Source organism: Streptomyces sp. CA-135486 (assembly GCF_050936555.1).
Classification (GTDB): Bacteria; Actinomycetota; Actinomycetes; order Streptomycetales; family Streptomycetaceae; genus Streptomyces.
The window spans coordinates 3,361,424-3,472,709 of the sequence record NZ_JBNJMM010000001.1 but is presented as its reverse complement, the minus strand read 5'-3'; the positions used below and the strand labels follow the sequence as shown (position 1 = coordinate 3,472,709).

Here is a 111,286-nt window from a genome sequence, read left to right as displayed (position 1 = left end):
CAGCCAATGTGCCGCCCGTGCGGCGCAGTTCGCGCACTCGCCCACATGGGCGGGAACGCCTACGGTGACCGGAATGAAGCGCAACCAATCCGACGGAAAGACCCGGGTGACCGTCCTGGTGGCGCTCGCCGCGAATCTGGTGATCGCCGTGGCGAAGGCCGTCGGCGGGCTGGCCTCGGGATCCCCCGCGCTGCTGTCCGAGGCCGCGCACTCGGTCGCCGACAGCGTGAACGAGGTGTTCCTCCTCGTCGCGCTGCGCCGCAGCCACCGCCCGCCGGACGCCCACCATCCCTTCGGATATGGCAAGGAACGCTATTTCTGGGCGCTGCTCGCGGCAGTGGGCATCTTTGTGATGGGTGGCTGTTTCTCCTTCTACCAGGGCGTTCACGCACTGGCCGGCGACCCGCAGGAATCCCGCGCCGGCTATACGGCCGGGCTCGTCGTCCTCGTGGTGGCGCTGCTCGCCGAGGGCGGTTCGCTGATCCGTGCCCTGCACCAGCTCCGCAAGGAGAAGGACGGCGCTCGCGACCCCGCCCTGCGCACGGTCATCGCGGAGGACAGCACCGCGGTGCTCGGCGTCGTCCTCGCCATGGCCGGAATGGTGCTCCATCTGGTCACCGGGAACGTTGTCTGGGAAGCCGCCGCGTCCCTCACGATCGGACTGCTTCTCGTGTACGTCGCGTACCGGCTGGGCCGGGAGGCCCGCGACCGGCTGATCGGCGAGGCGGTCGAGCCGGAGCTGTGCGACCGGATCCGTGAACTCCTGCACAACCAGCCCGAGATCCACAACGTCGCCGCACTGCTCACCATGCGGCTCGGACTGGACTCGACTCTGGTGGCCGCCCGGGTGGATCTGACTCCCGGCTTCGACAGCGAGGAGGTCGAGCTCATCTGCGTACGGATCAAACGGTCGGTCAGGGCCGCGTGGCCGCAGGCGGATCAGGTCTTTCTCGACATTACTGAGGCGCCCGCGGACTGACCGGGTGTCCTTCCTTGCGCGGGTTCTTGATACGGGTCCAGAGCGGAATGACGAACCAGCAGAGGACGAACCAGAGCACCATCGCGGCCACCAGCCACTGAGCGAGCGAGTCGTCCAGGACCAGCCGCAGGATGAGCAGCAGCGAGGAAGCCATCGTGCCCAGCAGCAGAAACAGTCCGAGGACGGTCAGGCGAGAGGCCCAGATGACCGTCTGTGGTTTGAGCATCAGCCCGGTCAGCAGCCGGTGGAACGACACCGGCCCGATCAGAGCGCCGGTTGTCGCCGCCCCCAGGAGCACGGTCACCGTATAGATGGTGCGGTCGGTGCCGGACAGTTCGACGAAACGGGGCTGGAAAGCGACGGTGAGCAGGAATCCGAAGAGGATTTGGACACCGGTCTGGGCCACCCGCAATTCCTGGATCAGATCACTCCATCGCCGGTCGGCCCGTTCCTCCTCCGTCTCGCTCCTGCCGCGTTGGCCGCTCTCTTCGCCGTGCTGTTCCATCTGGCGCCTCCCATACTTCCGAAACTCCCTACGCGGCATCCTGCATGATCTCGCGGCGAAGTCGCTCGCAGCAGCTGCTGATGAGTCGTGAGACATGCATCTGAGAGATGCCGAGATCTTCGGCAATTCTGCTCTGCGTCATGTCGCGGAAGAACCGCATGTAGAGGATCTTCCGTTCCCGCTCCGGTAATCGCCGCAGCCGGGGCTTCACAGCCTCGCGGTCGATGACGATGTCGAGCGCCGGATCCGCGCTGCCCAGTGCGTCGGACAGGGTGTGGCCGCCCTCGCTGCCCGGGTGTTCGGCGTCCAGGGACAGCGCGGTGAAGGAGTCGGCGGCCTCCAGACCCGCTCGGGTCTCGTCCAGAGTCAGTCCCGCCTGTGCGGCGATCTCGGGGAGCGTGGGCACCCGACTGGACACGCGCTGGAGGAGTTCCCGCTGGGCCACCCGGACCCGGTTGCGCTGGTCCTGGACGCGGCGCGGCACATGCAGGGTCCACATGTGGTCACGGAAGTGCCGTTTGACCTCGCCGGTGATGGTGGGCACGGCGAAGCTGGCGAACGCGGTGCCGCGCGCGGGGTCGTAGCGGTCCACTGCCTTGACCAGGCCGAGGGCCGCGACCTGGCAGAGGTCTTCCAGGTTCTCCCCCCGGTTCCTGAACCGGCCGGCCAGCCGCTCCGCCATGGGCAGCCAGGCTTTCACCAGCTCCCGGCGCACGGCCTCGCGCTCGGCTCCCTGGGGCAGTTTCGCGAGCCGTTCGAAGGCGGCTGCGGTGTCGGGGGCGTCGTCGTGCGGATGCTTCCTGCTCGCTTGTGTGCGCATGAGGCGCTGGCACTCCCTCAACGGTGGAGACGGGATGATTACCGCCGCAGGAATGCGGACGCATCAAAGACACGTCAGGGCGCTTGGCGCCGCTCCCACGGACGTGCCTCCGGTCCGAAGCACAGATTGCGTCTGCCCCCGGCTTCTCCCGGCAAACTCAGGGGGAAGAATGCCGTCAATTCCTGAGCACCGGAGCAGCGTGTATGCCGGAGAAGAATGGGCACCTGCTGGTTGGAGGTGCAGATTATGGTTCCCATCCTTCTCGTTCTGCTTCTCGCACTCGTTCTGTTCGGTGTGGGCTTTGCCGTCAAGGCACTGTGGTGGATTGCCATCGCCGTTCTGGTTGTATGGCTGCTGGGATTCCTGATGCGGAGCACAGCAGGGGGCTCCAGGGCCCGCTGGTACCGGTGGTAGACGAGAGAAGAACGATGAACGGCGGCCTTCGGGCCGCCGTTCGTCGTTTCAGCTCCTTGTCGCTGCTTCAGTCAGCGGAGGGCTGTCAGACGGCGACGGGCGGGAGCGAGCGCCCGGCCGCGACCGAGGACGTCCGCCCAGGGCTTGGTGCCCGCCTGCTCCACCGCGTCCAGCACCGTCCAGCGGTGGGCGGTGAGGTCGGGGTCCTTCAGCTGGTCCCAGCTGATCGGAGTAGCCACCGGAGCGCCCTGCCTGGCACGCACGGAGTACGGCACAACGGCCGTCTGCGCATAGGCATTGCGCTGGATGTCCAGATACAGACGGCCGCCCCTGGCTCGTTTGCGTACCTCTGTGGTCAGCCGGTCGGGATCGCGACCGGCGAGCGTCTCGGCGACCGCCCTGGCGAAGTCGCGCACCTCGTCGAAGCCCTCGCCGCCCGCCAGCGGCACGATCACATGCAGGCCCTTGGAGCCGGTGGTCAGCAGCACGGACGGCAGCTGGAGTTGGTCGAGCAGCTCACCGAGCTGCTGCGCCGCCCGGCGTACGGACTCGAAGTCGTCCTGTGCCGGATCGAGGTCGAAGACCATCCGGTCGGGCTGCTCCAGCCGGCCGACACGCGACTGCCAGCGGTGGAAGGTGATGCACGCCTGGTCCACGAGATGGACCAGGGTGGCCGTGTTGTCGCACACGGTGTGGGTCACCGTGCCGCCCTCCTTGGCCACCTCGACCCTGCGCACCCACTCCGGACAACTGTCCGGGGTATGTTTCTGCATGAAGCGGGGGCCGCCGATGCCGTCGGGGTGCCGTTCGAGCATCAACGGCCTGCCGCGCAGCTGCGGCAGCATGAACGGCGCGACGCGGCGGTAGTAGTCGACGAGGTCCTGCTTGGTGAGGCCGTCGTCGGGGAAGAGGGCCTTCTCGGGCCGGTGAATCTCTACCGTGTGCCGGCCTGCGCGCACTCGGTGGCTGCCCATGGCTCAGCGCACCACCGCTTCTCCCACCAGCAGCCGTACCGCGGCCGCGATCGAGTCCGCGTCGATTCCCGACACCCGCAACTGCTCCTCGGGCGTGGCCGAAGTGGGCATGTTGCGGACACCGAGCCGCACCAGTCGCGGTACGGGGCGGCCGTCCGAGAAGGCTTCGGCCACCGCGTCGCCCAGGCCGCCCTCGGGGCGGTGGTCCTCCACGGTCAGCAGACAGCCCGTCTCGTCGCCCGCCCTCTGCAGCGTCTGAGCATCGACGGGCTTGACGGAGTAGAGGTCGACGACGCGCACCGCAATGTTCTCGCGGTCCAGCAGCTCAGCGGCCGCAAGCGCCTCATGGACCGTCACTCCGGCGGCGACGATGGTCACACGGTCCTGCTCCCCCGACCGCAGCACCTTGGAGCCGCCCACCGGGAACTCCTCGTCCGGACCGTAGACGACCGGTGTGTCACCCCTGCTCGTACGCAGATAGCTCACATTCGGCAGCTCGGCCATCGCCTCGACCAGCCGGGCCGTCTGATTGCCGTCACAGGGGTAGAGCACCGTGCTGCCGTGCACGGCGCGGAACATCGCCAGGTCTTCGAGCCCCATCTGCGACGGCCCGTCCTGGCCGATGGCGACACCCGCGTGCGAGCCGACGACATTGATCGACGCGCGGCTGACGGCGGCCATCCGTATGAAGTCGTGGGCGCGGGTCAGAAAGGCCGCGAACGTGGAGGCGTACGGGACGTATCCCCGGGCCTGCAACCCGACGGCCGCCGCGACGAGTTGCTGCTCGGCGATGTAGCACTCGAAGTAACGGCTGGGGTGCGCCTTCGCGAAGTATTCGGTACGTGTCGAGTCGCCGACCTCCCCGTCGAGCGCGACCACGTCGCCGCGCACCGATCCGAGCGCGGCGAGCGCCTGTCCGTACGCGGTGCGGGTGGCGACCGAGTCTCCGACATCGAACCGCGGCCGCTCCAGATGGGCGCTGAGGGCGCCGTGCAGCACTCGTGCCGCGGGCGGGGACTGGACCTCCACCCGGAGGAAACGCGGCCCGCCGAGTTCCTCAATGGCCTCGTCCGCGTCGGGCAGCGGCTTGCCGTGCATGCCCTCCCGGTCCTCGACGGCCTTGACGCCGCGGCCCTTGCGGGTACGGGCGATGACCGCGGTGGGCCGCCGGAAGGTGGAGCGCGCCTCGGCGAGTGCCTCGTCCACCGCGGCGACATCGTGCCCGTCGATCTCGACGGTGTGCCAGCCGAAGGCCCCCAGCCGCTGGGCGTAGGCGTCGAGATCCCACTCGTGGCGGGTCGGCCCGCGCTGGCCGAGCCGGTTCACATCGATGAGCAGCGTCAGATTGTCGAGATTCTCGTACGCCGCCTGCTCGATGGCCTCCCACACGGAACCCTCGGCCATCTCGCTGTCGCCCGACAGCACCCATATCCGGTAGGGGATCTGGTCGAGCTTCTTGCCCGCCAATGCCATGCCGACGCCGATCGGCAGGCCCTGCCCGAGGGACCCGGTGCCCACGTCCACCCAGGGCAGCCGAGGCGTCGGATGCCCTTCGAGGAGGCTGTCGAGACGCCGGAAGGTGAGCAGTTCCTCGTCGTCGATGACGCCCGCCGCCTTGTACATGGCGTACAGGAGCGGTGAGGCATGACCCTTGGAGAGGATCAGCCGGTCGTTGCCCGGATGGTCGGGCCGTTCGAAGTCGTATCGCAGATGGTTGGCGAGCAGCACGGCGCCCAGGTCCGCGGCGGACATGGAGGACGTCGGATGCCCGGATCCGGCCGCGTCGGCGGCGCGGACCGCGTCCACACGCAACTGCTGGCCCAGTTCCGCCAGTTGTTCGGTTCGCATGTCACTCCTCCTTGACGGTGGGGCCGCCCGGGACCCGGGCGAGTTCCGGCGAAGCGGTGTCCAGCGGGACCGACCACGAGCGGACGAGGCCCAACTGGACGGACTGGCGCGGCAGCACGGCATCCAGCAGCCAGTCGGCGGCGACGCGCACCCGGTTCCCCGGCATGGCGGCCAGGTGGTAACCGCGGGTGACCGCGCCCGCGATCGGCCCGGACAGCGGCACTCCGAGGGGGTTCGCGGCGGCCTGGACCCCGCCGAGGTCCACGAGGAAGCCAAGATCGTGATGGCTGTACGCACGCTGCTCGCCGCGCCCCAGGGAGGCTGCGACGTTGAGTCCGGCCAGCTTTCCCTGGCGCCAGGCGTGCTGGGCCGTCATCGGCGTGTACTGGCCGGGCCTGGTCGGATCCGGTACCGCGGCCGCATCGCCGCAGGCGAAGACCTCGGGGTACCCGGGCACGGTCAGCCGCGAGTCGACGAGCAGACGGCCGCGCTCGACGGGCAGCCCGACGTCGGACACCAGGGGGTCGGGCCGCACGCCCACACACCAGATCAGCGTCCTCGTGTCGATGAACTCCCCGTCATCCAGCAGGACTCCGGCCTCGGTGGCCTCCTTGACCGATGTGCCGGTCCGGATGTCGACGCCGCGACGGCGCAGCACACGATCGGCCGTCGACGACAGCCTGCGGTCGAGCTCGGGCAGCACTCGCTCGGCGATGTCGACCAGCAGCCAGCGCACCGGGCCGCCCTGGTCCCCGGTGCGCTGCTTGCGGGTCAGCGCGTCGGTGAAGAGCTTTCCCTGGGCGGCGACTTCGGTGCCGGTGTAGCCGGCGCCGACAACCACGAAGGTGCGCCGGGACGCACGCTCCTGTGAGGTCGCGGCGGTAGCGGCCATCTCGATCTGCCGTGTGATGTGGTCGCGCAGGTACAGAGCTTCGGGCAGACCGCGGAAGCCGTGCGCATGGTCGGCGACCCCGGGCACGGGAAGCAGTTTGTTGACACTGCCGACGGCCAGGACGAGTCGGTCGTACTCCAGCGCGCCGGAGCCGCCCTCGGGGTCCGTGTAGTGAACGCGCCGCTCGGCCAGATCGACCCCGGCGGCATCGCCGAGCACCAGCCGCACCTGTGGCAGAGAGTCGGGAATCGACACGGTCACCCGGCGGGGTTCCAGGATTCCCGCCGCGACCTGTGGCAGCAGCGGCAGATAGAGGAAATAGTCGGTCGGGTTGAGCACGGTGATCTCGGCTTTGTCGCGTGCTGCCCGGGACAGTGCACGGGCGGCCTGGAAACCGGCGAATCCGGCTCCTACGACAACGACACGGGAACGGGTCACGATCTACTCCGGCGCGGAATCGGAAGTGGTGCGGCGGACGGCGGAGCGGGTGCCCCTGGGTCGCCGCGCGAAACCGGCGCCGTCACTCATACGTGCGGCGGCCCCGCTCTTCGTCGATGACGGGGGTCGTCGGCGGCACGACGACGCGCCGGCGCTTGGCGATGCTCGTGAACGTGGCGACCCCGATGATGCCGACGGCCATCAGGATCAGACCCACCACGTCGAGGTTCGCGCCCTGCACCTCCCAGTCTGTGGCAAACGTCAGGATCGCGCCGACTGCGATGAGGATGATGCACCCTCCCAGGCCCATGTGACTCACCTTCCTGTTCGAAGTGCTGGTCGCAGCCGGGTACCCGCGCCGGGGTCGGTCATGCGCGGCAACGGCGGAGCCGGGCGCTGTGCCTGCCGCGCGGGAGGGCGCCGGAGCGGGTCCGGCCCGCGGCGGACAGTCGCGGCTCGCGTGTACGAAGCCACGGGGGCAGGATGAGGTGCGAAGCCCACTTCCCGATATTCCACCGGGCCGGCGCTGGGGCCCCTTCGACCGGGACACCGAGTGTGATGGACAAGGAAACGACAGCGGCCAAGTCCGCAGCTGCGACGTCGAGCGCCGCCGTGTTCGGCGCGCCCTGCTGGGTCAGTCTCATGACCCGTGATCTGAAAGCCGCCCAGGATTTCTACGGTGCGGTCCTGGGGTGGCGGTTCCGCAAGGGCAGACTGGGCGAACAGTTCAGCGTCGCCTTCCACGAAGGCGCGCCGGTCGCGGGCCTCGGAGCCCTGGCACCCCAGCTGCAGATCGCCGTCGCCTGGACCCCGTATTTCGCCGTCACCGACACGGATGAGGCAGCGGCACGTATCCGGGAGCGCAGCGGGACGGTCGCGGTCGGCCCGCTCACCTTCTCGCTGGGCCGGGGGGCTCTGGCCGCCGACCGGGACGGCGCCACTTTCGGCATCTGGGAAGGCGAGCTCATCCCCGACTGGCACACCTGGCGCAAGAGCACGCCCGCCTGGCTGCGGCTGCGGACCCGCGACGCGTTCGATGCCGCCATTTTCTACGGAGAGGTCCTTGAGTGGGCATCCGGGCGCCCTGGGGCCTGCGAGGTCAGTTACGAGGAGGACGAGGTCGTTCTGCGCAGCAATGGGCATGTCCTCGCGCGCCTCAGCTCCGGCGCGAGTGAAGCCGCTCCCGATCCCATGATCCAGCCCCGCTGGCACATCCACTTCCCGGTCAAGGACGTGGACGCCACCGCCGAGGCCGCCCTCGAGAACGGCGGCTTCGTACTGGTCAGGCGGTCCACGCCGCACGGCCCCGAGGTGACGCTGCGCGACGCCGACGGTGCTCTCTTCACGATCACGAGCCGTCAGTTCCTTGAGTGACGTTCCGGTGGCGCTCTCGGCCGGAATGAGGCGGCGCCGGCAGCTGATGTGCCCAACTGGCCGGCGCCTGCGTTCCCTCGTACGCAGGGAACTTCCTGGCTCAGTACCGCAATCGCAGCGGGCGAAACACCGCGGGGAAGCGTCTTTGCCTTGTCGCAATGAAGCCCTTGCGTGCATGTGTTCGGGGCGCTTCCCTGGGCACAAGCGTGACGAAGACACGACGTCTGCCAGACGGTCCTTGAGCAGGAAGGGAGCGGGACCATGGCGCAGGGGAACGACGCAGAGCGGGCGCTCGAGAGCGCGAGTGCCCCGGCGTGGGCCGCTTCGGACGAGATGCAGTACCGGATCGTGAGTGCGGAGGTGGAAGCGCGTGCGCTGCGCGAGGAAGTGGACGGGCTGCGCAGGGCGCTCCGTACGCACCCGGTGATCGACATGGCGCGCGGCGTCATCATGGCAACGGCATCGTGCACGCCGGAGCAGGCCTGGCAGGTACTGGTACAGGTCTCCCAGCACACCAACATCAAGCTCCGCGAGATCGCACAGGGGATCGTGGACAGCATCAACGGCTCACCGCCGTCCCGGCCGATCCGCGCCGCGCTGCGTTCCGCCCTGGCGGCCCTGCCCGACAGCGGGCAGTGACCGGCGCTCGGTCTGGCGTTGGCTGCCGTTCACTGCCCGCAGCAGGTTGCGCAGGCGACGCGGGTTGCGGGGAGCGGCCCGGCGAACGACCCGGCGGCCCTCCATGCGGCAGTCAGTTGCTGCCCAGCTTGCGCTTGAGCTCCGCCTTGTTCATCGAAGACCGCCCCTGGATGTTGCGGCGCTGCGCCTCCGCGTACAGCTGGTCGTACGTCGGCCCCTCGGATCCGCTGTGCGAACGCTTCCCACCGCGCCGGGACGACGACATGTCCTGAGTGGAACTCTTGCTCGCCGTACGGGACTCACCGGAGCGGGCCCGTTCCTTGTTCACGGTGCGCGCGGCGATCTCCTCCGCACGATCCTTGCTCTCGCCGCGCTGCTGAGCGCTCTCCTTGATGTGCTCGTACTGCCGTTCACGCTTGGGACTCGAACCGCGAGGCATGGCAACTCCTTCGCCGATATGTGGATGATTCCCCCCACCGCCACGCACCCTCAGAGTTACCGCATCCTCCCCGGGCAAACCCGCGGTTGCCAGGTCAGACGAGTGCGGACACATGCTCCGCAGGGCCTGCCCGCGTAGAATCCAGATCGGGCGGATCACCCGTTTGCGTTGTCTGCTCGGGATGGGAGTAGTCGTGATCATGCCTGCGCCGGAGCCTTCGGGTTCGAGCGGCGGGCACGACGAGCTGTCCGCAGCGGTCGCCGCCCTCGCCGCCGACAACGCCTCTCTGCGCGAGCAGCTCACGCGACGGCATCTCATCGACCTGGCCACCGGGATTCTGGTGGCCCAGCTGGAGGCGTCGCCCGCCGAAGCCGCGGAACACCTCGTGCGCCTCGCCGAGGCGACCGGTCTGAGCTCCGAGGACCTCGCCGCGGACATCGTGAACGGCGTGGCGGGCACCATTGCCGTCGCGCCACCCGCGCCGTCCTCGGGCGATGACGGCAGGGATGACGGCACAGCCGTCGCCGAGGCTCGCAGGACCCGCCGCGTCGCCAGCGTCGCAGAGTCCGATCACACGGTCGGCCAAGCGGCGGCCACCCTGCTGGAGGGCGGTCTGCGTCCACTCGGCGTGGAGAGTCTGTGGCTGTGGCGCCGGATGGAATCCGACTGTTTCCGCCTGGCCGGACACGCCGGCGTGAGCGCCACGGAGGCGACGCGATGGCAGTGGATCCCGCCGGCGGCCCCCGCGCCGTTTCACCAGGTTGTCGCGGAGGGCTCCCCTCTCTGGTCGGCATCGGGGGTGCCCCCCGGCTCCGTCCTTCCGGGCGCTCCCGAGGCTGCCCGTGCCCTGCTCCCGCTGCGTCTCAAGGGCGCCACCGTGGGACTGGCTCTCGTCGTCTGGCCCGGGCCCGCGGACCTCGACGACGGCCTCCGCCGCGCGCTCACCGACCTCGTCGACGTGGCGGCGAGGGTACTGAACGCCACGGAGACCGCCCCCTCCCCCGCACCGCTGCTCGACGACCTGCTCGACTCCCTGGCCCATCCGGCGATGATCCTGCATCGTGATCCGGACTCGTCGAAGCTGTCGGTCGAGTACCTCAACGAGTCTGCGTCCAAGGCCCTCGGCGGCAGCTACCCGGCGGTGGGGCAGCCCATCGCAGTCGCCTTCCCCCACCACCATTCCGACCTCGCGCTCATGTCCCGGCAGGCGCACTCCGGGACCTCTGCCCGGCGCGCGGCCAGGCTGCCCGCGGAGCACGGCCCCGGCGCCCCCGCCCCGCTTCTCGACGTACGAGTCCTGCCGGCAGGCGCCGAACAGACCATCGTCCTGTGGCACACCGGCAGCGACCGCCGTCTGTCCGCGATGCGCGCACTGGGCCGGCTGCAGGGCGTCGCACCGTTCGAGGACGATCTCACCACGGGCACGACCGTCTGGAGTGAACAGGCGTACGCAATTCTCGGCGTCGACCGGGAGTCGGAGCCGCTCCCGCTGGCAGGTCTGCAGCTCCGGGTGCACCCGGAGGACGCCGACAATCTGGCCGAGCTTGTGTCGACCCTCAATGAACGGCGTACGAGCGCGGTCACGGTCGTCCGCATCACCCGCGACGACGGCGGACTCCGGCACGTACGCATCGCCGCGGAGCCGCTGCTGGACGAGGGGGTCCTCACCGGAATCACCGGTGTCTACCAGGACGTCTCCGCGGGGTTCCACACGGAGGTCGCCCTCAGCGCGACCTTCGACCAGCTCACCGCCGTACAGGCGCAGGCTGCCCTGCGGCACCAGCTGGCCCTCCAGCTCCAGCAGGCCATCGTCCCCGAGATGCCCGCCGTTCAGCGACTGCCGGGACTGCAGGCCACGGCCCGCTACCGGCCCGCGGTCCAGGAGTACCGGGTGGGCGGCGACTGGTACGACGTCCTCCCGCTGCCCAACGGCAAGGTGCTGGTCGCGGTGGGCGACATAGCCGGGCACGGCATCGACTCGGCCACCGGAATGGTCGCCCTGCGCAATGCGCTGCGGGGGCTGGCGTTCACCGGGCACACCCCGGGACGGCTCATGGAGTGGCTGAACGACGTCACCCTCAACACCCTGGGGCACCCCACAGCGACCGCGGTCTGCGCGCTCTACGATCCGGCCGACCGGACCCTGTGCTGGGCCAGCGCCGGGCATCTGCCGCTGCTGCTGGTACGCGACGGCAGGGCTCGGCTGCTCGATCCGCCGCGGGACGTCCTGCTGGGAGCCGTGCCGTCCTCCGTCTACCAGGAGACGACCACCCAACTGATGCCTGGCGACACGCTGTTTCTGTACACGGACGGACTCATCGAGCGCCGCCACGACGCCCTGGACGAGGGGCTCGACGGGCTGCGGAAGGCTGCGGAGGAGCTGAGTTTCTGCGAGGTGGAGGAACAGGCCGACCGTCTGCTGAGCTCTGCCCCGGGTGACACGGACGACGACACCAGCCTCATCGCGGTACGGATCGTCTGACAGCGTCCGGGTTCCAGGGGCACCCGGATTCTGAGCACGTCTGGCTTCTGAGCAAGTCCGGGCTGCGCACGCCCGGTCAGCGGCCGCGCGTGAGCCACATGCGGATTCTCGCCATCAGGTCGTCCGCGTCCACGGGCTTGGCCACATAGTCGCTTGCTCCCGCGGCCAGGGCCTTGGCGCGGTCGCCCGGCATGGCCTTGGCGGTGACGGCGATGATCGGCACATCGGCGAACCGGGGCAGCTCCCTGATCGCCGCCATGGTGGCGTTGCCGTCCATGCCGGCCATCATCACGTCCATCACGATGAGATCCACCTCGCCGTGCTCTATGAGCAGATCGATCCCCGCTCTGCCGTTGTCCGCCTGGAGCACCAGCATCCCCTCGCGCTCCAGGACCTGGGTCAGCGCGAAGATGTTCCGGATGTCGTCGTCCACCACCAGCACCGTGTGTCCCGTGGCCGGTTCCGCCTCGTGGACGACGCCCTCGGCGAGCTCCCGCATGACCTCCTCGTCCCGCTGCTTTCGGCCCGGGGCCCGAACCGGCAGATACAGCGTGAAGGAACTGCCCCTGCCCACGGTGCTCTCCACGACGATGGTGCCGCCGAGCAGCTGCGCCACCTCGCGGCTGATGGACAGCCCGAGTCCGGTACCGCCGTACTGCCGGGACGTGGTGCCGTCGCCCTGCTGAAAAGCGCCGAACACGCTCTGCAGACGATCGGCCGGGATGCCGATCCCGGTGTCGGTGACCCGGAAGGCGACCACCGGACCGGAGTCGCGCACCGAAGCCGGCAGCCGCTCGTCGGTGACGGGGTGGACGCGGAGCTCGACGCTGCCCTCCTCGGTGAACTTCAGCGCGTTGGAGAGCAGATTGCGCAGAACCTGCCGGAGGCGGGCTTCGTCGGTGATGAGTTCCTCGGGAATCCCTGGGGCCGCGACCACGTGGAACTCCAGATCGCGGTCGCTCGCCACCGGCCGGAAGGTCGCCTCGACGTACTCGAGGAGCTGATGCAGAGAGAAGGGCTCGGCATGGATGTCCATCTTTCCGGCTTCGACCTTCGACAGATCCAGAATGTCGTTGATCAACTGGAGCAGGTCGGAGCCCGCGGAGTGGATCACCTCGGCGTAGTCGACCTGTTTCGACGTCAGATTGCCTTCCAGATTCTGCGCGAGCAACTGGGCAAGGATCAGCAGGCTGTTCAGTGGCGTACGGAGTTCATGGCTCATGTTGGCCAGGAACTCGGACTTGTACATCGAGGTGCGGGAGAGCTGCTGGGCGCGGGCCTCCAGCTCCTGGCGTGCCTGCTCGATCTCCAGGTTCTTGCGCTCGATGTCCCGGTTGCGGTCGGCCAGCAGCGCCGCCTTCTCCTTCAGTTCGGCGTTGGAGCGCTGCAGTTCCTCCTGACGTGCCTGCAACTCGCTGGAGCGGGCGCTGAGTTCGGCGGTCAGGCTCTGCGACTGGTCCAGCAGTTCGTCCGTACGCACATTGGCTATCAGCGAGCTGAGGTTCACGCCGACCGTCTCGATGAACTGGTCGAGGAAATCCCGGTGGATGACGGTCAGGGGGCGCAGCGTCGCGAGTTCGATGACGCCGAGCACCTGCTCCTCCACGACGATCGGCAGCACGATCAGATGGCTGGGATCCATCCGGCCGGTGCCGGACACGATGGTCGCGTATCCGGGCGGCAGATCCTCCACCGTGATGGTGTGGCGGCTCTTTGCGGACTGCCCGACCAGGGACTGGCCGAGCCGGAAGCGGCGCGGCCCGGCGGCCGGGTCGTCCGGCGAACCGTATGCGGCGGTCATGACCAGTTCGAGCCCCTCGCCCTCGTCCTGGGCCAGGAAGAAGCCGCCGTACTGGGCGGAGACGAGCGGGGGCACCTCGGTCATGATCAGCTCGGCGACCGCGGGGAGGCTTCTGGTGCCCTGCATCAGGCCGGACACCCGCGCCAGATGGGTCTTCAGCCAGTCCTGCTCCTCATTGGCCCGGGTCGTCGCACGCAGCGATTCGACCATCGCGTTGATGTTGTCCTTGAGGTCTCCGACCTCTCCGGGCGCCTCGACCGTGATGGAGCGGGTGAGGTCGCCCTCCGCGACCGCGCTGGTCACCTTGGCGATGGCGCGCACCTGCCGGGTCAGATTGCCTGCCAGTTCATTGACGTTCTCGGTGAGCCTCTTCCACGTACCGGAAACGCCCTCCACCTCGGCCTGCCCGCCGAGCCGCCCTTCGCTGCCCACTTCGCGGGCCACGCGCGTGACCTCGGCGGCGAACGACGACAGCTGGTCGACCATGGTGTTGATGGTGGTCTTGAGCTCCAGGATCTCCCCGTGCGCATCGACGTCGATCTTGCGCGTCAGGTCGCCGCCGGCGACGGCGGTGGTGACCTGGGCGATGTTACGGACCTGATTGGTGAGGTTGTTCGCCATGGAGTTGACGTTGTCCGTCAGATCCTTCCAGGTGCCCGAAACGCCCCGGACGGTGGCCTGACCACCGAGCTTTCCGTCGGTGCCCACCTCGCGTGCCACCCGGCTGACCTCCTCGGCGAACGACGACAGCCGGTCCACCATCGTGTTGATGGTCTCCTTCAGCTCCAGGATCTCCCCGCGGGCGTCGACCCGGATCTTCTGGGTGAGGTCGCCGCGGGCCACCGCCGTGGCGACCTGGGCGATGGAGCGCACCTGCGATGTCAGATTGTCCGCCATGGTGTTGACGCCCGTGGTGAGCTCCAGCCAGACGCCTCGCACCCGCGGCTCGCGCGCATGACCGCCGAGCAGGCCCTGTCCGCCCACCTCCCGGGCGACCCGGGTCACCTCGGAGGTGACCAGCAGGAGCTGCTCCACCATGGCGTTGTAGATGGTCGCGATCTCGCCGAGGAGTCCGCCGGTGTCGTCGGGCAGGCGGGCGGAGAGATCGCCGTCACGTACTGCTGTGAGCCCGGCCAGCAGCTTCCGCAGCCCGTCCTCGCCCAGCTCCGCGGGCGGCCGGGCACGATCGGGGTCGGGCGTGTGGGCAGAGACATCCATCGCAGACCTCGCGCCGTCGTCACTCGCTGCGCCGTGAGATGAGGCCCCGCGGAGAGGCGCTCTCAACGGCTCTACCCACTGTGGCACGCGGCTTCGGTCCGGTCACCCCGGAGCGATCCCCGTCGTTCCTGGTCACGGGGACGAGGACGCTGCTTGTTCGAGACCGTCCCTCCTACAGGATGAGGCTCCCTGCTCAGTCGGGGACGCGGACCATGAACCAGACCACCTTGCCCGTATCGCGTGGCATCCAGCCCCACGCGGCGGAGAGCCGTTGCAGCAGATACAGGCCGTGTCCGTGCGCCCGGGCTGCCCGATGCCGGCTGCGCGGCCGGGGCTGTTCCGGGCTGCTGTCGCTTACCTGGACCCATAGCCGCCCAGGGGCACGGTCGAGCCTCAGCTCGGTGGGAGCTCCGCCGTGCAAACAGGCGTTGGTGACGATCTCGGACACGAGCAGCAGGACATCCGCCGTGATCATGCCTGCGGTCGGTCCTGACGGGCGGTACCACTCGTCGAGCACCTGCCTCGTCAGGTCGCGGCACTGGCCGACCACGCCGGGTCCGCCCTTCAACGGGAATCGGCGGCTGTGCGGTACAAGCCGCTCTTTCTGTGCCCGATCCATGCGATACGCGTGCCCCCCAAATCAACATTAAAGCGTGAGAAACGGGCATCTCTTAGAGGGAAGCTCGCACGACGGTCCCGCTGTGTCCAACAGCGTCGGCCTTCGCCCCGTCGAAGGAGCCTCATGACCAGCAGCATTCACACCGACCGGACTGCCGACGAGAGGACGCCGTCGCCGCAACCGCGACAGGAACGCACGATCCGTCGCGGCGCGCTGGAGGGCTTGCCGGAGATCCCCGATCCGCGCTCCGTCAGCACCATGGACGCACGCACGTTGTCGACCGCGCTGTTCAAGCGTCTCGCGACGCTCGAGGAGGGCACGGCCGATTACTCGTACGTTCGCAACACCCTGGTCGAGCTCAATCTCAGCCTGGTGAAATTCGCCGCGCAGCGGTTCCGGGCCCGCTCCGAGCCCGCCGAAGACATCGTCCAGGTGGGAACGATCGGCCTCATCAAGGCGATCAACCGCTTCGACGTCGAGCGCGAGGTGGAGTTCACCAGCTTCGCCCTGCCGACCATCGTCGGCGAGATGAAGCGCTTCTTCCGCGACACCAGCTGGGCGGTCCAGGTGCCGCGTCGGCTGCAGGAGCTGCGCATCGACCTGGCCAGGGCGCGTGACGCCATGGAGCAGAACCTGGGACGTCCGCCGACGGCCGCCGAGCTGGGCGAACGCCTCGGGCTGAGCGAGGCCGAGGTGGTCGAGGGCGAACAGGCGGCCAACGGTTATGTCGCCCGCTCCCTGGACGCTCCGCCCAACGAGGAGGAGGCTCTGGGCGCGGTCGGCCGCAGCCTCGGCAGGGAAGACCCGGCGTTCGGCATCGTGGAGTCCCTGGAGTCCCTCAAGCCGGTCATCGCCGGCCTCGGCGAGCGAGACCGGCTCATCCTGTCGCTGCGCTTCGGCGACGAGCTGACGCAGTCGGAGATCGGGGCCCGGCTCGGCCTCTCCCAGATGCATGTGTCGCGGCTGCTGGCACGCATCCTCGCGACGCTGCGCGCCGCGCTGCTGGACGACGGGGACGACAGCGCCGTCACTGACTCGTAGCTCTGTACGGCTCCTATGACCTCAGGCCGGGGACGGGGCCTCAGGCTGGGGACGGGCGACCTCGACCCAGACGACTTTCCCGTCGTCGAGCGGTGCCCAGCCCCAGCGGCGAGCCAGCCGCTCCAGCACCATCAGGCCGTGCCCGCCCGGCTGTGACGCATCGCCCGGCGGCCGCGGCCTCGGGTGCTCCGGGCTGCCGTCGACGACCTCTATCCGCAGCTGGTCGCCGCTGTGGCGCAGAACCAGCTCCTTCGGCCCTCCCGCATGCAGACAGGCATTGGTGACCACCTCGGACACCAGCAGCAGCACGTCCTCGACGCGCTCTGTCTCTTCGTCCGCCGTGGTGTGCGCCCACTCCCAGTCGGCCAGAGCCACCCTGGTGAAGTCGCGGCAGCGGCTCACCACACCCTTGGTTGCGAACAGCGCCAGACGACGTGTCTGTCCCTGTCCGCGGAGGCTCACGCCCATCGGCACCTCCGCTCACTTCGCCTGCTGGTCCGCCAGCGCCTCGTCGAGACTGGCGTACACCTGGAACACCTGATGGGCGCCGGTGATGTCGAACATGCGCGCCACTGGCGGCCGCAGCGCGGCGAGCTCGAGCCGGCTGCCCGCCTCGCGCGCGGCCAGCCTGGCCCGAAGCAGGACGTTCAGGCCGGTGGAGTCGCAGAACCGCAGGTCAGCGCAGTCGACCACGATCCGGTCGGGCGCAGCCTGCACGCTGTCCGCCAGGGCCTCACGGAGCGGCTCCGCCGTGTCGTGATCGAGTTCGCCCGCGAGTACGAGCACGAAGGCGTCGACCCCCGGCCTCACTTCGACGCCGAAGCGTCCGCCACCGGCCATGCCGTCCCCTTCTGGCTGCCCGGCAACTCCCGACACCATGGGGCTTCTCCCGCCTCCTCGACGTCCTTCGGTCATGTCGACCAATGCCCGACTGTGTTGACACCCCCGACGTCCTGAGACGCGGCGTCACCGGCAGGGCACACTCTCGACGTTGACAGGATGAGAAGGCACCGCCACCAGACTTGTCTCTCCGGCCTCTTGCCGGAACGCAGGGAACGTACCCGCTGGCCACGCCTCCACACCCCCGCTCGGCCGACCGCCGCACTCCGAGCCGGGATCATTCGCTGAGGAGTGGGTACTCGCACTGTCTTCAACCTCTTGGATCCTCAAGCAGGGACGGAGCACGCATGATGAGCAACGGGAATGAGGCCGCCCCGTCCGGTGCCCCGCGTCCGGACGCCACCCGGGCCCGGGTGAACGACGACCAGGGGGCCCGGCTCCCCGATCGCGAGGATCTGCCCACGGATCACACAGAGGCGATTCTGGAAGCGACCAAGCAGGTGGCATCTCTGCTCAAAGCCTCGGGATATCCGTTCGCGCTGGCCGGCAGTGTCGCGGCGTACGCCCATGGCGTGCCGACAAGACTCCAGCACGACACGGATTTCTGCCTCAGGCGCGAGGACGCGGAACCGGTCGTCCAGGCGCTGGCCCAGGAGGGTGTCGAGATCCGCTATTCGCCGGAGGACTGGCTGGTGAAGGCCCGAGCGGGTGGCGAAGAGATCGACCTCATCTTCGAGCTGGCGCACAGGCCGGTGACCAAGGAGCTGTTGGAACGGGCGCAGACACTGCCGCTGGACTCGGTGCACATGCCCGTACTGGCCCCGTCCGACCTCATGGACAGCCTGCTCGGGGCCCTGTCGGAGCACCACTGTGACTTCGGCGCCCTGCTCCCCGTCGCCCGTGCGCTCAGGGAACGGATCGACTGGGACAGGCTGCGCAGCGAGCACCAGCAGTCTCCGATGCCGGACGCGTTTCTCTATCTGCTCGAGCGACTCGATGTGGTCGAACCACGGAAGGCAGAGCCATGTGGGACACGGAAGCCGATGAGTACCGCATAGCCCATCTGCGGGAACGTCTGGCCGGCGAGGAACTGGCCGAGATGGGCGTACGGATCGAGATGCACGGCGGCGCCGTGCATCTGTCCGGCACCGTCGCCACGGCGGCCTGCCGCGCCGAGATTCTGCGCATGGCGGAGACCGAGCTGGCGGGACTGCCGCTGCGCGCCGACCTGATGGTCGTCTGTCCGGACGCTCCGGACCGTACCGAGGAGCTCAGGTGATCCGGGTCGCGGCCGTCGGCGACATACATCTGGGGCCGGACAGCCAAGGCCTGCTGCGCCCCGCCTTCGACACACTGGCGGACTGCGCGGACGTACTGCTGCTGGCCGGGGATCTCACCCGCCACGGCACCGCCGAGGAGGGCGAGGTCGTCGCTCGGGAGCTGGCTGGGCTGCCTGTTCCGGCGGTCGCCGTGCTGGGCAATCACGACTATCACAGCGGCCAGGAGGCTCAGGTGACGGCCGCGCTCACCGATGCCGGCGTCACCGTCCTCGAAGGGGAAGGCACCCGTCTCGCCATTGCCGGGACGAAGGTGGGAATCGCGGGGACGAAGGGCTTCGGCGGCGGGTTCGCGGGGCGCAGTGCCGGTGAGTTCGGCGAGCCTGAGATGAAGGCCTTCGTGCAGTACACGCGCCGCAGCGCGGCAAGCCTGCGCCGTGCCCTCGCGGAGCTGACGGAAAGCGACTGCACCGTACGGATCGCCCTGACACATTTCTCGCCGGTGCCCGACACCCTCGCCGGGGAGCCGCTCGAGATCTATCCGTTTCTGGGCAGCTATCTGCTGGCCGAGGCGGTCGACGAGGGCGGGGCGGACCTGGCGGTGCACGGCCATGCCCATATGGGCACCGAGCACGGGATGACGCCGGGCGGTGTGAGGGTGCGCAACGTCGCACAGCCCGTCATCAACCGGGCCTTCGCCATCTATCACCTGGCGGAAGCCGACGCTCTCGCCGGCCAGATCCCGCGCCCGGGGCCGTAGCGGGCGGCCCCCCTCCGGGAGCCGCCCTGAGGGCGTCAGGAGCCGCGTGACACCGCCTTCACGACGTCCCGCGCGCTGCGATAGGACTCGTGCGCGGGCAGTCCGTTCACGAGGCCGATCAGCCGGTCCGGAGCATGCCGCTCACCCAGAATGTGCACCAGGTCCCGCCGTGTCGCCGGGAAGGCCGCGCGGCCCAGATGACGGGCCAGCTCGACCTCCAACTGCTCGTCGGCGCCCAGCGAGCCCACCGCAGGCACCGGGCCCCACGCGATCTCCGGATCGTCATCGGCACCCGGCTCCGGGTCGTGCCATTCCGCTACCCGGGTGGGGTGTCCTGACCGGAGCAGCCCCTGCAATTCATGCTTCATCTCTTCGTCCTTGTGGACGCTCAGGCGGTCGCTGCCTCGCTGCATGTCCTCCTCCTCGCTCGTGGGGACTGTGCACGTACCCGGTCCGCCCGCCCTGACACAGACCGGAACGGGCCGAATACACACTTCCGGGCAAGAGGTTCCGGTGCGTCACGTTTCCTTGCGGTTCAACCGGGCACGTGCGTCATGTGCTTCGGACAGGAGGCACGACCCGTGGGAGCAGGGGCTCCGGGCGTGCGCCGTCCTGCCCGGCAGTGCCTCCTCCCGGTGAGCGGGAAATCCTTCCCCGAATGAGAGATGTTCTCTCAGGGAGCTGTAAGCACCATGCGAACCAAAGCACATGCGAAGCACGCGCACGACGACGCGCCGGACACCGCGGACGCCTTCCGGAGGATGGCCGCACTGCCCGATGGTCCGGAGCGACAGCGGCTGCGTCAGGAAATCGTGTACGCCTGGCTGCCCATGGCGGAGCGGTTGGCCGGCCGCTTCCGCAACCGGGGCGAATCCTTGGAGGACCTGCGCCAGGTCGCCGCGCTCGGACTGGTCAAGGCCGTCGATCACTACGATCCGTCCCGCGGCCACGCCTTCGAGAGCTACGCCGTGCCGACGGTCGTGGGCGAGCTCAAGCGCCATTTCCGCGATCACATGTGGGCACTCCATGTGCCGCGCAGGGTGCAGGATCTGCGCAACCGCGTCCGTTCCGCCCGCCAGGAGCTCAGCCAGGTCATCCCCGGTCGGCCCGCTACCACCGCCGAAATCGCGGAGCACACCGGAATGACCGAGGACGAGGTACTCATGGGTCTCGACGCGCTCGAGAGCTTCACCGCGCTCTCCCTCGACGCCGAACTCCCTGGTTCCGAGGACGGATACGCGCTGAGCGACACCCTGGGCAAGCCCGACCCGGACATCGACGTTCTCGTGGACCGGGAAGCGGTCAGACCGCAGATGCGCCGACTGCCGGAACGCGAGCAGCGCATCCTCTACATGCGCTTCTTCCGCGACATGACACAGAGCAGCATTGCGGAGGATCTGGGCATCTCCCAGATGCATGTGTCCCGGCTGATCAGCCGCTCCTGCCGGCAACTGCGCGAGCAGGCCACGCTGGACGCCGCCTAGGGGGTCCGTTGCGAGGGCCCGCCCGTCAGCGAACCGCGGCGCGCGAGGACCGCTTGGAGTGCGCCCATCGGCGCACGGCGGAGAGCTGCGGATGCCGTTCGCGCTGTTCACGTGTGTGTCGGTCCAGCTCCTCCATCAGACGCCGGGAGCGATGGTCCATGTCCAGCTCGGCCAGAATCCGGTCGATCTCCGCCAGCAGCGCACCGTGGAGCTGCCAGTCGCGCGGGTACCGCTGAACTGCTTCGAGCAGTAGATGCGCCACCTTCTCCCGGGCGGCAGCGGCAGCGGCGAGCTCCCCGGCCAGCCGGTCCTCCGCCGCGTCGGCGCTCTCGGTCACCTGTGTGGTCACCAGTACGGCAAAGCTGACGAGGGCATCGGCGACATGGCTCAGCAACTCCTGGATGGCAACCCCCTCTTCCAGCGGGAACAGGGGTTCCTCGCGTCGCTCCTTGGCGAGGTCGGTCATCGTGCGGGCCAGTACGCGCAGGACCACGGCACAGATCTCGAGGGTGTCGAGCCCGGTGCGCAGCACCACTCGATGCAGCATTGCCTCCTTGACCCGCGGATTGAGCCGGAGGCTGTCCTCTGCTTGGCGCAGGGCCGCATCGACGTCGGCGATGTCGTGGTCGAGACGACGGGCCTCGTGGAGGCGGGCGGCGGCGCGCTCGACGGGTGTGGGGCTGGTCAGTTCCTCCCCGATGTGCAGAAGCAGCCGGCGCATCCGCCGGGACAGATCCTCGATGGACTCACCGGCCGGTCCCACCCAGACGGGAGGCACGAGCAGAACGTTGAACAGGAGACCCACCACCGCGCCGATCAGCGTCTCCAGCACCCGGTCCCATGCGGTGTCCGCGACCCGGGTCACGCCGAGCACGAGCATCGCGCTGATCGCCACTTCGGGGACGAATTCACCGACGCGGACCAGGCGCCCCACCACCAGGGACGCCAGGATGATCAGGCCCAGGCTCCACCAGGTCAGGCCGACGAGCTCGCTGAAGCCGATGGCGATCACAACGCCGGCGACCACGGAGTTCACTCGGCGGATGCTGGTGGTGAGCGTGGAGTAGAGGGTCACCTGGACGACGAGGAGCGCGGTGAGGGGAGCGGTGAGCGGAGCGGGTTCGCTGCTCAGCCCCAGCGCGGCCACGTAGGCGAGAGTCGCCGCCGCCGTCGACCGCAAGGTCTGGGCGACGGCGGGCTCCCTGCCCCACCTGACGAGCTCGGCAACCGGTGCTCTTACTGGATTACGGAGATCACGCACCCCTTGATCCTTCCCGCGTTCGAGCGGGCCAGACGCGTGCTCAGCGCTCCGACGCCCGCTGCCGCGGTCAACGTGTGCGGCGAGTGGCGCGGTCCTCGGCGGGCCCGCGCTTCGGCCGGCCTCGGGCGACGTAGCGTTCCGCCGCGAGCACGGCTTCGCGCGCCGTGCGCTCACCCATCAGCACACACAGGGTGTAGGCGGTGTCCTCGAAACGCATGCGCGCGTCACGGTCGTGGGGGGTGGCCAGAAAATGGTGCTCATGTGCCCGGTAGCGGGCCATCAGCGTGGCGACGACAGCGAGGTCCGGCATCAACATCAGTGCCCTCCTTGAGTGAAAGCACCAGCGCGTCAAGCACCGAGCGGTCGGTCCGGGCCAGTGTCACCCGGAGCAGCCGCAACCGCCATTCGCGTGACTACCTGCAGCGATCATCACAGGTCAGAGCCGTACGCGCGCTCCGGTTTCACCCTGCTCAGGCTGGGGACTCGAAGCTCAAGCCGGGGGGCGGCACCGCCAGGGAGTACCTCATGAGCCCGGAGACAGGACTGCGGGTGGTCGTCACGGGAGCCACCGGCAACGTCGGCACGAGCGTGGTGAAAGCCCTCGGAGACGATCCGCGGATCGACTCGGTGGTAGGGCTCGCACGCAGAATTCCCGCCATGACGGCGCGCAAGACGAGATGGGCAGCCGTAGATCTCGCCGCGGACTCCGCAACCGACCGGCTTCACGAGCTGTTCGCGGGTGCCGACGCGGTCGTCCACCTCGCCTGGCGGTTCCAGCCCACCCACGATCCGGTCATCACGTGGGAGACGAACGTTCTCGGCTCACTGAGGGTGTTCGACGCGGTCGCCGCCGCCGGTGTGCCTGCCGTGGTGCACGCGTCCTCGGTGGGTGCCTATGCACCGGGGCCGAAGACGGAGCCCGGTGTGGACGAGTCCTGGCCCACCCACGGCTGGCCGGACGCCGCATACTGCCGCGAGAAGGCCTATCTCGAGCGGGTGCTCGACGCCTACGAGTTGCGGCATCCGGAGATCCGTGTGCTACGCATGCGCCCCGGTTTCCTGTTCAAGGAAGGTGCGGCCAGCGAACAGCGCCGCATCTTCGCCGGCCGCCTGATGCCCGGCCCGCTGATCAGGTCCGCTCTGCTGCCCGTCGTACCGGACCTCGAAGGCCTGCGTTTCCAGGTGCTGCACACCGACGACGCGGCGCAGGCCTACCGGCTGGCGGTGCTGGGAGGGGTGCGCGGGGCGTTCAACCTGGCCGCCGAGCCAACCGTCGACGCTGAGGTGCTGGGCGAGCTCCTGCAGGCCAGGGTCGTACGTATTCCCCGGCAGGTGGTGCGCACGGCGCTGTCGACGGCCTGGAGCCTGCATCTGGCACCGGCGTCACCGCACCTGTTCGACGCGGTGCTGCGACTGCCCCTCCTCAACACGGCTCGCGCGCGCAGCGAGCTGGGCTGGCAGCCCACATGGTCGTCCACCGAGGCGATCGAGGAGTTCCTGCGCGGGGTACGCAGGGGCAGCGGCGAGCCCACCCCGCCGCTGGTGGGCCGCAAGGCGGGCTGAGCTCCACCATCCTCCAGCACCTGGGGAGTTCCATCACCTGGGGAGCAACGGTCCCAGTGGTCCGAGGTCGATGTTGAGGTCTTCGGGCTCGAGTCCGAACTTCTCCCGCAGGAGGTCCATCCGGTCCTCCAGCAGCATCAGGGTGAGACCGATCCGCTCCTCCTGCGCCTCGGTCAGGTCTCCCCCGTCCACGCGGCGAAGTGCCTGCCGCTCCATGAGCTGGCGCAGCAGCTCCACCACCGTCAGGACCAGTTTCGCCAGATCGCGTTCCACGGTGTCGGGATCCAGGTCGACCGTGCGCTTGGCGCTCATTCGGGCTCCTCCCAAGGCGATGCGATCTGCGCGTTCACCGAGCTGATCAGTGCGTTGAGGTCGATGCGTACGAGATCGACATCGGCGATGCGCAGGGTGACGTCACCCGCGATCACGACACCGCCCGCGAGCAGTCGGTCGAGCAGGTCGACCAGCGCGACTTGGCGCTGGGCCAGGGGCGAGGGGGTGGTCATCGCTCACCCACCTCACCCGTGAAGGAGTACGGGGCCCACGGTCCGGTCAGTTCGACCCGTATGCCCGGCTCGTGCGGGCGCAGCTCGTCCAGGCTCGCGACAAAGGCCGCGCTCTCCTCGCGCGGTACGAGATAGGCGGCGTTGAGAACATTGTGGCCGGCGGCTTTGGAGAGCTGGGCCTGCTGCGGGCGGTGCAGCCTGTCTGCCTCCGCATGACGGGAGAGCTCCTCGTGCAGTCGCCGCGACACCGCGTCGGCACGCTCCCAGGTTCCCTCGGCGGCGCGGCGTTCCTGAAGGCGCCTGCGCAGGTAGTCGCGGCCGGTCGTTGCGGACGCGGGTTCGCGGGCGGGGGCGGGGGCCGGTTCTTGCGCCTCCGGCGTTTCCGCGTACACCTTGACGCCCCATTCGACCCGTCCGTCGAGCCTCTTGAGGGTGTCGAGGAACCGGTCGTGGCCAGAGTCGAGCATGCGTCGCACGCCGTCCTCGTCCCGGCAGACCGTGGCGAGACGCAGCGGCAGCGGACAGGTCAGCGAGGAGAGCGCCGCGACCACGGCCTCGTGAGCGCGGGCGGTCTCGGTCAGCCAGTCGAGGTCCTCGAGATTGGCGCGCAGCGGGCTCTCGTCGAACTCGTCGGCGGACACTGCGGACACGACGGCGACCAGGTCGCCGTGGTGCAGTGCGTACGGTTGTGTGGCCGCGACCCCGCGGAGATCTTCGGCCAGCGGCCCGTCGAAGGGGCGGGTCACGGCGTACACATAGCGCAGCTCGTTCATTCGGACTCCTTGCGTTCCTCCCTGGTTCGACGCTTAGGTCGATCCCTGGTTCGAACAGCGGGTCGATCCGCGGTTCGAGAAGCCGATTCCAGTTCCGCGATGCGGTTCTGCAGTCGCTCGTTCTCCTCGGCCAGCTCGCGGCGGCGCGCACCCGAGGAGAGCGCCGGGTCGTCCTCCCACCAGTCGATCCCCATTTCCTTGGCCTTGTCGATGGATGCGACGATCAGGCGGAGTTTGATCGTCAGGAGCTCGATGTCCAGGAGATTGATGCGGATGTCGCCCGCGATGACGATTCCCTTGTCGAGAACTCGCTCAAGGATGTCTGCGAGATTCGCACCACTGCCGGAACTGCCGTAAGGATCTGGGAGCCTGCTGGCGGTCGTCATCGGCGGCCTCGGTTTCCGGACCCGGCGTACTCGGACTCGTCTTCTTCCAGGTCCTCTTCGGCGGCCTCGTCCTCATCCGCGCCCCGGTCCTCGTCCTCGTCCTCGTATTCGTAATCCTCTTCCGCTTCCTCTTCCGGTTCCTCCTCCGCGTCGTTGTCCTCGTACTCGTCCTGCTCGTCCTGCTCGTCCTGCTCGCCCTTCTCCTGCTCCTCCTCCTTGGCGTCTTCGTCGCTGCGCACCACTTCGCCGTCCTGGATCTCGCCGCGCCATCCTTCCTCTGCCTCACCGCGCATCGCGATGTGGCGGGCGAAGTGCTTGAGATCGAGCCGGGCGCGCCGGCCCTGGGCACGCCAGATGTTGCCCGTCTTCTCGAAGAACCCCTTCGGGTAGTACTCCATGACAAGGAGGATGCGGGTCAGGTTGTCACCGAGTGGATGGAAGGTGACGACACCGTTCGCCGTTCCCTTGGCACCCTCCGTCGTCCACTGGATACGGGCGTCCGGTATCTGCTCCTTGATGTGGGCCTTCCAGCTGCGGCTCGACCAGAGGATCTTCAACTGCCAGTCAGATGTGGTGTCGTCGGCGAGGTTCACGTCCTTGACACCCTTGGTGAAGGTGGAGAAGTCCTGGAATTGAGTCCACTGGTCGTAGGCGTCGCGCACCGGGACGCCGACATCGATGGTCTCCAAGATGACGATCGGCTTCCCTGCCCCCTTGCTCTTCTTGCCCTTTCCGCCGAGGCCCGGGAGGCTCTGAGAGACAGTGTCCTTGAGTTGCGACGTACCCAGTTCGATCGCGCTGCGGAGCGGACCCTTGCCCTGGGCCATCTTGCGGCCGGCTTCCAGAGCCAGTTTGCCGAGGCCGGGGCTGTTGCCCTCCGCGATGTCGGTGAGCTTGCCCGTGGTGCGGCCGAGCGTGCGGCCCGCCGCCATCATCGCCTGCTGTGCCTGCGCGAGCAGATAGTCCTGCAGCTCTTCCTTCAGTCTCTGGGCAGCGGGGTTGTCCGCGCTGAACAGGCTCGCTTTCTCAGCCATCGCTGCGGCCTCCCTTCGAGGCAGCCTTCTTGGCGACGGTCTTCTTGGTGGTGCGCCGAGCTGTCCCGGTTGTCTTCTTCGCGGGGGCCTTGCGTCCCGACGTCGTCTTCTTCTGCCGCTTGGGCCGCTCCTGCCGCTCCGCCTTCTCGCTCTTCTTGGTCCCTTCGCCCTCGGTCTCGTCCTCTTCTTCCTCGGCCTCTTCCTCGTCCTGGTCCTCGTTCACCGTCTCGTCCTCGTCCTCCGCTTCGGGGACGACCCCCTCAAGACGGTCCTGGACGCCCAGTGTCCGCTCGTGCAAGCGGTCGGCGATCCCTTCGAGCTGCCGGTTGACCAGCGCCCCGGTGGCCGCCTTGCCCACGCCGCGCAGATCCTCGCGCAGCTGGTCGCCTATCTCCTTGAACTGCGGATTGTCCTGCAGCTGTTGACCGACGAGACCAGCGAGCGCCTTCGGGTTCAACGGCAGCTGTTTGCCGGCCACAAGCGTGGCGACGGCGACGGCCAGCTTCCCCTTCTTGGTGCGCCCGAGCAGATACCCGGCGCCCATGGCGAGTCCCAATGCCGTCTTGTTGTTCATGGTTGCCGCCTTCTCTCCTGCATGATCTGCAGCCGCTCCAGGAGTTCGTCCTCGCGGCGGTCGAATTCGGCTTCGTCGATCTCGCCCGCATCAAGCCGCTCTGCAAGACGGGCCAGTTCGCTCTGAATGGCTGAGGGGTCGTAGTACTGCCGTTCCGCCTCGTCCACCACCTTTTGCAGCACCCACATGGTGCCGCGTACGGGTGCGGCGGGCAGGAGCAACAGCTCTCCGATGAGTCCCATCTCTCTCACTCCACGAAGCTGTACGGAGGAAGTGGCCCGGTCACGGTCAGTACCAAGTGCGGCTGCTGCTTGCGCAGTTCGTCGACCGCGTTCAGGAAGTCGGCGCCGCGTTCCCTGACCACGAGGAAGGAGAGATTTGTCAGCCATCCGGTGCTCTGCGGCCCGGCGTTGACCTCCTCCACCACTTCCTCGAGCCGGGCTCGGACCAGATCGGCGTCCGCGGCCTCGCGCAGTTGCACGGCGGTCGCGATGCGCTCGCCGAGCTGGATCTTCTGCTCCTGCGAACCACCGCCGGCGGTCCGGCCTGCCTCGGCCATCGCCCGCAGTTGGGGGTCGTCCGCAAGAACGCGGTGAAGCACGGCCTCCTCGTCGTGGCTGGCTTTGACGTTGTACTCGGCCTTGCCGTCGAGTGCGAGCAACCGCTCCAGATAGTGATCCTCACGTTCCGCGAGCACGGATGCCAGCGTCTCGTCGTCGGGCGAGATGCCCCCGAAGCGCAGAGGCAGGACGGTGCCCTTCTCGCCCGCCTCGCGCAGCACGTGCTGGTGCGCCAACAGATCACGCCGCTTGGGCCTGAGGTCTTCGGGCGCATCGCTGACGAAAGCCGCGAGTTGGCCCTGCCTCAGGATGCGTACGGGCCGCGGAGGGTCACCCACGCCCTTCGCCTCCTCCGGAAGGCTCGGGTGCGAGCTCCTCGCGATGCCGTAGACGTATGTGCTCATTCGTCCGTCGCCTCTTTCCTGCTGTGCGACGTCGAGCGCCGGGCCCGCGGCCTGGGTTCCTTCTCCTTCTCCTGCTCCTCGTCATGGCCACGCTTGAAGGAGTCCGAGATTTTCTCCGCAGCACCCTCCAGGGCGCCCTTGGACTTGCCGCGCGCTCCGGACTCCGTAATCTCCCCGACGAGGTCGGGCAGCCCCGGGTCCTTGCGCGGCCCGGCTTCCAGGTCGAGTCGATTGCAGGCTTCCGCGAAGCGCAGATAGGTGTCGACGCTGGCGACCACGACCCTCACATCGATCTTCAGGATCTCGATGCCTACAAGGGAGACCCGTATGAACGCGTCAATGACGAGTCCCCGGTCGAGCACGAGTTCCAGTACGTCGTAGAGGCTGCTACTGCCGCCGCCGCCTCCACGTCCAGTTTGCTGCTGTGCCGGCACAACGGTCATTGGCGCCAGCCCTCCTATTCGGTTCGTTGCGCGGGGCCGCTTACCTGGGGTCGGCCCTGCCGCGCTCGTATCGGCGAACGCGCCGGTAGCCGGTCAGCTCGCCCTGGCCGTCGAGGGTCACCTCGTACGTCGCAAGGAGGCTTGTCGTCGGGGGGATGCGAGGCAGTTCAAGCACCTCGACCTCCAGCGACCAGCCGTCCTCCGTCTCGACGAACGAAGAGACCGATTCGACCTCCATGCCGGTGAGCTCGGCCAGCTGCTCACGCGCTTGGCGCAACACCGCCATCGGCCCCGGCTTCGGCTTCGCCGCCGCACTCCGGTTCCTGTTCGTGTTCGTGTTCTCTGATGAATTCGCCATGGCTCCTCATTTCTGCGGGTTGCACGACTGGGCCACTTGAAACGTCCATCTGCCGGATTGCCCACCGCTCGGCGCCGCGGACATGTCATGAGGTTTACCGAGACGTGAGGGGGGACCCGGGAAGGGTTCCCAGGAAAGGACAGGGCCATGGCTGTCATCGCCGTGCTCATTCCGATCGCGATGCTGGGCATCGTCCTCGCGCTCGGCCGCTACGAAGAGCTGCTGCTCCCGCAGCAGGAGGGGAGCGTCGACGACACTATCGATCGCCTCAGGCAACCGTTCGGCATGCCGTCGCTTCCGCAGGGGGCCACAGTGGAGGAAACAGTCGGCCACCACCCGGGGCGCGTGTAGCGCATCGGCCCCCAGATCCACGGTAGCCGTCACCGTCACCGTGCGAAGGAGACGAGATGCACCCGGTGGAGGCGCTCGACAGGATCGCCTTTCTGCTGGAGCGCGCCCTCGCGGAGACCTACCGGGTCAAGGCCTTTCGCACCGCCTCCGCCGTCCTTGCGCAGATGTCCGACGACGAGATCGCCCGGCGCTCGCAGGAAGGGACACTGCAGGCGGTCAAGGGCATCGGCCCGAAGACCGCGGGTGTCGTACGGGAGGCGCTGGCCGGAGGCGTACCGCGCTACCTTCAGCGGCTGGAGGAGGAGGCGTCCGAGCCGCTTGCCGAGGGCGGGACACGGCTGCGTTCCCTGCTGCGCGGCGACTGCCATCTGCATTCGGACTGGTCGGACGGCGGCAGCCCCATTGAGGCGATGGGCTGGGCGGCGATCGCCCTGGGCCACGAGTGGGCCGTGCTCACCGATCACTCCCCCCGGCTGACCGTCGCGAGCGGGCTGTCCGCCGAGCGGCTGCGCGAGCAGTTGGAGGTGGTGGCCGAGCTGAACAAGCAGTGGGCGCCCTTCAGGCTGCTGACCGGCATCGAGTGCGACATCCTCTCGGACGGCTCGCTCGACCAGGAGCCGGAGCTGCTTGACCAGCTGGATCTCGTGGTCGTCTCCGTCCACTCGGAGCTGCGTATGGCGTCGGTGGCGATGACCCGTCGCATGGTCAGGGCGGTTCAGAACCCCTTGGCCGATGTGCTGGGCCACTGCACGGGCCGACTGACCCTGGGCAAGAAACGGCCCGAGTCGCAGTTCGACGCGGAGGAGGTCTTCGGGGCGTGCGCCGCCCACGGCACCGCCGTGGAGATCAACAGCAGACCCGAGCGACGGGATCCTCCCAAGCGCCTGCTGCGCCAGGCGGTGGCCGCCGGAACCCGCTTCGCCATCGACACCGACGCACACGCCCCGGGGCAGCTCGACTGGCAGATCATCGGCTGCGCCCGGGCCGAGGAGTGCGAGGTGCCCGCGGAACGAGTGATCAACACCCGGAGCGCGGAGGAGCTCCTCGACTGGACGGAATCTCGCGTGCGCCCGTCCTCCTGACCGGAAGCCGTTCGCGGCGTGCTTCGACTCCTGGCGTCCGCTCCTCGCGTCGACTTTGTGCCTCGCCTACCTGCTGCGACTACTTGCCACGCCCCGTGACGAAGTCGCGTGCGCGATCCACCAGCCCCGTGCCCGGAGCCAGCAGCTTGTTGGCGGGCGGTGTGTCCGGCGCGCCGGGATGAGGCCGGGTCGGGGCCGTCTTCTTCGCCGTCCGGACCCTCTCGCCCAGCTCGTCCAGCGTCTGTGCGGAGCAGGCTCGCCGCAGCGCGGCGAAGAGGACTTCTTCCTCGTCCTGGACGTGCGCCGTGACTTCTGTCCTCAGCTCCACGATCAGCCGGTCGAAGTCGGATGCGTCGGCCTCGCGCTCGTCCAGCTCCTTCAGCAGCCGCTCCACCCGTTCATGCTCGGAGAGCTCCTTCTCGGCGAGCGCGTCGCCCCCGGAGAGGTGTTCGCGCACTGCCGGGTACAAATGCAGCTCCTCCGCCACGGAATGACGGACGAGTTCAATCGTCAACAGGTCCACCAGATGCTTCCGCTCAGGGCTGCCGGGCGGAACCTTCTCGATCCTGGCGAACAGGTCGTCGACCTCTCGGTGGTCGGTGGTCAGTTCCTGGATGACGTCTCCGCCATGGCCCATGATTCTCGTAGCCTCTCTTCCCGTGCGGCCGGCCTTCCCGGCCCTCGCCGACCGGGTGCCCAGGGAGCGGCCCCGAAACACCCGAGGGGTTCGCGAACGAGCCTTCAACGACGCGGAGATGGAGGCCGTGTGCGCGTCAGAGGCGGGGGTAGGCGCACTGTATGACGGTTCAGAAGACAAGCGTCCTTGTCCTTGACTGCGCGGAACCCGCCGAGCTGGCGGAGTTCTACGCGGGCCTGTTCGACGCGGACATACGGATCGGTAACGACCCCGACTTCGTGGAAGTCATCGGTCACAGCGGCGTGCATCTGGCCATTCGCCGGGACCACGGCTACGCACCACCGAGCTGGCCCCGGCCCGAGGACTCCCAACAGGCCCATCTGCGCATCCTGGTGGAGCGCGGAGACATGGACGAGGCCGAACGCGAGGCGATCAGCCTCGGCGCCCGGCCGGTCGACACGAAGGACAACGGCGGTCCGCGCGACGTCCGCGTCTATGCCGACCCCGCCGGACACTCATTCTCGCTGTCGGTATCCCCGCAGCGCCCGAACACGGGCACGACGCCGCGTCCCGCGCACGCTCAAGGGCGCTGACCGGCGGGTCTGCACGCAGGTCCGTAGGTGTTCGCCACGGAGCGGCCGGCCGAGAGCTGAGCCGGCACCACCACCCCGCCGGGGCTGTTCTCGACGAATACCGCGCGCCTTCACACTGGCGACATCACCCCTTCCCTTCCTCTCGCTCCTCTTGGACACTCCGCCTCACTCCTGTTTCCTCACCCCAAGAGGTGCCCTCACACATGCCTGAACTCAATCGGCGCCGCTTCCTCCAGATCGCCGGCGCCACCGCGGGCTTCTCGGCCCTGTCGAGCAGCATCGACCGGGCCGCAGCCATCCCCGCCAGTCGCCGCTCCGGCACCATCAAGGACGTCGAGCACATCGTCGTGCTGATGCAGGAGAACCGTTCCTTTGACCACTACTTCGGCGCCCTCAAGGGCGTACGCGGTTTCGGCGACCCGCGCCCGGTGTCGACAGGACCCGGCAAATCCGTCTGGTACCAGTCGGACGGCTCCAAGGACGTGCTGCCCTACCACCCTGACGCCGAAGACCTCGGCATGCAGTTCATCGATGGCCTCAACCACGACTGGCAGGGCGGCCACAAGGCCTGGAACAACGGCAAGTACGACCAGTGGATCCCGGCCAAGTCCCCGGGCACGATGGCGTATCTGACGCGCAAGGACATTCCGTTCCACTACGCCCTCGCGGACGCGTTCACGGTGTGCGACGCGTACCACTGTTCGTTCATCGGAGCCACCGACCCCAACCGCTACTACATGTGGACGGGACACACCGGCAACGACAGCAAGGGCGGCGGGCCCGTCCTCGGCAACGACGAGGCCGGATACGACTGGACGACCTACCCCGAGCGTCTCGAGCAGGCCGGGATCTCCTGGAAGATCTACCAGGACATCGGCAACGGCCTGGACGCGGCGGGCTCCTGGGGCTGGATCGAGGACGCCTACCGCGGCAACTACGGCGACAACTCGCTGCTGTACTTCAACAAGTACCGCGGTGCCAAGCCCGGCGACCGGCTCTACGACAAGGCCCGCACCGGTACGAACGCCAAGGCCGGCGACGGTTACTTCGACATCCTCAAGGCCGATGTGAAGGCCGGCAAGCTCCCCCAGATCTCCTGGATCGCCGCCCCGGAGGCCTTCTCCGAGCACCCCAACTGGCCCGCGAACTACGGCGCCTGGTACATCGCGCAGGTGCTGGACGCGCTCACCTCCAACCCCGAGGTGTGGAGCAAGACCGCCCTGTTCATCACGTACGACGAGAACGACGGGTACTTCGACCATGTGCCCCCGCCCTACCCGCCGGCCTCCGCCGCACAGGGCCTGTCGACGGCGGACACCGCGCTGGACAGTTTCAAGGGCAACGCCACCTATGCCGCCGGTCCCTACGGGCTGGGCCAGCGTGTCCCCATGCTCGTCGTCTCCCCCTGGAGCACCGGCGGATTCGTCTGCTCCGAGGTCTTCGACCACACCTCGGTCATCCGGTTCATGGAGAGCCGCTTCGGCGTGGGCGAGCCGAACATCTCGCCGTGGCGGCGCGCCATCTGCGGCGATTTGACCTCGGCCTTCGACTTCGGTCTCAAGAACACCGCGCCCGCCGCCCTGCCGGACACCGACGGGTATGAGCCGCCGGACCACGAGCGGCACCCCAGCTATGTGCCGAAGCCGCCCGCCAACCCCGTGCTGCCCAAGCAGGAGCGGGGCTCCAGGCCGGCTCGTCCGCTGCGGTACGCACCTCTGGTGGACGGGTCCTCGACGCCGGCGACCGGGCGCTTCACGCTCACCTTCAGCGGGGGCGCGGCGGCCGGCGCACACTTCCTGGTCACGTCCGCGAACCGTACGGACGGACCGTGGACGTACACCGCCGAAGCCGGCAAGAAGCTCTCCGACACCTGGAACACGGCCTATTCGAAGGGCGTGTACGACCTGTCGGTGTACGGCCCGAACGGCTTCGTGCGCACCTTCAAGGGTGCCGGTACCACCGCGGGCCCGGAGGTGACGGCCCGCCATGTCGCCGCCACCGGCCGTGTCGAGCTGACCATGACGAACGCGGGCAGCACGACCTGTCACCTCACCCTCACGAATGCGTACTGCGGGAAGAAGGAGACGTTCACGGTGCGCGCGGGCGGGCGCGTCGTGCACACGGTGGATCTGCGTGCCGGTAAGCGCTGGTACGACCTGACCGTGGTGTCCGACACCGACGCGGCATTCCTGCGGCGCTTCGCCGGGCACGTCGAAAACGGCCTGCCGGGTGTGAGCGACCCGGCGATCATCACCGGCTGACCGGGCCACGATGGGAAGGCGCCGCCCGCAAGGCCGCGGGCGGCGCCTTCCCCCAAATGGCGCGCGCGTCCGCCAATCGCCGGACACCATTCGATGAATTCGCCACTCAATACCCGCTCCAGCAGGAATCTCGTGCTTCTGTCGGATTACTGGCCGATATCCGATGCTGCAGGAGTCCTCTGTGCGCAGATTCACGCTCACGGCTGTTCTGGTCGCCGCGCTCGCCACGAGCGGCGCCGTCTGGGCAGGTGACCTGCCCTCCGCCCGCACCTTTGACGCGGAGAAGGACAAGGGCACGAATGTCCTCGTCGTCGGAATCGACCGCCGCGCCGGTATGTCCGCCGAGGAGATCCAGCGCCTGCACGTCGGCGGCAAGGGCTGCGACTGCACGGACGTGATGATGGTCGTGCATTTCGCCGAGAACGGTGAGCGGATGAGCGTGGTCTCCATTCCCAGGGACTCCTATGTGGAGTTCGCCGATCACACGCATCCACGGCACTCCGGGAAAATCAATGCCGCCTTTGCGCACGGTGGCTCAGACCTCGCCGTACGGACCGTGGAGAAGGCGACCGGCCTGAAAATCAATCACTATCTGGAGGCGGACTTCACCGGCTTCGTCAACACGGTGGAGAGCTTCGGCGGGGCGGAGGTGTGCACGGACAAACCGATGAAAGACCTCTATTCGGGGCTGGCGCTGCAGGCCGGAACGCACACCCTCGACGGGCGGGGCGCCCTGCGGTACGTCCGGACACGGCACGTCTCACCGCCCGGGGATCTGGGACGCGTCCGCCGTCAGCAGCGCCTGCTCATCGAGATGCTGTCCCGGCTGCGGGCCGAAGGGGCTTTCGCCAACCCGGTCGTGGCCATGGAAACAGCCACGAAGCTGCGCAAGTCCGTACGCGCCGACGCCGACACCAGCCTCACGGACCTGGTACATCTGGGCTCCCTGCTGCGTGGGCTGAAGGCGGATCAGACGGAGTTCGCGACCGTCCCCATCTCGAACTTCGACTACCGCGTGCCGGAGTGGGGCTCTTCCCTGCTGTGGGACGAGCAGCGCTCAGCCGCGCTGTGGGCCGCCCTGCGCGAGGACCGTACGATCGTCGGCGACTCCCGGATCCGGCCGAGCAATGCCGTACCGGTCGAGTTCCCACCGTCCTCGATCCGCCTCCGGGCAACTCACGCGGGCGTCGCGGCCGCGCTGGGAGCCAATGGCTTCGTGGTCGAGGACACTGGCGCGCAGATCGACGAGCCGCGTCCCGAGGGTCCGACCGTCATCACGTACGACCCGTTCTGGGACCGCCAGGTGGCCACGCTCGCAGCCGCGATCCCGGGTGCCGAACTGCGCCCCGTCGACGGCCACGGCGGCATCTTCGACGTGCAGGTCGGATCCAGCGCCAACACGGTCGTCAAGGTCGTCCAAGACCGAAGCAGCGTGGAGGGGGCGCCCGTCCAGGGAGACCGGCTGCGGTGCGTGTCCGGTACGGACGCGCCGCAGCAGTGAGCCGGGCGGCGGGAGGCCGCCGCCCAAAGGGCCTCAGTCCAGCTGGAGAACGGCCAGCGTGTTGCCGGACGGGTCGGTGAACCAGGCGATGGGCGGGCCCTCAGCGCGCATGATGCCCTTGTCGTCCTGGTCGAAGCCGGCGTACCGCTCGAAGGTCACGCCGCGCTCGGTGAGCTCGCCGACGGCCTGATCGATGTCGCGGACCGGAAAGTTCAGCAGGGTGAAGTTCGCGGCGACATGGTTGGGCTTGGGGTAGACGAGAATCTCGGCACCGCCCCCGAGATGGAGCGTCAGCATCCCGCCCATGCCGGTCTCCTCGGTGACCCGCAGGCCGAGCGTCTGGCCGTAGAACTCCTTCGCCTGCTGGAGATCGTTGACCGCGAAGCTGCTGAATGCCTTGCTGCTGGTGAGCATGATCGCCTTCCTTCCGTCTGCCGTGCGGACGAGCGGTACGAGTATTCACACGGGACCGGCGACCGAGCGTCGCGAATCGGCAGGCGGCGTGGGATGGCCGGGGCGATTCCCCCTGATGGCCGAGGCCGCCCCCCATGAGCTGACTGAATCGCGCTCTGGCCGGGCGGGCGCCCAAGCCACAAGGATGCCGTCCTGACGGGACGGCATCCTCGACGCCCTCGCCTCGACCACGGCGCAGGGGTCGCCCGATGGAGCCGGGATCAAGGAACGCACAGGCTGGGGGGCCACAAGCGATGAGATGGATGACGAACGCGCGCAGAGCGGCAGTGGGTGCGGCGCTGTTGTGCGGCGGGTTACTGCTTTCGATGCCGGGTGCGCAACCTGGGGCGGCCGCCCCCGCACTCACAGGGCAGACAGACACTGAGCAAGCACCCGCGGAGCAGACACCGGCAGCCGGGCCCGAGCTGCAGGTGAACCGGACGACGGGACTCCTTGACGGCGACATCGTCACGTTCCGCATCACCGGCGGGCCGCCGAAGGCATACGTGTGGGTCAAGGAATGCGGTCCCTCCGCGTCCGTGACGACCTGCGACGACGCGACCAGGCGGCGGTTCAGGGTGCTGCCCGACGGTACGTACGACCTGTCTCCGAAGAAGCTGTACGCCCTGCTGAGCCCGGAGTCGGGCGATGTCGACTGTCGCACGGCGGCGTGGGGAGACCCCTGTTCGCTGGCGCTGACCGACAATGACGGCGCGCTGCTCACGACGGTTCCGCTGCATTTCCCGGCGAACGGCCGGCTGGAGGCCCCGCCCACGCTGCGGGCCACCCCCAACCGGAATCTGCTCAACGGGCAGACGGTCCATGTGACCGGCCGCGGATATGAGCCGCAGTACCACGTCGCCGTACTCCAGTGTCTGACGGGATCGGCCGACACGCTCGGCTGCCGGCCCGGCGGCCGCCCGCCCGCGACGACCGACGCGGGCCTGATGGACCGCGAGATCGCGCTGTCGGTGACCTTCACGACCATCGGCGGAAGCACGGTCGACTGCCGTCCCGCGGGCAGCTGCGAGCTGATCGCCTTCGCCTCGCGGGTCCGCGGGCCCGATACCGTACGGGCTTCGCTGAGCTTCGACCCGACGCAGCCTTTGCCGTAGCAGCGCGGTGCGGCGGGCGGGGCGCGACGCCCCGCCCTCCGCATGAATCCGTGGGCCTGGGCCCGCCACTCTCCGTACGGCCGGGCGCGGAGCCCGGTGAGGTGCCGGCACGGCGACGTCCCGCTTGCTTCGGCACCGCTTGCGCCGGAGTCTGAGTCCAAGGCCCAAGCTGCTCGTCGCACCAGGAGGTAGCCATGAGGATGCTCATCAATGTGCCGGAGACCGTCGTCGCCGACGCGCTCCGGGGTATGGCGGCCGCGCACCCCGAATTGAACGTGGACGTGGAGAACCGGGTGATCGTGCGAGGTGACGCGCCCGTCGCCGGGAAAGTGGGGCTCGTCTCCGGGGGCGGCTCCGGGCACGAGCCGCTGCACGGCGGATTCGTCGGGCCCGGGATGCTGTCCGCGGCCTGCCCGGGTGAGGTCTTCACCAGCCCCGTACCCGATCAGATGGCGCGGGCGGCCGCCGCCGTCGACAGCGGCGAGGGCGTCCTGTTCATCGTCAAGAACTACACGGGCGACGTCCTCAACTTCGACATGGCAGCCGAGCTCGCCGAGGACGAGGGCGTACGCCTGGCAAAAGTGCTGGTGAATGACGATGTGGCGGTGATCGACAGCCTCTATACGGCGGGCCGACGCGGCACCGGGGCGACCCTGTTCGTGGAGAAGATCGCGGGAGCGGCCGCGGAAGAGGGTGCGCCGCTGGAGCGGGTCGAGGCGATCGCCCGCCAGGTGAACGAGAACTCCCGGAGCTTCGGCGTCGCCCTGAGCGCCAGCACCACACCCGCCAAGGGCAGTCCTACCTTCGACCTTCCGTCGGGCGAGCTGGAACTGGGCATCGGCATTCACGGTGAGCCGGGCCGTGAGCGGCGCCCGATGATGACGTCGAGGGAGATCGCGGACTTCGCCGTCCATGCCGTACTGGAGGATCTGACGCCTTCGGGCCCGGTGATCGCGCTCGTCAACGGCATGGGGGCGACCCCGCTGCTGGAGCTGTACGGCTTCAATGCCGAGGTGCAACGGGTACTGAGCGAGCGCGGGGTGGCCGTCGCCCGTACCCTCGTCGGGAACTATGTGACCTCGCTCGACATGGCGGGCTGCTCGGTGACCCTCTGCCAGGTCGACGAGGAGCTGCTGCGGTTGTGGGACGCGCCGGTGCAGACCCCCGGGCTCCGCTGGGGCCGCTGAACCGGGGGCGCAGACCTGGACCGACGACGCCACCGACGCACCTCAGGGAGCTCATGTGCTGGACGCCGACTTCTTCCTACGCTGGCTGACAGCAGCCGCGGCTCTGGTGGACCGTGAGGCCGACCATCTGACCGAGCTGGACTCGGCGATCGGCGACGCCGACCACGGCAGCAATCTCCAGCGCGGGTTCACCGCGGTGACGGCGGTTCTGGCGAAAGAGGCGCCGCAGACGCCCGGGGCCGTGCTGACCCTGGCGGGACGGCAGCTGATCTCGACGGTGGGCGGCGCTTCCGGCCCGCTGTACGGGACGCTGCTGCGCCGTACGGGCAAGGCGCTGGGCGACGACGCCGAGGTGACGCCCGGGCAGCTGGCCGATGCGCTGCGCGCGGGTGTGGCGGCGGTGGCGCAGCTCGGCGGGGCCAAGGCCGGGGACAAGACGATGCTGGACGCGCTGGAACCGGCGGTCGAAGCCCTTGGCGGCGACACCGGGTCGTTCACGGCGGCACGGGACGCGGCCGAGCAGGGCGCGCTGGCGACCGTGCCCCTGCAGGCCCGCAAGGGCAGGGCCAGCTACCTGGGCGAGCGCAGCATCGGGCACCAGGACCCCGGCGCGACCTCTTCCGCCCTGCTGATCTCGGCGCTGGCGGAGGTGGCGGCATGAGCAACGACCAGCCGGTCGGGATCGTGCTGGTCTCGCACAGCAAGGAGGTGGCGGCGGCGACCGTGGAGCTCGCGAATGCCCTCGCGGGCGGCACGGCCGTGCCCGTCGCCCCGGCGGGCGGCACGGCAGACGGGCGCTTCGGCACCAGCTCGGAGCTGGTCGTGGCTGCCGCGGCCTCGGTCGACAGGGGCTCGGGAGTCGCTGTCCTCGTCGATCTGGGCAGCGCCGTGCTGACGGTGAAGGCGCTGCTGGCCGAGGGCGACGAACTCCCGCACGGGACACGGTTGTTGGACGCGCCGTTCCTGGAGGGGGCGGTGGCCGCGGTGGTGACCGCATCGGCAGGCGGCGACCTGGACGCGGTACAGGCCGCCGCCTCGGAGGCGTACGACTACCGAAAGGTGTGATGCGCCGTTCCCGCAGGGGCAGTCGGTCCCGCGCGGGCGGGCCTTCCCGCGCGGGACGCTAGACGCGCCGTACGACATGCAGCAGGTACTCCTTCCGCGCTGCTCCGCAGCACACGTTCGTACTCGCACCGCCGCGGTCGATCTTGTTCACAAAGACGAGGGTGGGGATGCGCAGCCGCTGGAGCGTCCGCATCAGCACACGGGTCTGCGGCTGGACGCCCTCCACGGCGGAGATGACCAGCACCGCGCCGTCGAGCACACTCAGCACCCGTTCCACCTCGGCGATGAAGTCCGGGTGGCCGGGAGTGTCGATCAGATTGACCGTGACGTCATCGATGGCGAACGACACGACGGCCGACTTGATGGTGATGCCGCGCTGCCGCTCCAGCGCCATGGAATCGGTCTGGGTGCTGCCGTCGTCGACGCTGCCGATCTCGTCGATGACTCCGGCGGCGTGGAGCAGCCGCTCGGTCAGGCTCGTCTTACCGGCGTCGATGTGTGCCAGAATCCCAAGGTTCAACGTGTGCACGAAGCGTCATGTCCTTCAGGCAGATGGAAATTACCTCCTGGGTGGACATGAACGTCTTGAGCATGTGCGTCTCCGTGGTCGGTCGGCTGATGCGTGGGGTACAGCAGGCGGCACTGCGGCGGACAACCGAATTACGGGGCGGCCCGTGCCCCTGGGCCCACCTGAGTGACACGGTCACTCGTTCGGCGTTGCGTGCGCGACGGCCGCATGCGGTGCCCCATCCCCCCTCCTAGCGTCAGAACTCATCGAGGGGTACTTAATTCTCTTTCGCGGAACATCTCCGCAGTTGCCCTTCGGGAACACGGAGAACTGACCATGCGTGCGATATGTGTCGCATCCCTTGCACTCGGCACCGCCGCGCTGGCCTTCGGCGCGTCGGCCGCCCTCGCCGACGACGGAAACAACACCACCTCGTTCGGCGTCACCGTCAGCCCCGGGGCCGTCGCGCCCGGCGGCACCGCCGGATCCGGCTCGCACACGGGAGCCGGCCCGAGCACCGCCGGATCCGGCTCGCACACCGGAGCCGACCCGAGCACCGGTGGAGACTCCGACCCAGCAGCCGAAGGGGAGATCGGCTCCGACACAGGGGCCTGGCCCAGTACCAGTACCGACTCCGGCACAGAGGCCGGCCTGGGGTCCGACACCGGCCTGATGAGGCCCGACGCAGGGGTGAGTCCGGAAACCGGTACGGGCTACGACGCGGAAGCCGGCCTGGGCACCGGTACGGGCTCCGACGCCGGGCCCGGGGTGGGTTCCAGCGCAGGGCACGGCATGCGGAAGCCCGCCGGGGGTGTCAAGGGCGGCACCGGCGGCAGCTTCGCCGAGCTGAGCCCCACGCAGCTCGGCATCGGCTCCACCCTGATCGCCGGCGCGCTCGGCGGCGGCTTCCTGCTGCTGCGCCGCCGGGCCGGCGGCGACGCCTGACGGTGCAACAGCGGCTCCGCCGCGCCGCGCCCCGGCGGTCCGGCGCGGCGGAGCGCCATACAGGGAGCTCAAGGGAAGGTCTATGCCCACGTCCGACAGGCGCGGTGCCTGGTTCACGCTCGCCTGTGTGCTGCTGCTCGGCGTGTTCTTCGTACGCAACGCAACTCCCGAGACCACTGGCGGCCCGCCCCAGCCCCGCACCGCCGTCACGACTCACCACCCGGCCGTCGCCCCGCTGCCACCCCCGCCGGAGCCCCTCCCCCATTCCCCGCCGCGGCGGATCGCCATCCCGTCCGCCACCGTGGACGCTCCGCTGACCGAGGTCGGCCTCGACGCCGACGGCTGGGTCGAACCGCCGCCGCTCGCGTACAGCGATCTCGCCGGCTGGTTCAAGGGTGCGGTCAGCCCAGGCGAACGGGGCACGTCCGTCGTCGTCGGCCATGTCGACAACACGGCCGGACCGGCCGTGTTCTACTCGCTCGGCGCGCTGGAGCGGGGCGCTCGCGTCGACATCCTGCGCGCCGACGGCCGTACGGCCGTGTTCGCCGTCTACGGCATCGAGGTGCTCGCCAAGAAGGACTTCCCGGCTGCTCGCGTCTATCAGGACACCCCGGTTCCCGAGCTGCGGGTCATCACCTGCGGCGGCGGCTATTCGAAGCAGACCGGATACGACGCGAACGTGGTGGCCTTCGCCCGGCTGGTCGAGGTGCGCGGACCCTGACGACGCGGGTCCGGCGACCAGCGCGGGTGTGGGCCGCGCCGAGCGACCCCGAGAGTTCACGCCCGCGCAACCCTCCCGCGCGACAGCATCCCCGCTCACGGAGTACATTGGTCTACACCACTTGCGCCTTCAGAGACAGGGATCTTCGTGGAAGTTGTCATCGTTCCGGACTCCGCCGCCGGTGGCGAGCTCATCGCCGAGACACTGGCCGACCTGCTACGACGCAAGCCCGACGCCCTGCTCGGCGTCGCCACGGGTTCGACCCCGCTGCCTGTCTACGAAGCCCTCGCGGGCAAGGTCCGCGCCCTTGAGGTCGACGCGTCCCGCGCCCGGATATGCCAGCTCGACGAGTACGTAGGGCTCCCCTTCGACCACCCCGAGTCCTACCGCTCGGTCGTCCTGCGCGAGGTCGTCGAACCTCTCGGCCTGGCCGACGCGTCCTTCATGGGCCCCGACGGCACGGCCGAGGACGTCGCGTCCGCCTGTCTCGCCTACGACCGTGCGCTGGCCGAGGCCGGCGGTGTCGACCTCCAACTGCTCGGCATCGGCACCGATGGACACATCGGCTTCAACGAGCCGTGCTCGTCGCTCGCCTCCCGCACCCGGATCAAGACACTGACCGAGCAGACCCGCAAGGACAACGCCCGGTTCTTCAACGGGCTCGACGAGGTCCCGCACCATGTGATCACCCAGGGCATCGGCACCATCCTGGAAGCCCGTCACCTGGTCCTGCTGGCCACCGGCGAGGCGAAGGCCGACGCCGTGGCACTCGCCGTCGAAGGCCCACTGTCCGCGCTGGTGCCCGCGTCCGCCCTGCAGCTCCACCCGCGCGCGGCGGTCGTGGTCGACGAGGCCGCGGCCTCCCGCCTCAAGCTCGCCGACTACTTCCGGGCCACCTACGCCGCCAAGCCCGACTGGCAGGGCATCTGAGAGGTGTCACGACAGTCCCGGCCGCGAACGGGAATGTCCCGGTCGGGACATAGTTTGCGCTGAACGGCTCATATCTGCCCACGAGTTGATACGGTGCGCTGGCTCAGCACTTGACGCGCATTCAACCAACCAGTGCGCGGGCGTGCAGCCCCCGGGGGATTGCCATGATCGACGACATACATGACGGCACAGACGACATACATGTGGTCAGAGCCAGCCTGGAACGCCTCCGACGGCGGGCCGGTCATGTGGTCCGGTACTTCTACGCCCATCTGTTCACGCACCATCCGCAGCTGCGCCCGCTCTTCCCCGCCGTGATGGACGACCAGTACGAGCGGCTGTTCGCCGCCCTCGTCCATGTCGTGGACCATCTCGACCACCCCGGGCTCCCCACCCATCTGGACCGGCTGGGCCGGGACCACCGCAAGTTCGGCATAGCGGACGCGGACTACGCGGCGGTGGGCGAAAGTCTTGTCGCCGCGCTGCGCTTCCACAGCCCGAACTCCTGGGACGAGCGGACCGAGGCGGCCTGGCGGCGGGTCTACCGGGGCGCCGCCGAGGCCATGACCAGCGGCGCCCACCGGTCACTCGCCGCGCATGAACCCGCGTCCTGGGAGGCCACCGTCGTCTCGCACCGGTTGCACGGCGATCACACGGCAGTCGTCCGGGCCGCCGTCTCCCACCCGTACCCGTGGCTCCCCGGCCAGTACGCCACGATCGAGCACCCCGAGCTTCCGGGTGTGTGGCGGCCCTACTCGCTCGCGGGCCGGTCCGGCGGGGACAGTGTGCTCGAGTTCCATGTCGGCCGTGTCGACGAGGGGCTTCTCAGTAATGTGCTCTGCGACCAGACGGTGCCAGGACAGATACTGCGGCTCGGCCCTGCCTCGGGTTCCGCGCTCGCACCGCCGCCCGGCACCCCGGCGGTCACGCTGATCGCCGCCGGCACGGGCTGGGCTCCGGTCAAGTCGGTCCTCGACGAGTTACTCGCCCGCAGGCCCGCGCCCCGCATCCGTATCGACGTGGTGGCCCGCGGCGAGGCGCACTTCTACGACGGCGCCTCCCTCGACGACATCCTGCGGGCCCACCCGTATCTGAGCGCCTACTGGTGGTACCAGGAGCGGGGCGAGGGACGGATGCGAGCCGCGGAACGCCTGCACACCCATCTGAGCGCGCGCCGGGACTGGCCCGACGAAAGCGTCTATCTCTGCGGTCCCGTGAAGTTCGTGCAGGAGACGGCCGAGCTGCTCCACGACCGCGGGTTGCCGCCCGGATCACTGATCCGCGATCCGCTGCCCGCCTCCGTCGCACGGCGCGGACATGTCTCCCACGCCGAGGCGTTCCTCGACCCCCTCCCGGTGAACTGGATCGACCCGGACGCCCGTACCCGATCGCTCGACGCGCAGACGCCCTCGCCGCAGAGCACGGCCGCCCGGTTCTGAACGCCCGCAGGGAATGGCCGTACACAGTCCCCCGCGCAAGGCCGTTCATCCGCACATGGCGTGCGGTCCCGGTGACGGCCAGGTCGTCGATGCCGCCGCCGAATCTGTCGACCGGAACAGATTGCCGCCGGGCTGAAAGACGTTCGCCGCCATCCCCGGGAGGCTTCCGTTGCCCCGAATGCCCGCAGGAAAGAGTTTCGGCTTTCAGCCGGGAAGAAATGGGTGTATGCCGTAGGCAAACGGTGCATGCGTACGCGTTCCGGCGACAGGCTGCCCGTGGCCGACAGCGAAAGGGCGCCTCATGCAAACAGCCCCCGGCTCCTCTCCTCCGCAGTCCTCCGAGGTGGGCGAGAAGGGACTGAAACGCAGCGCACTGAGCCTTGTCTCCTCCGTGGCCATCGGCCTGGCCTCGACAGCCCCCGCATACACCTGGCTGCCACGCTCGGCTTCATCGTCCTCGCCGTCGGGCTCCAGTCACCGGTCGTGGTGATCCTGGGATTTGTCCCGATGCTCTTCATCGCCTACGCCTACAAGGCGATGAACTCCGTGGACCCCGACTGCGGCACCACCTTCGCCTGGTCCGCGCGGGCATTCGGACCGCGCACGGCATGGATGGGTGGCTGGGGCATCATCATCGCCGACATCATCGTGATGGCGAACCTGGCACAGATCGCGGGCCAGTACGGATTCCAGCTGGTCGGAGCAGACGGGCTGGCCGACAGCCGCGGCTGGACGGCGCTCGCGGGCGTGATCTGGATCGCCGTGATGACGGTCATCTGCTACATCGGCATCGAGATCTCCGCCTTCCTGCAGAAGTGGCTGCTCAGCATCGAGCTCGTCCTCCTCGCGATCCTTTCCGTCGTGGCGCTGGTGAAGGTGTACGGCGACAACCCGCATCCGGAATCCCTGCACGTGAACGCCGCCTGGTTCAACCCCTTCGAGATCGGCTCCGCCAGTGCTTTGACCCAGGGCGTCCTCCTGGCCGTCTTCATCTACTGGGGCTGGGACACCGCGGTGAGCGTCAACGAAGAAACCGCCGACCGCGAGCGCACCCCCGGCCGCGCCGCCGTCATCTCCACCGTCCTCCTGCTCCTCATCTACCTCCTGGTGACCACCAGACGAGGTGTTCGGCACGGAAGGATTCGGCGGGTTCCTGGCGAAACTGCTGGTCCTGATGGTGCTCACCTCCGCGGCGGCCTCCACGCAGACGACGATCCTGCCGACAGCCCGTACCAGCTTCTCGATGGCCACGCACAAGGCGCTTCCCGCGGTCTTCGCGCGCGTCCACCCGCGATTCCTGACACCGACCTGGTCGACGGTCGCCATGGGACTGGCATCGATTGCCTTCTACGCCGGACTGACGGCCATCAGCGGCAATGTTGGACTGACCGGTTTCGCCTGTGTGTGGTACTTCCGCAAGGTTCTCACCCGTAGCGCGGCCGACTTCTGGCTGAAGGGCGTACTCCCCGCTCTCGGCGGCCTGATGCTGCTGTACTTCTTCTGCTACGCGGCTTTCAGCGTCTACGCCGATCCCGAATACGGCAGCACGGTCATCGACCTGCCATGGATCGGCGACACCGGCGGCGTGTCCGTCATCGGTATCGGCGCCCTGGTGATCGGAGCCATCCTGATGCTCATCCAGCAGGCGGTGCAGGGCTCCTGGTTCCGCCACCCCGACGTACCCGTCCAAGCCGCCTACGCCGCCCCCAAGTCCCCGCAGCAGTAAGCCACTTCCTGCCGGTCTCTGCCGGTTCCTGCCGATTCATACCAGTGGCCCGCCCCCGGTTCGACGGCCGAACAGATCCCCCATATTTACACCAACGGGACACAAGGCGGCGCGCCGGGCCCAGTTGCATTCGGCTTGTTCTCACCTCGGATCGAAATCAACCTGTGAAGCGATCGTGAATTCATCTTCATATTCGGCCCGAGATATCCCTCTGACCACGTCAAATCACCCTTGATCGCCCGCACGGCCAATGATCGACGGATGACTCAATCGGTCTCTTGACCCGCAGTTGAGACGCGAACCAGACTCTTAGAGGCACTCATGCATCAGGAGCCACAAGCACAGGCACAAACACATGCCGATGGCCCTGCGAGACCGATATCGCACGGGGTGTGTGACGGGGGAATGCGGTGAACAGCGCGTTGTCCATGCTGCATGCATGCGCGCGGGTCCGTCAGCTCCTCTCCTCATCTCTTGGTGCGCGAAGGGAATGGAGGGGGAATGCCGACGCACATGGGCTATCCCGGCGTATACATCGAAGAACTTCCCAGTAGCAGCCGTACCATCGCATCCGTCACCACCTCGGTGACCGCGTTCGTGGGACACACCCGCCGGGGTCCGCTCAACCAACCCGTGCGGATCACCAGCTTCGCCGACTTCGAGCGCCGCTTCGGCGGACTCACCTCGCAGAGCGCCGTCAGCTACGCCGTGCACCAGTTCTTCGGCAACGGCGGCAGGGTCGCGGTGATCGTGCGCGTGGCCAAGGCCGGCACCGGCGAGGAAGCGTGCGTCACGCTCAACTCCACCGAGGGGCACAGCGAGTGCCCGGTGCTCGAGGTGCACGCCAAGGAGCCCGGCGTATGGGGCTCGGGCCTTCGGGTGGCCGTCGACCACGACACCCCGACCCCGGACAAGACCTTCAACCTGCACATCCTCGACGCGCGCGGCGGCGCCCGCGAGTCCTTCACCGGTCTTTCGATGCACTCCGGTCACGGCCGCTTCGTGGAGACCGTCGTGGGGGCCGGCTCCTCGCTCGTCCGGGTCAAGGCGCTCGACGAGGACCGGCCCGACCCCTCCGGCACGGTCTCCAAGCCCTTCGCGGCCGAACTGCCCGACCTGAACGTTGAGTTGAAGGTCAAGATCGGCGATGTGGAGCGGGAGTTCACGCTCTACGAGCCCGACCACGACGGCGAGCCGCCGGCCGATGTCACCGAGCTCGCCCTGCTGCTGGAACGCAAGCTGCGCGCGCTGCCCGACGCCCCCGGCAAGCACGCCTACGCCGGAGCCGAGGTCACCGCCTTCGGCCGCCGTCTCCAGGTCGTCGCCGGGTCCGTGGACCCCGAGGACGTGGTGCGCTTCATCGGCGAGTGTGCCAACGACCTGGGACTTGAGGCCTCGGTCAACCCGCCGGTCTTTCCGCTTCAGGGCGGCAAGGACGGCGACCCGCCCGGACCGCGTGACCTGATCGGCAGCGAGGCGCGCAAGACAGGCGTCCAGGCACTGCGCGACGTGGACGACGTCAACCTGCTGTCCCTGCCCGAGCTTTCGGCGTACGAGTCCGCCGAGGACATGGTCACCGTGCTCTCCGCCGCCGAGCAGCTCTGCCGCGAGCGGCGGATCTTCCTGCTCGTCGACTCGCCGTCCACCTGGGGCAGCGTGGACGCGGCGCGTGCCGGAATCGGCGCGTTCGAGCCCGTACGCAGCAACCACGCGGGCCTGTACTTCCCGCATCTGCAGCTCACCGACCCGCTGACCGGGCGGCTGCGTTCCTTCCCGCCCTCGGGCGCCGTCGCCGGCGTCATCGCCCGGACCGACGGCGAGCGCGGCGTATGGAAGGCGCCGGCCGGCACCGAGGCACGGCTGGCCGGTGTGCGCTCGCTGACGGTCAAACTGACCGACCGGGAGAACGGGCTGCTCAACCCGCTGGGCATCAACTGCCTGCGCACCTTCCCGGTGGTGGGCCCGCTGGTGTGGGGCGCCCGCACGCTCGAAGGCGCGGACGCGCTCGACAGCGAGTGGAAGTACGTGCCGGTGCGCCGTCTCGCGCTGCAGGTCGAGGAGAGCCTCTACCGCGGCCTTCAGTGGGTCGTCTTCGAGCCCAACACCGAGCAGCTGTGGCAACAGATCCGGCTGAAGGCATCGGCCTACCTCAACGACCTGTTCCGGCAGGGCGCGTTCAAGGGCGGCACGCCGCGCGAGGCGTACTTCGTCAAGTGCGACAAGGACACCACCACCGACGCCGACATCGACGCCGGAGTGGTCAATGTCGTGGTCGGCATCGCGCCGGTCAAGCCGGCGGAGTTCGTGATCGTCAAGATCCAGCAGCTGGCCGGGCAGTTCGACCTCTCGTAACCAAGGAAAAGGAACACGAAGGAAACCGATGGCTGAGTTCCAGGTAAACGCCCATCGCTTCGACCCCTACAAGAATTTCAAGTTCCTGGTCCTCTGGGACGGTCGAACGGTCGCGGGCATCAGCAAGATCAGTCCTCTCAAGCGCACCACCGAAGTGGTCAAGCACCGCAACGGCGGCGACCCGAGCTCACCGCGCAAATCGCCGGGCCGCTCCGAGTTCGAGGGGGTCACGCTCGAACGCGGCGTCACCCACGACCCGGAGTTCGACCGCTGGGCCAACAAGGTCTGGCAGGTCGGCGCGGGTCTTGGCGCGGAGGTGTCACTGCGCGACTTCCGCAAGGACATCGTCATCCAGGTCCTCAACGAGGCCGGGCAGGTTGCCGTCTCGCACAAGCTGTACCGGGCCTGGGTGAGCGAGTACCAGGTGCTCGGCGAGCTGGACGCCAACGCCAACGCCGTGGCCATCCAGAGCGTCAAGCTCGAATGCGAGGGCTGGGAGCGGGACTACGAGGTGGAGGAGCCCGTCGAGCCCTCCTTCACCCATCCCGCCTGAGCACTCTCTGCACACCGGAGGAATGAGGGATGACGCCGACGGGGCCGGCCGAGCTGCTCGCGACCTGGGAGGCCGGGCTCGCGCAGCACGACTCGGGGAGGTCGCTGCTGCTGCACCGAGCGGCCCGCCCGGGGGCCGGCGCCGACGAGCTGCTGTCGATGGCCGTCGGCGAACGGGAGTCGGATCTGTTCGCGCTGCGCCGGGCGCTGTTCGGCGAGCGGATGCAGGTGCGCGTCGAGTGCGCGTCGTGCGGCGAGGCCATGGAGTTCGACCTCGATGCGACGCAGCTGGGCGCCAGGGCGCGGAAGCCGGACGGGCCGCTGCGGGTGGAGGAGGGCGAGTGGGCGATCGAGTTCCGGCTGCCCACCGTCGCCGATCTCGCGGCGGCGGGCGCGGTGCGGGATCCGGCCGGGGCCCGTCGGCTGCTGGTGGCACGCTGCACGGTCTCGGCCGTACGGGGCGGGGAGACCGTCGCCCCGGAGCGACTGGCCGCTCTGCTGCCGGAGCGGGTGGAGCAGCGGCTCGCCGAGGCGGCCGCGGAAGCGGACCCGGCGGCCGATGTGACGCTCAACATCGGCTGCCCCGAATGCGGTGAGAGCACCCCGGCGGAACTCGACATCACCTCCTATCTGTGGACCGAACTGGACACCTGGGCACGGGACTTGATGCTCGACGTCCATCTGCTCGCCACCGCCTACGGGTGGAGCGAGGCGGAAATTCTGGCGCTCAGCCCGCTGCGGCGTCGCTACTACCTGGAGCTGTGCGCAGATGCCTGACTACTTCGACCGGCTGCTCGCCCGGTACACGCCGGTGCCGGCGACCGGCGGTGGCGCGGTACGGGTGCGGCCGCGGCTGCCCGGCCCGTTCGAGCGGGTCGAGGCGCTGCGGAGCGGGCCGCCGGAGCCCGGCGAACCGGCGGCGCTGATCCCGTCGGCGCCGGGGCCCGCGTTCGGACCGGCTGAACTGGTCCGGCACGAGCGGGAGGTCCGGACGGATCGCGAGACCGTCGTACGGACCGAGGCGGCTGCCGCGCCCGGCGAGTCCGAGCGGCCGGCCGGGCAGACCGCGCCGTCCGCCGGGCCCCTGTTGCGGCTGGCCGCGCCTTCGGGTGTGACGCCACGTCCGGCCGCTGCGGATGTCCCGCGCCCGGCACGTCGGGGTGCCGCGTCCGCGGCGCCCGATGCGCCACGGACGCTGCCCGGTGTCGCGACGCGCGCCACCGAACCCGCTCCCCGGGCGGCCGCCGCCCCGGCCCGGCCGCGCAGCGCGGATGCGGCGGCCGTGCGTGGGGCGGCACTGAACGGAGTGGGCCGACGCGCGCAGCGGCCCGCCGAGCGCGTCGTACACGTACAGATCGGCCGACTCGAGGTGAGCGCGGCACCCCCGCCGGGTGCGGAGCGCGCCACCGGTGCCCGCACTGAGGCCGGCCGGCGCGCGCCCGCACTAACGCTGGACGACTATCTGTCGCGCGGCGAGAAGAGGGACTGACGTCATGAGCAACGCACTCGCCATCGCGACGGTCACCCAGGCCCTCGCTCTGCTGATCGAGAGCAATCTGAGCCCCGAGATGGACATCGCGGTCAAGGTGGAGACCCGTAAGCCACCGGCCGAGCCGCCGACCGAGCCGACCATCAACGTCTTTCTGTACCAGGTGACCCCGAACGCCTCGATGCGCCACACCGACCTGCCGACGCGCGCCTCGGACGGGACGCTGCTCAAGCGCCCTGCGGCGGCGCTCGATCTGCACTTTCTGATCAGCGCGTACGGGGAGGAGGCGGAGCTGGTCGGACAGCGGCTGATCGGGTGCGTGGTGCGAACCCTGCACGAATTCCCGGTGCTGCAGAAGGAGTTGATCGAGCTTGCGGCGCGGCGGCCGTATCTGGCGGGGAGCGATCTGGCCGCCTCGCCGCAGCAGGTGCGCTTCACGCCGACAGTGATGGACATCGACGAGACGTCCAAGCTCTGGGGGATGCTCCACCAGACCCCGTACACCCTGTCGGTGGCGTACCAGGCGTCGCTGGTCCTGATCGAGGGCCGCGAGAGGCCGGTCCCGGCGAAGCCGGTGGAGAAGCGGACGGTCCGGGTGCTGCCGTTCGGCGCGCCGGGGGCGCCGGTACCGCCGCGGCTGCCGGGTCCGCCGGAGGCACAGGTTGCGGTGGACGAGGGGGACGCCGCCGATCCGGAGCCGGAGGTGCCCAAGACCGTCGCTCCCGCGAAGAAGCGCACCGCCGCCAAGAGGAGTGCGCCTGCCCGTGCGCGCAAGAGCACGGGGACCGGCGCGGGGGCCGGCGCGGACGACAGGGAGAGCTGAGTCACGGTGCGCGAGACGTGGGCGGGTGAGGACATGGGCACGTCGGGAGCGAGAGACCCGAGCGGCGCGGGGGACGGCCGTTCGCTGTTCGCGGCGGTTCGGTCCGTCCTCGCACGCGTTGACGCCCACGCGGGACGATCACAGGGGCGGCCCGGTCAGCCGACAGCTGCGGCAGGTACTCCGCACGGTGCGCGTAGGAACGGCGATGCGGGCGCGGACGTCGAGGTGAACGCCGCCTCCAAGGCCGGCGATACGGGCGGCGCGCCCCGGCAAAAGGGCAACCTCACGCCTGCCGCGTCGGACACGGGCGAACCCACGCCTGGTGGCCAACTCGCCCCCGGCGTCGGCGGTCCCGCAACCCTCGACGCTCTCGTCGCCTGCTTCGGGCTCAGTCCCTTCGAGCGTGACGTCCTCCTGCTCGCCGCCGCCGCGGAGCTCGATGCCACGACCGGTGGGCGGTGCGCCGCAGCCAGTGGGGATCCCGAGCGGGCGTACCCCACCTTCTCGCTCGTCCTCGCCGCCCTCGATGAGCCGCACTGGAGCGCCCTCACTCCCGTCGCCCCGCTGCGCCGCTGGCGGCTCGTCGAGCTGGACGACGAGACCCGGCTGACCACCTGTCGGCTCCGGCTCGACGAGCGGATCCTGCACTTCCTGGTGGGCTCGCCCTATCTCGACGCACGGCTGCACGGGCTGTTGCGCCGTACGCCCGTGGCCGAGTCGCTGCCGACCTCGTACGACATCGCGGCGAGCCGCGTCGCCGCGGGCTGGGCCGGAGCGAGCCCCCACGCACCGCTGCGGGTCGAGCTGGTCGGCGGGGATCTGCGCAGCCGCGCCGACATCGCCGCCGCGGCCGCGCGCCGCTCCGGGCTCGGCCTCTACACCATGGCCGCGGACGACATCCCCACCGACGCCACCGAACGCGACCGGCTGGCGCGGCTGTGGCAGCGCGAGGCGATCCTGCTGCCCGCCGCGCTCGTGGTGGAGGTCGGCGAGCTGGACCGCGATCAGGCAGCGGCCACCGACGCGTTCATCGAGAGCGCGGCCGTTCCGCTCGTCGTATCCAGCCCCGATCCGCGGCAGACGGCGAGACCTCGCGGCGAGCGGGTGACCGTGCCCGCGCTGGACACGGATGAGCAACTGGGCGTGTGGGCCGACGCGTTCGACGACGTACCGGGAGTGACCGAGGACGACCTGCGGGATCTGGTCGCCCAGTTCTCGCTGCCGCCCCATCTGATCCGCTCCGCGGGCGCGACCGTCGTACGGGATCTGCCCGGTGAGGACGAGCTCGACGCCACGGGGCTCGCCTGGCAGGCCGGGCTCACCGAGGCCCGGATGGGCATGGACGAGCTGGGCCGGCGGATCGAGCCACAGGCGTCCTGGGGCGACCTCGTCCTGGCGGAACGGCAGTTGAAGATTCTGCGCGAGATCGTGGCGCATGTGCGCCGGCGCTCCACCGTCTACCAGGAGTGGGGCTTCGCCGCTACGCTGCGCCGCGGACTCGGCGTCACCGCGCTCTTCGCGGGCGGCTCCGGCACCGGAAAGACCCTGGCCGCCGAGGTGATGGCGAAGGAACTGGGCCTGGATCTGTTCATCATCGACCTCTCGCAGGTGGTCAGCAAATACATCGGCGAGACCGAGAAGAATCTGCGCAAGGTCTTCGACGCCGCCGAACGCGGCGGCGCACTGCTCCTGTTCGACGAGGCCGACGCCCTCTTCGGCAAGCGCAGCGAGGTCAAGGACAGCCACGACCGGTACGCCAACCTGGAAGTCAGCTATCTGCTGATGCGGATGGAGGCCTACCGCGGTCTGGCGATCCTGACCACCAATATGAAGCAGGCGCTGGACACCGCGTTCATGCGCCGCATCCGCTTCGTCGTCGACTTCCCCTTCCCCGGTGAAAGCGAGCGCGCCGAGATCTGGCGGCGGGTGCTGCCCGCGCAGGCACCGATGAAGGGCATTGATCCCGAGCTGCTGGCCCGGCTGACCGTGGCGGGCGGCTCCATCCGCAATATCGCGCTGTCGGGTGCCTTCCTCGCGGCCGAGGAGGGCGACCGGCTCCAGATGCGGCACATGCTGGAGGCGGCGCGTACCGAATACCTCAAACTGGACCGCTCCTTGACGCCCTCGGAGGTCCACGGATGGGTCTGAACGAGGCACCGCGCCCTGCGGAGCGCACGATCCGCGTGGACATCGGCGAGCTGGTGCTCGACGGTTTCGAACGGCTCGACCCGGACCGGGTGTCGGCCGCGTTCCAGGCCGAGTTGGCCCGGCTGGTACGGGAGCGGGGCGTGCCGCTGGCGGCGGACGGCGGCCGGGCCCTGGACGCGCTGGCCGGGCTGCCGCCGCTGCCGAGGACCACCTCGCCGGGACGGCTCGGCGAGGCGCTGGCGCGTGCGGTGCACGCGGGTCTTTCGGGGCGGGGCGAGTCGCGATGAGTACCTCACATGCCCAGGACGCGCAGGCGGCTCAGGCCGAACGGCGGCGAAAGCGCAAGGAGCGGGCCAAGTCCCGTACGCCGGAGCCGAAGAACATCGTCAGCGGAGCCGGACAGCCGCTCGATCTGAGCGTACGGCGGGAGCTGGAGGAGCAGCTCGGCCACGACTTCAGCCGGGTGCGGCTGCACACGGACCGGGACGCGGGAACGCTCACGGAGCTGCTGGGTGCCGACGCGGTCGCGGTCGGCCAGGACATCTTCTTCCGCGAGGGTGCGTACCGGCCGGGCACGGCGGACGGGCAGCGGCTACTCGCCCATGAGCTGCTGCACACGGTGCAGAACCCGGACGGTCTGGGCGCGTTACGGGCGGGCCGCGACCTGGGTGCGGTGAGCCTGCCGCAGCAGGCCGTGGAGCGCGAGGCGGAGTCGGCGGCACAGGCTCTCGTGCGGGACGGGGGGCAGGCCCCCGAGGTGGCTCCGGACCAGTCCACGCCCGGCTGGCTGCGGTACGCCACGGTCGACGCGGACCGGTCGCGCATGGAGCAGCTGGACCCGGCGACGCTCGTGGACCGGCTGGCCAATGGCGTGCTGCGCTCGCTGCGCGGCGACCCGGCGGATCTCTCCCACCGAGTACGACTCCAACTCGCCCGGATGTCACCGCAGTTGCAGGACTCGGTGCTGGACCGGCTGGAAGTGCGGCTCCTTTCGAACGAGTACGACCGGCTGCTCGACCTCGCCGAGGCGGCGGAGGCCCGGCCGGTGGACCTCCAGCCGGCCGATGTGCCGGAGCCGGAGATCGATCTTTTCGAGGAGCTGGGCGTAGAGCGCACCCAGTGGAAACACAAGGAAGAGGGCAAGCAGGGGTCGAAGGGCAAGCAGTCCGAGGACGCCCGCGAGGAGCAGAAGGACGTCAGGGCCCGGGACGAGAAGCACGGCGGCGACCGGAGCCGGGCTCAGTCGGACGCTGTGGCGGAGAAGGCTGAGGGCGCCGCGCGGACGGAGCAGGAGGACAAGCGCGCGCAGTCCCGTCAGCAGGCGGCGCAGGAGCAGCGGCAGGAGGAGGAGAAGCAGGGCCAGGACCGGCAGCGGGTCGACGAGGCCGCCGACGAGCGCGCGCAGGGCCAGGCGGATGGCGCCGAGCAGGCCAAGGAGGAGCGCAAGGAGCAGCGCGACCGGGAGGAGCAGGACCCGGAGCAGGCGAATGCCCCCGGCGCCGACAAGCGCAAGCGCAAGGACGACGCGAAGAAGCCGGCGGACGGGTCGAAGCAGGAGAACCTTGACCCGAAGGCGAAGGGACAGCCCGGGCCCGTACGCCCGGAGCGGGTGGACGAGCGGGCCGAGCAGTCGGACAGCGCGCTGTCCGAGCACGGCCTGCATGAGAAGGACGAGGACGAGGGCGAACCGCGCGAGGAGGAGAAGCCGCTCGGGCTCGAGGCGGGCGCGGACGGTGAGATCGCCGGTGAGCAGGACGGCGACCACGACAAGGGCCGTGCTCCCAACGGCGGGCCTGAGCTGAAGCCCGAGGACTACCTGCCGGACGCCGATCTGGACCTTTCCTCCGTACCGACCGCCGGCCAAATGACACCTGGCGCCGCGCAGCCGTCCGTCCCCACGTTCCCTACACCGCCGCCGACCAAGGCGGAACGGGTCGAGCAGCAGCGGGACAACGAGACGCAGGAGGAGGACGAGGACGGCACCGGTCCCGAGGCGAAGGCGCCGGGCGAGGACGAGGGCCCCGTCGAGGGCGAGGCGCCGAAGCCCGAGGGCGGGCCCGCGGCCCAGGCCCAGGACCGCAGCGCCAACGACCTGCAGCCGGACAAGCCGACCGACCAGGAGGTAGGTCCCGACCCGGAGACCACGGAGAAGGACCAGCAGGAGCCGGAAGCCGAGAAGAAGGACCCCGCACAGCAACAGGACGACGGGGCCGCCAAGGACGAGGTCTCTGGAGACGGCGAGGAGAGGCCGGACGCCAAGGACGCACAGGACGAGCAGCGGGAGCTGAAGGAGCGCGAGCAGCGGGGCGAGCAGGGGCAGCCGCAGGGCGCTGCCGCGGACAAGCCTGCTGCCGTCTCTTCGAGTCCGGATACGGCAGCCGGCCCGGCGGCGATGCGGCCTGCGGGTGCGCAGACGCAGAAGACCTCCACCGAGGACCGCAATCCCTCCCCTGCCGCGCGGCGCGATGCCGAGCCGCCCAAGTCTGAGCGGGAGGCGGCCGGGCCCAAGAGCCAGATCCCCAAGGAGACCGGGCCCGGCGCCGCTCCCCGTGGCACGGTCGGCGCCGTTGAGCAGGCCGGTCCGACGGCCGCGGCGGGACCCGGCGCGGCTCCGTCCGCGGCACAGGCGGCGGTCAGCCCGGCCGGCGAACAGACCGACAGCCCCGGCAAGATGGGCGCGCCGGCGCCGGAGGGCGCCCAGGCCGCGCCGGAGGCCTCGCTGGAGAAGGACGGCGGCGGCTGCGCCCCGCCGGAGCCCGCGGCGGAGAAGGAGGAGGGCGGGGGCAGTTGCGGTGGCGGCGGCGGTGGACCCGCTCCCGAGGAGAAGCAGCAGGAACCGCCGGACGTCTCGGGCCAGGACCCGAAGGCCGCCATCGGTACGGTCAGCAAACTGGCGCCGGACCAGGCCGCTGCCGCGATGCCCGGCGTGGACGCCGCGGCGGACAAGAAGATCGGCGAGGAGCAGCAGCGGCTGGACGCCAACCCGCCGAAGCGGGAACGTCCTTCGGGTGCCCCGCGCACCCAGTCGGGCCCGCCCGAGGCGGCAGCCCCCGCCGCTCCGGTGACGGGCAAGGTCGAGAAGCTCGGGCCCGAGGAGCGGGTCGAGCAGCAGAAGGCCAAGGGCAGCGAGAAGGCAGCGGGCGCGAAGCCCACCGACAACACTCCCCCGCCGCCGGCCCCGGTGGCGGAGAAGCTCACCGCTGAAGAGGCGAAGAACGTCGATGCCGCGGCGGACGCGGTCCCGACCGTCGACCCGGAACTGCGGAACAAGACGGTCGGCCCCGCGCCCAAGATCCGGCTGGAGGGCGAGAGCGACCCGAAGCGCACGGACGACCAGGCCAAGGCGCTCAAGGAGAAGCAGTCCGACATCCAGAGCACCGGCCGTGAGGACGCGGCCAAGCCGATGGGCGAGGACCAGATCTTCCCCGACGCGCCCCAGGAGCAGCTGGTCGGCAAGGCCACCGGCGGTCGGCGGAGGGGCGGCCGGGGCAATCTCGAAGCCGCGTCCGCGCCCAAGCCCGGCGTCGGCGCGGTCGCCAAGCAGGAGCGCGGCAGCGAGATCCAGGGTGCCGCGGGCCAGGCCCAGGGCGATCTGGTCGCCAAGGAGAAGGAACAACAGCAGGGCGAGCAGCAGGCCAAGAAGGAGAAGCAGACCGAGATCGACCGCGAGGTCACCCAGAACGCGCAGAAGCAGACGGCCGAGCGCGGCCGTGCGGCCGAGGATGCTCAGCGCGAGCGCGAGAGCTGGCGCAATGAGCAGGACCAGAAGATCGAGGACGCGGACAAGAAGTCCGAGAAGGAACACACCGACAAGAACAAGGAAATCGTCAAGGCCCGCGACGACAAGGACAAGGAGGTCAGCGACCGGAAGGACAAGGACAACGCGCAGATCGACACAGAGCGCGAGAAGGCGGAGAAGGAGGCCGAGAAGAAAAAGGAGGAGGAGAAGCCCTCGGGGGGCTTCTTCGGCTGGGTCGCCGACAAGGTGAAGAGCGCCTTCAATGCGATCCTCGACGCGGTCACCAAGGTCTTCGACGCCGCGCGCAAGGCAGTCAACGGCATCATCGACACGTTCAAGGAGTGGGCCAACAAGGCCATCGACTTCGTACGTGACCTCGCCATCAAGGCGATCAACGTGCTGGCGGACGCGCTGATCGCCATCGGGGACGTGCTGCTTGCGGCCTTCCCCGAATTGCGGGACAAGTTCCGCAAGGCGATCGAAGGCCTGCGCGACAAGGCGATCGCGGCGGTCAACGCGCTGGCGGACGGCCTGAAGAAGGCGGTCAACGCCCTGCTCGACGCCCTGGCGGCAGGCCTCAACGCGCTGCTCGACGCGCTGGAAGCAGGCATCAAGGCCGTCATCAAGATCTACCAGGCGGTCATCCTCGGCGCGATCAAGTTCGCCCAGGCGGCGATCGAGGCGCTGGGCAAGTTCGCGGCGCTGGTGGCGGACATCGCCCCGGACCCGGGCGGCTGGATCAGCAAGGCGGGCAGCTCGGCGAAGGCGGGCATCACCGATCACCTCTGGGGCGCGATCAAGACGGGCGTGAAGCGGTGGTTCGACACGAAGGTAGAGGGCATCCTCGGCCTCGGCAAGGCCGTGATCAACGTCCTGGTGAAGGGCTGCGTCTCGATCAAGCAGATCGGGAAGATGGCGTGGGACGCGATCATCGCGTCGCTGCCGATGATGATCGCGTCGATCGTGATCGAGAAGGTCGTCTCGATGATCGTCCCGGCGGCGGGCGCGATCCTCACGATCGTCCAGGGCCTGATGGCGGCGTGGCAGAGCATCAGCTCGATCCTCTCGGCCTTCAGCAAATTCTGGGCTTATCTGAAGGCGGTCAAGGCGGGCCCCGCGGCGTGCCTGTTCGCGGAGGCGGTGGCGGCGGGCGTTGTCGCACTGCTGGACTTCATCGCCAACTTCCTGATGATCCGCCTCGCTTCGGCGACCAAGGGCGTGGGGAAGCGCTTGAAGGTCATGGCCGAGAAGATCATGAAAGGTCTCAAGAAGACCGGCAAGGGCGCGAAGAAGGCGGCCGGCGAGGCGGTCAACAAGGCGCGGGGCGCGATCCGGAACGCCAAGCAGACCCTGCGCAAGCCTGCCGTATCCCCCAAGCCGAAGGCGAAGCCTTCCGCGAACCCGAAGGCTCTGCCGAAGCCGAAGGACGCGGCGACGCCGAAGTCTCCTGCGAAGCGGGAGCCGACGCCGACGAAACCGAAGGACACGACGCCGGGTCCGTCAAAGGACGGGACCCCGGGCAGCCAGAAGGACAGCATCCCCCGGACTCCCAAGAAGAAGAAGGAAATCGAGGGCCCGAAGCCGACCAGGCCCAAGAAGCCGAAGTCTCCTCTGGGCAACGCCCTGGGCAGGGCAAAGAAGGCCGTCAAGTCGGCCTTGACGAAGGTCCGCAACGCGGCGAAGACGCTGGGCAAGAAGCTCAAGAAGAGCAAGCCGGGCAAGGCCTTGAAGAACAGCGCGTCGAAGCTGCGCAACGTCTTCAAGAAGAAGCGCGACCAGCTGCGCGACAACAAGAAGAAGCAGCAGGACCAGAGGAAGCAGAACCAGGACAAGCACAAGAAGGACGAGAGGTCCAAGGAGTCCAAGGAGGCGCGCCTCCAGAAGATCGTGGCCCGAGTGCGCCCCCGGCTGGACAGCGCACTGCGGCGAGGGGTCACAGGCCGAGGCTTCGACGTGGCCCTCAAGGCCGCCCGCATGTGGTACCGACTGACCGACCTGTCCCGTAATAATGACCAACGGTTCGACATCACAGCCAAGCTCAATCCGGAAAGGGTCGCCGGCGGTGGCTTCAGGCTTACCGGAGCCGATCTACGTGAAATCATCCACCAGGTTTCCCGCGAGATGCTCACGGATGACAGGGTCAGGGACTCGGCCGCCAGGATGCGCATGGAAAAGTCCGCAGACGGCGACGCTCCTCTCGATGTCGATTCGGCGCAGGATTTCCCAGGAGCCGTGAATTACCTGAGAAATCGCGGACAAGAGCTCCAGGTGTCCACGCCGGGCGGGAACCGTACCCTCCCTCCGCATCGACCCGACGTCGACGTCATGGAGGAGTATCGGGTCGGGCAGGGCAGGGACACCGTCCGCGAGGAAAACAAGGCAGGCGAAACCAACGCCTACACCCAACTCGACGACGTCAAGCCCAACTCCACTTACCCGAACATAGCCAGGAAGCTGGCCGAATTGGAAAAGGAAGGGCTCACTGGCCCGATCCTTGCTACCGCATTGCGGAAATTCACGCGCTCGGGAACGTACCCGGATGGCCTCACACGCGCCCAGAAAAAGATGATCCGCGAATTGCACTGGCTCATGTTCGTACGCGAATCCGTACGCAATCCGGCAAACTTGGGATTCTCCGCCATGATGACGACCCTGATCGCCTACGGAGATTCTGACTGGGATGAGGCATTCAGGGGATACCAAGGCGAACGGGACGCCAAGACGGGTAAGTGGAAACGCAGGAAAGCCAGCAGGCCGGGCGCACGCGGGCTGCACCCCATGTCCATGAAGGGTGCGGTACCCGCAGCGCGGCAACTGGAGCAGGGCGTCCGTGGACGCCCGACGCCCGATGGACAGCCAAGCAAAGCTCAGCGACTCCGGGATGAGCTGGTGCGGCGCGAGACGGAAGTCGCCGAGCGCTGGCTGCAGGCTCATGCAGGTCGGACCGAAATACTCGGGAAGACCGAGCAAGAGGCGCTCGATGAGGGACGCCGCATCGTGAAAGAATACATGTGGCAGTACTACGGATTGAGCTAGGAGAACCATGGCAGACTTCGACATCCGACTGACCCTCAAGCATGCGAAGGCAGAGCCCAGCGTCATCAGGGTCGCCGAGATGAATGACTGGGACCTGCGGATCATGGGAAATCGCAAGACAGAGGTATACGTGGACAAGTGGGTCACCCCCGACGGTCGGGCAGAAATCCACTACGTCGAGGACCCACTGACTGGTATTCCTTTTGTCACCTTCCGGGGCGAAGGATCCGACGACGCCGCGCAACTGGTGGAAGAGGCCTGCCAGCTGTGGGATTTCCAAGAGGCGCTGGACAGCATCAACACAGCGCAGAGCCGTGATGACCGACTGACAGCAATCTATGCAGCGGCATTCACTGCTCCCGAGCGACAGGTGGATTCCCTGGTCGAGGTGTTCCGGTCGCTTGCTACCGACCCTGATCCAGGAATTCGGCAGTCACTGGTGGTGGCGACTGGTTATTTGCCGTGGCCTGCGCTGGTTGAACTCGTCCGGCACCTTGCCGATACGGACCCGGTGGACCACGTACGGCACAACGCCCAAGTGCTGCTTGAGGGTCTGAACCTGCATGGCGACGCGAACTGAAACGAGGGCATGACATGACCCGCTACGCAGACATACCCAAGCCCATCCGCTCCGGCATCGTCGTCGTCGACCCCGAACGCGGCACCCCCCAGCGCATCATCGTCCTCCAGTTCAACCCCGACACCCTCGAACGCTCCCTCGCCCCACAAGCCGCCGGAGGAGGCGGTGATGCCGGCGGAGGAGGCAGCGGAGGGGACCGGAACGAGGCGCTCCGGCTCAAGGGGCCCGCTGAGGAGAGTTGGAAGTTCACCGCCGAGATCGATGCCACCGATCAGTTCGAGGTCGCCGCGCCCGACGGGATTCATCCCCAACTCGCGACGCTGGAGATGCTCGTGCATCCCACCAGCGCTCAGCTCCGCGAGGCCTCCCGGCTGACCAAGAAGGGCACCATCGAGATCAGCCCCATCGAGATGCCGCTGACCCTCTTCACCTGGGGGAGCAAGCGCGTCATGCCCGTACGGCTCACCGAACTGTCCATCAACGAGTCGGCGTTCGACGTCAACCTCAACCCCATACGGGCGAGCCTCGGCATCGGGATGAAGGTTCTCAGCGTGAGCGATCTGCCGGCCGGGCACCGGGGCGCCGATCTGTATCTCGCACATCTGGCGCAGAAGGAGCGGCTGGCCAGGGCCGCACGAGGCGGACGGCTGGCCGATCTCGGTATTGGACGGGGGCTGTAGAGACGTGATCGATCCCTATGAGAGCGCGCTGGACTCGATCCCCGGCGCCCATCCGTACCCTCGCACCAGCCGGTACCACGACGCGGAGATCGACGTGCACCGTCTGCCCGACGGCGCCGAAGTGCGCTACGCCAGGCGGCGGTTGCTGCCACCGCTCAATGCGGCCGCCGACGAGAGAGCGCCGCACACCGTGAACAGCGGTGAGCGGCTCGATCACCTCGGGCAGCGCTACTTCGGCGACCCGGGGCAGTGGTGGCAGATCGCCGATGCGAATCCGGTGCTTGATCCACGGGAGTTGACCGCCGAGCCCGGTCAGGAGATCGAGATTCCGTTGCCGGGTGGATTCCATGGCTGATGAGACGCCGATCGGGAGCGGTCCCGTTCATCTCAACCTGCGCATGGGGCCCAGGCTCACCCGTCCCGTTCCCGCCGAGGTCACCGAGGCGCTGCTGTCCGCGCAGATCACCATGACCGCCGGGGAGCGGAGTGGGTTTCAGCTGGCTTTCGACCTCACCAAACGAGGGGTGATTTCGGAACGGCTGCTCCCCGAGGGTTTCTTCGACCCCAAGACCCGGGTCATCGTCACGACCTCCATCAAGGGGACGCCGACCGTGATCCTCGACGGGCTCATCGTTCGGCAGGAGGTGGGGGCGAGCAACATACCCGGGCAGACCACCCTCACCGTTACCGGCGAAGACCTGACCCTCCTCATGGATCTCGAGGAGCGGACCGATCGGTACCCGAATCTGCCCCCCTCGGAGCGGGTGAGAAGGATTCTGGCGAGGTACTCCGACTACGGAATCCAACCGCGGGTCGTCCCGGAACAGGTGCACCAGCCGCCCCGCGAGCAGCTGCGCGTCGAGTACCAGACCGGGACCGATCTGCAGTATGTGAATGAGCTCGCCCGAGCGAACGGCTACACCTTCTACCTCGTCCCCGGGCCCGGACTCGGGCAGTCCTCCGCCTACTGGGGGCCCGAACGGCGGCTTGGCCGGCGGCAGCACGCCCTCAACGTCAACATGGACGTCAACTCGACAGTCGACCAGCTGACGTTCGCGTACGACGGGACGGCGCGCGAGGAGCCGCAGGCCCGCTGGCAGGACCCCAGGACGCGGAACGCGCATCTGCTGCCCCAGCCCGACATCGACCCGCTGCGCCCGCCGCTCGGCAAACGGGCCACGCCCGCCCTCAAGCGGAAGACGCTCTCCGGCACCGCGAAAAAGGCTTTGGACCAGGCCCAGGCCGAGATCCTGGCCAGGGCCGCGACCTCCGCCGACGCGATCTCCGGCTCCGGCTCGCTGGACGTCAACCGGCACGGTTACGTGCTCCAGCCCCGCGAGCTGGTCGGGGTGCGCGGCACCGGACGGACATACGACGGCGACTACTACGTCAGGTCCGTCACCCACAACATCAGGCCCGGCTCGTATCAGCAGAACTTCACGCTCTCGCGTGAAGGACTGATCGCTCGCAGCAGCACCGTACGACCGTAAAGACCAGGAGAACTTCGCATGGCTGCAGGACCGAACAACCGGTTTCTCGGCAAGTTCCGGGGCCAGGTGGTGGACAACCAGGATCCGCTGCAGATCGGCCGCGTCACGGTCAAGGTGCCGGACGTGCTGGGTGACGAGGCGTCCACCTGGGCCATGCCTTGCCTGCCCTTCACGGGGCCCGAATCCGGGCAGTACGTGGTCCCGGCGGAAGGGGCCGGCGTATGGGTGGAGTTCGAGCAGGGGGACCCGAGCTTCCCCATCTGGACGGGGTGTTGGTACGGGCACAAGTCGGAGCTGCCTCCCGACGCGCTGGCGGGTCCACCGACGCACCAGAACGTCGTGATCCAGACCTCTGACCAGCACAAGTTGGTGATGGGTGACGTGCCCGGCGGCAATGGAATCCGGCTCCAGGCCGCGGGAGGAGCGTACGTCCAGATCGACGAGAAGGGCGTGACCATCGCCAACGGCCAGGGGGCGTCGATTGTGCTGATCGGCAACGAGGTCAACATCAACGAGGGCCGGTTGATCGTGCCCAAGAAGGCATAGCCAGGAAACGGGGAGAATCGTGTTGTCCGGGAATCTCGTGAACGGCGGGTCCACGATCAGCTGCCCGCACGGCGGCCGGATCGTGCCCGCCTCCGCCCCGTCGTCCGGCGTCCGGATCGACGGCTATCAAGTGTCCACCGCGGCCGACGTCTTCATCGTCACAGGCTGCCACCACACGATCGACGGCGTGCCGCATCCGTGCGCCACCGTCCGCTGGACGCCGCACCGCGACAGCGTGCTCGTCGACGGCTCGCCCGTGCTGCTCGACAGCACATCCGCGCTCTGCTTCAGCGCCGCGCTGGTGCCGCAGGGCCCGCCGGTCGTCGCCGCGTCGACACGGGGGGTGATCTCCCGATGAGGACGACGAGGAGCGACATCGCCTTTCCCTTCCGCATCGACCGGCGGGGCCGCACCGCGCATGCGGCGTACGACGAGCATGTGCGGGATCTGATCGAGCAGTTGCTGTTCACCAGCCCCGGAGAGCGCGTGATGCGCCCCGACTTCGGCTGCGGCCTGCTCGATCTGGTCTTCACGCCCAACAGCCCCGAGCTGGCCTCCGCGCTTGAGCTTTCGGTGCAGGCCTCACTGCAGCGCTGGCTGGGCGAACTGATCGAGGTGGAGTCCCTGGATGTGGTGAGCGAGGAGAACGTGGTCCGGGTCCATCTGCGCTATGTGGTGCGCTCCACCGCCAGCCGGCGCGACGAGGTCTTCGAAGGGAGCGGCCCGGCATGAGCGGGGTGAGCAAGGAGTTGGTCTGCCGCACCGACGGCAGGCGCACAAAGGTACGGTCGGCGCAGCTCGGTGGCCTGGACACGGTGGAGGTCGGTGACGACGGACTGACCCTGACCGTCACCTTCCTCGGCAAGGCGCCCCACGGGCTGTGCACGGAGAACATTCGCATCGACGGCGGCCGCCGGATCACCGGCATCGAGGCCGACGAGGTGTCCGTCGAGCGCGAGGAGGACCCGGAGCTCGACGACAGGCTGTACGTCACGCTGGACCGCACCGGCGACACGTCCCGGTACACGCTCTCGGTGGTGGACACGGATCCGTACGGACGGCCGGGCACCGAGCCCTTCCCCGGTTTCGACCAGCGGTACTTCTCCGCGTCCTTCGAGTTCCGTCCCGATTGCCCCACGCCCTTCGACTGCGAGGACGAGCAGCCCGACTGCCCGCCCGCCCTCGAGGCCGCCCCGGTCATCGACTACACGGCACGCGACTACGAGTCGATCCGCCGGCTGATCCTGGACCGGCTGGCGCTGACCACCCCGGACTGGGTCGAGCGCAACGCCGCCGACCTCGGCACGACGCTGGTCGAACTGCTGGCCCACACCGGCGATCTGATCAGCTATCAGCAGGACGCGGTCGCGACGGAGGCGTATCTCGACACGGCACGCCGCCGGGTGTCCGTACACCGTCATGTGCGGCTCATCGACTATCCGATGCACGACGGCGTCAACGCCCGTGCCTTCGTCGCGGTCGAGACCGTACGGGAACTGACACTGCTGCCCGGCACCTTCCGTTTCGCCGCTGTCGACGTCCGTACTCTGGGGCCGAGGGACCGGCCCGAGACCGGGACCGTCATCGACGACCGGGATCTGGCGGTCCTCGACGAGCGCGGCTCGGTCGAAGTGTTCGAGCCGGTCGTCCGCGAGGAGCCGCTGGTGCTGCGGCCCGAGCACAGCACCATCCGCTTCTGGACCTGGGGCGACGAGGTGTGCGCGCTGCCCAAGGGGGCCACCGCGGCGACGCTGCGGGACGAGTGGGCGGATGAGGAGTGCTCGGCCAGGTCGCTGGCTCTGGCGCCGGGCGATCTGCTGCTGATCGAGGAGGTGCTGGGGGCGCGGTCGGGGACGCCGGGCGACGCCGACCCCGCCCACCGTCAGGCCGTACGGCTGACTTCCGTGACCCCGGCCGTGGACCGGCTGGCGGACCAGCCCGTGCTGGAGGTCACCTGGGCGCAGGAGGACGCGCTCGCGTTCCCCGTCTGTCTGTCGACGCGCGGTGGCCCGGACTGCGCTCCGGTGGAGGATGTGAGCGTGGCGCGCGGCAATGTCGTGCTCGTCGACCACGGGCGGTCGCTGACGTTCCGCGACGGCACACCGGAGACGGTCACCGTGCCTGCCGCGCCCGCCGTCCTCGGGTCTTGCGATCCGGCCGGCTTCGGCTGCTGGGACCGCAAGGAGGGCAATGCCACGGCGGCCCTGATCAACGCCCGCCTGGAGCAGACGCGTTCGGGCAGGCTGTTGACCGCCTCTCAGATACGGGAGCTGTTCACCGTCGTCGGCGAGGACGCGACCGGGCGCGCCGGTCTCGGCCTGGAACTCGCGGGCCGGCGGCGGGAGAAGGTCGTACCGGGTACCGCCTATGCCCAGGCCGACGCGCTCCAGACGCTGCTTGCGCAGGTCGTCTATCCAGGCATCGCACCACGCTTCAGGCCGGTGCTGGAGCGCTCCCCCGTCGTGCAGTCCGTGACATTCCCGCAGCCGCGCGATGTGTCGGCGGGGCAGTCCGTGCGTCTCGCGGCGATTCCTGGCCGGGTCCGGCAGCGGCTTGTGGAGCTCTGGCGCAGCGCGCGGGACAATGACGGTCTGGGCGAGCCCGAGATCGCCGAGCTGACCGTGCTGTTCGGACTGCGGGTGCTGGAGCATCTTGAGCTGCGCCGTCACCCGGTGCGTGCGCTGCGGGAGTTACTGCACCGCAGCGAACGGCTGCTGGCCGCGAAGCTGCGCCGGCTCCAGGTGCTGACGGCCCGCTCGCGGGCGGGCACGGTGCTCGACGCCGGCATCGCGTGGGAGATCGCGCACACCTGGGGCCCCGAGTACGCGGCCGGGCTCCACCCGGACGAGCCGGTGCTGCGGGGTCCTGCCGCCGCGCTCGTACCGGATCCGCGGGCCGCGCTGCCCGCGGTCACGGTCGTCGACGGCGACGAGACCTGGACGGCGAAGCGGGATCTGCTCGACAGCGGCCCGCGCGAGCGGCACTTCGTCGGCGAGCTGGAGGACGACGGCCGGATCGCGCTGCGCTTCGGGGACGGCCGCCACGGCGCCCGTCCGGAGCCCGGCGCGCGACTCGAACTGCACTACCGGCTCGGCGGCGGCATCGCGGGCAACGTCGGCGCGGAAGCCATCAACCATCTGGTGATCTGCCGCGATCCGGAGGCTTCCGACGCCGGGGACCCGATGCCCGTCGCGGGGGTGCGCAATCCGCTGCCGGCCGTCGGCGGCACCGAGCCCGAGCCGGTCGAGCAGGTCCGCCAGCTCGCGCCGCTCGACCTCAAACGCACCCGGCTGCGGGCCGTCACCGCGGAGGACTATGCGGCGCTGGCGTCGAAGCTGCCCGGCGTGCAGCGCGCCGCCGCCGAGATCCGCTGGACCGGCAGCGTGCAGGAAGCGCATGTCGCCGTGGACGCGCTGGGCAGCGGGGATCCGTCCCCGGAACTGCTCGACTCGGTGACGTACGCGCTGGAGCGCTACCGCCGGATCGGCCACGATCTGGTGGTGGGACCGGCCAGGGCGGTGCCGCTGGACATCGCGCTCGCGGTGTGCGCCGCGCCCGGCCATCAGCACGGCCAGATCCTCGCCGAGCTGTACCGGCTCCTCGGCAGCCGCCCGCTCTCCCGCGGCCGGCTCGGCTTCTTCCACCCCGACGCGCTGACGTTCGGCGAACCGGTGCGGCTGAGCCGTCTGGTGGCCGCGGCAGCGGCCGTCCAGGGCGTGGAAAGCGTACGAGTGACGCGGCTGCGCCGGCTGTTCCACGAAGATCCACTCGATGACACCGCACTGGAGGCAGGCGTGCTGCGGCTCGGCCCGCTGGAGATCGCGCGTTGCGACAACGACCCCGACCGGCCCGAACTCGGCCGGTTGTCGATCGAGCTCGACGGAGGTGCCCGATGAGCGGCTCCTGCGGTTGCGGCTGCGGCGGTCACGACGAACGCCATGCGCCGAAGGCCCTGTACAACGCGCCGGGCCGCACGGCCCTGGACTACCGGGTCGGCGAGTACGGCTCGTTCCTCGCGGCGATGCTCGACCGGCTTGCCTCACCCGCGTATCCGGCGCTGCGCGGGCTCACCGTCCGCACCCCGGACGACCCGGCGATCGGACTCATCGACTCCTGGGCGGTCGTCGGCGATCTGCTCACCTTCCACTCCGAGCGCATCGCCGACGAGGGCTATCTGCGCACCGCCAACGAGCACCGCTCGCTGGCCCTGCTCGGACGTCTTGTGGGACACCGGCCGCGGCCCGGCATCGCCGCCGACACCCATCTCGCGTACACGCTCGACCGGGATCCGCGGGCCGAGGACGTGCCGGTGCTGATCCCGCGCGGCGCGCGCAGCAACAGCGTGCCCACCACCTCCGACGAGGAGTCGCAGGCCTTCGAGACCAGCGAGGACCTGGTGGCTCGCTCGGCCTGGAACGAGCTGGCGGTGCGCCGGCGCCGGCCTGCCCTGCTGACTCCGGACGATCTGCGGAGGCGCTCCGAGATCTTCGTCTCGGGCACCGGCACGTCCCTGCAGACCGGGGACAAGCTGCTCTTCGTCTTCGGTGCGGACGGCGACAGGGACGGTCAGCGGCTGCTGCTCCCGGTGGCGGGCATCCGGATCGACCGGGACGACGACATCACGGCGATCGCGCTGCCGCAATCCGCGCCGCCGTCGCTGACCGAGCTGGTCGCCGAACTGCGCGAGTGGATCACCGAGGACGAGCGGGAGGTGGAGGAGGGCGAGCCGACGCCCGACAACCCCAATCCGCGTCCGGTCAGCCGGATCATCGAGGACTTCGACACTCAGGTGCTGGCGCCGCTGCGCGCCGATCTGGACGGGATCAGGACACCCGCGCAGTTCGCCACGCGGCTGGCCGAACCGCACGCCCGGCTCGCCGAGGCACAGGCCATCGCCGCTCCGTACGAAGAAGTCGCCGCCTGGTTCGAGCAGTTGGAGGCGGTGGTCGGTGAACTGAGGGAGCGGGCGGCCGATCTGGAGCCCTCCCGGCCGCAGACGCTCGTGGCCGCCTCTGACTCCGAGGCCATGCGGGCGCTCGGCGCCGTCCTGCCCGCGCTGCGCACCAGTGTGGTGCGGCCCCCGTCGGGCGTGCGCACGCTGTCCCACGATCCGGCACGCTACTTCGCGCCGGGCTCCGATCTCGGCGCCCGGCTGCTGTCCGCGCTCGACCCGCGGGTCGCCGACGGGATGTACGCGGCGTGGCGGCGTGCCGCCCCTGCCGTGCCCGCCCTGCTGCGCGAGCTGCAGGCGATGCGGGTGACCGCCGCTCCGTTCGGCGCGACGGCACCGCTCAAGCCGGTACAGGACGAACGCGGAAGAGTGATCCGGCAGACGGACTGGCCCGTGAGCGGCGGGGAACTCACCACGATGCGGATCGTGTACGACACGGGCGGGCGGGTGCCCGTGCGCGCCGAGTTCCAGCACATCGAGACCGGTTCCTCGTGGCAGCGTTCGGAGAATCTGCCCACCGAGACGAGTTTCGGTCTGGGGCCCGGCAGGGTCGCGCTGCAGACCCAGGTGGGCCAGGACCACGATCTGAGCTGGCTGACCAGGCGCCCCGCGGACTCCCAGGAGCCCGGTGTGAGGGCCGAGTTCTCCGAGGGGCTTCCGGAGCGGACGCTGTTCGTGTCGAGGCCCGCCGAGGACGGGCGGGTGCATGTGTCCGTGGAGAACGGCCAAACGCTCAACTGGCTGCTGTCTCCCGGTCAGCGCAAGCAGGTCACACACGGCGGGATGGAGGTGACCGCGCAGTACACGATCGGGAGCGAGTCCGCGAATGTCGAGATCGGCATCGCGACCGTGCCGGAGCAGGCAAACCGTCGTGTCCTTCCGCTCGACTCCGTGCAGGACGGCATCACGGTCGGCAGCTGGATCGCGATCGAGCGTCCCCGCAAGGGCGCCGGGGAACCCGACGGCATCCCGGGCGACAAGGAGCTCGCGTTGGTGACCACCCGGGTCACGGCCGTGCGTACCGCCGCGTACACCAACTACGGGATCACCGGCCGCGGCACCGAGCTGACGCTCGCCGATCCCTGGCTGGACGAGCGCGACGTGCTGCTCTCGGCGATCCGGGACGCGACCGTGCACGCGGGCGGTCAGGCACTGCGCCCGGCGGACGAGCCACTGGGCGAGGACGTGCACGGAAACGAGCTCGAACTGGCCGAGCTGTACGACGGGTTGCGGCCCGGCCGTCATCTGGTGGTGTCGGGCGAGCGCACCGACATTCCGAACACGGCCGGGGTGCGCGGCACCGAACTGGCGGTGATCGCCTCGGTGGAGCAGCAGCTCGATCCGCATCTGCCGGGCGACCATGTCCATACGAAGCTGACGCTCACCGCCGATCTGGCCTACCGCTACCGCCGTGACACAGTGCGCGTCCAGGGCAATGTGGTGCCCGCCACGCACGGCGAGAGCCGCGACGAGCCGATCGGCAGTGGCGACGCCGGGCGCATCAACCAGACCTTCGCGCTCTGGCAGTCGCCGCTGACCTGGCTGCCCGCCGCCAATCCCCTGGGGGCCACGCCCACGCTGGAGGTGCGTGTCGACGGGCTGTTGTGGCACGAGGTGGACAGCCTCGCCGGGCGCGGCCCGCGCGAGCGGGTCTATGTGTCGGGGACGGCCGGGGACGGGCGTACGACGGTGACCTGCGGCGACGGGGTGCACGGCGCCCGACTGCCCACCGGGCACGAGAACGTGCGGGCCCGGTACCGCTTCGGCACCGGCAAGGCCGCCAATGTCCGGGCGGACCGCATCACTCAGGCGATCACCCGGCCGTTGGGCGTCACCGCGGTCACCAATCCGCAGCCCGCGACGGGCGGGGCGGAGGCCGATGGCCCCGGGCTGACCCGGCGTACGATCCCGCTCGCGGTGTCCGCCCTCGACCGGCTCGTGTCCGTCAAGGACTACGAGGACTTCGCCCGCTCCCGGGCAGGCATCGGCCGGGCGGCGGCCCGCGAGATCTTCGACGGCCGGCGGCGCGTGCTGCATGTGACGGTCGCCGGAGTGGACGACATCGCGATCGCCGACGACTCCGAGGTGCTGCGCGCACTGCGCTCCTCGCTCGCCGAATACGGCGACTCCCGGCTGCCCGTCCGGGTGGACGTGCGCGAGCTGGTGCTGCTGCTGCTCGCGGCGAAGGTGAAGGTCGCCCGCGACCACACCTGGAGTGTGGTCGAGCCGCGGCTGCGGCAGGCGCTGCTGCGTGAATTCGGCAGCGGACGGCGCGAGTTGGGCCGACCAGCGCGGCTGTCCGAGGTACTGGCGACCGCTCACTCGGTGCCCGGCGTCGACTATGTGGACGTCGACCTGTTCACTGGCGTCCCTGCCTCCGTCACAGCCGACGGGCTCACCGGCCTTGCGGAAGCGCTCGACGAGCCGCAGACCTCGATCGCGGCGCGGCTCGCCGCGTACGACGAGGACGTGCACCACGTCACGGCCGGCGGTGGAGAGACACTCACCCAGGTCGCGGCCGGGCACGGCATCTCGCTCGCCGAACTGCTGCGGCTGAACCCGGACATCACCGATACCCGGCGCCTCGCGAAGGGCCGGGCGGTGTTCGTGTTCCGCGGCATCCGGCCGGCCCAGCTGACACTGCTCTCCCCGCATGTCGCGGACACGCTGATTCTGACGGAGGTCACCGCATGACCAGGGAACCGGACGGCCTCGCGGATCTGCTCCCGCAGTGGCACCGCCTGCGGGACGCCGAGGGCGGTGAACCGCTGCGCGCCCTGCTCGCCGTGATCGCCGAACAGGTCGACCGGGTACGGGACGGGGTCGAGCAGAGTTACGAGGACTGGTTCGTGGAGACCGCGGCGCCCTGGGTGCTGCCGTATCTCGGCGATCTGGTCGGCTACTCCCCGCTGCCGGGATACGAGCGCGTGCAGGCGAAGGGCCTTGAGGGCGGGGACGGCGATTCCCGCAGCCGCCTCGCCGAGGCGCTGGCGCCGCGCCGCGATGTGGCCGCCACGGTCGCCAACCGGCGGCGCAAGGGCACTCTCGCCCTGCTGGAGGAGCTGGCCGAGGACGTCGCCGGATGGCCCTCGCGGGCCGTGGAGTTCTCCCGGCTCGTCTCCCACCAGCAGCCGGTGAAGCTGTACGGGTCGGGCACGGACGCCACGAACGCGCACCGGCGTGCGCGCGGCAGGCTCGTCGACGTACGGGAAGGGACCGCGCTCGATCTGGCGGGCGGTCCGTTCGGCTCGGTCGCCCAGTCCGTGAATGTGCGCCGTGCCAACTCGGCGCGTACGCAGGGCGGCTACTCCCCCGCCGGGGTCGGTCTGTTCGTCTGGCGGCTGAAGCCGTATCAGGTGACGGGCGCGCCCGCGTACTGCATCGACCGGGCCCGCAGTCTCTACACCTTCTCGATCCTGGGCAATGACACGCCGCTGGTGACCAGGCCGGTGCCGGAGCCTTCCGCGAACCATGTCGCGACGATCGACAACGTGCCCGCGTACATCCGGCGCCGTCAGCTCGCCGACCGGATCGCGGACTACTACGGCCCGGGCAAGAGCTTCACGATCCGGCGCGACGGACAGGACGAGCCGGTGCCGCTGTCGGACCTCGTGGTGGCGGATCTGACGGACTGGCGCTACCGCCCCAAGCGGGGGCAGGTGGCCATCGACCCGGCGCTCGGCCGGATCGCGTTCGGCTCCCGGTCCGCGCCGCGGCAGGGCGTGTGGGTCACCTACCACTACGCCTTCGCCGACGACACGGGCGGCGGCGAGTACCCGCGCGAGCGTGAGACGCCGACCGCGGCCACGGTCTACCGGGTCGGCCCCGGCCAGGGCCATCAGCGGATCATGGACGCGTACAACGACTGGCGGCGCGACCGGCGGGCCGGGCACTGCGGCCCGGACGGCATCATCGAGATCACGCACAGCGGCGCCTACCAGGAGCAACTGGACTTCGATCTGGATCCGGGCGACCGCCTGGAACTGCGCGCGGCCGAGGGCACAAGGCCGGTGATCCGGCTGCTCGACTGGTACAGCAACAGGCCCGACGCCCTCAACATCCGTGCCCAGGAGGAGGGCGAGGGCGAAGCTCCACGGATCGTGCTCGACGGTCTGCTGATCACCGGTCGCGGACTCAATGTCACCGGCCCCGTCGGGGCGGTCGTGCTGCGGCACTGCACCCTCGTGCCTGGCTGGTCGCTGGAGCCCGAGTGCGAGCCGCACTCCCCCGAGGAGCCGAGTCTGGTGCTGGACCGCACCACCGCGTGCGTGTCCATCGAGCGCAGCATCCTCGGCACCATCGAGGTGATCGGCGACGAGGTGAACCACGATCCGCTGCCCATCCACATCCGCGACAGCATCCTGGACGCCACCGGCCACGACCGGGCGGCGCTGTCCGCCCCGGACTGCCGCCACGCACATGCCGTACTGCACGCGCACCGCACCACCGTCATCGGCGAAGTCCACACGCACGCGGTGGAGATCGCCGAGAACAGCATCTTCACCGGGCGGATGCAGGTGGCCCGGCGGGGCATCGGCTGCGTGCGCTTCAGTTACGTGCCCGCCGGCTCGCGCACGCCGCGCCGCCACCGCTGCCAGCCGGATCTGGTGGGCAGTCAGCACGCGCAGCTGGTCCGGCCCCTGTTCACCAGCGAGCGGTACGGCACGCCCGCATACGGGCAACTGGCCGCGGGCTGCGCAGACGAGATCAGGCGCGGCGCCGAGGACGGCTCCGAGATGGGCGCCTTCCACGACCTCTACCAGCCGCAGCGCGAGGACAGCCTGCGGGCCCGGCTCGCCGAGTTCACCCCGGCCGGTACCGACGCCGGGATCATCCCCGTCACCTGACACGACTTCCACTGCCCAATCCTGAGGGGGACCCCTTCCCATGCACGCAGACATCTCCCGCATCACCTTCCGGCCGGACCGGCACTACTCGGCGGTGATCGCACAGCAGGGCCGTGTCCAGCTGGACGCCGACGCCAATGAGCAGACCGCGATCCAGCTGGTGCAGGCCCGTACCACTGCGGCCGATCTGATCGGGCAGCACGGCGGCCCGCGCGGCGCCACCGGCTTCGAACTGCACTTCCTGGGCGGCAGCCGGGAGTTGGACGACCTTTCCATCGGCGGTGGCCGCTACTACGTGGACGGCATCCTGCTCGATGCGACGCGCCCTCAGCCGGGCGTCCCGGTCGTGGACGAAGCGCACGACGCGCACAGCACCGAGGAGGGCGAGAAGGACGCGCCCGCCGAGACACAGCCGCCGGCCACCTGGACGTACTGGGACCAGCCCGACGGTCACCGGGACCCGGAGCGCCCCAGCGACCGGCTGCCCTCCCAATTTCCGTACCTCGCCTATCTGAAGGTGTGGGAGCGCTCGGTCACCGCGGCCGAGGACCCGCTGCTGCGCGAGGTGGCGCTGGGATCGGCGATGCCCGACACCGCGGCCCGGCTGAAGGTCGTCTGGCAGGTGCTGCCGCTGCCCGGCTCACAGCTGGAGCTGGCGGACGGAGCGACCAAGGACCAGGTCCGGGCGGCGTTCGCCAAGTGGGCGGCGGCGCAGGCGCCGAGTGCGCGGATGGCGGCCCGCAGCGAGCGTCCCGAGCATGCGGACGAGGACCCGTGCCTGGTGAAGCCGGACGCCCGCTATCGCGGTCAGGAGAACCAGCTGTACCGCGTCGAGATCCATGAGGGCGGCGCGGCGAAGGACGCCACCTTCAAGTGGTCCCGGGAGAACGGCTCGGTGACCTTCCCGGTCGACGAACTGGACGGCACCTGGGCCGAGTTGGCCTCGTTGGGCAGCGACGACAAGCTCGATCTGAACGTCGGCGACTGGGTGGAGCCGGCGGACAGCGCCTCGCTCAGCCGCGGCGAGCCGCTGCCGCTGCTGCGGATCGAGGAGATCGACCTGCCGGGCCGCCGGGTGCGGCTTTCGGCCGAGCCGGACCCGTCGGTCGGGCGGCGCCCCGAGCTGCACCCCTTCCTGCGGCGCTGGGACCACCGGCCCGGTTCCCGTCACACGGGCAGCACCGGCCGTACGAAGCAGGGCACCGCAAAGGTGCGGGGCGGCGCGCTGCGGATCGAGGAGGGCGGCTGGCTGCCGCTGGAGGACGGCGTGTTCGTGTACTTCGAGCCGGGCAGGTCCTACCGTCCGGGCGACTACTGGACCGTGGCCGCGCGCACGGCGACGGGCACTGTCGAGTGGCCGACGGACGCGGCACGACGGCCTCTGCTGCAGGCCCCGGCGGGCAACCATGTCCACTATGCGCCGCTGGCCTGGGTGCTCGGAGAGGGCTCGGTGGCCGATCTGCGCCTGGCCTTCGCACCGCTGGCCGCCCCCATCCCGGCCGCCGACGCTGAGACGCTGGAGGCGGAGGCCACGTATGAAGCTGAGGCAGCCGCGGCCGAGAACGCGGCGGCTGCCGGTTCGGGCGCACGGCCGGCGGGAGCGGACGAGCAGGGACAGCCCGAGAAGTGACGTACCACCTGGAAGGAGCACCACCATGGCAACGCCTCTGACCGCCTCCCAACTGGTCAAGGTCCTGCGTGACGAAGGGCTTCAGGTCGTCGAGCACCGGAGCTGGCGTACGCACAACCGCAATCACAAGGGTCCTTGGGGCCCCATGCACGGCGTGATGATCCACCACACCGTGACCAAAGGCACCCAGAACTCCGTGGACATCTGCTACAACGGCCACTCCAGCCTGCCGGGTCCGCTGTGCCACGGGGTGATAGCCAAGGACGGCTCGGTCCATCTGGTCGGCAACGGCAGAGCCAACCACGCCGGGCTCGGCGACGACGACGTCCTGCGCGCGGTGATCAACGAGTCCGCGCTGCCCGGCGACAACGAGGCCAACACCGACGGCAACCGGTACTTCTATGGCTTCGAGTGCGTCAACCTCGGCGACGGCAAGGACCCGTGGCCGGCCGCCCAGCTGGAGGCCATCGAGAAGGCGGCGGCCGCGCTCTGCCGCGCGCACGGCTGGTCGCAGCGCTCGGTCATCGGCCACAAGGAATGGCAGCCGGGGAAGGTCGACCCCCGCGGGTTCACGATGGACTCGATGCGCGCCCGGATCAAGGCCCGGTTGGGCGGCAAGCCGTCGGGCCCGTCCAAGCCGCCCGCTTCGCACAAGCCGCCGACGGCGCACGAGCCGTTCCCCGGCGCCGCGTTCTTCGCACCCGGCCGGCACAGTCCGATCATCACCGCGATGGGGAAGCGGCTGGTGGCGGAGGGCTGCGGGCGGTACGAGGTCGGGCCGAGCCCGGACTGGTCGGAGGCCGACCAGAAGTCGTACGCCGCATGGCAGCGCAAGCTGGGCTTCTCGGGGAGCGACGCCGACGGCATCCCGGGAAAGTCGAGCTGGGACAGGCTGAAGGTGCCCAACGTCTGAGCCTGTCCTGGACGGACGGGCTCTCCTCAGTCGCCGGACGGGCTTGAGAATCAAGCCCCGCCGGCGACTGAGGCGCGGGTCCCGGGCGGAGCCACGGGGGACGCGGCCTGAGCCGGGGAAGCGCACGGTAACGTTCCGCGCGGAGGCATCGGACGATCCGCTTCCGCTGGAGGATCGGATGAGCCAGGGCACCACCACCGTCATCGGCGCCGAGGACGTGCGCGCGGCTCTCACCGTGCCCGCCGCAATCGCCGCGATCCAGAACGCCCTGCGCAACGGCCTCGACCCCGAGACCGACCCCGCCCGCGCCGCCTTCCCGGTCGACCACGGGCAGCTGCTGCTCATGCCCTCGCACTCCCACCGCTACGCGGGGGTCAAGATCGCCACGGTGGCGCCGGGCAACCCCGCGCTCGGACTCCCCCGCATCCAGGGCAACTACCTGCTGTTTGACGCCGAGACGCTGAGCCCGCTGGCGGTGCTCGACGCTGCCGCGCTCACCGCCATCCGTACCGCAGCCGTCTCGGCGGCAGCGGCCGATCTGCTCGCCCTGCCGGACGCCGCGCGACTCGTCGTCTTCGGCACCGGACCGCAGGCCCACAGCCACATCGAGGCGCTGCGCGCCATCCGCCCGGTGCGGCGCGTCACGGTCGTCGGCCGCGACCGCGATCGTCTCGCCACCTTCCTTGAGCAGTACCGGGATGCGGGGCTCACGGTTGAGGCCGGTACGCCGGACGCGGTCGAGGAGGCCGATCTGGTGGCGTGCTGCACCACGGCTCGTACGCCACTCTTCGACGGCGCATCGCTGCCCGCGCACGCGACGGTCGTCGCCGTGGGATCGCACGAGCCCGAGGCGCGCGAGGTCGACGACGAGACGGTGCGCCGCTCGACGGTCGTGGTCGAGGCGCGCGGCGCCGCGCTGCGCGAGGCCGGTGACGTCATCCTCGCCGTACGGTCGGGCGCGCTCGACCCCGACTCCCTGGTGCCCCTCGCGGATCTGGCCCGCGGCACGGCAAAGCCCGCCCCCTCCCGCCCCCGGCTCTTCAAGAGCGTCGGCATGGCCTGGGAGGACCTCGTCGTCGCCTCGGTCGCCCACGAGTCCCTCCGGCACCAGGCCGACGGAGGTGCGGGTGCGGATCTTCGACCAGGAACCCCGCAAGGGTGACATCGGGGGCCGGGACGAGGTGGTGGACGTGTCGTGTACGCATCTGGCGGGCTCGTTCCACTCTCAGCCACAGTGGGGCCAGATCAGCGTCGCAGCCCGTTCTCTTCGACTGACCGCAGACAGCAGGGAGCCTCGTATGCCTGACACCGCACCTGGAACGTCCGGACCGCGCGTCGACTGGGCGAACTTCCAGAACGAGATCTACGCCGCCGGGCTGTTCGGCGGCGCAGTCCCCCGGCTGCCCACCGATCTGGCCCAGTTGGAGGAGCTGGCCGCGCGCAGGCTGCCGCCGGGTCCGGTCGGCTATGTCGCGGGCAACGCCGGTGACGGCAGTACGGCCAGGGCCAACCGGGAGGCGCTGGACCGGCTGCGAATCGTGCCGCGCATGCTGCGCGATGTCGCCGAACGGGATCTCACGGTCGACCTGTTCGGCACCCGGTTGCCGGCGCCGCTGGCTCTCGCCCCGGTCGGCGTCCAGTCGATCATGCACCCGGACGCGGAGCCGGGGGCGGCACGTGCCGCGGCGGCTGTCGGCGTCCCGTACACCACCTCGTCGGCGTCGAGCGTCCCGATGGAGGAGATCGCCGCGGCGGCCGGGGACGCACCGCGCTGGTTCCAGCTGTACTGGCCCAAGGACCGCGATGTCGCGGTCAGCTTCCTCGACCGGGCCCGGGCCTGCGGCTACTCCGCGCTGGTCGTCACGCTGGACACCTGGCTGCTGTCGTGGCGGCCGCGCGATCTCGACCAGGCGTATCTGCCGTTCCTGCGCGGGGTCGGCACCGCCAACTACTTCTCCGATCCCGCCTTTCAGGCCGGGCTCGCCAAACCGGTGGCCGAGGATCCGGGCGCGGCCGTCCAGCACTTTCTGCGGATGTTCGCCGATCCGACGAAGACCTGGGGCGACCTGGGCTTCCTGCGTGAGCACTGGGACGGCCCGATCGTGCTCAAGGGCATCCAGCACCCGGACGACGCGCGGCGCGCCGCCGACTCGGGCATGGACGGGATCGTGGTCTCCAACCACGGTGGCCGCCAGGTCAGCGGCGCGGTCGGGTCCGCAGCCGCGCTGCCGGGGATCGTCTCCGCGGTCGGCGACCGCCTCACGGTCCTTTTCGACAGCGGCATCCGCTCGGGCGCGGACATGCTCAAGGCTCTGGCTCTGGGCGCGCAGGCCGTGCTGCTCGGCCGGCCCTATGTGTACGGCCTCGGGCTGGACGGCCGGGCGGGAGTGGACCATGTCATCCGCAGCCTGCTGGCGGACTTCGACCTCACACTGGCGCTGTCCGGGTACACCGCGCCCGGTGAGCTCACGCCCGACGCGCTGACTCGTCTCGACTGACCTCGCGGGCGCGCCGTACAAAGGCCTCGTGCAGATCCTGCGCCGCCCTCGGCACCGCGCCCGAGGTGCGGCGCTGGATGACGAGCAGCACGTGGGGGCTCTCGTCGGCGAGCGGCCGGTACAGGATCGCGCCGCGTCTCTCCAGCGGGTCGCCGATCACGCTGAAGTCCGGCAGCACGCTGGCGCCGAGCCCTTCCGCGACCATCAGTTTGCCCATCTCGGCGCCGTCGGTCGAGTACGAGAAGGAGGGGGCGCGGCCGTCGAGCAGTCGGTGCACATAACGGTGCATGACATATCCGGAGCGCATGACGATCAGCGGCTCGGTGAGCAGATCGGAGACCGTGACGGCCGGGCGGGACGCGAGGGGGCTGTCAGGGTGGACGCACACCACGGGCCGCCCCCGCAGCAGTTCGGTCGTCTCGAACTCCGGTGGCGGGTCGTCGCCTTCGAGATAGTTGACCAGGCCGAGGTCGAAGCTGCCCTCGAGGAGCGAACGGTGGATCTCCGCCTGCTGCGCGGCGACCATCTCCACCTGGGTGGTGGGGTGGGCGTCCCGGAAAGCGCGGACCGTCGGTATGAGCAGCGGCACGGTGGCGGTGCTGACGGTGCCCAGACGGACCATGCGGCTGATGCGGTGCTGCTCGTCGGCGGCGCTGCGCAGCCGGTCCACCGCGTCGAGCACGCTGACGATATGAGGCAGCAACTCCCGTCCCTCGGCGCTGATCTTCGCGCCGGAGCGCTTGCGCTCCAGGATGGCGACGCCCAGCTCGCGCTCCAGGTTGCGTACGGTCTCGCTCAGTGCAGGCTGTGACAGATGCAGCGCCTCGGCGGCCCGGCGCAGTGAGCCGAGCCGGGTGACGGCCGCTATGTATTCAAGCTGCTCAGTGCGCACGCACATCCCACCCTTTTCGCGCGGAAAGCAAGTCGCCTCGTGTGGAAGGGAAACCCTATCAGCCGCTCGCGAATGCCGACTAACTTCTCGATACGCTGTCCGGCTATTCTCCTGGGTAAGCCACGGGCCGGATCCCAGGTTTCCCGGCCGCACGGATCGGTCCGGTATGCGAGACCGATCACGGTTCCCTTGACTGGCCGGACTCTCGCTTGTTGGATCGGTGACATGAAGATGCGACTGGACCTCACACGGCGGCGCCATGTCGACCTTGCCCGTGTCTCCAGTGCCTTCTGTTGCCGCGTCACGGCCTGACAGCCGAACCTCCCCCTCCCTCTTCCCGCCGGTCGGCGCACCGGGTTCCGGGCCATGAATGTTGCAGGCGTATGAAAAAAACGCCGCCGTTCCCGGACGCGTCACCGCCCGCCCCGGCGTCCGCAAGCGCGTAATTCCCACCCTTCGGTGCAGTCGAATTCGCGTATTCCCCAAGCCTGAATTCCGGCCTGCCCGAATTCGGCGAGCACACCCCAATCCCCCTCCCGAGGAGTTCCTCATGCCTGTCGCGCACGACCCCGTACGGTTCGCCTACTGGGTGCCGAATGTAAGCGGTGGACTGGTAACCAGCAGGATCGAGCAGCGCACCGACTGGGGCTATGAGTACAACAAGCGGCTGGCCAGGCTGGCCGAGGACAACGGCTTCGACTACGCGCTCAGCCAGGTGCGCTACATGGCCAGTTACGGAGCCGAGTACCAGCACGAGTCCACCAGCTTCAGCCTGGCGCTGCTGCTCGCGACGGAGCGGCTGAAGGTCATCGCCGCGGTCCACCCCGGCCTGTGGCACCCAGGCGTCCTGGCCAAGCTGGGTGCGACGGCGGACCATCTGTCCGGCGGCCGGTTCGCGGTGAACGTGGTCAGCGGCTGGTTCAAGGACGAGTTCACCGCCCTGGGCGAGCCCTGGCTGGAGCACGACGAACGCTACCGCCGCTCCGAGGAGTTCATCCGCGCGCTGCGTGCCGTGTGGACCGAGGACCACGCCGAGCTGGCGGGCGACTTCTACCGCATCCGGGACTTCTCGCTGAAGCCCAAGCCCCTCGACGTACCCGGCCGGCCGCACCCCGAGATCTTCCAGGGCGGCAACTCCACAGCCGCCCGCGCCATGGCGGGCCGGGTGTCCGACTGGTACTTCTCCAACGGCAAGGACTTCGACGGCGTCACCGAGCAGATCCGCGATGTGCGGCTGTCGGCGTCCGCGGCCGGCCGGGTCCCGCCGCGCTTCGGTCTCAACGGCTTCCTCATCGCCCGCGATACGGAGGCCGAGGCCAAGCAGACGCTGCGCGAGATCGTCGCCAAGGCGGACACCGAGGCGGTGCACGGCTTCGGTGCGGCCGTCAAGCAGGCCGGACAGTCCGCTGCGGACGGCAAGGGCATGTGGCAGGACTCCTCGTTCGAGGATCTCGTCCAGTACAACGACGGCTTCCGCACCGGCCTCATCGGCACGCCCGAGCAGATCGCCGAGCGCATCGTCGCCTACAAGCAGCTCGGCGTGGACCTGTTCCTCCTCGGCTTCCTCCACTACCACGAAGAGGTCGAGTACTTCGGCTCGCGCGTCCTCCCGCTGGTGCGGGAGCTCGAAGCGCGGCAGCCGGCGGCCGAGGCACGGCATGCGACGGCCGCCCGGTCCTGAGCCTGGTCCCGCCCGCGGTACTCAGCCGCATACCCGAGCACCGGACCCGAGCACCAGACCTGAGCCACGGACCTGAGCCGCGGTCCGAACCCGCGGACCCGACCCTCGCGGTCCCCACCCGCCTGATCCCACCAACGTCCCACGCCCCGAAGGAACCTCATGGCCATCGTCCTGTCCGTATCCGGAAGTCCATCCGCCACATCGCGCACCGGCCGCCTGCTGCGCCATCTCGACACGCGACTGGCCTCCCAGGGCCATGAAGTACTGCCCCTCGATGTCCGCACCATCCCCGCCGAGGCGCTGTTGGGCGCCGACTTCAAGCATCCGGCGATCGTCGAGGCCACCGAACTCTTCGCGCGCGCCGACGGGGTCGTCATCGGCACCCCCGTATACAAGGCCTCGTACTCCGGCGTGCTCAAGGCGCTGCTCGACCTGCTCCCGCAGTACGCGCTCACCGGAAAGACCGTGCTGCCGTTGGCGACCGGCGGCACCACCGCGCACGTGCTGGCCATCGACTACGCCCTGCGCCCGGTCCTCAGCTCGATGGGAGCAGCCCATATCGTCCAGGGCTGGTTCACCCTCGACAAGGACATCACCACGCGCGACGACGGCGGCCTGACGATCGCGCCCCAGTCGGCGGAGGCCCTCGGCCAGGTCGTCGACCAGTTCTCCGCGGCGCTCGGCCGGCCGGCCGTGCTCGCGGCGGCAGGCTGATGACCGCGTCCACCCCGCCGCCGGCTGCCGGGCGGGTCATCGCGGACGACGCCGAGACACTGACCGTCGCCGCCGCGTTGGCCGCCGAGTTCCGCACCGGTGCGGCCGAGCGGGACGCCGAGCGGCGGCTGCCCCGTGCCGAGCTCGACCGGCTGTCGGCCTCCGGGCTGCTCGCCGTGACAGTGCCCGCCGAGCACGGTGGCGCCGATGTCTCCCAGCAGACGCTCGCCGAGATGTTCCGGCTGCTCGCCGCCGCCGATCCCAGCCTCGCCCAGATTCCGCAGAGTCACTTCGTCTACGTCAACGTGCTGCGCCGCCAGGGCACTTCGCGGCAGCAGAAGTTCTTCTTCGGCGAGGTGCTGGCGGGGCGCAGATTCGGCAACGCCCAGTCCGAGGCGGGCACCAAGCATGTGCAGGACATCCGCACCCGGCTGACGCCGGCCCCGGACGGCGGCCGGCTGCTGACGGGCGTCAAGCACTGCTCCACGGGTGCGCTCTTCGCCCACTGGATTCCCGTGCTGGCCAGGGCGGATGACGACGAACTGCATGTCGCCTACGTACCGAGCGACGCACCCGGGGTGCGGGTCGTGGACGACTGGGACGGGATGGGCCAGCGCACCACCGCCAGCGGCACCGTCCATCTCGACGCCGTGCCGGTCCCTGCCGACCGGATCGTCCCGCACCATCTCACCTTCCGTGGTCCCCAACTGCACGGCGCGGTCGCCCAGTTGCTGCATACGGCGATCGACGTGGGCATCGCGGCCGGGGCGCTGGCGGAGGCGGCGGATTTCGTACGGACCAGGAGCCGCCCCTGGTTCGAGAGCGGCGTCGACACGGCCTCCGAGGATCCGCTGCTGATCCAGCGCTTCGGCGAACTCGCGGTCAGGGTACGGGCGGCCGAGGCCCTGCTCGTCACGGCGGCGCGCGCGGTGGACACCGCCACCGGCGCCGGGCTGAACGACGAGAACACGGCCGAGGCGTCGATCGCCGTGGCGGCGGCGAAGGCGTTCGCCGCGGAGGCCGCGGTCGAGGTGGCGGGCGCGCTCTTCGAGGTCGCGGGTACCCGTTCCGCCCTCGACTCGCTGAATCTGCACCGGTACTGGCGGGATGCGCGCACCCACACCCTGCACGATCCGGCGCGCTGGAAGATCCAGCACATCGGGCGGTATGTGCTGAGCGGCGTGCGGCCGCCCCGCCACGGCCTGCTCTGACCCAGGGGGTGTCTTCCGGAAGGACAGACCCTCGCCCTCACAGATACGGAGACTTCCGTTGTCGTCCCTCACCTTCCACTGGTTCCTGCCCACCAACGGCGACAGCCGCCATGTCGTGGGCGGCGGCCACGGCACCCCCGCCACCGCGGCGGGCGGCGACCGGCCGCCCACCGTCGGCTATCTCACGCAGATCGCCCGCGCCGCCGAGGACCTCGGCTTCGTCGGCGCGCTGACGCCGACCGGCGCCTGGTGCGAGGACGCCTGGCTGACCACGGCGATGCTGAGCCAGCAGACGGAGCGGCTGAAGTTCCTTGTCGCCTTCCGGCCCGGTTTCCTCTCGCCCACGCTCGCCGCCCAGATGGCCTCCACCTACCAGCGGCAGACGGACGGGCGGCTGCTGCTCAATGTCGTCACGGGCGGGGAGAGCCATGAGCAGCGCGCGTACGGCGACTTCCTGGACAAGGATGCCCGGTACGCGCGGGCGGACGAATTCCTGCATATCGTCCGCGACTTGTGGGACGGAAAGTCGGTCACGGTGGAGGGCGAGCATCTGCGGGTCGCCGAGGCCCGGCTGGCCCATGTGCCGGAGCCCGTCCCGCAGATCTACTTCGGCGGCTCTTCGCCGGCGGCGGGCACGGTGGCCGCGAGGCATGCCGATGTCTATCTCACCTGGGGCGAGCCACCGTCCGCCGTAGCGGAGAAGATCGCCTGGATCCGGCAGCTGGCCGCCCGCCAGGGCCGCAGCCCGCGCTTCGGCATCCGGCTGCATGTCATCACCCGCGACACATCCGAGCAGGCCTGGGCGGAGGCCGACCGGCTGCTGGCCGGCTTCGACCCGGAGACCGTGCGCGCCGTCCAGGCGGGCCTGGCGCGCAGCGAGTCGGAGGGTCAGCGGCGGATGCTCGCGCTGCACGGCGGAGAGCGGAACGGTCTGGAGATCCATCCCAACCTCTGGGCGGGCATCGGCCTGGTGCGGGGTGGCGCCGGAACCTCACTGGTCGGCAGTCATGAGGAGGTCGCCGACCGGATCGCCGAGTATCAGGCCCTCGGCATCGAGGAATTCGTACTGTCCGGCTATCCGCATCTGGAGGAGGCGTACTGGTTCGGTGAGGGCGTCCTGCCGCTGCTGCGGGCCCGTGGACTGTGGACCCATCCACACGCCTCCGCGTCCTGGTCGGCTTCCATGCCGCAGGTGCCGTTCGCGTCGCCCGCCACCCGCTGACCCGACACCCGCCACCCGCCGGCCCGCCCGGCGTCCGGCTCAGCCGCAGACAGGCTCGTCGGCCCCGGCGGAACGTATCTCGTCGAGGTGCAGCTCCACCCAGCCGCGCAGCTGCCCCAGCGGCACGGCGACCCCGCGCCCCAGCTCGGTCAGTTCGTACTCGACGTGCAGCGGCACGGCCGGATAGACCGTGCGGTCGACGAAGCCGTGGAGCTCCAGCCTGCGCAGAGTGTTGGTCAGCACCTTGGGGCTGACACCCTGGAGCCGCCGCTGCAGTGAGCCGAAGCGCTGCGGGCCCTCCCCCAAGGCACCGATGGCCAGCGCCGTCCACTTGCTTGCCAGGACGTCCAGGACGTCACGGCATGGGCACTCGGCCGCGAACACATCGTGATCGGCGTGCTGCCCCGTCGTACAGGGAACGGACATGAACGGTGCCTCCTGCGCGGCTGTGACCTCATTACTTCCCCATGGATAGTAGGAGCCCTTGCGGGTTACCACTACCCGGCGGGTAGCTTTCGAGCGTCGATGATCAGCCGACCGGGCCGTGCGTCCGCACCCCCGGCACGCCATGCAGGAGAACCCCTTGAGCAGTGAGACCATGCGCGCGATCACCCAGGACCGCTTCGGCGGACCCGAGGTGCTGCGACTCGCCGAGGTGCCGCGGCCCGCGCCGCTGCCCACCGAAGTGCTGGTGCGGGTGCGTTCCGCGGGTGTGAACCCGGTGGACTGGAAGACCCGCGAAGGCGGCGGCATGGCGGGGGTGGTGGGCGAGCCACCGTTCGTCCTCGGCTGGGACGTGTCGGGCGTGGTGGAAGAGGTCGGCTTCGGCGTCCATACGCTGGAGGTCGGCGACGAGGTCTACGGCATGCCGTGGTTCCCGCGCCAGGCCGGTGCGTACGCGGAGTATGTGACCGCGCCCGCACGGCAGTTCGCGCGCAAGCCCGCAGCCGTCGACCACGACCGTGCTGCCGCGGTGCCGCTGGCCGCGCTCACCGCCTGGCAGGCGCTCGCCGACGCCGCGCGGATCGAGGCAGGACAGCGGGTACTGATCCACGCGGCAGCGGGCGGCGTGGGGCACTTCGCCGTGCAGTTCGCCAAGCACTTCGGCGCGCACGTCATCGGCACCGCGCGGGCCGCCAAGCACGACTGGCTGCGCTCGCTCGGCGCCGACGAGCTGATCGACTACACCCAGGTCCGCTTCGAGGACGCGGTGCACGACGTCGACCTCGTCATCGACCTGGTCGGCGACGGGGAGGACTCGACCAGCGCCCGTTCGCTGAAGACGCTGCGCCCCGGTGGCACGATCGTCGCGGTGCCGTCGGGTGTCTCCCCCGAACTGCTGGAGACGGCCGCCGCACAGGGTCTGCGGGCGAAGCCCTACCTGGTGGAGCCGGACGGCGCGGCGCTCACCAGGATCGCCGCACTGATCGACAAGGGCGCCGTGAGAGTCGAGGTCGAGGACGTGCTGGCGCTGGCGGACGCCGCCGAGGCACACCGCCGGGGCGAGGCGGGCCGCACCCGCGGCAAGCTGGTGCTGCGCGTCACCGACTGACCTTGTTCTTCAACTGTGGGATCCGACCCCCCGGTGCTGTTTTGCCGAATCGGCTAAAAGGCTCGCAACGACCGCGCCGTTCCCCGCATCATCGGGTCACCGTCTTGGTGCAGGCCAGATCAAGAGCCCTGGAGGATTAACGCCGCAGCAGGCCACGGACATCATCCACCGGCTGGTCTCCTCGCCCGCAGGCCGGATCCACCTGGTGGAACAGGGCACCGGGCCGCTGGTGTTGCTCGTGCACGGCTTCCCGGAGTGCTGGTACTCCTGGCGGCACCAGCTGTCGGCGTTGGCCGCAGCGGGGTACCGCGCGGTCGCCATCGATATCCGCGGCTACGGCCGTTCCTCGAAGCCCGAGGACACGGGGGCGTATCGGATGCTCGAGCTGGTGGCGGACAACGCCACGGTGGTGGACGCCCTGGGCGAACAGTCGGCGGTGATCGTCGGCCACGACTGGGGGTCGACGATCGCCGCCAACTCCGCCCTGGTCAGGCCGGACGTCTTCCGCGCGGTGGGACTGCTCAGCGTTCCCTACGCCCCGCGCGGCGGGCCGCGGCCCAGCCAGGTCTTCGCACGGATGGGTGGGGACGAGGAGTTCTACGTCTCCTACTTCCAGGAGCCCGGTCGCGCCGAGGCCGAGATCGAGCCCGACGTGCGCGGCTGGCTCGCGGGCTTCTATGCCGCCCTCTCCGCCGACACCATGCCCGCACCCGGCACGCCCGACCCGCACTTCGTCAGCCGCGGCGGGACGCTGCGCGACCGGTTCCCCGCCCGGCCGCGGCCTGCCTGGCTCAGTGCGAACGACCTCGACGTCTACGCCGGGGAGTTCGAGCGGACCGGCATGACGTGGGCGCTCAACCGCTACCGGAACATGGACCGGGACTGGGAGGACCTCGCCGGCTTCGACGGCGCCCCCATCACCCAGCCGTCCCTGTTCGTCGGCGACAGCATGGACGCTTCCACCAGCTGGCTGGCCGACGCGATCAAGGCATACCCCACCACACTGCCCGGCCTCGTCTCCTCCCACATCCTCGACGGCGGCGGCCACTGGATCCAGCAAGAACGCCCCGCCGAGATCAACCGGCTCCTGACCGACTGGCTCGCATCCCTGCCCGCCTGAAGTGCTGCTCGTTCTCGCGAACAGGGCCGGCTTCCGTCCGGCGCAGTACGGATTCACGCTTGTCGTCGCCGTTCTCGGACTTCCCTTCGCCGTTCGGGCTCATCGCGCCGCCAACTGGGTATCTCCCCACCGGAGATACGGGGGCGTGAATGACGGCGGATGAGCAGAGTTACGGCCGCACCTGGCTGACAGCCCGACAAGCCGCAGCGGTGTGTCGCGTGCGTCGAAGCTGCGTCCACGGGGTCGCCGCAGCTCACGGCGTACGGTGCGATACGCGGACGAGCTACGGCACGTGGGGACCGAGCACATCGCGGGTGTATCACTCCGAGGATGTGCTGCACCTGGCTGAGGCCCTCGGCAATGGCACCGTATCCATCGACCCGCGCTGGCGGACCGACACCCGTCAAGGGCGGCAGGAGCAGCTGCGTGAGCAGCTCGCGGGCTGCGGGTGCCTTCTGTTGATCGTGCTGGTGATCGTCGCGCTTGCCGTGTGGGGGCTCTCCACCGACGAGACAGGGGGCGAGCCCTCGTACTGGCATTGAACCTTCACGCGCCTCAGCTCAGCAGGGAGAGCTTTCCGACGAGCTTGCTCACCTGGTTGCGCGGGCCGACGAGACTGATCGCGTGGTACGTCAGATCCTCGCTCTTCGTCCCGGCGAGGTAGTCGAGATACTCGTCGTACACCCGTGAGATCTGGGCGTGTTCGGGCATGTCGGCGACGAAGAAGCCGTCCTTCGCCCTGGCCTTCTCGCGCAGCGCGTGGACGGTCGCGGCGTCGGCGGCGAGCACCGAGCAGCCCGCCCAGGGCAGGCCCGGGTGGACGGTGCCCGAGCCGTCGTGGCCGTGGCCGCCGAGCAGGTCCGGGAGGGCCTTGCCGACGGCCGCGGCCAGGCATGCCGCTGCGTTCGCCGCCCGCCCCGCGGGCAGGTTCTCATCGATGACGATGACCCACTTCAGCGTGGCCCGGCGGGTCGGCAGATCGGTACGTACTTCAGCGGTGGGCAGCCGTGTGGCAGCCGCGTCGTTCTGAACGGTCATGGTCCGGAACGCTAGGCAATAGTGCGTATGCTTGAAAGATCTGCCGAACTTCATCAGGCCACGAGGCGATTTTATGGAACTTGATGCGCTCGACTGGGCTCTGCTGCGGGAGCTGCAGCACGATGCACGGCAGACCAACCGCGATCTGGCCGCCAAGACCGGCGTCTCCCCCTCCACCTCGCTGGAGCGCGTCAAGGTATTGCGCGAGCGTGGCGTCATCGACGGCTTTCACGCGGCACTCGACCTGGAGGCGGTCGGCCGCCCGGTCCAGGCGCTGATCTCGGTCCGCATCAGACCGCCGTCCCGACCGGTCATCGAGGGCTTCCGCGAGTGGGCTGCCCAACTGCCGGAGACCATCGGCCTCTTCGTCACTTCGGGGCCGTACGACTTCCTCATCCATGTCGCGGTCCCGGACGTCAACGGCCTGTACGCGTTCGTCATCGACCGGCTCACCGAGCGCCGCGAGGTCGCGGACGTGCAGTCGACGATGGTCTACGAGCATGTGCAGTCCCGGTCCATCACCGCACCGGCCGGCCGCACACAGCGCCCGAAGCCGCGTCCCAAGTAGCCGCGTCCCAGGTGGCGGCGCGGCCGTCTCACATATGGCGGTTCGAGTAGTACTGCTCGACGAGCGTGATGAACGCGATGTCGTACTCGTGCTGACCGCTCTCGAAGTCGGGCGAGTCCTTGATCTCCTTCTTGCTGGAGGAGACATGAACCGTCTCGTGCTCGCTGTCGATTTTCGACACGAGGCCCGCAGGCAGCACGACCCGCCTGCCGAAGATCCAGGGACCTGTGTCGACCACGATGTACGACCGGCCCACGTCCTCCGTGTGCTTGTCGATCTTTCCGACGGAACCGTCGGACGCCTCGACCTTGTAGCCGACGAGCTGTGCTCCGGGAACGTATCCCGCGGTCTCGCGGTAGGCCCAGATCTCGGCACCCATGACGACCTCCTCACTGCCCCCGGCCTGCCGGGCGGGTACCCGGAGAGGCTGTTCTCATTCGACCGCCCCGTCAGCCGGCGACGAGGCCCGGCAGGGCCAGGGCCGCCAGCAGCGTCATGCCGGCGAGCACCCAGGCGACGTAGTCGCCGATGTGTCCGGAGTGCAGACGGCGCAGCGGCTCCGTCCAGTCGCGCGCCGCCGGGCGGCGCGGCTGCCGTACGGCGTACGTGGCCAGGCCCACCGCCAGACCCGTCGACAGCAGCCCGAGCGCCACCCCGGCCGCCGACCAGTGCACCGGGACCGCGGCCACGCCCGCCACGGCCTCGTCGACGGCGTGCCCCACTCCGGCGGCCGCTCCTGGCACCAGGCCCACCGCGAGAGCACCGCACAGCAGCACGGCCGGGACCGCGAGCATGGTGTCGGGCACCCGGCCCAGCTTCCCCTTCGTCTCCGGCTCTTCGTCCTCACCGCTCGTTTCGTACGCGGTGTCGTCCGACGGCCGCGGCCCGAGCCCGCCGAAGACCCGTGCCGCCACCCTCAGCACCGCTCCCCCGGTCACGGCCGACACCACGACAAAGAGCGCGGTGAGCGGGCCTCCGGCCGCCTCTTCCACCGCCGCCTTGCCCAGACCCGCAGCGAAGGGAGGCAGACCCGCGAGGGCCAGCCCTCCCGTCACGAACATCGCGGCCACCAGGCGCAGCTCGCCCGCCCGTCCGTGCAGTTCGTGCTCGTCGACGCTGCCGTATCGGTCGAGGAGGATGCCCACACAGGCGAACAGAGCCGCCTTCACCCCCGCGTGTCCGAGGACATACACGGCGACGCCGCCCGCCGACTCCGGCGTGAGCAGGCCGAGGCCGATCAGAAACAGCCCGGTGTGGGAGACGGTCGAATAGGCCAGCAGCCGCTTGAGGTGCCGCTGGTGCCAGCACATGACGGCGCCGACGACCGCCGAGGACACACCGAGCGTCACCAGCGCCCGTTGCGCGTCGGCCGCGGGAATCCCGCCGGGGCCGCCGAACACGCTCCAGTACACCCGACCCGCTCCGTACACCCCGAGCTCCACCATCACGCCGGAGAGCAGCATGCACACCGGCGTGGGAGCGACCGCATGGGCGTCGGGGAGCCAGAAGTGGAACGGGGCGGCGGCCGCTTTGACCAGCAGTCCGGTGAGAACGAGAACGAATGCCGCGAGCACCAGCAGGTCCGGCGGGCCCTGCGCGTCGAGTTGCTGCCCGATCTGACGCATCCCGAGCTCGCCCGTGCGCGCATAGAGCAGCACGATGCCGGTCAACGTCGTGTAGGCGCCGAGGGAGTTGACGACGCCGAAGGTGAGGGCACCCTGGACGGCCTTCGCCTCCTCCACGCGGTAGCCGGTCAGGGCGTATGCCACAACGCTCATCAGCTCGAAGAAGACGAAGGCGTTGAACAGGTCGCCGGTCAGCACGAAGCCGCACATGCCCGACTGGAAGAGGAGCACCAGGGCGGGAAACGAACCGGCGTGGCGCCGCAGCGGCTCTTCGAAGTAGCGCCAGGAGTACGCCAGTACGGCGACGGTGAGCAGGCAGACGGTCGCGGCAAGGCCGAGCGCCAACGGGTCGCCGACGAGGACGATCCCGACGCTGTGGCCCTCCCGCGGCTCCCAGCCGCCGACCCATTCCCGCGCGGGCGCCGAGGAGAAGATGAGGAGGTGGAGCACCAGGCCGGCTGTCGCCGCGGCGACAGCGCCTCCGATGGCTTCCGCCACAAGGCGCGGCAGACGGCGTCCGGCGGCGACGAGCAGCGCCGAGCCGAGCAGCGGCAGGGCCACGACCATGGGCAGCAGACGGTTCATCCGCGCAGCTCGGACAACTCGTCCGGATTGAGCGTGCCGTGGCGCTTGGCGACCTGGATGACGAGGGCGAGCAGCAGCGCGGTGACGGTCGCGCCGACGACGACGTCGGTGAGGGCCAGGGCCTGCACGACCGGATCCACCACCGGCCGGGAACCGGGCTTGATGTCGGAGAAGACGGGCGCGGTGCCGCCATCCCGGTATCCGACGGCCAGCAGCAGCACATAGTGGCGGACTGGCACACGACGAGGCAGCCGACGGCATGGATGAGATTCCGGCTGGTGGCCAGCCCGTAGCAGCCCACCAGGAAGATCCAGACGGCGACCAGATACGGCAGGACGGACATCACTCGTCGCTCACTTCCCGTTCTCCTCCTCGATTTCGACGGCCTGGTCGAGGAACCGGGCGAGCAGCACGATCACCGCGCTGGCGACCTCCATCCCGATGGCCGCGTTGAGCAGTGGCACCGTTCCGCCCGAAGCGAGGGTGTTGAACGTGCCGTACGGCAGGATGTTGGTGAGAAATGCCGACCCGGCAAGCAGTCCCGCGACACCCACGACCAGGTAGGCCGCCTCTCCTGCCGCGTCACCCACTTCGTACAGACCGACCGGGCGGATTCGCTCCAGCGCGCGGTAGTCGACGGCGATGTACAGCAGATGCAGGGCGGTGGCGGCGACCACTCCGCCCTGGAAGCCGCCTCCGGGGCTGAGCTGGCCGTGTGCGACGACATAGAGGCCGACCAGCAGAGTGACAGGCAGAAGGATCAGCGCGTAGCGCCGTACGGGAGGTGCCACGCGCGCCGGGTCGGGCTCGACCTGACGCTCGTCGCGCGTCTGCCGCAGCAGAACGACCGTGCCCAGTACGGCCGCGAACAGGATGCTCTCCTCGCCCAGGGTGTCGAAGGCGCGCTGGTCGAAGTTGACGGAGGCGATGACGTTCGCAGTGGCGCGGGTGAGGGAGGCGTGGACGGCGCGGTCGCCGTAGGGGTGCGAGTCACCGCCGAAGCCCGGGAGTTGGAAACAGGCGGCGACGAGCAGGACCGCGAGCCCCGCCGCGCCCACGGCCAGCACGGCGAGACGCAGCCGCCGGCTCACCTCGGCTTCCTTTCACCGGCCTGCTCGCTCCGCCCCCGTCGGCGCACCTTGCGTACGGACAGCAGCACCAGCATGGGGGTCAGCCCTGATCCGACGGCGAGCTGCGACAGCGCCACATCGGGTGCCTGGAGAACCGTGAACAGCACAGCGAGGGTGAGGCCGAGCAGCGAGAGGGTGAGCGCCTGACGCGCCGGATCGCGAACCAGCACCGAGGTGGTTGCGGCTGCCGCCACGAGCAGAAGGGAGATCACGATCAGCGCGTCATCCATGCCCTACGGCCTCCTGCGACCGCCCGCTCAGCGCGCTGGACGCGATCCGGTTCCCGGCCATCAGGAGTGCTCCGATGACGAGCAGCTTCACCGCCGCGCGCCCAGGGCCCGCGGCCACACACAGTGGCAGGACGACAAGGGGCGTGGCGATCAACGCAAGCCGGTCGGCTCCGCGCCGCCATGACGGATCGTCATGGATCTCCGGCTCGAGGAGCCTCGCGTACACCAGCGTGCCGGCCGGCCCCAGCAGGGCGAGTACGAGTCCCACGTCCACATACGCGGGCCGCTCGTATCCCTGGGCGAGCAGCAGTACCGCGAGGCAGACCAGCAGGGTCGCCATGTTCTGCGCGGCGACCCGGTGGCCCATCGGGCCTGCGGCCGCGCCCCAGACCGCAGGCCCGACGCCGCCCACCAGCAGGACGGCCGCGGCCAGGAGCCAGAAGTTCATCGGCGCCGCACCGCCCGGCGCGCGGCGTGTGCCGCGACGGCTGCCACGAGGGCGGCGGCCGAGCCCACCGCGACCTCCAGGACGTCGACGGTGCTGATGAGGACGATCCAGAGGGCGAACAGCGCGACCCACCACACCAACAGCTCGACGGCTGTCACTGCGCTGCCTCGCGGGATTCGGGGCCGTGCCAGAGCGTGGTGATGCTGCAGAACTCGCGAATGCCGTGGCCCGACAGCTCCCTGCCGTAACCGGAACGCTTGACGCCGCCGAAAGGCAGCGCCGGATGGGAGGCCGTCATTCCGTTGAAGAAGACACCGCCCGCCTCCATGTCCCGCGCGAACCGCCGCACCTCCTCTTCGTCGCGCGTCCATACGTTGGAACTCAGCCCGAAGGGCGTGTCGTTGGCACGCGCGACCGCCTCGTCGAGAGTGCCGACCCTGTAGACCGTGGCGACCGGGCCGAACGCCTCCTCGTGATGGATGCGCATCTCCTCGGTGACGTCGGTGAGGACGGTGGGCTCGTAGTACCAGCCCCGGTCCCACTTCTCGGGGCGCCGTGCTCCACAGCGGGCCGTGGCGCCTCGGCGCAGGGCGTCCTCGACGAGCTCTTCGAGGTCCGCACGGCCCTGTTCGCTGGAGAGCGGGCCGATGTCGGTGGATTCCTGCATCGGATCGCCCAGCGTCAGCGCCCGCATGCCCGCCGTGAAGCGCTCGCAGAAGTCGTCGTACACCTGCTCATGGACGATGAAGCGCTTGGCCGCGATACAGGACTGGCCGTTGTTCTGCACCCGGGCCGTCACCGCGGTGCCTGCCGCCTTTTCTAGATCGGCCGACGGCATCACGACGAAGGGATCGCTGCCGCCGAGCTCCAGTACGGTCTTCTTCACCTCGTCGCCCGCGATCGCCGCGACGGAGCGCCCGGCCGGCTCGCTGCCGGTGAGCGTCGCGGCGGCCACCCTCCGGTCGCGCAGGATGGCCTCGACCGCCCCGGATCCGACGAGCAGCGTCTGGAAGCACCCCTGCGGGTAACCGGCGCGCAGAAAGAGGTCCTCCAGATACAGGGCGGTCTGCGGCACATTCGAAGCGTGTTTGAGCAGACCGACGTTGCCCGCCATCAGTGCGGGGGCGGCGAAGCGTACGACTTGCCAGAGCGGGAAGTTCCATGGCATCACGGCCAGCACGACACCGAGCGGACGGTAGCGGACAGTTACCCGGGAGGCTCCGGAGTCCTTCACGTCCGCGGGCGCGGGGTGCTCGTCGGCGAGGAGCTGTTCGGCGTGTTCCGCGTACCAGCGCATCGCCTTGGCGCACTTCGCGGCCTCCGCGACGGCGGCCTTGATCGGCTTGCCCATCTCGGTGGTCATGGTGCGTGCGATGTCGTGCTGGTCCTGCTCCAGCAGTTCCGCGGCGCGGGTCAGCAGTTCCGCCCGGTCGCCGAATCCCCTGGTGCGATGGTCCCCGAAGGCGGTCACGGCGAGCGCCAGACGGCGCTCGATCTCCTCGGGGCCGAGCGGATCGAAGTTCTTGAGGGTTTCACCGGTTGCGGGATTCACCGTGGCGATGGGCATGGCTCTTCCTCCTCGGCTATCCGCTGCGGCTCTCGAGAAGCAGCTGGACGTCCTTCTCCTGGTCGCCGGCGGCCATGCCCTGCTCCCGTACGGCAAAGGCGTCGCCCAGCGTCTCGGTCAGCCGGTCCACTCCCCAGTAGGTGCCCTGCAGATCCACCTTGACGGGCGCGGTCAACCGCACCGGTCCGGGCTTGGCGTGCGAGCCGGACACCTCGAAGGTCGAGGTCCACACGGTCGTGTGCGCGGCCGAAGTGTCGTGGGAGGTGTCGTGGGTGGTGTACTGAGGCGCGTCCTCGTCCTCGCGGTCCGAGGCGAAGGACTGATGCAGCAGGCGGAAGACGGTGTGGGCATCCTCCTTCGCGCAACCGCTCAGCGTCACGGCGACCGGCGTCGTGTACTCCTGTGTGCTGTTCACGGTGTTTCCTGTCTCTCGGGGTCGTGCTCCAGCGGAGCTCCGGGGCGGGGCCGCTCCGCGGCACCGGCGACCGCCTCGTCCGCGGCGTACGGAGGCCGGACGGCGCGGTGCGGGCACACGGACCGCACCGCCCTGTCGGCGGTGTCCGTACGGGGGCGGAGCGCTCGCGAACGCGGCGACATCGCGGCACGGCCCCGGCCCAGCCGATCCGCGCCCCGTGAGCTGCCGGCAGAGCGGCCACCGACGGATCGGTTCGAACACGCCCATCGCTACCTCCAGCGCACTCGCGGCCCGGCTCTCGAAGGGGCGCCTCCTCCAGACTCACCCGGTCAGGCACCGTGTGCGACCGGACTTCAGCCGGACGGCTCGTCCGGGACCGGCCGCTCGGGGTGGACGGAGCCACTGCGCGGCGCCCCGCGGGGGCCGGCGCCGGTCTCGTCCACGTCGGGCAGACTCTCGTCGGGCCCGGGCGCCGGGTCGTCGGGCGTCTGTGGAGTGGGCACGTCCAGCCTGTCTTCGCCGTGCTGTGCCTGCTGATCGGGCATGTCCCTGGGGACCTGCGTGTCGTCTTCCGTCTCGCTCTTCGCCGGGTCGTTCGGCCGGTGGTCGGTCATGATCGTTCTCCTTGCCTCCCTCTGGCCCCGGCCGGGTACCCCGGCCGGCGCGCGGCCAACCGCCTGGGCCTCAATGAGCCGGAAGGAGGACTCGACGCGGGGAGCGGCGGTTCAGCGGGATGCGAGGTCGCCGTAGTCCCTGCGCGGCGCCGGTGCTGACGGTCGGTGCCGGGACCAGCGGAGGACGACGACGGACGCCACCGCGGCCAGGGCGCACCAGGTGGAGATGAACTCCAGTCGCCACAGAAGCGCGCAGGCCACCGCCCCGGCCCCGACGATGACGCCGAGCAGCCGCAGCGCCGGATCGCCGCCGAGCAGCAGGGAGCCGACGGTGGCCAGCAGGTATCCCGCGATGATCAGCGGGGAGTGCGGCAGGCCCAGGGCATAGCCGAGGGTGTGCCCGCGGATCTCGGCCGTCACGGAACGGGTGGCGAGGAAGTGGGCGAGGACCGCGGCGGTGGCGAGCCCGGCGGCGAGCGGAATGATCAGCCCGGGCCGGGCGCGTGCCGGCGCGGCGAGGAGTACGCCGAGCGGCACCCACGCCGGTAGCAGGGGCAGGGCGATGACCGCCCAGGCGACGGTGGCGGCGCCCGTACCGCCGCCGGAGTGCCAGACGACGGACTCGATGATCTGATGCGCTCCGAGCAGCAATGGCAAAGCGGCGAGCGGCAGATCGCGCATCCAGCGTACCCGCCCGACGCAGGCCACTCCGATCGCGGCGATGCAGGTGCCCGCCGCAAGGTCGGCTGTCGCGCTCCAGCACATGGGGCCAAGCTATATCGGGCCATCGGGATTGGCCGGGTGGTCGCCCGGCCTCGACGTGGCTTCTCAGGCCGCCGGCGGTTCGTGCAGTCCGAAGGGCGATCCCTGGTCGTCGTGGCAGAGCTTGAAGCGGCCGAAGCGGGCGACCGTCTCGTCGTCGTCGCCCGCGTCGAAGTCGTCGACCGTGCCGCCGAGTTCACGCACCCTTTCGAGCGCGACCTTCATGTCGTCGACATGGAAGAAGAGATACGGACCGGCGCCGGGGTCGCCGCCGTGCACTCCGCCGGGGACATTGGGCGTACGGATCGCATAGCCGCCGCCCTCGGTCGGGCCGGGCTCGAAGGTCCAGCCGAACAGGCCGCTGTAGAACGTGCGGGCCGCCTCGAAGTCGCCCACGCCCAGTTCGAAGAAGGAGATCTCACCGGCCATCGCGGCTCCCGCCTGCCGTAGGTCACTGCCGGTCCGGCCTGTCGGCCCCACCTGGCCGGCGACCTGGTCCGTCGACCGTGTCCATCCCACGGTACGGCCGCCCCCGCACCGCTGCACCCGCCCGTCACGTCCGTCTAGGCCATGGCGCCGCAAGGATCAAGACAGCTCCGAAGAGTGCAAGGTCACAGCCATTTCCCCTGCTGCACGTATGCGAGCTTGACCTAGCATCTGAGCATGACGGTCCTCCCCGACGACGGGTTCTCATTGGCCGCCGAATTCCCGGATGCGACCCACGAGCAGTGGCAGCGGCTGGTGGCCGGCGTGCTGCGCAAGGCAGGCAGGGAAGCGCCGGACACGGCCGCCGAGGACGTGCTGTCCACGGCCCTGGAGGACGGGCTCACCACCCGTCCTCTGTACACGGCGCGCACGGCACGCAACGGCGCGGACGGCGCCGGGTATCCGGGCTTCGCCCCCTTCACCAGGGGCGGCCGGCCCGAGGGCGGTGCGGTCTCCGGCTGGGACGTACGCCAGCGCCATGACCGGCCGGATCCGGTCCGTACGAACGAAGCCGTGCTCGCGGACCTGGAGAACGGGGTCACCTCGGTCTGGCTGTCCGTCGGCGCGGCAGGTGTACCACTGTCCGGGCTCGCCACGGCACTGGACGGCGTCTATCTCGACCTCGCCCCCGTCGTACTCGACGCGGGGGACGAATTCGACGCCGCCGCCCGGGAGTTGCTGCGGCTGTACGACGAGCGGGGGGTGACTCCCGAGGCCGCGCTCGGCAACCTCGGCGCCGACCCGCTCGGGCACGCCGCCCGCACCGGACAGTACGGGGACGTCGCCGACCGCACGGCCGCCGCGAGCGGTCTCGCCCAGCTCTGCCACCAGAAGTACCCCGGGCTGCGGGCGCTGACCGTGGACGCGCTGCCGTACCACGAGGCCGGCGCCTCGGCCGCCCAGGAACTGGGTTGCTCGCTGGCCACCGGAGTCTCCTGGCTGCGTGCCCTCACCGCGGCCGGTCTCCCGGTGGAAGCGGCCTGCGGCCAGCTGGAGTTCCGCTACGCGGCCACCGCCGACCAGTTCCTCACCATCGCCAAACTGCGCGCGGCCCGCAGGCTCTGGGCCCGGGTGACCGAGGTGTGCGGCACCGCCGGTGCGCAGCGCCAGCACGCGGTGACATCGCCGGTGATGATGACCCGCCGCGACCCCTGGGTGAACATGCTGCGCACCACGGTCGCCTCGCTCGCCGCCGGTGTCGGCGGTGCCGATGCCGTGACCGTGCTGCCCTTCGACCATGCGATCGGACTGCCGGACGGCTTCGCCCGGCGGATCGCGCGCAACACCTCGACGATCCTCCTTGAGGAGTCGCACGTGGGCCGGGTCATCGACCCGGCGGGCGGCTCCTGGTACGTGGAGCAGCTCACCGACGAGCTCGCCCACGCGGCCTGGACGTGGTTCCAGGAGATCGAGCGCGCGGGCGGCCAGGAGGCCGCGCTGCGGGGCGGTCTCGTCTCCGAACGGATCGGCGCCGGCTGGGAGAGCCGTACGAAAAACCTGGCCAAGCGGCGCGAACCGGTCACCGGGGTGAGCGAGTTCCCGCTGCTCTCCCAGGCTCCGGTCGAGCGCGACCCCGCGCCCGCCGCACCGTCCGGCGGACTGCCCAAGGTGCGTCGCGACGAGGCCTTCGAGGCGCTGCGCGCCCGCTCGGACGCGCACCTCGCCGCCACCGGCGCCCGCCCGCGGGTCTTCATCGCCGCCCTCGGCCCGGCCGCCGCGCACACCGCACGCGTCTCCTTCGCCGCCAACCTCTTCCAGGCGGGCGGCATCGAACCGGTCCACGACCCGGTCCAGGTCGACGCGGCCTCGGTCGCCGACGCCTTCACCGCCAGTGGGGCGGGCGTGGCGTGCATCTGCTCCAGCGACTCGCTCTATGCCGAGCAGGCCGCACCGGTGGCCGAGGCGCTCACGGCAGCGGGCGCGCTGCGGGTCTTCCTCGCCGGCCGTCCCGGCGAACAGCGAGAGACGTATGAACGGGCCGGAGTCGACGAGTTCGTCGTCGCGGGCGGCGACGCGGTCGCCGTCCTGACCTCCGTCCTCGACCGGATCGGAGTGGCGTGATGCGGACCCCTGACTTCTCGGTCCCCGACTTCTCGGAGATCGAACTCGGTTCCGGCGGCGCGTTCGGGGTCGACGAGGACCAGTGGCGTACGGCGGTCAAGGAGTCCACCGGCAAGGGCGCCGCCGACCTGGTGTGGGACACGCCCGAGGGCATTCCCGTCAAGCCGCTGTACACCGGGCAGGATCTGGCCGGTCTCGACTTCCTCGGGACATACCCGGGCATCGCACCGTATCTGCGCGGCCCGTACCCGACGATGTACGTCAATCAGCCGTGGACGATCCGTCAGTACGCGGGCTTCTCGACCGCCGAGGAGTCGAACGCCTTCTACCGGCGCAACCTCGCTGCCGGGCAGAAGGGTCTGTCGGTCGCCTTCGACCTGCCGACCCACCGCGGCTACGACAGTGACCATCCCCGGGTGACGGGCGATGTCGGCATGGCCGGCGTGGCCATCGACTCGATCTACGACATGCGGCAGCTCTTCGACGGCATTCCGCTGGACCGGATGAGCGTGTCGATGACGATGAACGGGGCCGTGCTGCCCGTTCTCGCGCTGTACATCGTGGCCGCCGAGGAGCAGGGCGTACCGCCCGAGAAGCTGGCCGGGACCATCCAGAACGACATCCTCAAAGAGTTCATGGTCCGCAACACCTACATCTATCCGCCCAAGCCCTCGATGCGGATCATCTCGGACATCTTCGCGTACACCTCGCAGAAGATGCCCCGCTACAACTCCATCTCCATCTCCGGCTATCACATCCAGGAGGCCGGAGCGACGGCCGATCTGGAGCTGGCGTACACCCTCGCCGACGGCATGGAGTATCTGCGGGCCGGAATCGACACGGGGCTGGACGTGGACGCCTTCGCGCCCCGGCTCTCGTTCTTCTGGGCGATCGGCATGAACTTCTTCATGGAGGTCGCCAAGCTGCGGGCCGCACGGCTGCTGTGGGCGAAGCTGGTGAAGACGTTCGACCCGAAGAACTCCAAGTCGCTCTCGCTGCGCACCCATTCGCAGACCTCGGGCTGGTCGCTGACGGCGCAGGACGTCTTCAACAACGTGACCCGTACGTGTGTGGAGGCGATGGCCGCCACCCAGGGGCACACGCAGTCGCTGCACACCAACGCGCTGGACGAGGCGCTGGCGCTGCCGACGGACTTCTCCGCGCGGATCGCCCGCAACACCCAGCTGCTGCTCCAGCAGGAGTCGGGGACCTGCCGGGTCATTGACCCGTGGGGCGGCAGTGCGTACGTCGAGAAGCTCACCCACGACCTCGCCCGCCGTGCCTGGCAGCACATCGAGGAGGTCGAGGCGGCCGGCGGCATGGCGCAGGCCATCGACGCCGGCATCCCGAAGCTGCGCATCGAGGAGGCTGCGGCCCGTACGCAGGCTCGTATCGACTCCGGACGCCAGCCCGTCATCGGCGTGAACAAGTACCGCGTCGAGACCGACGAGCAGATCGATGTGCTCAAGGTCGACAACTCCTCGGTGCGCACCCAGCAGATCGAGAAGCTGCGACGGCTGCGGGCCGAGCGCGACGAGGGTGCTTGCCAGGACGCGCTGCGCGCGCTGACGGCCGCGGCCGAGACAGGCCCGGGGGCCGGTCTTGAGGGCAATCTGCTGGCGCTCGCGGTGAACGCGGCGCGCGCCATGGCGACCGTAGGTGAGATCTCCGACGCCCTGGAGAAGGTGTACGGGCGGCACTCGGGGCAGATCCGTACGATCTCCGGTGTGTACCGGAACGAGGCAGGGACGTCACCGGCAGTGGATAGCACCCGCACCCTGGTCGAGGGGTTCGAGGAGGCCGAGGGCCGCCGTCCGCGCATCCTGGTCGCCAAGATGGGCCAGGACGGCCATGACCGCGGCCAGAAGGTGATCGCCACGGCCTTCGCCGACCTGGGCTTCGACGTGGATGTCGGCCCGCTGTTCCAGACGCCGGAAGAGGTGGCCCGCCAGGCGGTCGAGGCGGATGTGCACATCGTCGGCGTCTCCTCGCTGGCCGCCGGGCATCTCACGCTCGTACCGGCGCTGAAGGAACAACTGGCCGCCGAGGGACGGGAAGACATCATGATCGTGGTGGGCGGGGTGATTCCGCCGCAGGACGTGCCGACGCTCCTCGACATGGGCGCGGCGGCCGTCTTCCCGCCGGGCACGGTGATTCCGGACGCGGCGTACGACCTGGTGAAGCGGCTCGCCGCGACGCTCGGCCACAACGAGCTGTGAGCCCATGCCGTTGAAGGTCGATCTCGACAGCTATGTGAAGGGCGTACTCGAGGGGAAGCGGGCGCAGATCGCGCGCGCCATCACCCTCGTCGAGTCGACCCGGCCCGATCACCGGACAGCGGCGCAGCAGTTGCTGACCGAGCTGCTCCAGCACGCGGGCAACGCCCGCCGTATCGGCATCAGCGGGGTGCCGGGTGTGGGCAAGTCCACGTTCATCGACGCGTTCGGCTCGATGCTGACGGGGCTCGGGCACCGGGTCGCGGTGCTGGCCGTCGACCCGTCGTCCACGCGCACCGGCGGCTCGATCCTGGGCGACAAGACCAGGATGGAGCGGTTGTCGGTCGACCCGGCCGCCTTTGTGCGGCCGTCGCCGTCGGCGGGCACGCTGGGCGGTGTCGCCAAGGCGACCCGCGAGTCGATGGTGGTGATGGAAGCCGCCGGGTACGACGTGATCCTGGTGGAGACCGTCGGCGTCGGCCAGTCGGAGACCGCCGTGGCCAACATGGTGGACTCCTTCCTGCTACTCACGCTGGCCCGTACCGGCGACCAGCTCCAGGGCATCAAGAAGGGCGTCCTGGAGCTGGCCGACGTCATCGCGGTGAACAAGGCGGACGGTCCGCACGAGCGCGACGCCCGCGCGGCCGCCCGTGAACTCGCGGGTGCGCTGCGGCTGATGCATCCCGCCGACGCGGCCTGGACTCCCCCGGTGCTGTCCTGCAGCGCGCGCGAGAGCACCGGGCTCGACACGCTCTGGGAGCGAGTCGAGCAGCACCGCTCGCTGCTCGACTCGACCGGCAGGCTCGCCGCCAAGCGCCGCGACCAGCAGATCGACTGGGCCTGGACGATGGTCCACGACGAGCTGCGGGACCGGCTGCGCAGCCATCCCGGTGTACGCGCCCTCGCGCCGGGCATCGAACAGCAGGTGCGGGACGGGCGGTTGACGGCGACGCTCGCCGCCGAACGGATTCTGGACGCTTTTCAGCAGCCGCGCTAGCTGTTCTGTCCACGGAGGTTGGTGACGCAGGTCTCGGCTGAGTGATCTTGAAATGGGTGAGGGCCTTCTGGCCTGGTGTGGATTGCGACATCTGCACCGGCGACCAGAAAGGCCCTCGTGCCACACCGTAATGCACCCCTGACCGAGACCGGACGGCTGCGCCTGGCCCGCTGCGTGGTCAAGGACGGCTGGCCACTGCGTCGGGCGGCCGAGCGTTTCCAGGTCTCGCCGACGACGGCCCAGCGATGGGCTGAGCGCTACCGGCTGTTCGGTGAGGCGGGCATGGCGGACCGTTCAAGCCGTCCGCACACGAGCCCGCTCCGCACCCCGACCCGCACCGAACGGCGGATCATCAAGGTCCGGCTCCTGCGCCGGTGGGGCCCGGCCCGCATCGCACACCTGCTGGGCCTGGTGCCCTCGACCGTGCACCGTGTGCTGACCCGCTTCGGCCTGGCCCGTCTCGCCCACCTGGACCGGGCAACCGGCCGTGTCATACGCCGCTACGAACGCGACCGGCCAGGCGAACTGGTCCACGTGGACATCAAGAAGCTCGGCAACATCCCCGACGGCGGCGGCCACAAGACCATCGGCCGCCAAGCGGGCCGCAAGAACCGCTCCGGCGCCGGCTACAGCTACATCCACACCGCCGTCGACGACCACTCCCGCCTCGCCTACAGCGAGATCCACGCAGATGAGAAGAAGGAGACCGCCACCGCCTTCTGGACCCGCGCCCAGGTGTTCTTCACCACCTGCGGGATCACCGTCGAACGGGTCCTGACCGACAACGGCGCCTGCTACAAGTCACACGCCTGGCGCGACGCACTCGCCGCGGCCGGGATCACCCACAAGCGAACCCGGCCCTACCGGCCGCAGACCAACGGCAAGGTCGAGCGCCTCAACCGCACCCTGCTCGACGAATGGGCCTACGCAAAGCCCTACCGCTCAGAGACCGAACGCCGCGAGGCGTTCCCGCAGTGGCTTCACACCTACAATCACCACCGCGGACACACCGCGCTGAAAGGCCAACCACCCGTCAGCCGCGTCCCCAACCTCACAGGGCAATACAGCTAGCGCGGTCGGGGCGGGCGCGGGCTGCGTCCGCCCCGACCGTGCCCGCCCCCGGTCCCGGTCCCGGTCCCGGACAGCTCAGGAAGACAGGCCCCAGGCCCCATCCAGGACGATCGACCCTTGACAGGTGACCAAATGGTCACCTATTTTTTGTGGTGTGGACGAAGTGTTCAAGGCACTGGCCGACCCGACCCGGCGCAGCCTCCTCGACGAGCTCTTCCGGGAGGACGGACAGACGCTCAGCGCCCTCGAGGCACGGTTCGGCATCAGCCGCTTCGGAGTGATGAAGCACCTCAAGCAGCTCGAGGAAGCGGGCCTGGTGGTGACCAGGCGGCGCGGTCGCGAGAAGCTCCACTTCCTGAACCCCGTCCCCATCCGGCTCGTCCACGACCGGTGGGTGAGCAAGTACGCGGAACCCTGGGCCGCTGGCCTCAGTGGCCTCAAAAGCCGTCTGGAGAGCCCCATGGAAAAGATCTTCGAGATTTACATCCGCACCACCCCCGAACGCCTGTGGCAGGCGATCACCGACCCCGAGATCAGAACCAAGTACAACTTCGGCGTGCGGGTCACCGCGGACTGGAAGCCCGGCGGGCGCTTCGAGATGAGTTCCCCCAAGGCCGACGGCCTGCTCGGCGAGGGGGAGATCCTCGAGATCGATCCACCGCGCCGGCTCGTCCAGAGCATGGTGGCGCTCTGGAGCGACGAGGTGCAGAGCGAGGGCACGTCCAGGGTCACCTGGGAGATCGAGCCCGTCGGCGACTCCTGTCGGCTGGTCGTCACCCACGACCAGCTGCGCGAGGGCGCGAACGACGAGCTCTACGGCGGCTGGCCGATGATCCTCTCCGGCCTGAAGACCTGGCTGGAGACGGGTGAGCTGCTCACCACGCCGGGATCACTGATGTACTCCTGAACCGACGGGACGACGGGACGACCGGACGACGGACCCCGGCGACCGGCTTTTCCGGTACGACTGTGCGCGGCGGGATCCGCACCGGAAAAGCCGCCGGGTCCTTTCAGGAAGCGCCGGACTTCCCGATGTGCAGGCCGGAGCCCACCACACGGGCCGTGATGCCCTCCCGCTCGACGGTGATGTCCCGCAGGTTCAACTCGCTGAGCGAGCTGGGCAGTTCGAAGGAGAGCGACAGCCGCTCCGAGAGCTCCGGAGGCTTGAGGGCGAGCAATGCCTCGACGAGGCCGGGGTCGACGCCCACCTTCCGCAGCAGTTGCGGGTGCTCGATCACCACATCGACGAGATTGACCTTCATCAGCCGCTCGATGAACTTCGGCGCGTTGGTGAGCCGGTGCAGCTCCTCCTCGCTCCGCAGCGCCCTGCTCACCTGCTCCTTGGGCACTCCGAGCCGGTCGATCACCGCGGGCACCGCAAGCAGCCCCTTCAACCGGGCCCCTTCGCGACTGATCCGCTCGGCCGCCTCGCGGTGCAGCCGCAGACCGGAGTGTTCCGGGTCCTTGCCCGGCCGGTAGGTGGCAACGCGCGGGATGTCGAGCTGCATGGCGTCGATGGTGGTGGTCAGCGCCCGGCCGTTGTCACGCCTGATGCGCGCCTGTGCCCGTACACGCAGATCCTGGCCGGCGACCGCGAGTTCACCATTGACCCGCACCGCGTCGGGACCGCTGCCGGTGAACTTCAGCTGTGAGGCGCCCAGTTCACGGTTGAGGTCGTCGAAGGAGAGCAGCACCTCACCGTCGAGCCTTCCGATGACGGCGCCCTTGATCGAGGTCGGGGCGTCTCCGACGATCCGTACGTCCTTGGCGGTGGCCCGTACCTCGGCCAGCGAGACCCGGTCGGCGGAGACGTCGGGCACGGTGACGTCCACCTGGTCGATCCGCTCGTCGAGCAGCTGAGTGAGGAAGGGGAAGCCGTGGATGTCGACGTCGGGCCTGGTGGCGAGCCCGAGCGACTGCTGGAGTTTGTCCGCGGCCTTGGTCTGTGCGTAGTACTCCGCGAGGCGGTCGGCGAGCAGCAGACAGACGGTGCACACCAGGGTCGCGAGGGTCAGCTTCACCACCGCGGGCAGCGCGGCGAATCGGCTCCTGCCCCGATGGTTGGGCGGTGACCAGTCGTCATCGTCGTCGAGGTCGGAGGTGAGCCCGAGTTCCAGCGGGTCTCTGGGGACGTAGTTGGCGTAGTCCGGTTCGGGATCTGCCAGTTGAGCGAGCTCTTCGTATGGATTTCGGGAATGCGCTGATATGCGTGTGGGGGGTCGCATCACGTCATCCCACCATGCCGACCACCCTCGAACGCAAGTCCTACCGGGTGTACGTAATGGTTCAAGCCAATAAGTGACCATGAACTCCCTGGTGGCAGCGGTGTTCAGTGATCGGATTCACTCCGCCGAGGCCGTCCATTCGGTGGGCGTTCCCTCGGCGCGCCATTGAGCGGGGGCGAGCCCGACCCTGGCTCGTTACGCTCGGTACATGGTCACTTCGCACGTCCTCACCTGGGAAGTCACGGAGAGCCAGGGGTACGAGACCTCATGGATCGAGTTCCGTGGCACGGCCCTCCAGGCCCATGGACGCGCGGTCGGGACCCGGCCGGAGGTGTACTGGCTCTCGTACGACCTCGACGCCGGCGAGAACTTCGTGACTCGTGAACTGCATGTGCGCGCCGCGACGGCCATGGGTTCGCGCGAGCTGCGGCTGCTGCACGACGGGGACGGCCGGTGGACCGCCAACGGGGAGCGTGTGCCCGAGGTCGACGGCGCACTCGACTGCGATCTCGGACTGTGTCCGCTCACCAACACCATGCCGGTGCTGCGGCACGGTCTCCAACTGGCGCCGGGCGAGCGAACGTTCCTGATGGCCTGGGTCTCGGTACCGGATCTGACCGTGCACGCGTCACGACAGACCTACACCCACCTCGCGCGCACCGAGACCGGTGCGCGCATCCGGTTCACCTCGGGCGACTTCCGCACGGACATCGAGTTCGACGGGGAGGGCCTTGTGGTCGACTATCCGGGACTGGCGCACCGGCATGCGCCGGCCGGCCACCACAGGTGATCACCCGGCGCAGTATTGGGCAACAACGTTCGACGAGGCAGGAGTGAAGGTGGTTGAGGTATGAGGCTCACGGTCCTCGGCGGCGGTGGTTTCCGGCTGCCGCTGGTGTACGGCGCGCTGCTCGGCGATCACGCCGACGGCCGCATCACCGAGGTGACCCTCCACGACCTGGACGCCGGGCGGCTGGCCGCGATCGAGCGAGTCCTCGCCGACCAGGCCCAGGGCGTGCCGGACGCTCCACGCGTCACGGTCACCACCGACCTCGACGAGGCGCTGCGCGGTGCCGACTTCGTCTTCTCCGCCATCCGCGTCGGCGGCCTCGAGGGCCGCGCGGCCGACGAGCGGATCGCCCTGGCCGAGGGCGTCCTGGGCCAGGAGACGGTCGGCGCCGGAGGCATCGCGTACGGACTGCGCACGGTGCCGGTCGCCGTCGACATCGCGCGCCGTGCCGCCCGGCTGGCCCCCGACGCCTGGGTCATCAACTTCACCAACCCGGCCGGCCTGGTCACCGAGGCCATGGCCCGCCACCTCGGCGACCGCGTCATCGGCATCTGCGACTCGCCGGTCGGGCTCGGCCGCCGGGCGGCCCATGCTCTCGGCGCGGACCCCGACACGGCGTGGCTCGACTATGCCGGCCTCAACCACCTCGGCTGGCTGAGCGGACTGCGCGTCCAGGGCCGCGACGAACTGCCCCGGCTGCTCGCCGACCCCGAACTGCTCGGCTCCTTCGAGGAGGGCAGACTCTTCGGCCCCGACTGGCTCAGGTCCCTCGGCGCGATCCCGAACGAGTATCTGCACTACTACTACTTCAACCGGGAAACGGTACGCGCGTACCAAGACGCGCGGCAGACCCGCGGCGCCTTCCTCCATCAGCAACAGGCGCGGTTCTACGCGGAGATGGAGCGCCCCGACGCCCCGGCCCTGAAGACCTGGGACCGCACCCGCGCCGAGCGCGAGGCCACCTATATGGCACACAATCGCGAGGCGGCCGGGGCGGGCGAGCGCGACCCCAGTGATCTGGAGTCCGGCGGCTACGAAAAGGTGGCGCTCGCCCTGATGCGGGCCATCGCGCACAACCAGCGCAGCACGCTGATCCTGAACGTCCGCAATCGGACCACTCTGTCGGTGCTGGACGAGGAGGCTGTCGTCGAGGTGCCCTGCTTCGTCGACGCGAACGGCGCGCACCCCGCCCCGGTCTCCCCGCTCCCGCTGCACGCCACCGGCCTGGTCTGCGCCGTCAAGGCCGTCGAGCGCGAAGTACTGGCCGCCGCCCGGAGCGGCTCGCGCGCGAGGGCGGTGAAGGCCTTCGCCCTGCATCCCCTCATCGACTCCGTGACCGTCGCCCGCCGGCTCGTCGACGGCTACACCGGCGTCCACCCCGCGCTCGCCTATCTGAGGTAGGAGCCGCACATGCACGACGAACGCCGCCGCATCGAGGAGCGCGTCGAGCGTGTCCTTGAGCAGCGCATCAAGCCCGCCGTCCACTCGGCCTCGCTCCCCGTCGACGTCACCGCCCTACGCGCTGCTGCCGGGTGCGAGTGTGGAGGACGCCATCGCCGAGGGGTATGCGCTCAATCTGCCGCTGCGTGTCGCGGAGTCGGAGCGGGGCATCGAGCCGCGGGTCAGCAGCGACAACGCGGCCGTGACGGTCGAGGCGGTGAAGCTCGCCGACGACCGCTCAGGGGATGTGGTCGTACGCCTCTACGAGTCGCACGGCGGCCGGGCGAAGGCGGCCCTGCGCACCCGTTTCCCGCTGGCCGGGGCGCAGGTGACGGATCTGCTGGAGCGTCCGCTGCCACGCGAGTCGGTGACCATCGGGGAAGCCGAAGTGGCCGTGACGCTGCGGCCGTTCCAGATTCTGACGCTACGGCTCTCCCGGGCGTAGGGGGTCGCTGCGGACCCCTACGACTGGGCGCGGCGGCGGAGCAGTACGGACACGCCCACGGCGACCAGCGCGAGCACGGCGGCGGCCCCGCCGGCGATGATGGCGGGCTCATTGTCCTCGCCGGCCGACGACGCTGCCGCCTGCCGCCCGGCAGGCTCGACGACGACGGGGGCGTCGCTCTGCTGTCCTTGGACAGGCGGACTGCTCTGCTGCGCCTGTTCCTGTGCGGGCGGACCGCTCTGCTGTCCCTGGGCGGACGGATCGCTCTGGTGTGCCTCACTCTGCTGCCCGCCGCCCGCCTGCCCATCGTTCTGTGCCGCACCGTCACCCTGCATGACCACGTCGGAGCACGAGTAGTAGGTGTCCGGCGTGCTGGTGTTCCGCCATACCGTGTACAGCACATGACGGCCCGTCAGGCCAGTCGGCAGCCGACCGGAGATCCGGTACGCGCCGCCCTCGAGCTCTGGATCGGTGACCGTGGCGAAAGGCACCGCCGCCAGATCGTCCCACCGCAGCGGCGCGCCCGGATCGTAGCCCTGCTTGGTGAGATACAGACTGAACGTCCCCTTGTGCGGGATGGTCGACCGATAGGTGAGGGTGAAGTCGGCACCCGCCTTCAGCGGCGTGGCCGGCCAGTCCCTACGGGCGATGTCCAGACCGGCATACGCGTCGAGGCCCGCACTGCACAGCTGCCCGTCCGGGATGAACTCGCGGTCCCTGCCCCGGACATCGGCGACACGCAGGTTGTCCCACGCCTCGAACTCCGCCCCTCCGTTGGCGTCGACGGCTGCCCGGCACGCGGCCGACGCGTGCTGCGTACCCTCCGGACTGCACGCGGCAACCCGGCTGACGGGATCGGTCGGGGCGCCGTGCGCCCGGGCGGGCCCCGCGGCCACGATCGTGAGCGCCAACGGCACGACACCGGCGAGCGCGGTGGCAGCGGCAATGCGATGGGGAGTCATGCGCGGCAGGCCTCCTGGGTGGGCTCGACAGGCTGTCGTGTATTACGACGGCGCCCGACGGAGCGTTCAACCGCGGAGTCAAACTCTCCGGGCACGGACGGCAAACGCCCGGACATCCGTGCGGCCGTGGCCGGTTCCGCCCCTGCGCACTACCGGTGCGCCCCGCATGTCCGATAGAGGTTCCTGCGCGCAGACCTGTCCCCAGCCCGCGGAGGTACGCCACATGGCCCAAGGACGGAGCAGCACCACCACACCGGGCAAGAGCCGGTTCGACGACATCTACAACGAGCCCGACCCTCGCGCCTACTTCCGCCGGCTCGCACCGCTGCGGTACGAGATCCCGCACCACGCCCAGGACGTCTTCCGCCGCGCCCGCGCCGAGCGGGCCGCCGCCCATGAGACGGGCGCCCCCGTCACGGTGCTCGACCTGTGCTGCTCGTACGGCATCAACGCCGCCCTTCTCAATCACCACCTCACGCTCGCCGAGCTGTACGCGCACTACACCGGCCCCGGGGCCGAGCGCCTCAGCCCCGACGAACTCATCGAGCGGGACAAGGAGTTCTACGCCGGCCGACGGCGCGCGGACGCGACCCCGGTCATCGGCCTCGACGCTGCCGGACATGCCGTCCGCTACGCCGTGGCGGTCGGCCTGCTCGACGAGGCGTACGCCGAGAATCTGGAGCAGTGTCCGCCGAGCCCCGGGCTGCGACACGCCGTCGCCGGCGCCGGGCTGATCACGGTCACCGGGGGCATCGGGTACATCACCCACCACACATTCGAGGCTCTGCTCGGCTGCGCCCGGCTGCCGCTCTGGGTGGCCGCCTTCGTACTGCGTACGGTTTCCTACCAGCCGGTGATCACCCGTCTGGCCGACCACGGCCTGCTCACCGAGACGGCCGCGCAGACCTATCCGCAGCGCCTGTTCACCGGCCCGACGGAACAGCGCGACGCCATCGAACAGACCCTGCTCGCCGGCCACAACCCGTCCGGTCTTGAGACGAGAGGCCGCTACTACACGCAGCTCTACCACTCCCGGCCCCGCACTGCGTGGGCGCATATGGGGACCAATAGCTAGAATTCGAACATGGGAGAGCGGCCTGTCGCGCCGACTGCGCCCGAGCTCGTCCTCGAAACCGACACGGGCTTCACCGTGATGAGTCCGAGCCGGGATTACCACGTCGGGCGCGACCCCTTGAGCGACATCGTCATCGACGATGCCCGGGTGTCCTGGCACCACGCCGTGCTGCGGCCCGATGACGGCCACTGGACGCTCGAGGACGAGAACAGCACGAACGGCACCTTTGCCGACGGCAGGCGGATCCACGAGTGGGGGGTCGGTCCCGGCAGCGTCATCCGGTTCGGCAATCCCGCCGACGGCCCGCGAGCAGTGCTCGTGGGCCGGAAGCCGCCCGGGGCTTCGGCGGACCGTCCGTCCGCCGTCTCGATGCCGTCGGCGACCGGGACCTTCCGGGCGCCGACGACGGTACGGCCGCTGCCCGCCCGCGTCGTACGCATCGGCCGGGACACCGACAACGACCTGGTCATCGACGATCTGGTCGTCTCACGCCGGCACGCGGAGCTGCGGGCGCTCCCGGACGGCACATACGAGATCGTCGACCTCGGCTCGCACAACGGCACCTTTCTGAACGGCCAGCCGGTCGACCGGGGCCAGGTCGGGGCCGGTGACATCGTCGGCATCGGCCACTCGGCGTTCTGCCTGGTCGGCGACCAGTTGCAGGAGTACGTCGACACCGGTGAGGTCTCGCTCGACGTGCAGGACCTCGCGGTCTCGGTGGACCGGGGCCGTAAGACACTGCTCGACCATGTCTCGTTTCCCGTCGGCCAGAAATGCCTGCTCGCCGTGGTGGGACCGAGCGGCGCCGGAAAGTCGACGCTCCTCAACGCGCTGACCGGGCTCCGCCCCGCCGACCAGGGCACCGTCCTCTACGACGGCCGCGACCTGTACCGCGACTACGCGGAGTTGCGCCAACGCATCGGCCTCGTGCCGCAGGACGACATCCTGCACTCGCAGCTGAGCGTGCGCCGGGCGCTGGCATACGCCGCCGAGCTGCGTTTTCCCCAGGACACCGCGAAGGCGGAGCGCCAGGCCAGGGTCGCCGAGGTGGTGCGCGAACTGGGCCTGGAACAGCGGGCCACGCAGCCGATCCACAGCCTGTCGGGCGGCCAGCGCAAGCGGGTCAGCGTAGCCCTGGAGCTGCTGACGAAGCCGTCGCTGCTGTTCCTCGACGAGCCGACCTCGGGGCTCGACCCCGGCATGGACCGCTCGGTGATGCATATGCTCCGCGGCCTCGCCGACGACGGGCGCACGGTCATCGTCGTCACGCACAGTGTGCTCAGCCTGGATGTGTGCGACCGGTTGCTGGTCCTCGCTCCGGGCGGCCGCATCGCCTACTACGGGCCGCCCGACGACGCGCTCGCGTTCTTCGGCTTCGAGCAGTGGCCGGAGGCGTTCGAGGCCTTCGAGAGTGACCAGGACCGGGACTGGGCGGGGACGTATCGCGACTCCCCCTTCCACCGGCAGTACATCGCGAACTCGACGGCGCAGCCGCAGCGGCCACCGGCAGAGGCGTCGGGCATCGTCCCGCCGCCGCCGAAGGCGCAGAGCTGGGGGGCGCAACTGCGGACCCTGGTGCGGCGGTATGCCGCCGCGCTCGGCGCGGACCGGACCTTCCTGATCATCATGATCGCGCTGCCGTTCGTGATGGGCGCGATGACCCGCGCGCTGGCCGGCAGCCGGCTCACTCAGGAGACGGCGATGAACGCGCTGCTCATCCTGTGTGTGGGCGGGGTGCTCACCGGCGCCGCGAACGCCGTACGGGAACTGGTCAAGGAACGGGTCATCTACCAGCGGGAACGGGCCGTCGGGCTGTCCAGATCCGCGTATCTGATGTCCAAGGTCGTGGTGCTGGGCACGATCACGGTGCTGCAGGCGGTGGTGCTCACGCTCGTCGGTCTGGTCGGCGTCGATCTGTCCGCACCGGGCGGTGAAGGGGTGCTGCTGCCGCCGCTGGCCGAGATCACCCTGGCTGTGGCGGTGCTGTCGTTCACGGCGATGATGCTCGGTCTGCTGGTCTCCGCGCTGGTGCGCAAGGAGGAGGTGACGATGCCGCTGCTGGTGCTCCTCGCCATCGTGCAGGTCGTGTTCTGCGGGGCGCTGCTGAAGCTGGGCGGAGTGCCGGGCGTGGAGCAGCTGGCCTGGCTGGTGCCGTCCCGCTGGGCGCTGGGCGCGATGGCGGGGACGATCGGGCTGGCCCGTCTCGTTCCGGGCAAGTTGACGACGGATCCGCTCTTCGAGCACTCCGCGGGGGTATGGCTGCTCAACATGGGCATGCTGGTCGTGCTCTCGGTCGTCTTCGGATACGCGGTCGCCAGGCTACTGCGCCGCCACGAGCCCGCGATCATGCGGAAGTAGGAGCGGGACCCCCATGGCGACCGAGGAATTCCGCCCGACGCATGTGGTCCCCCGGGACGGGTTGCCCGCCTGGGAGAGCGCTGATGTGTCCCGGCCCACCGATTCGCTCGACCCGCTGCTCCCGGTGCAGCTGGTCGACCGGCGCGGTGACTGGGGCCGGATCGTGTGTGCCAACGGCTGGTCGGCATGGGTGGACGGCCGCCTGCTGGTCTCCGTACCGCAGGATCCTCCGGTGCCCGGTGGCACACCGGCCCGCACGGAGAATCCACGTCCGCTGCTGGGCCGCGTGGCG

At 69.6% G+C, this 111,286-nt stretch carries 109 protein-coding genes and 3 pseudogenes (1 of these 112 only partly in view); 68 read left to right on the top strand and 44 right to left on the bottom strand.

All coding sequences use genetic code 11. The annotated features are described in order from the left end of the window. Positions 1-73: 73 nt before the first annotated feature. Entirely contained in the window at positions 74-979 is a 906-nt protein-coding gene (locus tag ACQEVG_RS15785) for a cation diffusion facilitator family transporter (RefSeq protein WP_432983236.1), read from the top strand. Here ACQEVG_RS15785 and ACQEVG_RS15780 read toward each other — a convergent pair. Beyond that, positions 957-1,484: a DUF6328 family protein gene (locus ACQEVG_RS15780; protein ID WP_432983233.1), complete on the bottom strand. Its 528-nt coding sequence runs from the start codon at positions 1,482-1,484 to the stop codon at positions 957-959. The genes ACQEVG_RS15785 and ACQEVG_RS15780 overlap by 23 nt on opposite strands. Positions 1,485-1,512: 28 nt before the next feature. Continuing rightward, positions 1,513-2,304: a SigB/SigF/SigG family RNA polymerase sigma factor gene (locus ACQEVG_RS15775; RefSeq protein WP_432983230.1), complete on the bottom strand. Its 792-nt coding sequence runs from the start codon at positions 2,302-2,304 to the stop codon at positions 1,513-1,515. 246 nt (positions 2,305-2,550) lie between these two features. On the opposite strand from ACQEVG_RS15775, the gene ACQEVG_RS15770 reads away from it, so the two are divergent. After that, entirely contained in the window at positions 2,551-2,718 is a 168-nt protein-coding gene (locus tag ACQEVG_RS15770; RefSeq protein ID WP_432983227.1) for a hydrophobic protein, read from the top strand. Between the two features lie 71 nt (positions 2,719-2,789). Here ACQEVG_RS15770 and ligD read toward each other — a convergent pair whose 3' ends face one another. The 4 genes from ligD to ACQEVG_RS15750 form a co-directional block, all read right to left on the bottom strand. Next, on the bottom strand, positions 2,790-3,692 hold the full coding sequence (gene ligD, locus ACQEVG_RS15765) for a non-homologous end-joining DNA ligase (RefSeq protein WP_432983224.1): 903 nt from the start codon (positions 3,690-3,692) through the stop codon (positions 2,790-2,792). A gap of 3 nt (positions 3,693-3,695) precedes the next feature. After that, positions 3,696-5,540, bottom strand: coding sequence for a transketolase (locus ACQEVG_RS15760; protein WP_432983221.1), 1,845 nt, complete (start codon positions 5,538-5,540; stop codon positions 3,696-3,698). Position 5,541: 1 nt separating this feature from the next. Then, positions 5,542-6,870, bottom strand: a complete 1,329-nt coding sequence (locus ACQEVG_RS15755) for an NAD(P)/FAD-dependent oxidoreductase (protein ID WP_432983218.1) — start codon at positions 6,868-6,870, stop codon at positions 5,542-5,544. Between the two features lie 82 nt (positions 6,871-6,952). Continuing rightward, positions 6,953-7,180 (bottom strand): DUF6458 family protein, encoded by a 228-nt coding sequence (locus ACQEVG_RS15750; RefSeq protein WP_432983215.1) that lies wholly within the window; start codon positions 7,178-7,180, stop codon positions 6,953-6,955. A 248-nt stretch (positions 7,181-7,428) separates the two neighbouring features. On the opposite strand from ACQEVG_RS15750, the gene ACQEVG_RS15745 reads away from it, so the two are divergent. Beyond that, positions 7,429-8,244: a VOC family protein gene (locus tag ACQEVG_RS15745; RefSeq protein ID WP_432983212.1), complete on the top strand. Its 816-nt coding sequence runs from the start codon at positions 7,429-7,431 to the stop codon at positions 8,242-8,244. 261 nt (positions 8,245-8,505) lie between these two features. Beyond that, the gene (locus ACQEVG_RS15740) at positions 8,506-8,883 is read left to right on the top strand and encodes an ANTAR domain-containing protein (protein ID WP_432983209.1); all 378 of its coding nucleotides are present in this window, start codon (positions 8,506-8,508) and stop codon (positions 8,881-8,883) included. Positions 8,884-8,995: 112 nt separating this feature from the next. Here ACQEVG_RS15740 and ACQEVG_RS15735 read toward each other — a convergent pair whose 3' ends face one another. Continuing rightward, positions 8,996-9,322: a plasmid stabilization protein gene (locus tag ACQEVG_RS15735; protein WP_432983206.1), complete on the bottom strand. Its 327-nt coding sequence runs from the start codon at positions 9,320-9,322 to the stop codon at positions 8,996-8,998. Positions 9,323-9,521: 199 nt separating this feature from the next. Between ACQEVG_RS15735 and ACQEVG_RS15730 the strand changes: the two genes are divergently transcribed. After that, positions 9,522-11,804: a SpoIIE family protein phosphatase gene (locus ACQEVG_RS15730; protein ID WP_432983203.1), complete on the top strand. Its 2,283-nt coding sequence runs from the start codon at positions 9,522-9,524 to the stop codon at positions 11,802-11,804. A gap of 76 nt (positions 11,805-11,880) precedes the next feature. On the opposite strand, the gene ACQEVG_RS15725 is transcribed toward ACQEVG_RS15730, so the two are convergent. Then, on the bottom strand, positions 11,881-14,823 hold the full coding sequence (locus ACQEVG_RS15725; RefSeq protein WP_432983200.1) for a HAMP domain-containing protein: 2,943 nt from the start codon (positions 14,821-14,823) through the stop codon (positions 11,881-11,883). A gap of 193 nt (positions 14,824-15,016) precedes the next feature. Continuing rightward, complete coding sequence (locus tag ACQEVG_RS15720) at positions 15,017-15,442, bottom strand: ATP-binding protein (protein ID WP_432983197.1); 426 nt, start codon at positions 15,440-15,442, stop codon at positions 15,017-15,019. 123 nt (positions 15,443-15,565) lie between these two features. Here ACQEVG_RS15720 and ACQEVG_RS15715 point away from each other — a divergent pair, with 123 nt between their 5' ends. Beyond that, complete coding sequence (locus ACQEVG_RS15715) at positions 15,566-16,483, top strand: SigB/SigF/SigG family RNA polymerase sigma factor (protein ID WP_432983194.1); 918 nt, start codon at positions 15,566-15,568, stop codon at positions 16,481-16,483. A 21-nt stretch (positions 16,484-16,504) separates the two neighbouring features. On the opposite strand, the gene ACQEVG_RS15710 is transcribed toward ACQEVG_RS15715, so the two are convergent. Next, positions 16,505-16,951 carry an ATP-binding protein gene (locus ACQEVG_RS15710; RefSeq protein ID WP_432983191.1) on the bottom strand — a complete coding sequence of 149 codons (447 nt, stop codon included), beginning with the start codon at positions 16,949-16,951 and terminating at the stop codon, positions 16,505-16,507. Positions 16,952-16,963: 12 nt separating this feature from the next. Continuing rightward, positions 16,964-17,362, bottom strand: coding sequence for an STAS domain-containing protein (locus ACQEVG_RS15705; RefSeq protein WP_432983188.1), 399 nt, complete (start codon positions 17,360-17,362; stop codon positions 16,964-16,966). A 308-nt stretch (positions 17,363-17,670) separates the two neighbouring features. Between ACQEVG_RS15705 and ACQEVG_RS15700 the strand changes: the two genes are divergently transcribed. Genes ACQEVG_RS15700 through ACQEVG_RS15690 form a run of 3 tightly spaced genes read left to right on the top strand, consistent with a single transcriptional unit; the run spans position 17,671 to position 19,360 of the window. Further along, on the top strand, positions 17,671-18,381 hold the full coding sequence (locus ACQEVG_RS15700; protein ID WP_432983185.1) for a nucleotidyltransferase family protein: 711 nt from the start codon (positions 17,671-17,673) through the stop codon (positions 18,379-18,381). Further along, entirely contained in the window at positions 18,348-18,602 is a 255-nt protein-coding gene (locus ACQEVG_RS15695; RefSeq protein WP_432983182.1) for a BON domain-containing protein, read from the top strand. The genes ACQEVG_RS15700 and ACQEVG_RS15695 overlap by 34 nt, the downstream gene beginning before the upstream one ends. Further along, positions 18,599-19,360, top strand: coding sequence for a metallophosphoesterase family protein (locus tag ACQEVG_RS15690; RefSeq protein ID WP_432983179.1), 762 nt, complete (start codon positions 18,599-18,601; stop codon positions 19,358-19,360). The genes ACQEVG_RS15695 and ACQEVG_RS15690 overlap by 4 nt, the downstream gene beginning before the upstream one ends. Before the next feature lie 35 nt (positions 19,361-19,395). Here ACQEVG_RS15690 and ACQEVG_RS15685 read toward each other — a convergent pair whose 3' ends face one another. Beyond that, positions 19,396-19,773 carry a DUF2795 domain-containing protein gene (locus ACQEVG_RS15685; protein ID WP_432983176.1) on the bottom strand — a complete coding sequence of 126 codons (378 nt, stop codon included), beginning with the start codon at positions 19,771-19,773 and terminating at the stop codon, positions 19,396-19,398. A gap of 279 nt (positions 19,774-20,052) precedes the next feature. Here ACQEVG_RS15685 and ACQEVG_RS15680 point away from each other — a divergent pair, with 279 nt between their 5' ends. Further along, complete coding sequence (locus ACQEVG_RS15680) at positions 20,053-20,844, top strand: SigB/SigF/SigG family RNA polymerase sigma factor (RefSeq protein ID WP_432983173.1); 792 nt, start codon at positions 20,053-20,055, stop codon at positions 20,842-20,844. A 25-nt stretch (positions 20,845-20,869) separates the two neighbouring features. Here the strand turns inward: ACQEVG_RS15680 and ACQEVG_RS15675 are convergent, their stop codons facing one another. Together ACQEVG_RS15675 and ACQEVG_RS15670 are read right to left on the bottom strand one after the other, a co-directional pair. After that, on the bottom strand, positions 20,870-22,105 hold the full coding sequence (locus ACQEVG_RS15675; protein WP_432983170.1) for an FUSC family protein: 1,236 nt from the start codon (positions 22,103-22,105) through the stop codon (positions 20,870-20,872). 67 nt (positions 22,106-22,172) lie between these two features. After that, on the bottom strand, positions 22,173-22,421 hold the full coding sequence (locus ACQEVG_RS15670) for a DUF5133 domain-containing protein (protein ID WP_432983167.1): 249 nt from the start codon (positions 22,419-22,421) through the stop codon (positions 22,173-22,175). Between the two features lie 209 nt (positions 22,422-22,630). Between ACQEVG_RS15670 and ACQEVG_RS15665 the strand changes: the two genes are divergently transcribed. Continuing rightward, a complete protein-coding gene (locus tag ACQEVG_RS15665) occupies positions 22,631-23,668 on the top strand; it encodes an NAD-dependent epimerase/dehydratase family protein (protein ID WP_432983164.1) in 1,038 nt (345 codons plus the stop codon). A 33-nt stretch (positions 23,669-23,701) separates the two neighbouring features. On the opposite strand, the gene ACQEVG_RS15660 is transcribed toward ACQEVG_RS15665, so the two are convergent. Genes ACQEVG_RS15660 through ACQEVG_RS15615 form a run of 10 tightly spaced genes read right to left on the bottom strand, consistent with a single transcriptional unit; the run spans position 23,702 to position 28,706 of the window. Continuing rightward, entirely contained in the window at positions 23,702-23,980 is a 279-nt protein-coding gene (locus ACQEVG_RS15660) for a gas vesicle protein K (protein WP_432983161.1), read from the bottom strand. After that, on the bottom strand, positions 23,977-24,174 hold the full coding sequence (locus ACQEVG_RS15655) for a gas vesicle protein (protein WP_432983158.1): 198 nt from the start codon (positions 24,172-24,174) through the stop codon (positions 23,977-23,979). The genes ACQEVG_RS15660 and ACQEVG_RS15655 overlap by 4 nt, the downstream gene beginning before the upstream one ends. After that, a complete protein-coding gene (locus ACQEVG_RS15650) occupies positions 24,171-24,947 on the bottom strand; it encodes a GvpL/GvpF family gas vesicle protein (RefSeq protein WP_432983155.1) in 777 nt (258 codons plus the stop codon). The genes ACQEVG_RS15655 and ACQEVG_RS15650 overlap by 4 nt, the downstream gene beginning before the upstream one ends. Continuing rightward, entirely contained in the window at positions 24,944-25,333 is a 390-nt protein-coding gene (locus tag ACQEVG_RS15645) for a gas vesicle protein (protein WP_432983152.1), read from the bottom strand. The genes ACQEVG_RS15650 and ACQEVG_RS15645 overlap by 4 nt, the downstream gene beginning before the upstream one ends. Further along, positions 25,330-26,367 carry an SRPBCC family protein gene (locus ACQEVG_RS15640; protein ID WP_432983149.1) on the bottom strand — a complete coding sequence of 346 codons (1,038 nt, stop codon included), beginning with the start codon at positions 26,365-26,367 and terminating at the stop codon, positions 25,330-25,332. The genes ACQEVG_RS15645 and ACQEVG_RS15640 overlap by 4 nt, the downstream gene beginning before the upstream one ends. Next, positions 26,360-26,941 (bottom strand): DNA primase, encoded by a 582-nt coding sequence (locus ACQEVG_RS15635; RefSeq protein ID WP_432983146.1) that lies wholly within the window; start codon positions 26,939-26,941, stop codon positions 26,360-26,362. Before ACQEVG_RS15635 ends, ACQEVG_RS15640 begins: the two co-directional genes overlap by 8 nt. Further along, entirely contained in the window at positions 26,938-27,183 is a 246-nt protein-coding gene (locus ACQEVG_RS15630; protein WP_432983143.1) for a gas vesicle protein GvpG, read from the bottom strand. Before ACQEVG_RS15630 ends, ACQEVG_RS15635 begins: the two co-directional genes overlap by 4 nt. Before the next feature lie 5 nt (positions 27,184-27,188). Beyond that, complete coding sequence (locus ACQEVG_RS15625) at positions 27,189-27,905, bottom strand: GvpL/GvpF family gas vesicle protein (protein WP_432983140.1); 717 nt, start codon at positions 27,903-27,905, stop codon at positions 27,189-27,191. Then, complete coding sequence (locus tag ACQEVG_RS15620; RefSeq protein ID WP_432983137.1) at positions 27,902-28,348, bottom strand: gas vesicle structural protein GvpA; 447 nt, start codon at positions 28,346-28,348, stop codon at positions 27,902-27,904. Before ACQEVG_RS15620 ends, ACQEVG_RS15625 begins: the two co-directional genes overlap by 4 nt. Positions 28,349-28,388: 40 nt before the next feature. Next, positions 28,389-28,706, bottom strand: a complete 318-nt coding sequence (locus ACQEVG_RS15615) for a gas vesicle protein (protein WP_432983134.1) — start codon at positions 28,704-28,706, stop codon at positions 28,389-28,391. 147 nt (positions 28,707-28,853) lie between these two features. Between ACQEVG_RS15615 and ACQEVG_RS15610 the strand changes: the two genes are divergently transcribed. Further along, positions 28,854-29,057: a hypothetical protein gene (locus ACQEVG_RS15610; protein WP_432983131.1), complete on the top strand. Its 204-nt coding sequence runs from the start codon at positions 28,854-28,856 to the stop codon at positions 29,055-29,057. 56 nt (positions 29,058-29,113) lie between these two features. Then, positions 29,114-30,139: a PHP domain-containing protein gene (locus ACQEVG_RS15605; protein WP_432983128.1), complete on the top strand. Its 1,026-nt coding sequence runs from the start codon at positions 29,114-29,116 to the stop codon at positions 30,137-30,139. Positions 30,140-30,218: 79 nt separating this feature from the next. Here ACQEVG_RS15605 and ACQEVG_RS15600 read toward each other — a convergent pair whose 3' ends face one another. Beyond that, positions 30,219-30,776 carry a hemerythrin domain-containing protein gene (locus ACQEVG_RS15600; RefSeq protein WP_432983125.1) on the bottom strand — a complete coding sequence of 186 codons (558 nt, stop codon included), beginning with the start codon at positions 30,774-30,776 and terminating at the stop codon, positions 30,219-30,221. A gap of 161 nt (positions 30,777-30,937) precedes the next feature. On the opposite strand from ACQEVG_RS15600, the gene ACQEVG_RS15595 reads away from it, so the two are divergent. From ACQEVG_RS15595 to ACQEVG_RS15585, 3 genes are all read left to right on the top strand, one after another. Then, the gene (locus ACQEVG_RS15595) at positions 30,938-31,369 is read left to right on the top strand and encodes a VOC family protein (RefSeq protein WP_432983122.1); all 432 of its coding nucleotides are present in this window, start codon (positions 30,938-30,940) and stop codon (positions 31,367-31,369) included. Between the two features lie 203 nt (positions 31,370-31,572). Then, entirely contained in the window at positions 31,573-33,630 is a 2,058-nt protein-coding gene (locus tag ACQEVG_RS15590) for a phosphocholine-specific phospholipase C (RefSeq protein WP_432983119.1), read from the top strand. Positions 33,631-33,811: 181 nt separating this feature from the next. Further along, complete coding sequence (locus tag ACQEVG_RS15585) at positions 33,812-35,131, top strand: LCP family protein (RefSeq protein ID WP_432983116.1); 1,320 nt, start codon at positions 33,812-33,814, stop codon at positions 35,129-35,131. A gap of 33 nt (positions 35,132-35,164) precedes the next feature. Here ACQEVG_RS15585 and ACQEVG_RS15580 read toward each other — a convergent pair whose 3' ends face one another. Then, positions 35,165-35,545, bottom strand: a complete 381-nt coding sequence (locus tag ACQEVG_RS15580) for a VOC family protein (RefSeq protein WP_432983113.1) — start codon at positions 35,543-35,545, stop codon at positions 35,165-35,167. Positions 35,546-36,015: 470 nt separating this feature from the next. Between ACQEVG_RS15580 and ACQEVG_RS15575 the strand changes: the two genes are divergently transcribed. From ACQEVG_RS15575 to ACQEVG_RS15560, 4 genes are all read left to right on the top strand, one after another. Beyond that, the gene (locus tag ACQEVG_RS15575; RefSeq protein ID WP_432983110.1) at positions 36,016-36,699 is read left to right on the top strand and encodes a neocarzinostatin apoprotein domain-containing protein; all 684 of its coding nucleotides are present in this window, start codon (positions 36,016-36,018) and stop codon (positions 36,697-36,699) included. A 194-nt stretch (positions 36,700-36,893) separates the two neighbouring features. Further along, complete coding sequence (dhaK, locus tag ACQEVG_RS15570; protein ID WP_360885028.1) at positions 36,894-37,886, top strand: dihydroxyacetone kinase subunit DhaK; 993 nt, start codon at positions 36,894-36,896, stop codon at positions 37,884-37,886. A gap of 55 nt (positions 37,887-37,941) precedes the next feature. After that, entirely contained in the window at positions 37,942-38,547 is a 606-nt protein-coding gene (gene dhaL / locus ACQEVG_RS15565) for a dihydroxyacetone kinase subunit DhaL (protein WP_432983106.1), read from the top strand. Further along, the gene (locus tag ACQEVG_RS15560) at positions 38,544-38,951 is read left to right on the top strand and encodes a PTS-dependent dihydroxyacetone kinase phosphotransferase subunit DhaM (protein ID WP_432983103.1); all 408 of its coding nucleotides are present in this window, start codon (positions 38,544-38,546) and stop codon (positions 38,949-38,951) included. Before dhaL ends, ACQEVG_RS15560 begins: the two co-directional genes overlap by 4 nt. A gap of 127 nt (positions 38,952-39,078) precedes the next feature. Here ACQEVG_RS15560 and ACQEVG_RS15555 read toward each other — a convergent pair. Next, positions 39,079-39,480, bottom strand: a pseudogene (locus ACQEVG_RS15555) (GTP-binding protein); the annotation flags it as partial. A 315-nt stretch (positions 39,481-39,795) separates the two neighbouring features. On the opposite strand from ACQEVG_RS15555, the gene ACQEVG_RS15550 reads away from it, so the two are divergent. The 28 genes from ACQEVG_RS15550 to ACQEVG_RS15415 all read left to right on the top strand — a co-directional run bounded on the left by ACQEVG_RS15550 (position 39,796) and on the right by ACQEVG_RS15415 (position 77,494). Beyond that, positions 39,796-40,404 carry a hypothetical protein gene (locus ACQEVG_RS15550; RefSeq protein WP_432983100.1) on the top strand — a complete coding sequence of 203 codons (609 nt, stop codon included), beginning with the start codon at positions 39,796-39,798 and terminating at the stop codon, positions 40,402-40,404. 82 nt (positions 40,405-40,486) lie between these two features. Then, positions 40,487-41,125 (top strand): class F sortase, encoded by a 639-nt coding sequence (locus tag ACQEVG_RS15545; RefSeq protein ID WP_432983097.1) that lies wholly within the window; start codon positions 40,487-40,489, stop codon positions 41,123-41,125. A 147-nt stretch (positions 41,126-41,272) separates the two neighbouring features. Then, positions 41,273-42,055 (top strand): glucosamine-6-phosphate deaminase, encoded by a 783-nt coding sequence (locus ACQEVG_RS15540; RefSeq protein ID WP_432983094.1) that lies wholly within the window; start codon positions 41,273-41,275, stop codon positions 42,053-42,055. A gap of 164 nt (positions 42,056-42,219) precedes the next feature. Then, a complete protein-coding gene (locus ACQEVG_RS15535) occupies positions 42,220-43,494 on the top strand; it encodes a globin domain-containing protein (RefSeq protein WP_432983091.1) in 1,275 nt (424 codons plus the stop codon). Between the two features lie 483 nt (positions 43,495-43,977). Beyond that, positions 43,978-44,928, top strand: a complete 951-nt coding sequence (locus tag ACQEVG_RS15530; protein ID WP_432983088.1) for an APC family permease — start codon at positions 43,978-43,980, stop codon at positions 44,926-44,928. Next, positions 44,897-45,220: a hypothetical protein gene (locus tag ACQEVG_RS15525; protein ID WP_432983085.1), complete on the top strand. Its 324-nt coding sequence runs from the start codon at positions 44,897-44,899 to the stop codon at positions 45,218-45,220. The genes ACQEVG_RS15530 and ACQEVG_RS15525 overlap by 32 nt, the downstream gene beginning before the upstream one ends. Before the next feature lie 501 nt (positions 45,221-45,721). Next, positions 45,722-47,572, top strand: a complete 1,851-nt coding sequence (locus ACQEVG_RS15520; RefSeq protein WP_432983082.1) for a phage tail sheath family protein — start codon at positions 45,722-45,724, stop codon at positions 47,570-47,572. Positions 47,573-47,600: 28 nt separating this feature from the next. After that, positions 47,601-48,125: a phage tail protein gene (locus ACQEVG_RS15515; protein ID WP_432983079.1), complete on the top strand. Its 525-nt coding sequence runs from the start codon at positions 47,601-47,603 to the stop codon at positions 48,123-48,125. 29 nt (positions 48,126-48,154) lie between these two features. Next, positions 48,155-48,901 carry a hypothetical protein gene (locus tag ACQEVG_RS15510; protein WP_432983076.1) on the top strand — a complete coding sequence of 249 codons (747 nt, stop codon included), beginning with the start codon at positions 48,155-48,157 and terminating at the stop codon, positions 48,899-48,901. Continuing rightward, positions 48,894-49,613: a hypothetical protein gene (locus ACQEVG_RS15505; RefSeq protein ID WP_432983073.1), complete on the top strand. Its 720-nt coding sequence runs from the start codon at positions 48,894-48,896 to the stop codon at positions 49,611-49,613. The genes ACQEVG_RS15510 and ACQEVG_RS15505 overlap by 8 nt, the downstream gene beginning before the upstream one ends. 4 nt (positions 49,614-49,617) lie before the next feature. Beyond that, positions 49,618-50,436 (top strand): DUF4255 domain-containing protein, encoded by an 819-nt coding sequence (locus ACQEVG_RS15500; protein ID WP_432983070.1) that lies wholly within the window; start codon positions 49,618-49,620, stop codon positions 50,434-50,436. A gap of 33 nt (positions 50,437-50,469) precedes the next feature. Beyond that, the gene (locus ACQEVG_RS15495; RefSeq protein ID WP_432985373.1) at positions 50,470-52,584 is read left to right on the top strand and encodes an ATP-binding protein; all 2,115 of its coding nucleotides are present in this window, start codon (positions 50,470-50,472) and stop codon (positions 52,582-52,584) included. Next, positions 52,575-52,871 carry a hypothetical protein gene (locus ACQEVG_RS15490; RefSeq protein WP_432983067.1) on the top strand — a complete coding sequence of 99 codons (297 nt, stop codon included), beginning with the start codon at positions 52,575-52,577 and terminating at the stop codon, positions 52,869-52,871. The genes ACQEVG_RS15495 and ACQEVG_RS15490 overlap by 10 nt, the downstream gene beginning before the upstream one ends. After that, positions 52,868-59,359, top strand: coding sequence for an eCIS core domain-containing protein (locus tag ACQEVG_RS15485; RefSeq protein WP_432983064.1), 6,492 nt, complete (start codon positions 52,868-52,870; stop codon positions 59,357-59,359). The genes ACQEVG_RS15490 and ACQEVG_RS15485 overlap by 4 nt, the downstream gene beginning before the upstream one ends. A gap of 7 nt (positions 59,360-59,366) precedes the next feature. Next, on the top strand, positions 59,367-59,939 hold the full coding sequence (locus ACQEVG_RS15480) for a HEAT repeat domain-containing protein (RefSeq protein WP_432983061.1): 573 nt from the start codon (positions 59,367-59,369) through the stop codon (positions 59,937-59,939). 14 nt (positions 59,940-59,953) lie between these two features. After that, the gene (locus ACQEVG_RS15475; RefSeq protein WP_432983058.1) at positions 59,954-60,619 is read left to right on the top strand and encodes a hypothetical protein; all 666 of its coding nucleotides are present in this window, start codon (positions 59,954-59,956) and stop codon (positions 60,617-60,619) included. Positions 60,620-60,623: 4 nt separating this feature from the next. Further along, positions 60,624-60,974: a LysM peptidoglycan-binding domain-containing protein gene (locus ACQEVG_RS15470; RefSeq protein ID WP_432983055.1), complete on the top strand. Its 351-nt coding sequence runs from the start codon at positions 60,624-60,626 to the stop codon at positions 60,972-60,974. Then, a complete protein-coding gene (locus ACQEVG_RS15465; RefSeq protein ID WP_432983052.1) occupies positions 60,967-62,109 on the top strand; it encodes a hypothetical protein in 1,143 nt (380 codons plus the stop codon). Before ACQEVG_RS15470 ends, ACQEVG_RS15465 begins: the two co-directional genes overlap by 8 nt. Before the next feature lie 18 nt (positions 62,110-62,127). Beyond that, on the top strand, positions 62,128-62,655 hold the full coding sequence (locus ACQEVG_RS15460; protein ID WP_432983049.1) for a phage baseplate assembly protein V: 528 nt from the start codon (positions 62,128-62,130) through the stop codon (positions 62,653-62,655). A gap of 19 nt (positions 62,656-62,674) precedes the next feature. After that, positions 62,675-63,013 (top strand): hypothetical protein, encoded by a 339-nt coding sequence (locus ACQEVG_RS15455; protein ID WP_432983046.1) that lies wholly within the window; start codon positions 62,675-62,677, stop codon positions 63,011-63,013. Continuing rightward, the gene (locus ACQEVG_RS15450; protein WP_432983043.1) at positions 63,010-63,387 is read left to right on the top strand and encodes a GPW/gp25 family protein; all 378 of its coding nucleotides are present in this window, start codon (positions 63,010-63,012) and stop codon (positions 63,385-63,387) included. Before ACQEVG_RS15455 ends, ACQEVG_RS15450 begins: the two co-directional genes overlap by 4 nt. Further along, positions 63,384-66,551: a putative baseplate assembly protein gene (locus ACQEVG_RS15445; protein WP_432983040.1), complete on the top strand. Its 3,168-nt coding sequence runs from the start codon at positions 63,384-63,386 to the stop codon at positions 66,549-66,551. The genes ACQEVG_RS15450 and ACQEVG_RS15445 overlap by 4 nt, the downstream gene beginning before the upstream one ends. Continuing rightward, positions 66,548-70,300: a putative baseplate assembly protein gene (locus ACQEVG_RS15440; RefSeq protein ID WP_432983037.1), complete on the top strand. Its 3,753-nt coding sequence runs from the start codon at positions 66,548-66,550 to the stop codon at positions 70,298-70,300. Before ACQEVG_RS15445 ends, ACQEVG_RS15440 begins: the two co-directional genes overlap by 4 nt. Next, a complete protein-coding gene (locus ACQEVG_RS15435) occupies positions 70,297-72,453 on the top strand; it encodes a hypothetical protein (RefSeq protein ID WP_432983034.1) in 2,157 nt (718 codons plus the stop codon). The genes ACQEVG_RS15440 and ACQEVG_RS15435 overlap by 4 nt, the downstream gene beginning before the upstream one ends. 40 nt (positions 72,454-72,493) lie before the next feature. Then, on the top strand, positions 72,494-74,083 hold the full coding sequence (locus ACQEVG_RS15430) for a DUF6519 domain-containing protein (RefSeq protein ID WP_432983031.1): 1,590 nt from the start codon (positions 72,494-72,496) through the stop codon (positions 74,081-74,083). 25 nt (positions 74,084-74,108) lie between these two features. After that, the gene (locus ACQEVG_RS15425; RefSeq protein WP_432983028.1) at positions 74,109-74,996 is read left to right on the top strand and encodes a peptidoglycan-binding protein; all 888 of its coding nucleotides are present in this window, start codon (positions 74,109-74,111) and stop codon (positions 74,994-74,996) included. Between the two features lie 178 nt (positions 74,997-75,174). Beyond that, positions 75,175-76,158 carry an ornithine cyclodeaminase family protein gene (locus tag ACQEVG_RS15420; protein ID WP_432983025.1) on the top strand — a complete coding sequence of 328 codons (984 nt, stop codon included), beginning with the start codon at positions 75,175-75,177 and terminating at the stop codon, positions 76,156-76,158. A 136-nt stretch (positions 76,159-76,294) separates the two neighbouring features. After that, positions 76,295-77,494, top strand: a complete 1,200-nt coding sequence (locus ACQEVG_RS15415; RefSeq protein ID WP_432983022.1) for a lactate 2-monooxygenase — start codon at positions 76,295-76,297, stop codon at positions 77,492-77,494. Here the strand turns inward: ACQEVG_RS15415 and ACQEVG_RS15410 are convergent. Continuing rightward, positions 77,463-78,386, bottom strand: a complete 924-nt coding sequence (locus ACQEVG_RS15410; RefSeq protein WP_432983019.1) for a LysR family transcriptional regulator — start codon at positions 78,384-78,386, stop codon at positions 77,463-77,465. The genes ACQEVG_RS15415 and ACQEVG_RS15410 overlap by 32 nt on opposite strands. A 72-nt stretch (positions 78,387-78,458) precedes the next feature. Between ACQEVG_RS15410 and ACQEVG_RS15405 the strand changes: the two genes are divergently transcribed. The 5 genes from ACQEVG_RS15405 (at position 78,459) to ACQEVG_RS15385 (ending at position 83,214) form a co-directional block, all read left to right on the top strand. Next, positions 78,459-78,698 carry a putative leader peptide gene (locus ACQEVG_RS15405; protein WP_432983016.1) on the top strand — a complete coding sequence of 80 codons (240 nt, stop codon included), beginning with the start codon at positions 78,459-78,461 and terminating at the stop codon, positions 78,696-78,698. A 238-nt stretch (positions 78,699-78,936) separates the two neighbouring features. Further along, entirely contained in the window at positions 78,937-80,067 is a 1,131-nt protein-coding gene (gene sfnG, locus ACQEVG_RS15400; RefSeq protein WP_432983013.1) for a dimethylsulfone monooxygenase SfnG, read from the top strand. 159 nt (positions 80,068-80,226) lie between these two features. Beyond that, entirely contained in the window at positions 80,227-80,781 is a 555-nt protein-coding gene (gene ssuE / locus ACQEVG_RS15395) for an NADPH-dependent FMN reductase (protein ID WP_432983010.1), read from the top strand. Next, positions 80,781-81,992 carry an SfnB family sulfur acquisition oxidoreductase gene (locus tag ACQEVG_RS15390; RefSeq protein ID WP_432983007.1) on the top strand — a complete coding sequence of 404 codons (1,212 nt, stop codon included), beginning with the start codon at positions 80,781-80,783 and terminating at the stop codon, positions 81,990-81,992. The genes ssuE and ACQEVG_RS15390 overlap by 1 nt, the downstream gene beginning before the upstream one ends. Before the next feature lie 58 nt (positions 81,993-82,050). Continuing rightward, positions 82,051-83,214, top strand: coding sequence for an LLM class flavin-dependent oxidoreductase (locus tag ACQEVG_RS15385; RefSeq protein ID WP_432983004.1), 1,164 nt, complete (start codon positions 82,051-82,053; stop codon positions 83,212-83,214). A gap of 39 nt (positions 83,215-83,253) precedes the next feature. On the opposite strand, the gene ACQEVG_RS15380 is transcribed toward ACQEVG_RS15385, so the two are convergent. Next, positions 83,254-83,640: a winged helix-turn-helix transcriptional regulator gene (locus tag ACQEVG_RS15380; RefSeq protein WP_432983001.1), complete on the bottom strand. Its 387-nt coding sequence runs from the start codon at positions 83,638-83,640 to the stop codon at positions 83,254-83,256. Between the two features lie 157 nt (positions 83,641-83,797). Here ACQEVG_RS15380 and ACQEVG_RS15375 point away from each other — a divergent pair, with 157 nt between their 5' ends. The 3 genes from ACQEVG_RS15375 to ACQEVG_RS15365 all read left to right on the top strand — a co-directional run bounded on the left by ACQEVG_RS15375 (position 83,798) and on the right by ACQEVG_RS15365 (position 86,428). After that, positions 83,798-84,766: an NADP-dependent oxidoreductase gene (locus ACQEVG_RS15375; protein ID WP_432982998.1), complete on the top strand. Its 969-nt coding sequence runs from the start codon at positions 83,798-83,800 to the stop codon at positions 84,764-84,766. Positions 84,767-84,884: 118 nt separating this feature from the next. Further along, positions 84,885-85,886 (top strand): alpha/beta fold hydrolase, encoded by a 1,002-nt coding sequence (locus tag ACQEVG_RS15370; RefSeq protein ID WP_432985370.1) that lies wholly within the window; start codon positions 84,885-84,887, stop codon positions 85,884-85,886. Between the two features lie 314 nt (positions 85,887-86,200). Next, the gene (locus ACQEVG_RS15365; RefSeq protein ID WP_432982995.1) at positions 86,201-86,428 is read left to right on the top strand and encodes a hypothetical protein; all 228 of its coding nucleotides are present in this window, start codon (positions 86,201-86,203) and stop codon (positions 86,426-86,428) included. 13 nt (positions 86,429-86,441) lie between these two features. Here the strand turns inward: ACQEVG_RS15365 and ACQEVG_RS15360 are convergent, their stop codons facing one another. Continuing rightward, positions 86,442-86,924, bottom strand: coding sequence for a DUF2000 domain-containing protein (locus ACQEVG_RS15360; protein ID WP_432982992.1), 483 nt, complete (start codon positions 86,922-86,924; stop codon positions 86,442-86,444). 73 nt (positions 86,925-86,997) lie between these two features. On the opposite strand from ACQEVG_RS15360, the gene ACQEVG_RS15355 reads away from it, so the two are divergent. Next, the gene (locus ACQEVG_RS15355) at positions 86,998-87,492 is read left to right on the top strand and encodes an Lrp/AsnC family transcriptional regulator (RefSeq protein ID WP_432982989.1); all 495 of its coding nucleotides are present in this window, start codon (positions 86,998-87,000) and stop codon (positions 87,490-87,492) included. 28 nt (positions 87,493-87,520) lie between these two features. Here the strand turns inward: ACQEVG_RS15355 and ACQEVG_RS15350 are convergent, their stop codons facing one another. From ACQEVG_RS15350 to ACQEVG_RS15295, 12 genes and pseudogenes are all read right to left on the bottom strand, one after another. After that, entirely contained in the window at positions 87,521-87,871 is a 351-nt protein-coding gene (locus ACQEVG_RS15350; RefSeq protein ID WP_432982986.1) for a PRC-barrel domain containing protein, read from the bottom strand. 70 nt (positions 87,872-87,941) lie between these two features. Further along, positions 87,942-89,702, bottom strand: coding sequence for a complex I subunit 5 family protein (locus ACQEVG_RS15345; protein WP_432982983.1), 1,761 nt, complete (start codon positions 89,700-89,702; stop codon positions 87,942-87,944). Continuing rightward, positions 89,699-90,045 (bottom strand): annotated as a pseudogene (locus ACQEVG_RS15340) (sodium:proton antiporter). The gene ACQEVG_RS15345 and the pseudogene ACQEVG_RS15340 overlap by 4 nt, the downstream one beginning before the upstream one ends. Positions 90,046-90,055: 10 nt before the next feature. After that, positions 90,056-90,793 carry an MnhB domain-containing protein gene (locus ACQEVG_RS15335; RefSeq protein WP_432982980.1) on the bottom strand — a complete coding sequence of 246 codons (738 nt, stop codon included), beginning with the start codon at positions 90,791-90,793 and terminating at the stop codon, positions 90,056-90,058. Next, positions 90,790-91,062 carry a Na(+)/H(+) antiporter subunit B gene (locus ACQEVG_RS15330; RefSeq protein ID WP_432982977.1) on the bottom strand — a complete coding sequence of 91 codons (273 nt, stop codon included), beginning with the start codon at positions 91,060-91,062 and terminating at the stop codon, positions 90,790-90,792. Before ACQEVG_RS15330 ends, ACQEVG_RS15335 begins: the two co-directional genes overlap by 4 nt. Beyond that, positions 91,055-91,510 carry a monovalent cation/H+ antiporter complex subunit F gene (locus ACQEVG_RS15325; RefSeq protein WP_432982974.1) on the bottom strand — a complete coding sequence of 152 codons (456 nt, stop codon included), beginning with the start codon at positions 91,508-91,510 and terminating at the stop codon, positions 91,055-91,057. Before ACQEVG_RS15325 ends, ACQEVG_RS15330 begins: the two co-directional genes overlap by 8 nt. Continuing rightward, on the bottom strand, positions 91,507-91,668 hold the full coding sequence (locus tag ACQEVG_RS15320; protein WP_432982971.1) for a hypothetical protein: 162 nt from the start codon (positions 91,666-91,668) through the stop codon (positions 91,507-91,509). Before ACQEVG_RS15320 ends, ACQEVG_RS15325 begins: the two co-directional genes overlap by 4 nt. Then, on the bottom strand, positions 91,665-93,077 hold the full coding sequence (locus tag ACQEVG_RS15315) for an NADP-dependent succinic semialdehyde dehydrogenase (protein ID WP_432982968.1): 1,413 nt from the start codon (positions 93,075-93,077) through the stop codon (positions 91,665-91,667). The genes ACQEVG_RS15320 and ACQEVG_RS15315 overlap by 4 nt, the downstream gene beginning before the upstream one ends. Positions 93,078-93,093: 16 nt before the next feature. Further along, the gene (locus tag ACQEVG_RS15310) at positions 93,094-93,492 is read right to left on the bottom strand and encodes a hypothetical protein (RefSeq protein WP_432982965.1); all 399 of its coding nucleotides are present in this window, start codon (positions 93,490-93,492) and stop codon (positions 93,094-93,096) included. A 353-nt stretch (positions 93,493-93,845) separates the two neighbouring features. Next, complete coding sequence (locus tag ACQEVG_RS15305; RefSeq protein ID WP_432982962.1) at positions 93,846-94,106, bottom strand: hypothetical protein; 261 nt, start codon at positions 94,104-94,106, stop codon at positions 93,846-93,848. A 111-nt stretch (positions 94,107-94,217) separates the two neighbouring features. After that, entirely contained in the window at positions 94,218-94,871 is a 654-nt protein-coding gene (locus ACQEVG_RS15300; protein ID WP_432982959.1) for a DUF6629 family protein, read from the bottom strand. A gap of 63 nt (positions 94,872-94,934) precedes the next feature. Continuing rightward, positions 94,935-95,297: a VOC family protein gene (locus ACQEVG_RS15295; protein ID WP_432982956.1), complete on the bottom strand. Its 363-nt coding sequence runs from the start codon at positions 95,295-95,297 to the stop codon at positions 94,935-94,937. A gap of 234 nt (positions 95,298-95,531) precedes the next feature. On the opposite strand from ACQEVG_RS15295, the gene ACQEVG_RS15290 reads away from it, so the two are divergent. From ACQEVG_RS15290 to ACQEVG_RS15270, 5 genes are all read left to right on the top strand, one after another. Continuing rightward, positions 95,532-97,415, top strand: a complete 1,884-nt coding sequence (locus ACQEVG_RS15290; RefSeq protein ID WP_432982953.1) for a methylmalonyl-CoA mutase family protein — start codon at positions 95,532-95,534, stop codon at positions 97,413-97,415. Continuing rightward, on the top strand, positions 97,415-99,634 hold the full coding sequence (scpA, locus tag ACQEVG_RS15285; protein ID WP_432982950.1) for a methylmalonyl-CoA mutase: 2,220 nt from the start codon (positions 97,415-97,417) through the stop codon (positions 99,632-99,634). Before ACQEVG_RS15290 ends, scpA begins: the two co-directional genes overlap by 1 nt. Before the next feature lie 4 nt (positions 99,635-99,638). Then, the gene (gene meaB, locus ACQEVG_RS15280; RefSeq protein WP_432982947.1) at positions 99,639-100,628 is read left to right on the top strand and encodes a methylmalonyl Co-A mutase-associated GTPase MeaB; all 990 of its coding nucleotides are present in this window, start codon (positions 99,639-99,641) and stop codon (positions 100,626-100,628) included. Positions 100,629-100,745: 117 nt separating this feature from the next. Then, complete coding sequence (locus ACQEVG_RS15275) at positions 100,746-101,699, top strand: IS481 family transposase (RefSeq protein ID WP_432982944.1); 954 nt, start codon at positions 100,746-100,748, stop codon at positions 101,697-101,699. Positions 101,700-101,853: 154 nt separating this feature from the next. Continuing rightward, positions 101,854-102,606: an ArsR/SmtB family transcription factor gene (locus ACQEVG_RS15270; protein ID WP_432982941.1), complete on the top strand. Its 753-nt coding sequence runs from the start codon at positions 101,854-101,856 to the stop codon at positions 102,604-102,606. Positions 102,607-102,709: 103 nt separating this feature from the next. Here the strand turns inward: ACQEVG_RS15270 and ACQEVG_RS15265 are convergent, their stop codons facing one another. Then, positions 102,710-103,924 carry an LmeA family phospholipid-binding protein gene (locus tag ACQEVG_RS15265; RefSeq protein WP_432982938.1) on the bottom strand — a complete coding sequence of 405 codons (1,215 nt, stop codon included), beginning with the start codon at positions 103,922-103,924 and terminating at the stop codon, positions 102,710-102,712. 208 nt (positions 103,925-104,132) lie between these two features. Here ACQEVG_RS15265 and ACQEVG_RS15260 point away from each other — a divergent pair, with 208 nt between their 5' ends. The 3 genes and pseudogenes from ACQEVG_RS15260 to ACQEVG_RS15250 form a co-directional block, all read left to right on the top strand. Next, positions 104,133-104,714: a putative glycolipid-binding domain-containing protein gene (locus tag ACQEVG_RS15260; RefSeq protein ID WP_432982935.1), complete on the top strand. Its 582-nt coding sequence runs from the start codon at positions 104,133-104,135 to the stop codon at positions 104,712-104,714. A gap of 60 nt (positions 104,715-104,774) precedes the next feature. Next, a complete protein-coding gene (locus ACQEVG_RS15255) occupies positions 104,775-106,115 on the top strand; it encodes a 6-phospho-beta-glucosidase (protein WP_432982932.1) in 1,341 nt (446 codons plus the stop codon). A 115-nt stretch (positions 106,116-106,230) separates the two neighbouring features. Beyond that, positions 106,231-106,599 (top strand): annotated as a pseudogene (locus ACQEVG_RS15250) (glycosyl hydrolase-related protein); the annotation flags it as partial. Positions 106,600-106,616: 17 nt separating this feature from the next. Here ACQEVG_RS15250 and ACQEVG_RS15245 read toward each other — a convergent pair. Next, positions 106,617-107,561, bottom strand: coding sequence for a lytic polysaccharide monooxygenase auxiliary activity family 9 protein (locus ACQEVG_RS15245; RefSeq protein ID WP_432982929.1), 945 nt, complete (start codon positions 107,559-107,561; stop codon positions 106,617-106,619). 223 nt (positions 107,562-107,784) lie between these two features. Here ACQEVG_RS15245 and ACQEVG_RS15240 point away from each other — a divergent pair, with 223 nt between their 5' ends. The 3 genes in view from ACQEVG_RS15240 to ACQEVG_RS15230 are tightly spaced (at most 13 nt apart) and all read left to right on the top strand, a layout consistent with a single transcriptional unit that may run on beyond the window. After that, positions 107,785-108,636 carry a hypothetical protein gene (locus ACQEVG_RS15240; protein ID WP_432982926.1) on the top strand — a complete coding sequence of 284 codons (852 nt, stop codon included), beginning with the start codon at positions 107,785-107,787 and terminating at the stop codon, positions 108,634-108,636. A 9-nt stretch (positions 108,637-108,645) separates the two neighbouring features. Beyond that, positions 108,646-110,994 (top strand): FHA domain-containing protein, encoded by a 2,349-nt coding sequence (locus tag ACQEVG_RS15235; RefSeq protein ID WP_432982923.1) that lies wholly within the window; start codon positions 108,646-108,648, stop codon positions 110,992-110,994. A 13-nt stretch (positions 110,995-111,007) separates the two neighbouring features. After that, on the top strand, positions 111,008-111,286 hold the 5' portion of the coding sequence (locus tag ACQEVG_RS15230; RefSeq protein WP_432982920.1) for a hypothetical protein. 348 nt of this gene lie beyond the right edge of the window; the window shows 279 of its 627 coding nt (coding positions 1-279); the start codon lies at positions 111,008-111,010; its stop codon lies off the right edge, out of view.

What these genes read in the sequence shown, in the direction of transcription:
- ACQEVG_RS15630 (WP_432983143.1), bottom strand. Translation starts at nt 27,183, where the DNA reads ATGGGACTCATCGGAGAGCTGTTGCTCCTGCCCGCCGCACCCGTACGC.
- scpA (WP_432982950.1), top strand. Translation starts at nt 97,415, where the DNA reads ATGCGGACCCCTGACTTCTCGGTCCCCGACTTCTCGGAGATCGAACTC.
- ACQEVG_RS15350 (WP_432982986.1), bottom strand. Translation starts at nt 87,871, where the DNA reads ATGGGTGCCGAGATCTGGGCCTACCGCGAGACCGCGGGATACGTTCCC.
- ACQEVG_RS15435 (WP_432983034.1), top strand. Translation starts at nt 70,297, where the DNA reads ATGACCAGGGAACCGGACGGCCTCGCGGATCTGCTCCCGCAGTGGCAC.
- ACQEVG_RS15700 (WP_432983185.1), top strand. Translation starts at nt 17,671, where the DNA reads ATGATGAGCAACGGGAATGAGGCCGCCCCGTCCGGTGCCCCGCGTCCG.
- ACQEVG_RS15770 (WP_432983227.1), top strand. Translation starts at nt 2,551, where the DNA reads ATGGTTCCCATCCTTCTCGTTCTGCTTCTCGCACTCGTTCTGTTCGGT.
- ACQEVG_RS15240 (WP_432982926.1), top strand. Translation starts at nt 107,785, where the DNA reads ATGGCCCAAGGACGGAGCAGCACCACCACACCGGGCAAGAGCCGGTTC.
- ACQEVG_RS15445 (WP_432983040.1), top strand. Translation starts at nt 63,384, where the DNA reads ATGAGCGGGGTGAGCAAGGAGTTGGTCTGCCGCACCGACGGCAGGCGC.
- ACQEVG_RS15450 (WP_432983043.1), top strand. Translation starts at nt 63,010, where the DNA reads ATGAGGACGACGAGGAGCGACATCGCCTTTCCCTTCCGCATCGACCGG.
- ACQEVG_RS15440 (WP_432983037.1), top strand. Translation starts at nt 66,548, where the DNA reads ATGAGCGGCTCCTGCGGTTGCGGCTGCGGCGGTCACGACGAACGCCAT.
- ACQEVG_RS15665 (WP_432983164.1), top strand. Translation starts at nt 22,631, where the DNA reads ATGAGCCCGGAGACAGGACTGCGGGTGGTCGTCACGGGAGCCACCGGC.
- ACQEVG_RS15290 (WP_432982953.1), top strand. Translation starts at nt 95,532, where the DNA reads ATGACGGTCCTCCCCGACGACGGGTTCTCATTGGCCGCCGAATTCCCG.
- ACQEVG_RS15330 (WP_432982977.1), bottom strand. Translation starts at nt 91,062, where the DNA reads ATGGATGACGCGCTGATCGTGATCTCCCTTCTGCTCGTGGCGGCAGCC.
- ACQEVG_RS15560 (WP_432983103.1), top strand. Translation starts at nt 38,544, where the DNA reads ATGAGCAACGACCAGCCGGTCGGGATCGTGCTGGTCTCGCACAGCAAG.
- ACQEVG_RS15265 (WP_432982938.1), bottom strand. Translation starts at nt 103,924, where the DNA reads ATGCGACCCCCCACACGCATATCAGCGCATTCCCGAAATCCATACGAA.
- ACQEVG_RS15620 (WP_432983137.1), bottom strand. Translation starts at nt 28,348, where the DNA reads ATGACCGTTGTGCCGGCACAGCAGCAAACTGGACGTGGAGGCGGCGGC.
- ACQEVG_RS15610 (WP_432983131.1), top strand. Translation starts at nt 28,854, where the DNA reads ATGGCTGTCATCGCCGTGCTCATTCCGATCGCGATGCTGGGCATCGTC.
- meaB (WP_432982947.1), top strand. Translation starts at nt 99,639, where the DNA reads ATGCCGTTGAAGGTCGATCTCGACAGCTATGTGAAGGGCGTACTCGAG.
- ACQEVG_RS15515 (WP_432983079.1), top strand. Translation starts at nt 47,601, where the DNA reads ATGGCTGAGTTCCAGGTAAACGCCCATCGCTTCGACCCCTACAAGAAT.
- ACQEVG_RS15545 (WP_432983097.1), top strand. Translation starts at nt 40,487, where the DNA reads ATGCCCACGTCCGACAGGCGCGGTGCCTGGTTCACGCTCGCCTGTGTG.
- ACQEVG_RS15235 (WP_432982923.1), top strand. Translation starts at nt 108,646, where the DNA reads ATGGGAGAGCGGCCTGTCGCGCCGACTGCGCCCGAGCTCGTCCTCGAA.
- ACQEVG_RS15650 (WP_432983155.1), bottom strand. Translation starts at nt 24,947, where the DNA reads ATGAACGAGCTGCGCTATGTGTACGCCGTGACCCGCCCCTTCGACGGG.
- ACQEVG_RS15625 (WP_432983140.1), bottom strand. Translation starts at nt 27,905, where the DNA reads ATGAGCACATACGTCTACGGCATCGCGAGGAGCTCGCACCCGAGCCTT.
- ACQEVG_RS15405 (WP_432983016.1), top strand. Translation starts at nt 78,459, where the DNA reads ATGCCGACTAACTTCTCGATACGCTGTCCGGCTATTCTCCTGGGTAAG.
- ACQEVG_RS15520 (WP_432983082.1), top strand. Translation starts at nt 45,722, where the DNA reads ATGCCGACGCACATGGGCTATCCCGGCGTATACATCGAAGAACTTCCC.
- ACQEVG_RS15745 (WP_432983212.1), top strand. Translation starts at nt 7,429, where the DNA reads ATGGACAAGGAAACGACAGCGGCCAAGTCCGCAGCTGCGACGTCGAGC.
- ACQEVG_RS15260 (WP_432982935.1), top strand. Translation starts at nt 104,133, where the DNA reads ATGGTCACTTCGCACGTCCTCACCTGGGAAGTCACGGAGAGCCAGGGG.
- ACQEVG_RS15600 (WP_432983125.1), bottom strand. Translation starts at nt 30,776, where the DNA reads ATGGGCCATGGCGGAGACGTCATCCAGGAACTGACCACCGACCACCGA.
- ACQEVG_RS15760 (WP_432983221.1), bottom strand. Translation starts at nt 5,540, where the DNA reads ATGCGAACCGAACAACTGGCGGAACTGGGCCAGCAGTTGCGTGTGGAC.
- ACQEVG_RS15505 (WP_432983073.1), top strand. Translation starts at nt 48,894, where the DNA reads ATGCCTGACTACTTCGACCGGCTGCTCGCCCGGTACACGCCGGTGCCG.
- ACQEVG_RS15480 (WP_432983061.1), top strand. Translation starts at nt 59,367, where the DNA reads ATGGCAGACTTCGACATCCGACTGACCCTCAAGCATGCGAAGGCAGAG.
- sfnG (WP_432983013.1), top strand. Translation starts at nt 78,937, where the DNA reads ATGCCTGTCGCGCACGACCCCGTACGGTTCGCCTACTGGGTGCCGAAT.
- ACQEVG_RS15730 (WP_432983203.1), top strand. Translation starts at nt 9,522, where the DNA reads ATGCCTGCGCCGGAGCCTTCGGGTTCGAGCGGCGGGCACGACGAGCTG.
- ACQEVG_RS15495 (WP_432985373.1), top strand. Translation starts at nt 50,470, where the DNA reads ATGGGCACGTCGGGAGCGAGAGACCCGAGCGGCGCGGGGGACGGCCGT.
- ACQEVG_RS15500 (WP_432983070.1), top strand. Translation starts at nt 49,618, where the DNA reads ATGAGCAACGCACTCGCCATCGCGACGGTCACCCAGGCCCTCGCTCTG.
- ACQEVG_RS15255 (WP_432982932.1), top strand. Translation starts at nt 104,775, where the DNA reads ATGAGGCTCACGGTCCTCGGCGGCGGTGGTTTCCGGCTGCCGCTGGTG.
- ACQEVG_RS15430 (WP_432983031.1), top strand. Translation starts at nt 72,494, where the DNA reads ATGCACGCAGACATCTCCCGCATCACCTTCCGGCCGGACCGGCACTAC.
- ACQEVG_RS15360 (WP_432982992.1), bottom strand. Translation starts at nt 86,924, where the DNA reads ATGACCGTTCAGAACGACGCGGCTGCCACACGGCTGCCCACCGCTGAA.
- ACQEVG_RS15655 (WP_432983158.1), bottom strand. Translation starts at nt 24,174, where the DNA reads ATGACCACCCCCTCGCCCCTGGCCCAGCGCCAAGTCGCGCTGGTCGAC.
- ACQEVG_RS15590 (WP_432983119.1), top strand. Translation starts at nt 31,573, where the DNA reads ATGCCTGAACTCAATCGGCGCCGCTTCCTCCAGATCGCCGGCGCCACC.
- ACQEVG_RS15295 (WP_432982956.1), bottom strand. Translation starts at nt 95,297, where the DNA reads ATGGCCGGTGAGATCTCCTTCTTCGAACTGGGCGTGGGCGACTTCGAG.
- ACQEVG_RS15420 (WP_432983025.1), top strand. Translation starts at nt 75,175, where the DNA reads ATGAGCCAGGGCACCACCACCGTCATCGGCGCCGAGGACGTGCGCGCG.
- ACQEVG_RS15345 (WP_432982983.1), bottom strand. Translation starts at nt 89,702, where the DNA reads ATGAACCGTCTGCTGCCCATGGTCGTGGCCCTGCCGCTGCTCGGCTCG.
- ACQEVG_RS15725 (WP_432983200.1), bottom strand. Translation starts at nt 14,823, where the DNA reads ATGGATGTCTCTGCCCACACGCCCGACCCCGATCGTGCCCGGCCGCCC.
- ACQEVG_RS15780 (WP_432983233.1), bottom strand. Translation starts at nt 1,484, where the DNA reads ATGGAACAGCACGGCGAAGAGAGCGGCCAACGCGGCAGGAGCGAGACG.
- ACQEVG_RS15550 (WP_432983100.1), top strand. Translation starts at nt 39,796, where the DNA reads ATGCGTGCGATATGTGTCGCATCCCTTGCACTCGGCACCGCCGCGCTG.
- ACQEVG_RS15390 (WP_432983007.1), top strand. Translation starts at nt 80,781, where the DNA reads ATGACCGCGTCCACCCCGCCGCCGGCTGCCGGGCGGGTCATCGCGGAC.
- ACQEVG_RS15475 (WP_432983058.1), top strand. Translation starts at nt 59,954, where the DNA reads ATGACCCGCTACGCAGACATACCCAAGCCCATCCGCTCCGGCATCGTC.
- ACQEVG_RS15355 (WP_432982989.1), top strand. Translation starts at nt 86,998, where the DNA reads ATGGAACTTGATGCGCTCGACTGGGCTCTGCTGCGGGAGCTGCAGCAC.
- ACQEVG_RS15465 (WP_432983052.1), top strand. Translation starts at nt 60,967, where the DNA reads ATGGCTGATGAGACGCCGATCGGGAGCGGTCCCGTTCATCTCAACCTG.
- ACQEVG_RS15750 (WP_432983215.1), bottom strand. Translation starts at nt 7,180, where the DNA reads ATGGGCCTGGGAGGGTGCATCATCCTCATCGCAGTCGGCGCGATCCTG.
- ACQEVG_RS15710 (WP_432983191.1), bottom strand. Translation starts at nt 16,951, where the DNA reads ATGGGCGTGAGCCTCCGCGGACAGGGACAGACACGTCGTCTGGCGCTG.
- ACQEVG_RS15305 (WP_432982962.1), bottom strand. Translation starts at nt 94,106, where the DNA reads ATGACCGACCACCGGCCGAACGACCCGGCGAAGAGCGAGACGGAAGAC.
- ACQEVG_RS15415 (WP_432983022.1), top strand. Translation starts at nt 76,295, where the DNA reads ATGCCTGACACCGCACCTGGAACGTCCGGACCGCGCGTCGACTGGGCG.
- ACQEVG_RS15510 (WP_432983076.1), top strand. Translation starts at nt 48,155, where the DNA reads ATGACGCCGACGGGGCCGGCCGAGCTGCTCGCGACCTGGGAGGCCGGG.
- ACQEVG_RS15660 (WP_432983161.1), bottom strand. Translation starts at nt 23,980, where the DNA reads ATGAGCGCCAAGCGCACGGTCGACCTGGATCCCGACACCGTGGAACGC.
- ACQEVG_RS15380 (WP_432983001.1), bottom strand. Translation starts at nt 83,640, where the DNA reads ATGTCCGTTCCCTGTACGACGGGGCAGCACGCCGATCACGATGTGTTC.
- ACQEVG_RS15635 (WP_432983146.1), bottom strand. Translation starts at nt 26,941, where the DNA reads ATGAACAACAAGACGGCATTGGGACTCGCCATGGGCGCCGGGTATCTG.
- ACQEVG_RS15460 (WP_432983049.1), top strand. Translation starts at nt 62,128, where the DNA reads ATGGCTGCAGGACCGAACAACCGGTTTCTCGGCAAGTTCCGGGGCCAG.
- ACQEVG_RS15325 (WP_432982974.1), bottom strand. Translation starts at nt 91,510, where the DNA reads ATGAACTTCTGGCTCCTGGCCGCGGCCGTCCTGCTGGTGGGCGGCGTC.
- ACQEVG_RS15695 (WP_432983182.1), top strand. Translation starts at nt 18,348, where the DNA reads ATGTGGGACACGGAAGCCGATGAGTACCGCATAGCCCATCTGCGGGAA.
- ACQEVG_RS15705 (WP_432983188.1), bottom strand. Translation starts at nt 17,362, where the DNA reads ATGGTGTCGGGAGTTGCCGGGCAGCCAGAAGGGGACGGCATGGCCGGT.
- ACQEVG_RS15315 (WP_432982968.1), bottom strand. Translation starts at nt 93,077, where the DNA reads ATGCCCATCGCCACGGTGAATCCCGCAACCGGTGAAACCCTCAAGAAC.
- ACQEVG_RS15605 (WP_432983128.1), top strand. Translation starts at nt 29,114, where the DNA reads ATGCACCCGGTGGAGGCGCTCGACAGGATCGCCTTTCTGCTGGAGCGC.
- ACQEVG_RS15245 (WP_432982929.1), bottom strand. Translation starts at nt 107,561, where the DNA reads ATGACTCCCCATCGCATTGCCGCTGCCACCGCGCTCGCCGGTGTCGTG.
- ACQEVG_RS15535 (WP_432983091.1), top strand. Translation starts at nt 42,220, where the DNA reads ATGATCGACGACATACATGACGGCACAGACGACATACATGTGGTCAGA.
- ACQEVG_RS15640 (WP_432983149.1), bottom strand. Translation starts at nt 26,367, where the DNA reads ATGGCTGAGAAAGCGAGCCTGTTCAGCGCGGACAACCCCGCTGCCCAG.
- ACQEVG_RS15775 (WP_432983230.1), bottom strand. Translation starts at nt 2,304, where the DNA reads ATGCGCACACAAGCGAGCAGGAAGCATCCGCACGACGACGCCCCCGAC.
- ACQEVG_RS15670 (WP_432983167.1), bottom strand. Translation starts at nt 22,421, where the DNA reads ATGTTGATGCCGGACCTCGCTGTCGTCGCCACGCTGATGGCCCGCTAC.
- ACQEVG_RS15785 (WP_432983236.1), top strand. Translation starts at nt 74, where the DNA reads ATGAAGCGCAACCAATCCGACGGAAAGACCCGGGTGACCGTCCTGGTG.
- ACQEVG_RS15720 (WP_432983197.1), bottom strand. Translation starts at nt 15,442, where the DNA reads ATGGATCGGGCACAGAAAGAGCGGCTTGTACCGCACAGCCGCCGATTC.
- ligD (WP_432983224.1), bottom strand. Translation starts at nt 3,692, where the DNA reads ATGGGCAGCCACCGAGTGCGCGCAGGCCGGCACACGGTAGAGATTCAC.
- ACQEVG_RS15490 (WP_432983067.1), top strand. Translation starts at nt 52,575, where the DNA reads ATGGGTCTGAACGAGGCACCGCGCCCTGCGGAGCGCACGATCCGCGTG.
- dhaK (WP_360885028.1), top strand. Translation starts at nt 36,894, where the DNA reads ATGAGGATGCTCATCAATGTGCCGGAGACCGTCGTCGCCGACGCGCTC.
- ACQEVG_RS15735 (WP_432983206.1), bottom strand. Translation starts at nt 9,322, where the DNA reads ATGCCTCGCGGTTCGAGTCCCAAGCGTGAACGGCAGTACGAGCACATC.
- ACQEVG_RS15680 (WP_432983173.1), top strand. Translation starts at nt 20,053, where the DNA reads ATGCGAACCAAAGCACATGCGAAGCACGCGCACGACGACGCGCCGGAC.
- ACQEVG_RS15685 (WP_432983176.1), bottom strand. Translation starts at nt 19,773, where the DNA reads ATGCAGCGAGGCAGCGACCGCCTGAGCGTCCACAAGGACGAAGAGATG.
- ACQEVG_RS15425 (WP_432983028.1), top strand. Translation starts at nt 74,109, where the DNA reads ATGGCAACGCCTCTGACCGCCTCCCAACTGGTCAAGGTCCTGCGTGAC.
- ACQEVG_RS15300 (WP_432982959.1), bottom strand. Translation starts at nt 94,871, where the DNA reads ATGTGCTGGAGCGCGACAGCCGACCTTGCGGCGGGCACCTGCATCGCC.
- ACQEVG_RS15715 (WP_432983194.1), top strand. Translation starts at nt 15,566, where the DNA reads ATGACCAGCAGCATTCACACCGACCGGACTGCCGACGAGAGGACGCCG.
- ACQEVG_RS15740 (WP_432983209.1), top strand. Translation starts at nt 8,506, where the DNA reads ATGGCGCAGGGGAACGACGCAGAGCGGGCGCTCGAGAGCGCGAGTGCC.
- ACQEVG_RS15595 (WP_432983122.1), top strand. Translation starts at nt 30,938, where the DNA reads ATGACGGTTCAGAAGACAAGCGTCCTTGTCCTTGACTGCGCGGAACCC.
- ACQEVG_RS15580 (WP_432983113.1), bottom strand. Translation starts at nt 35,545, where the DNA reads ATGCTCACCAGCAGCAAGGCATTCAGCAGCTTCGCGGTCAACGATCTC.
- ACQEVG_RS15645 (WP_432983152.1), bottom strand. Translation starts at nt 25,333, where the DNA reads ATGACGACCGCCAGCAGGCTCCCAGATCCTTACGGCAGTTCCGGCAGT.
- ssuE (WP_432983010.1), top strand. Translation starts at nt 80,227, where the DNA reads ATGGCCATCGTCCTGTCCGTATCCGGAAGTCCATCCGCCACATCGCGC.
- ACQEVG_RS15485 (WP_432983064.1), top strand. Translation starts at nt 52,868, where the DNA reads ATGAGTACCTCACATGCCCAGGACGCGCAGGCGGCTCAGGCCGAACGG.
- ACQEVG_RS15615 (WP_432983134.1), bottom strand. Translation starts at nt 28,706, where the DNA reads ATGGCGAATTCATCAGAGAACACGAACACGAACAGGAACCGGAGTGCG.